At 65.6% G+C, this 112,550-nt stretch carries 108 protein-coding genes, 4 tRNA genes and 1 pseudogene (1 of these 113 only partly in view); 61 read left to right on the top strand and 52 right to left on the bottom strand.

Features of this window, described 5'->3' with window-relative positions; translation table 11 throughout:
- Positions 1–86 precede the first annotated feature (86 nt).
- Positions 87–1,388 carry an MFS transporter gene (locus KF871_RS10425; protein ID WP_291141695.1) on the top strand — a complete coding sequence of 434 codons (1,302 nt, stop codon included), beginning with the start codon at positions 87–89 and terminating at the stop codon, positions 1,386–1,388.
- Here the strand turns inward: KF871_RS10425 and murI are convergent.
- The 3 genes from murI to KF871_RS10410 are packed head-to-tail and all read right to left on the bottom strand — an operon-like array spanning position 1,369 to position 4,372.
- Positions 1,369–2,214, bottom strand: coding sequence for a glutamate racemase (gene murI / locus KF871_RS10420; protein ID WP_291141693.1), 846 nt, complete (start codon positions 2,212–2,214; stop codon positions 1,369–1,371). The genes KF871_RS10425 and murI overlap by 20 nt on opposite strands.
- The gene (locus KF871_RS10415) at positions 2,211–3,764 is read right to left on the bottom strand and encodes a fumarate hydratase (RefSeq protein WP_291141691.1); all 1,554 of its coding nucleotides are present in this window, start codon (positions 3,762–3,764) and stop codon (positions 2,211–2,213) included. Before KF871_RS10415 ends, murI begins: the two co-directional genes overlap by 4 nt.
- A gap of 17 nt (positions 3,765–3,781) precedes the next feature.
- A complete protein-coding gene (locus KF871_RS10410; RefSeq protein WP_291141689.1) occupies positions 3,782–4,372 on the bottom strand; it encodes a YqhA family protein in 591 nt (196 codons plus the stop codon).
- A gap of 140 nt (positions 4,373–4,512) precedes the next feature.
- On the opposite strand from KF871_RS10410, the gene acs reads away from it, so the two are divergent.
- Complete coding sequence (gene acs, locus KF871_RS10405; RefSeq protein WP_291141686.1) at positions 4,513–6,507, top strand: acetate--CoA ligase; 1,995 nt, start codon at positions 4,513–4,515, stop codon at positions 6,505–6,507.
- Positions 6,508–6,528: 21 nt separating this feature from the next.
- On the opposite strand, the gene KF871_RS10400 is transcribed toward acs, so the two are convergent.
- The 3 genes from KF871_RS10400 to KF871_RS10390 form a co-directional block, all read right to left on the bottom strand.
- Positions 6,529–7,533, bottom strand: a complete 1,005-nt coding sequence (locus KF871_RS10400; RefSeq protein WP_291141683.1) for a hypothetical protein — start codon at positions 7,531–7,533, stop codon at positions 6,529–6,531.
- A 14-nt stretch (positions 7,534–7,547) separates the two neighbouring features.
- A complete protein-coding gene (locus KF871_RS10395; RefSeq protein ID WP_291141680.1) occupies positions 7,548–7,901 on the bottom strand; it encodes a hypothetical protein in 354 nt (117 codons plus the stop codon).
- Positions 7,902–8,239: 338 nt separating this feature from the next.
- Positions 8,240–8,545 (bottom strand): c-type cytochrome, encoded by a 306-nt coding sequence (locus tag KF871_RS10390; protein WP_291141677.1) that lies wholly within the window; start codon positions 8,543–8,545, stop codon positions 8,240–8,242.
- Between the two features lie 118 nt (positions 8,546–8,663).
- Here KF871_RS10390 and KF871_RS10385 point away from each other — a divergent pair, with 118 nt between their 5' ends.
- Positions 8,664–8,906 carry a TIGR04438 family Trp-rich protein gene (locus KF871_RS10385; protein WP_291141674.1) on the top strand — a complete coding sequence of 81 codons (243 nt, stop codon included), beginning with the start codon at positions 8,664–8,666 and terminating at the stop codon, positions 8,904–8,906.
- Positions 8,907–8,954: 48 nt separating this feature from the next.
- Here KF871_RS10385 and ilvD read toward each other — a convergent pair whose 3' ends face one another.
- Positions 8,955–10,652: a dihydroxy-acid dehydratase gene (ilvD, locus tag KF871_RS10380; protein ID WP_291141672.1), complete on the bottom strand. Its 1,698-nt coding sequence runs from the start codon at positions 10,650–10,652 to the stop codon at positions 8,955–8,957.
- Positions 10,653–10,755: 103 nt separating this feature from the next.
- Between ilvD and KF871_RS10375 the strand changes: the two genes are divergently transcribed.
- The 6 genes from KF871_RS10375 to KF871_RS10350 all read left to right on the top strand — a co-directional run bounded on the left by KF871_RS10375 (position 10,756) and on the right by KF871_RS10350 (position 17,233).
- Positions 10,756–11,676 (top strand): LysR family transcriptional regulator, encoded by a 921-nt coding sequence (locus KF871_RS10375; protein ID WP_291141669.1) that lies wholly within the window; start codon positions 10,756–10,758, stop codon positions 11,674–11,676.
- A 4-nt stretch (positions 11,677–11,680) separates the two neighbouring features.
- Positions 11,681–12,484 carry a prolipoprotein diacylglyceryl transferase gene (lgt, locus tag KF871_RS10370; protein ID WP_291141666.1) on the top strand — a complete coding sequence of 268 codons (804 nt, stop codon included), beginning with the start codon at positions 11,681–11,683 and terminating at the stop codon, positions 12,482–12,484.
- A gap of 227 nt (positions 12,485–12,711) precedes the next feature.
- Positions 12,712–13,380, top strand: coding sequence for a GntR family transcriptional regulator (locus KF871_RS10365; RefSeq protein WP_291141664.1), 669 nt, complete (start codon positions 12,712–12,714; stop codon positions 13,378–13,380).
- 58 nt (positions 13,381–13,438) lie between these two features.
- Positions 13,439–14,773, top strand: coding sequence for a malonyl-CoA decarboxylase (locus KF871_RS10360; protein WP_291141661.1), 1,335 nt, complete (start codon positions 13,439–13,441; stop codon positions 14,771–14,773).
- A gap of 89 nt (positions 14,774–14,862) precedes the next feature.
- Complete coding sequence (locus KF871_RS10355) at positions 14,863–15,630, top strand: enoyl-CoA hydratase-related protein (RefSeq protein ID WP_291141658.1); 768 nt, start codon at positions 14,863–14,865, stop codon at positions 15,628–15,630.
- 40 nt (positions 15,631–15,670) lie between these two features.
- Positions 15,671–17,233: a malonyl-CoA synthase gene (locus KF871_RS10350; protein ID WP_291141656.1), complete on the top strand. Its 1,563-nt coding sequence runs from the start codon at positions 15,671–15,673 to the stop codon at positions 17,231–17,233.
- Between the two features lie 87 nt (positions 17,234–17,320).
- Here the strand turns inward: KF871_RS10350 and KF871_RS10345 are convergent, their stop codons facing one another.
- Positions 17,321–17,764: a universal stress protein gene (locus KF871_RS10345; RefSeq protein ID WP_291141654.1), complete on the bottom strand. Its 444-nt coding sequence runs from the start codon at positions 17,762–17,764 to the stop codon at positions 17,321–17,323.
- A gap of 109 nt (positions 17,765–17,873) precedes the next feature.
- Here KF871_RS10345 and KF871_RS10340 point away from each other — a divergent pair, with 109 nt between their 5' ends.
- From KF871_RS10340 to KF871_RS10300, 9 genes are all read left to right on the top strand, one after another.
- The gene (locus KF871_RS10340) at positions 17,874–20,141 is read left to right on the top strand and encodes a cation-translocating P-type ATPase (RefSeq protein WP_291141652.1); all 2,268 of its coding nucleotides are present in this window, start codon (positions 17,874–17,876) and stop codon (positions 20,139–20,141) included.
- A gap of 20 nt (positions 20,142–20,161) precedes the next feature.
- Positions 20,162–20,299 carry a cbb3-type cytochrome oxidase assembly protein CcoS gene (gene ccoS / locus KF871_RS10335; RefSeq protein ID WP_291141650.1) on the top strand — a complete coding sequence of 46 codons (138 nt, stop codon included), beginning with the start codon at positions 20,162–20,164 and terminating at the stop codon, positions 20,297–20,299.
- 112 nt (positions 20,300–20,411) lie between these two features.
- Positions 20,412–21,863 (top strand): cytochrome-c oxidase, cbb3-type subunit I, encoded by a 1,452-nt coding sequence (gene ccoN / locus KF871_RS10330; protein ID WP_291141648.1) that lies wholly within the window; start codon positions 20,412–20,414, stop codon positions 21,861–21,863.
- A 9-nt stretch (positions 21,864–21,872) separates the two neighbouring features.
- Entirely contained in the window at positions 21,873–22,499 is a 627-nt protein-coding gene (gene ccoO, locus KF871_RS10325) for a cytochrome-c oxidase, cbb3-type subunit II (protein ID WP_291141645.1), read from the top strand.
- A gap of 11 nt (positions 22,500–22,510) precedes the next feature.
- A complete protein-coding gene (locus tag KF871_RS10320) occupies positions 22,511–22,648 on the top strand; it encodes a cbb3-type cytochrome c oxidase subunit 3 (protein WP_291141642.1) in 138 nt (45 codons plus the stop codon).
- Positions 22,649–22,672: 24 nt separating this feature from the next.
- A complete protein-coding gene (gene ccoP, locus KF871_RS10315; protein WP_291141639.1) occupies positions 22,673–23,581 on the top strand; it encodes a cytochrome-c oxidase, cbb3-type subunit III in 909 nt (302 codons plus the stop codon).
- Positions 23,582–23,588: 7 nt separating this feature from the next.
- The gene (ccoG, locus tag KF871_RS10310; RefSeq protein ID WP_291141636.1) at positions 23,589–25,046 is read left to right on the top strand and encodes a cytochrome c oxidase accessory protein CcoG; all 1,458 of its coding nucleotides are present in this window, start codon (positions 23,589–23,591) and stop codon (positions 25,044–25,046) included.
- A 19-nt stretch (positions 25,047–25,065) separates the two neighbouring features.
- Positions 25,066–25,353 (top strand): nitrogen fixation protein FixH, encoded by a 288-nt coding sequence (locus tag KF871_RS10305; RefSeq protein WP_291141633.1) that lies wholly within the window; start codon positions 25,066–25,068, stop codon positions 25,351–25,353.
- A 1-nt stretch (position 25,354) separates the two neighbouring features.
- On the top strand, positions 25,355–25,591 hold the full coding sequence (locus tag KF871_RS10300; RefSeq protein WP_291141629.1) for a hypothetical protein: 237 nt from the start codon (positions 25,355–25,357) through the stop codon (positions 25,589–25,591).
- Here KF871_RS10300 and fnr read toward each other — a convergent pair.
- Complete coding sequence (gene fnr, locus KF871_RS10295; protein WP_291141627.1) at positions 25,576–26,403, bottom strand: fumarate/nitrate reduction transcriptional regulator Fnr; 828 nt, start codon at positions 26,401–26,403, stop codon at positions 25,576–25,578. The two genes, KF871_RS10300 and fnr, sit on opposite strands and share 16 nt — an antisense overlap.
- 30 nt (positions 26,404–26,433) lie before the next feature.
- On the opposite strand from fnr, the gene hemN reads away from it, so the two are divergent.
- Both hemN and KF871_RS10285 read left to right on the top strand, forming a co-directional pair.
- Positions 26,434–27,813, top strand: a complete 1,380-nt coding sequence (hemN, locus tag KF871_RS10290; protein ID WP_291141624.1) for an oxygen-independent coproporphyrinogen III oxidase — start codon at positions 26,434–26,436, stop codon at positions 27,811–27,813.
- Between the two features lie 2 nt (positions 27,814–27,815).
- On the top strand, positions 27,816–28,496 hold the full coding sequence (locus KF871_RS10285; RefSeq protein WP_291141621.1) for a sulfite exporter TauE/SafE family protein: 681 nt from the start codon (positions 27,816–27,818) through the stop codon (positions 28,494–28,496).
- Between the two features lie 12 nt (positions 28,497–28,508).
- On the opposite strand, the gene KF871_RS10280 is transcribed toward KF871_RS10285, so the two are convergent.
- Positions 28,509–29,432 carry a DMT family transporter gene (locus KF871_RS10280; RefSeq protein ID WP_367172046.1) on the bottom strand — a complete coding sequence of 308 codons (924 nt, stop codon included), beginning with the start codon at positions 29,430–29,432 and terminating at the stop codon, positions 28,509–28,511.
- A 312-nt stretch (positions 29,433–29,744) separates the two neighbouring features.
- Here KF871_RS10280 and aceA point away from each other — a divergent pair, with 312 nt between their 5' ends.
- The 13 genes from aceA to KF871_RS10215 all read left to right on the top strand — a co-directional run bounded on the left by aceA (position 29,745) and on the right by KF871_RS10215 (position 44,689).
- The gene (gene aceA, locus KF871_RS10275) at positions 29,745–31,076 is read left to right on the top strand and encodes an isocitrate lyase (protein WP_291141615.1); all 1,332 of its coding nucleotides are present in this window, start codon (positions 29,745–29,747) and stop codon (positions 31,074–31,076) included.
- A 248-nt stretch (positions 31,077–31,324) separates the two neighbouring features.
- Entirely contained in the window at positions 31,325–33,232 is a 1,908-nt protein-coding gene (gene thrS / locus KF871_RS10270) for a threonine--tRNA ligase (protein WP_291141612.1), read from the top strand.
- A 123-nt stretch (positions 33,233–33,355) separates the two neighbouring features.
- Complete coding sequence (gene infC / locus KF871_RS10265; protein WP_291141722.1) at positions 33,356–33,955, top strand: translation initiation factor IF-3; 600 nt, start codon at positions 33,356–33,358, stop codon at positions 33,953–33,955.
- 177 nt (positions 33,956–34,132) lie between these two features.
- Positions 34,133–34,336 (top strand): 50S ribosomal protein L35, encoded by a 204-nt coding sequence (gene rpmI / locus KF871_RS10260; protein WP_009517525.1) that lies wholly within the window; start codon positions 34,133–34,135, stop codon positions 34,334–34,336.
- A 37-nt stretch (positions 34,337–34,373) separates the two neighbouring features.
- Complete coding sequence (rplT, locus tag KF871_RS10255) at positions 34,374–34,736, top strand: 50S ribosomal protein L20 (RefSeq protein WP_009517526.1); 363 nt, start codon at positions 34,374–34,376, stop codon at positions 34,734–34,736.
- Between the two features lie 107 nt (positions 34,737–34,843).
- The gene (gene pheS, locus KF871_RS10250; RefSeq protein WP_291141609.1) at positions 34,844–35,896 is read left to right on the top strand and encodes a phenylalanine--tRNA ligase subunit alpha; all 1,053 of its coding nucleotides are present in this window, start codon (positions 34,844–34,846) and stop codon (positions 35,894–35,896) included.
- A gap of 9 nt (positions 35,897–35,905) precedes the next feature.
- Entirely contained in the window at positions 35,906–38,326 is a 2,421-nt protein-coding gene (pheT, locus tag KF871_RS10245) for a phenylalanine--tRNA ligase subunit beta (protein ID WP_291141606.1), read from the top strand.
- A 30-nt stretch (positions 38,327–38,356) separates the two neighbouring features.
- On the top strand, positions 38,357–38,683 hold the full coding sequence (locus tag KF871_RS10240) for an integration host factor subunit alpha (protein ID WP_291141603.1): 327 nt from the start codon (positions 38,357–38,359) through the stop codon (positions 38,681–38,683).
- Between the two features lie 122 nt (positions 38,684–38,805).
- Positions 38,806–39,261 (top strand): MerR family transcriptional regulator, encoded by a 456-nt coding sequence (locus KF871_RS10235; protein WP_291141601.1) that lies wholly within the window; start codon positions 38,806–38,808, stop codon positions 39,259–39,261.
- 37 nt (positions 39,262–39,298) lie between these two features.
- Positions 39,299–39,375, top strand: a tRNA-Pro gene (locus KF871_RS10230).
- Between the two features lie 174 nt (positions 39,376–39,549).
- A complete protein-coding gene (imuA, locus tag KF871_RS10225; protein WP_291141599.1) occupies positions 39,550–40,305 on the top strand; it encodes a translesion DNA synthesis-associated protein ImuA in 756 nt (251 codons plus the stop codon).
- The gene (locus tag KF871_RS10220; protein ID WP_291141596.1) at positions 40,259–41,560 is read left to right on the top strand and encodes a DNA polymerase Y family protein; all 1,302 of its coding nucleotides are present in this window, start codon (positions 40,259–40,261) and stop codon (positions 41,558–41,560) included. Before imuA ends, KF871_RS10220 begins: the two co-directional genes overlap by 47 nt.
- 9 nt (positions 41,561–41,569) lie before the next feature.
- Entirely contained in the window at positions 41,570–44,689 is a 3,120-nt protein-coding gene (locus KF871_RS10215; protein ID WP_291141592.1) for an error-prone DNA polymerase, read from the top strand.
- 36 nt (positions 44,690–44,725) lie between these two features.
- Here the strand turns inward: KF871_RS10215 and KF871_RS10210 are convergent, their stop codons facing one another.
- From KF871_RS10210 to KF871_RS10175, 8 genes are all read right to left on the bottom strand, one after another.
- Positions 44,726–45,190 carry an EVE domain-containing protein gene (locus KF871_RS10210; protein WP_291141589.1) on the bottom strand — a complete coding sequence of 155 codons (465 nt, stop codon included), beginning with the start codon at positions 45,188–45,190 and terminating at the stop codon, positions 44,726–44,728.
- Positions 45,190–46,371 carry an MFS transporter gene (locus KF871_RS10205; protein WP_291141586.1) on the bottom strand — a complete coding sequence of 394 codons (1,182 nt, stop codon included), beginning with the start codon at positions 46,369–46,371 and terminating at the stop codon, positions 45,190–45,192. Before KF871_RS10205 ends, KF871_RS10210 begins: the two co-directional genes overlap by 1 nt.
- A gap of 6 nt (positions 46,372–46,377) precedes the next feature.
- Positions 46,378–46,932 (bottom strand): NUDIX hydrolase, encoded by a 555-nt coding sequence (locus KF871_RS10200; protein ID WP_291141583.1) that lies wholly within the window; start codon positions 46,930–46,932, stop codon positions 46,378–46,380.
- Between the two features lie 67 nt (positions 46,933–46,999).
- Complete coding sequence (locus KF871_RS10195) at positions 47,000–48,046, bottom strand: TRAP transporter substrate-binding protein (RefSeq protein ID WP_291141579.1); 1,047 nt, start codon at positions 48,044–48,046, stop codon at positions 47,000–47,002.
- A gap of 86 nt (positions 48,047–48,132) precedes the next feature.
- Entirely contained in the window at positions 48,133–48,831 is a 699-nt protein-coding gene (locus KF871_RS10190; RefSeq protein ID WP_291141576.1) for a fumarylacetoacetate hydrolase family protein, read from the bottom strand.
- A gap of 24 nt (positions 48,832–48,855) precedes the next feature.
- Positions 48,856–49,179 (bottom strand): 2Fe-2S iron-sulfur cluster-binding protein, encoded by a 324-nt coding sequence (locus KF871_RS10185; protein WP_291141720.1) that lies wholly within the window; start codon positions 49,177–49,179, stop codon positions 48,856–48,858.
- Positions 49,180–49,302: 123 nt separating this feature from the next.
- Positions 49,303–50,778 (bottom strand): glutamine synthetase family protein, encoded by a 1,476-nt coding sequence (locus tag KF871_RS10180; protein ID WP_291141573.1) that lies wholly within the window; start codon positions 50,776–50,778, stop codon positions 49,303–49,305.
- Positions 50,775–52,163, bottom strand: coding sequence for a Rieske 2Fe-2S domain-containing protein (locus KF871_RS10175; RefSeq protein ID WP_291141570.1), 1,389 nt, complete (start codon positions 52,161–52,163; stop codon positions 50,775–50,777). Before KF871_RS10175 ends, KF871_RS10180 begins: the two co-directional genes overlap by 4 nt.
- A gap of 73 nt (positions 52,164–52,236) precedes the next feature.
- Between KF871_RS10175 and KF871_RS10170 the strand changes: the two genes are divergently transcribed.
- The gene (locus KF871_RS10170) at positions 52,237–52,956 is read left to right on the top strand and encodes a GntR family transcriptional regulator (protein ID WP_291141567.1); all 720 of its coding nucleotides are present in this window, start codon (positions 52,237–52,239) and stop codon (positions 52,954–52,956) included.
- A 440-nt stretch (positions 52,957–53,396) separates the two neighbouring features.
- On the opposite strand, the gene KF871_RS10165 is transcribed toward KF871_RS10170, so the two are convergent.
- The 9 genes from KF871_RS10165 to KF871_RS10125 all read right to left on the bottom strand — a co-directional run bounded on the left by KF871_RS10165 (position 53,397) and on the right by KF871_RS10125 (position 59,744).
- Complete coding sequence (locus tag KF871_RS10165) at positions 53,397–54,107, bottom strand: ABC transporter ATP-binding protein (protein WP_291141565.1); 711 nt, start codon at positions 54,105–54,107, stop codon at positions 53,397–53,399.
- Complete coding sequence (locus KF871_RS10160) at positions 54,104–54,868, bottom strand: ABC transporter ATP-binding protein (protein ID WP_291141562.1); 765 nt, start codon at positions 54,866–54,868, stop codon at positions 54,104–54,106. The genes KF871_RS10165 and KF871_RS10160 overlap by 4 nt, the downstream gene beginning before the upstream one ends.
- Positions 54,865–55,848 carry a branched-chain amino acid ABC transporter permease gene (locus KF871_RS10155; RefSeq protein ID WP_291141559.1) on the bottom strand — a complete coding sequence of 328 codons (984 nt, stop codon included), beginning with the start codon at positions 55,846–55,848 and terminating at the stop codon, positions 54,865–54,867. The genes KF871_RS10160 and KF871_RS10155 overlap by 4 nt, the downstream gene beginning before the upstream one ends.
- Before the next feature lie 79 nt (positions 55,849–55,927).
- Entirely contained in the window at positions 55,928–56,791 is an 864-nt protein-coding gene (locus tag KF871_RS10150; RefSeq protein WP_291141556.1) for a branched-chain amino acid ABC transporter permease, read from the bottom strand.
- 66 nt (positions 56,792–56,857) lie between these two features.
- Positions 56,858–58,045: an ABC transporter substrate-binding protein gene (locus KF871_RS10145; protein ID WP_291141554.1), complete on the bottom strand. Its 1,188-nt coding sequence runs from the start codon at positions 58,043–58,045 to the stop codon at positions 56,858–56,860.
- A gap of 156 nt (positions 58,046–58,201) precedes the next feature.
- Complete coding sequence (locus KF871_RS10140; protein ID WP_291141550.1) at positions 58,202–58,690, bottom strand: flavodoxin domain-containing protein; 489 nt, start codon at positions 58,688–58,690, stop codon at positions 58,202–58,204.
- 54 nt (positions 58,691–58,744) lie between these two features.
- Positions 58,745–58,821, bottom strand: a tRNA-Arg gene (locus KF871_RS10135).
- 64 nt (positions 58,822–58,885) lie between these two features.
- Positions 58,886–58,962: transfer RNA gene (locus KF871_RS10130), tRNA-Pro, on the bottom strand.
- A gap of 77 nt (positions 58,963–59,039) precedes the next feature.
- Positions 59,040–59,744, bottom strand: a complete 705-nt coding sequence (locus KF871_RS10125; RefSeq protein WP_291141547.1) for a glutathione binding-like protein — start codon at positions 59,742–59,744, stop codon at positions 59,040–59,042.
- A gap of 76 nt (positions 59,745–59,820) precedes the next feature.
- Between KF871_RS10125 and KF871_RS10120 the strand changes: the two genes are divergently transcribed.
- Complete coding sequence (locus tag KF871_RS10120; protein WP_291141545.1) at positions 59,821–60,492, top strand: hypothetical protein; 672 nt, start codon at positions 59,821–59,823, stop codon at positions 60,490–60,492.
- Here KF871_RS10120 and KF871_RS10115 read toward each other — a convergent pair.
- The 5 genes from KF871_RS10115 to KF871_RS10095 form a co-directional block, all read right to left on the bottom strand.
- Positions 60,476–61,735, bottom strand: a complete 1,260-nt coding sequence (locus tag KF871_RS10115; protein ID WP_291141541.1) for an acyl-CoA dehydrogenase family protein — start codon at positions 61,733–61,735, stop codon at positions 60,476–60,478. The two genes, KF871_RS10120 and KF871_RS10115, sit on opposite strands and share 17 nt — an antisense overlap.
- A 50-nt stretch (positions 61,736–61,785) precedes the next feature.
- Positions 61,786–62,871, bottom strand: coding sequence for a phosphotransferase (locus KF871_RS10110; protein WP_291141539.1), 1,086 nt, complete (start codon positions 62,869–62,871; stop codon positions 61,786–61,788).
- Positions 62,872–62,899: 28 nt separating this feature from the next.
- The gene (locus KF871_RS10105) at positions 62,900–63,619 is read right to left on the bottom strand and encodes a Crp/Fnr family transcriptional regulator (protein ID WP_291141536.1); all 720 of its coding nucleotides are present in this window, start codon (positions 63,617–63,619) and stop codon (positions 62,900–62,902) included.
- Between the two features lie 77 nt (positions 63,620–63,696).
- Positions 63,697–64,476, bottom strand: coding sequence for an oxepin-CoA hydrolase, alternative type (locus KF871_RS10100; protein ID WP_291141533.1), 780 nt, complete (start codon positions 64,474–64,476; stop codon positions 63,697–63,699).
- A 4-nt stretch (positions 64,477–64,480) separates the two neighbouring features.
- Positions 64,481–66,001: a 3-hydroxyacyl-CoA dehydrogenase gene (locus KF871_RS10095; protein WP_291141530.1), complete on the bottom strand. Its 1,521-nt coding sequence runs from the start codon at positions 65,999–66,001 to the stop codon at positions 64,481–64,483.
- Between the two features lie 189 nt (positions 66,002–66,190).
- Between KF871_RS10095 and KF871_RS10090 the strand changes: the two genes are divergently transcribed.
- Positions 66,191–68,131: a hypothetical protein gene (locus tag KF871_RS10090; protein WP_291141527.1), complete on the top strand. Its 1,941-nt coding sequence runs from the start codon at positions 66,191–66,193 to the stop codon at positions 68,129–68,131.
- A gap of 25 nt (positions 68,132–68,156) precedes the next feature.
- Here KF871_RS10090 and KF871_RS10085 read toward each other — a convergent pair whose 3' ends face one another.
- Both KF871_RS10085 and lexA read right to left on the bottom strand, forming a co-directional pair.
- The gene (locus tag KF871_RS10085) at positions 68,157–69,164 is read right to left on the bottom strand and encodes a D-2-hydroxyacid dehydrogenase family protein (RefSeq protein ID WP_291141524.1); all 1,008 of its coding nucleotides are present in this window, start codon (positions 69,162–69,164) and stop codon (positions 68,157–68,159) included.
- Between the two features lie 504 nt (positions 69,165–69,668).
- Positions 69,669–70,346: a transcriptional repressor LexA gene (gene lexA / locus KF871_RS10080; protein ID WP_291141521.1), complete on the bottom strand. Its 678-nt coding sequence runs from the start codon at positions 70,344–70,346 to the stop codon at positions 69,669–69,671.
- Between the two features lie 81 nt (positions 70,347–70,427).
- On the opposite strand from lexA, the gene KF871_RS10075 reads away from it, so the two are divergent.
- The 3 genes from KF871_RS10075 to KF871_RS10065 are packed head-to-tail and all read left to right on the top strand — an operon-like array spanning position 70,428 to position 72,292.
- Positions 70,428–71,384: an asparaginase gene (locus KF871_RS10075; RefSeq protein WP_291141518.1), complete on the top strand. Its 957-nt coding sequence runs from the start codon at positions 70,428–70,430 to the stop codon at positions 71,382–71,384.
- Positions 71,377–71,805 carry a hypothetical protein gene (locus tag KF871_RS10070; protein ID WP_291141515.1) on the top strand — a complete coding sequence of 143 codons (429 nt, stop codon included), beginning with the start codon at positions 71,377–71,379 and terminating at the stop codon, positions 71,803–71,805. The genes KF871_RS10075 and KF871_RS10070 overlap by 8 nt, the downstream gene beginning before the upstream one ends.
- A gap of 10 nt (positions 71,806–71,815) precedes the next feature.
- On the top strand, positions 71,816–72,292 hold the full coding sequence (locus tag KF871_RS10065) for a DUF6152 family protein (protein ID WP_291141512.1): 477 nt from the start codon (positions 71,816–71,818) through the stop codon (positions 72,290–72,292).
- Between the two features lie 60 nt (positions 72,293–72,352).
- Here the strand turns inward: KF871_RS10065 and adk are convergent, their stop codons facing one another.
- From adk to KF871_RS10035, 6 genes are all read right to left on the bottom strand, one after another.
- The gene (gene adk, locus KF871_RS10060; RefSeq protein ID WP_291141509.1) at positions 72,353–73,009 is read right to left on the bottom strand and encodes an adenylate kinase; all 657 of its coding nucleotides are present in this window, start codon (positions 73,007–73,009) and stop codon (positions 72,353–72,355) included.
- A 143-nt stretch (positions 73,010–73,152) separates the two neighbouring features.
- The gene (gene kdsB / locus KF871_RS10055) at positions 73,153–73,905 is read right to left on the bottom strand and encodes a 3-deoxy-manno-octulosonate cytidylyltransferase (protein ID WP_291141507.1); all 753 of its coding nucleotides are present in this window, start codon (positions 73,903–73,905) and stop codon (positions 73,153–73,155) included.
- 3 nt (positions 73,906–73,908) lie between these two features.
- The gene (locus KF871_RS10050; RefSeq protein ID WP_291141506.1) at positions 73,909–74,115 is read right to left on the bottom strand and encodes a Trm112 family protein; all 207 of its coding nucleotides are present in this window, start codon (positions 74,113–74,115) and stop codon (positions 73,909–73,911) included.
- 23 nt (positions 74,116–74,138) lie between these two features.
- The gene (lpxK, locus tag KF871_RS10045) at positions 74,139–75,176 is read right to left on the bottom strand and encodes a tetraacyldisaccharide 4'-kinase (RefSeq protein WP_291141504.1); all 1,038 of its coding nucleotides are present in this window, start codon (positions 75,174–75,176) and stop codon (positions 74,139–74,141) included.
- A gap of 4 nt (positions 75,177–75,180) precedes the next feature.
- Entirely contained in the window at positions 75,181–75,624 is a 444-nt protein-coding gene (locus tag KF871_RS10040; protein ID WP_291141501.1) for a biopolymer transporter ExbD, read from the bottom strand.
- On the bottom strand, positions 75,621–76,256 hold the full coding sequence (locus KF871_RS10035) for a MotA/TolQ/ExbB proton channel family protein (protein ID WP_291141499.1): 636 nt from the start codon (positions 76,254–76,256) through the stop codon (positions 75,621–75,623). The genes KF871_RS10040 and KF871_RS10035 overlap by 4 nt, the downstream gene beginning before the upstream one ends.
- Before the next feature lie 405 nt (positions 76,257–76,661).
- Here KF871_RS10035 and xseA point away from each other — a divergent pair, with 405 nt between their 5' ends.
- The 3 genes from xseA (at position 76,662) to KF871_RS10020 (ending at position 81,047) form a co-directional block, all read left to right on the top strand.
- Entirely contained in the window at positions 76,662–77,918 is a 1,257-nt protein-coding gene (gene xseA / locus KF871_RS10030; protein ID WP_367172045.1) for an exodeoxyribonuclease VII large subunit, read from the top strand.
- Positions 77,919–77,992: 74 nt separating this feature from the next.
- Positions 77,993–78,574: a Fe-Mn family superoxide dismutase gene (locus KF871_RS10025; RefSeq protein WP_291141493.1), complete on the top strand. Its 582-nt coding sequence runs from the start codon at positions 77,993–77,995 to the stop codon at positions 78,572–78,574.
- A 235-nt stretch (positions 78,575–78,809) separates the two neighbouring features.
- Positions 78,810–81,047, top strand: a complete 2,238-nt coding sequence (locus KF871_RS10020; RefSeq protein WP_291141490.1) for an NADP-dependent isocitrate dehydrogenase — start codon at positions 78,810–78,812, stop codon at positions 81,045–81,047.
- 49 nt (positions 81,048–81,096) lie between these two features.
- Here KF871_RS10020 and KF871_RS10015 read toward each other — a convergent pair whose 3' ends face one another.
- A complete protein-coding gene (locus KF871_RS10015) occupies positions 81,097–81,546 on the bottom strand; it encodes a DUF192 domain-containing protein (protein WP_291141487.1) in 450 nt (149 codons plus the stop codon).
- Positions 81,547–81,683: 137 nt separating this feature from the next.
- On the opposite strand from KF871_RS10015, the gene icd reads away from it, so the two are divergent.
- The 3 genes from icd to clpA all read left to right on the top strand — a co-directional run bounded on the left by icd (position 81,684) and on the right by clpA (position 85,941).
- On the top strand, positions 81,684–82,937 hold the full coding sequence (gene icd / locus KF871_RS10010) for an NADP-dependent isocitrate dehydrogenase (RefSeq protein ID WP_291141484.1): 1,254 nt from the start codon (positions 81,684–81,686) through the stop codon (positions 82,935–82,937).
- 226 nt (positions 82,938–83,163) lie between these two features.
- Positions 83,164–83,529, top strand: coding sequence for an ATP-dependent Clp protease adapter ClpS (gene clpS, locus KF871_RS10005; protein ID WP_291141482.1), 366 nt, complete (start codon positions 83,164–83,166; stop codon positions 83,527–83,529).
- Between the two features lie 75 nt (positions 83,530–83,604).
- Positions 83,605–85,941 carry an ATP-dependent Clp protease ATP-binding subunit ClpA gene (gene clpA, locus KF871_RS10000; RefSeq protein ID WP_291141479.1) on the top strand — a complete coding sequence of 779 codons (2,337 nt, stop codon included), beginning with the start codon at positions 83,605–83,607 and terminating at the stop codon, positions 85,939–85,941.
- Positions 85,942–86,002: 61 nt separating this feature from the next.
- Here the strand turns inward: clpA and KF871_RS09995 are convergent, their stop codons facing one another.
- The gene (locus KF871_RS09995) at positions 86,003–86,479 is read right to left on the bottom strand and encodes a DUF1499 domain-containing protein (RefSeq protein ID WP_291141476.1); all 477 of its coding nucleotides are present in this window, start codon (positions 86,477–86,479) and stop codon (positions 86,003–86,005) included.
- Positions 86,480–86,502: 23 nt separating this feature from the next.
- The gene (locus tag KF871_RS09990) at positions 86,503–88,038 is read right to left on the bottom strand and encodes a helicase HerA-like domain-containing protein (RefSeq protein ID WP_291141472.1); all 1,536 of its coding nucleotides are present in this window, start codon (positions 88,036–88,038) and stop codon (positions 86,503–86,505) included.
- 97 nt (positions 88,039–88,135) lie between these two features.
- Between KF871_RS09990 and KF871_RS09985 the strand changes: the two genes are divergently transcribed.
- The 9 genes and pseudogenes from KF871_RS09985 (at position 88,136) to rng (ending at position 95,642) form a co-directional block, all read left to right on the top strand.
- Entirely contained in the window at positions 88,136–88,861 is a 726-nt protein-coding gene (locus KF871_RS09985; RefSeq protein WP_291141469.1) for a YebC/PmpR family DNA-binding transcriptional regulator, read from the top strand.
- Positions 88,858–90,132: a phosphoribosylamine--glycine ligase gene (gene purD, locus KF871_RS09980; protein ID WP_291141466.1), complete on the top strand. Its 1,275-nt coding sequence runs from the start codon at positions 88,858–88,860 to the stop codon at positions 90,130–90,132. Before KF871_RS09985 ends, purD begins: the two co-directional genes overlap by 4 nt.
- Positions 90,129–90,752, top strand: a complete 624-nt coding sequence (locus tag KF871_RS09975) for a 1-acyl-sn-glycerol-3-phosphate acyltransferase (RefSeq protein WP_291141463.1) — start codon at positions 90,129–90,131, stop codon at positions 90,750–90,752. The genes purD and KF871_RS09975 overlap by 4 nt, the downstream gene beginning before the upstream one ends.
- 30 nt (positions 90,753–90,782) lie before the next feature.
- Positions 90,783–91,682: pseudogene (hemF, locus tag KF871_RS09970) on the top strand (oxygen-dependent coproporphyrinogen oxidase); the annotation flags it as partial.
- A complete protein-coding gene (gene nadD / locus KF871_RS09965; RefSeq protein ID WP_291141460.1) occupies positions 91,682–92,329 on the top strand; it encodes a nicotinate (nicotinamide) nucleotide adenylyltransferase in 648 nt (215 codons plus the stop codon). The pseudogene hemF and the gene nadD, both read left to right, overlap by 1 nt.
- A complete protein-coding gene (gene rsfS / locus KF871_RS09960) occupies positions 92,326–93,042 on the top strand; it encodes a ribosome silencing factor (protein WP_291141457.1) in 717 nt (238 codons plus the stop codon). Before nadD ends, rsfS begins: the two co-directional genes overlap by 4 nt.
- Positions 93,039–93,506 carry a 23S rRNA (pseudouridine(1915)-N(3))-methyltransferase RlmH gene (gene rlmH, locus KF871_RS09955; protein ID WP_291141454.1) on the top strand — a complete coding sequence of 156 codons (468 nt, stop codon included), beginning with the start codon at positions 93,039–93,041 and terminating at the stop codon, positions 93,504–93,506. Before rsfS ends, rlmH begins: the two co-directional genes overlap by 4 nt.
- On the top strand, positions 93,499–94,113 hold the full coding sequence (locus tag KF871_RS09950) for a nucleoside triphosphate pyrophosphatase (protein WP_291141451.1): 615 nt from the start codon (positions 93,499–93,501) through the stop codon (positions 94,111–94,113). The genes rlmH and KF871_RS09950 overlap by 8 nt, the downstream gene beginning before the upstream one ends.
- Before the next feature lie 14 nt (positions 94,114–94,127).
- A complete protein-coding gene (gene rng, locus KF871_RS09945; RefSeq protein ID WP_291141449.1) occupies positions 94,128–95,642 on the top strand; it encodes a ribonuclease G in 1,515 nt (504 codons plus the stop codon).
- 44 nt (positions 95,643–95,686) lie between these two features.
- Here rng and KF871_RS09940 read toward each other — a convergent pair whose 3' ends face one another.
- Together KF871_RS09940 and msbA are read right to left on the bottom strand one after the other, a co-directional pair.
- Entirely contained in the window at positions 95,687–96,214 is a 528-nt protein-coding gene (locus KF871_RS09940) for a DUF962 domain-containing protein (RefSeq protein ID WP_291141447.1), read from the bottom strand.
- A 60-nt stretch (positions 96,215–96,274) separates the two neighbouring features.
- On the bottom strand, positions 96,275–98,125 hold the full coding sequence (msbA, locus tag KF871_RS09935) for a lipid A export permease/ATP-binding protein MsbA (RefSeq protein WP_291141444.1): 1,851 nt from the start codon (positions 98,123–98,125) through the stop codon (positions 96,275–96,277).
- Positions 98,126–98,368: 243 nt separating this feature from the next.
- On the opposite strand from msbA, the gene tolB reads away from it, so the two are divergent.
- The 6 genes from tolB to KF871_RS09905 all read left to right on the top strand — a co-directional run bounded on the left by tolB (position 98,369) and on the right by KF871_RS09905 (position 103,124).
- On the top strand, positions 98,369–99,622 hold the full coding sequence (tolB, locus tag KF871_RS09930) for a Tol-Pal system beta propeller repeat protein TolB (RefSeq protein ID WP_291141718.1): 1,254 nt from the start codon (positions 98,369–98,371) through the stop codon (positions 99,620–99,622).
- A gap of 38 nt (positions 99,623–99,660) precedes the next feature.
- Complete coding sequence (gene pal, locus KF871_RS09925) at positions 99,661–100,218, top strand: peptidoglycan-associated lipoprotein Pal (RefSeq protein ID WP_291141441.1); 558 nt, start codon at positions 99,661–99,663, stop codon at positions 100,216–100,218.
- Positions 100,218–101,003: a tol-pal system protein YbgF gene (gene ybgF / locus KF871_RS09920; RefSeq protein ID WP_291141438.1), complete on the top strand. Its 786-nt coding sequence runs from the start codon at positions 100,218–100,220 to the stop codon at positions 101,001–101,003. Before pal ends, ybgF begins: the two co-directional genes overlap by 1 nt.
- 64 nt (positions 101,004–101,067) lie before the next feature.
- Positions 101,068–102,186 (top strand): YeeE/YedE family protein, encoded by a 1,119-nt coding sequence (locus tag KF871_RS09915; RefSeq protein ID WP_291141435.1) that lies wholly within the window; start codon positions 101,068–101,070, stop codon positions 102,184–102,186.
- Complete coding sequence (locus tag KF871_RS09910) at positions 102,183–103,010, top strand: tRNA threonylcarbamoyladenosine dehydratase (RefSeq protein ID WP_291141432.1); 828 nt, start codon at positions 102,183–102,185, stop codon at positions 103,008–103,010. Before KF871_RS09915 ends, KF871_RS09910 begins: the two co-directional genes overlap by 4 nt.
- Before the next feature lie 38 nt (positions 103,011–103,048).
- Positions 103,049–103,124: transfer RNA gene (locus KF871_RS09905), tRNA-Lys, on the top strand.
- Between the two features lie 86 nt (positions 103,125–103,210).
- On the opposite strand, the gene KF871_RS09900 is transcribed toward KF871_RS09905, so the two are convergent.
- From KF871_RS09900 to KF871_RS09870, 7 genes are all read right to left on the bottom strand, one after another.
- A complete protein-coding gene (locus tag KF871_RS09900) occupies positions 103,211–105,196 on the bottom strand; it encodes an ABC-F family ATP-binding cassette domain-containing protein (protein ID WP_291141429.1) in 1,986 nt (661 codons plus the stop codon).
- On the bottom strand, positions 105,193–106,065 hold the full coding sequence (prmB, locus tag KF871_RS09895) for a 50S ribosomal protein L3 N(5)-glutamine methyltransferase (RefSeq protein WP_291141428.1): 873 nt from the start codon (positions 106,063–106,065) through the stop codon (positions 105,193–105,195). The genes KF871_RS09900 and prmB overlap by 4 nt, the downstream gene beginning before the upstream one ends.
- Positions 106,066–106,079: 14 nt before the next feature.
- Positions 106,080–107,252 (bottom strand): succinyl-diaminopimelate desuccinylase, encoded by a 1,173-nt coding sequence (gene dapE, locus KF871_RS09890; protein WP_291141425.1) that lies wholly within the window; start codon positions 107,250–107,252, stop codon positions 106,080–106,082.
- Positions 107,253–107,325: 73 nt separating this feature from the next.
- Complete coding sequence (locus KF871_RS09885) at positions 107,326–108,483, bottom strand: PilT/PilU family type 4a pilus ATPase (RefSeq protein WP_291141422.1); 1,158 nt, start codon at positions 108,481–108,483, stop codon at positions 107,326–107,328.
- Positions 108,484–108,523: 40 nt separating this feature from the next.
- Positions 108,524–109,348 carry a 2,3,4,5-tetrahydropyridine-2,6-dicarboxylate N-succinyltransferase gene (gene dapD / locus KF871_RS09880; protein WP_291141419.1) on the bottom strand — a complete coding sequence of 275 codons (825 nt, stop codon included), beginning with the start codon at positions 109,346–109,348 and terminating at the stop codon, positions 108,524–108,526.
- A 38-nt stretch (positions 109,349–109,386) separates the two neighbouring features.
- On the bottom strand, positions 109,387–110,610 hold the full coding sequence (gene dapC / locus KF871_RS09875) for a succinyldiaminopimelate transaminase (protein WP_291141415.1): 1,224 nt from the start codon (positions 110,608–110,610) through the stop codon (positions 109,387–109,389).
- Positions 110,611–110,681: 71 nt separating this feature from the next.
- Positions 110,682–111,443 carry an MHYT domain-containing protein gene (locus tag KF871_RS09870; protein WP_291141412.1) on the bottom strand — a complete coding sequence of 254 codons (762 nt, stop codon included), beginning with the start codon at positions 111,441–111,443 and terminating at the stop codon, positions 110,682–110,684.
- A gap of 268 nt (positions 111,444–111,711) precedes the next feature.
- Between KF871_RS09870 and smc the strand changes: the two genes are divergently transcribed.
- A protein-coding gene (gene smc / locus KF871_RS09865) for a chromosome segregation protein SMC (protein WP_291141409.1) crosses the window boundary here: on the top strand, positions 111,712–112,550 show its start. The gene runs 2,680 nt beyond the window's last position; only the first 839 of its 3,519 coding nucleotides appear in the window; its start codon is at positions 111,712–111,714; its stop codon lies beyond the right edge, outside the window.

Raw genomic sequence — 112,550 nt, 5'->3', positions numbered from 1 at the left:
CTGGCCTGGGCAAGGCCACAGCCCGAACCCCCGTGGGTAGCCACTAGACTCCTGCTCGCGCCCTTTGGCGTTCAGTGGGAGTCCACATGGCCTTGTTTTCGACAGATGCCCTCAACCCCGGCGTGCGCCGCAGCGAGGTGTTCGGCTGGGCAATGTACGACTTTGCCAATTCGGGCTACACCACGGTGGTGCTCACGGCGGTGTTTGCGGCCTACTTTGTGGGTGCCGTAGCCGAAGGCGCCAACTGGGCCACCTTTGCCTGGACGGCAACGCTGAGTGCCTCCCACTTCATCGTGATGCTGACGATGCCGGCCATGGGGGCATGGGCGGACCGCCACGCAGCCAAGAAGCGCCTGCTCATGCTGACCACGGTGGGTTGTGTGGTGCTGACTGCCGCACTCGCGCTGGTCCAGCCAGGTGCGGTCGCGTTGGCGGTGGTGTTGGTGGTGGCGTCGAACGTGTGTTTTGCCTGGGGAGAGTCGCTGGTGGCGGCTTTCCTGCCCGAGCTGGCGAGGCCCCACGCGATGGGGCGCGTCAGCGGCTGGGGGTGGAGCCTTGGCTACGTGGGCGGAATGCTCACCCTGGGTCTGTGTCTCGGCTATGTGCTGTGGGCCCAGGCCCATGGGCAAAAGGGGGCTCAGTTTGTGCCGGTGACCATGATCATCACGGCCGCCATGTTTGGCTTGGCCTCTTTGTTCACCTTGGGGTTTCTGCACGAACGCGCCGAGCCGCAGAACGATCGAACAGGTGGTTGGCGAGCCTCCATGCTGCAGTTGCGGCACACGTTCGGCCAGGCACGTCACTACCGAGATTTCATGTGGTTGCTGGCCTGCACGGTGGCTTACCAGGGCGGGGTGGCGGTGGCCATTGCCCTGGCCGCCATCTACGCGGAGCAAGTAATCGGATTCGTCCAGCAGGAGACGATGGCCTTGATCTTTGTGCTCAACATCGCCGCCATGCTTGGCGCGTTCGCGTTCGGGTATGGGCAGGATCGTCTGGGTCACAAGCTCGCACTGGGGCTGACCTTGGTCGGCTGGGTGGTTACGTGCGTGTTGGCCGCCTTGAGCACCTCCAAGGGCATGTTCTGGTGGGCCGCGACGATCGCCGGGTTGTGCATGGGGTCGAGTCAGTCTGCCGGGCGCGCCATGGCAGGCATGCTGGCGCCGCCCGCACAGTTGGCAGAATTTTTTGGTCTGTGGACCTTTTCAACCCGCGTGGCCAGCATCGTGGGGCCGCTGTCCTACGGTTTGATCACCTGGGCGACCGGTGGCAATCAGCGCCTGGCGATTGTGTCCACCGCCGTGCTCTTCATCGCTGGCTTGCTGCTGCTGTTGCCGGTCGACATGGCGCGTGGACGGCGCGCTGCGCTTACGGCACCACAGGTCTGACCAGCGACGCTGTGGGCGGATCGAACGACCCGGGCGACACCGCCACGTCCCTTCGCAACCATCGCCGGGCGGCGGCAGTCAACATGGCCGGTGACCCCGTGCATTGCCATTGGGGCGCGCCTGACGGAGTTCCGGCCTTGACGGCATTACCCAGAAGATGGACTGCTCGTCTTGCGACAGCTTCGGCGGGATCCATCAACGCAACGTGCATTCCCGCGACGTCCTGCACCATGTTGCGGACCAGGGGGTAGTGCGTGCATCCCAGCACCAGCGTGTCCATGTCCGGCAACGCGCGCAGCAAAGCCCCGATGTAGGCCTCCAGCAGTGAGCGGGTGGCAGCGTGGTCGTCGCTCTCGATGGCCCCGGCCAGCCCATCTGCGCAGCATTCCTGCAGGCTGATCGTTGATGCGCTGCTCAAGCAATCGTCGCGCAGGCGGAGATAGCGGGCGCTCTGCAGCGTGGCCCTGGTGGCCAGGACGCCAATCGAGCGGCTGCGGCTGGTGGCGAAGGCCGGTTTGAGCGCCGGCTCGATGCCGACCACAGGCAAATGGGGCAGGTCGCTGCGAAGGCCCTCGACGGCGATGGCTGTTGCGGTGTTGCAGGCGACGACCAGCAGGTCGAGTTTTGCAGCCGAGTGCCAGTGCGTGATCAATGAGCGAACGCGCGCGTGCAAGGCGTCGGCGTCGCGCTCGCCGTAGGGCGCCCAGGCGTTGTCGGCCAGGTAGGTATATCGGGCATGGGGTAGCGCCTCTTGCAAGGCGCGCAGGACGCTCAGTCCCCCGATGCCGCTGTCAAAGACGCCGATCAACGGCGCTTTGGTGTTCAAGCGGAGGCGACAGCAATGCCTTTGAACTCGCCCGATGCGATGCGCTTGCTCCACTCGGCGGGACCGGTGATGTGGGCACTGGTGCCGCCGGCGTCCACCGCCACCGTCACCGGCATGTCGACCACGTCGAACTCGTAAATGGCTTCCATGCCCAGATCCTCAAAGCCCACCACGCGGGCGTGCTTGATGGCCTTGGACACCAGGTAGGCGGCGCCGCCCACGGCCATCAAATAAGCGCTCTTGTGCTGCTTGATGGACTCGATCGCGACAGGACCGCGCTCAGCCTTGCCGATCATGGCGATGAGACCGGTCTTCTCAAGCATCATGTCGGTGAACTTGTCCATGCGCGTGGCGGTGGTCGGGCCGGCGGGGCCCACCGCTTCGTCGCGCACTGGGTCGACCGGTCCGACGTAGTAGATGACGCGGTTGGTGAAGTCCACCGGCAGGGGCTCGCCCTTGCCCAGCATGTCCTGGATGCGCTTGTGCGCGGCGTCGCGGCCCGTGAGCATTTTGCCGTTGAGCAGCAGCGTCTGGCCGGGCTTCCAGTTCGCCACTTCTTCCTTGGTCAGCGTGTCCAGATTGACGCGCGTGCTCTTGTTGTAGTCGGGCGCCCAGTGCACGTCGGGCCAGAGGTCTAGGCTGGGTACATCCAGGTAAACCGGGCCACTGCCGTCAAGCACCAGGTGGGCGTGACGCGTGGCCGCGCAGTTGGGGATCATCGCGACGGGTTTGCTGGCCGCATGGGTCGGGTACATCGCAATCTTGATGTCCAGCACGGTGGTCAGGCCGCCCAGGCCTTGTGCGCCGATACCCAGTGCGTTGACCTTCTCATACAGCTCCAGTCGCAGCTCCTCGACCTGGCTGAGCTTCTCGCCTTTGGCCGATTTGGTCTGCAGCTCGTACATGTCAATGTCGTCCATCAGGGACTGCTTGGCCATCAGCATGGCCTTTTCTGCGGTGCCACCGATGCCGATGCCGAGCATGCCCGGCGGGCACCAGCCTGCGCCCATGGTGGGCACGGTCTTGAGCACCCAGTCCACCAGCGAGTCACTGGGGTTGAGCATGACGAACTTGCTCTTGTTCTCGCTGCCGCCGCCCTTGGCTGCCACCGTCACGTCGATGGTGTTGCCCGGCACGATCTCGGTGAAGATGACCGCGGGCGTGTTGTCCTTGGTGTTCTTGCGGGCGAAATGCGGGTCGGCAACCACGCTGGCGCGCAGCTTGTTGTCGGGGTGGTTGTAGCCGCGGCGCACGCCTTCGTTGACCGCGTCTTCGAGGCTGCCGGAAAAGCCTTCGAGCCGCACGTCCATGCCGATCTTGAGGAAGACGTTGACGATGCCGGTGTCCTGGCAGATCGGTCGGTGGCCGGTGGCGCTCATGCGGCTGTTGGTCAGGATCTGCGCAATCGCGTCCTTGGCAGCGGCGCTTTGCTCGCGCTCGTAGGCGCGGGCCAAGTGGCTGATGTAGTCGGCCGGGTGGTAGTAGCTGATGTACTGCAGCGCGCCGGCAATGGAGTCGATGAGGTCGTCCTGGCGGATGGTCGTGGGCATGGTCGTTCTCGCTCGGGTCAGTGTTTGTCGTGGCTCATCAGGCGATCGGCCAATGCGATGGCCAGGGCGCTGAACAGGAAGGTGATGTGGATGATGGTCTGCCACATCAGCACCTTCACGTCGTAGTTGCCGGCGTTGATGAAGGTCTTGAGCAGGTGGATGGAGCTGATGCCGATGATGGCGGTGGCCAGCTTGACCTTGAGCACGCTGGCGTTCACGTGGCTGAGCCACTCGGGCTGGTCAGGATGGCTCTCCAGATTCATGCGGCTGACGAAGGTCTCGTAGCCACCCACGATGACCATGATCAGCAGGTTCGAGATCATGACCACGTCGATCAGCGCCAGCACCACCAGCATGATGATGGTCTCGTTGAGGCCGTTGACCGTGGTGTCGCCCTTGTAGCCAATGCTCGTGATGAGCTTCTGCAGCGCCGCCTCGTTACCAAACGCGGCTTCGATGAGGTGCACCAGTTCCACCCAGAAGTGGAAGACATAGATGGCCTGGGCGGCGATCAGGCCGATGTACAGCGGCAGCTGCAACCAGCGACTGGCAAAGATCAGATTGGGTAGCGGCCGTATGGGCGCGCCGGCTTTGACGGGGTCGGTCATGGCGTCGGAGAATGGCTGGCCAGCGCGAGTGCCGGCGAAGCCCGGCATTGTAGAAGGGCGGCCTGTGTCAGGAGGACGTAAGTGCCTTTTCGCACAGTGCCGCCGCGCCCGCATTTCACAAATCCCGAGGAGACAACCGCATGTCCGCACCTTCGTCGTCGATCGAATCCGTCCTGGTCGAGAACCGCGTGTTCGAGCCGAGCCCGGCCACGGTGGCGGCTGCCCGCATCGGCGGCATGGCGGCCTACGACGCCTTGTGTGCCGAGGCGCGAGCCAACCCCGATGACTTCTGGGCCCGCCTGGCCCGCGAGAACCTGGGTTGGCACAAGCCGTTCACCAAGACGCTGGACGAGAGCAACAAGCCGTTCTTCAAGTGGTTTGCCGACGGCGAGATCAATGCGTCGTGGAACTGCCTGGATCGGCACATGGGTACCCCGGTCGAGAACAAGACCGCGATCGTGTTCGAAGCCGACGACGGCGCAGTGACCACCGTCACCTACAAGGAGCTGCTCGCCAAGGTCGCCCAGTTCGCCAACGCGCTCAAGGCCAAGGGCGTCAAACAGGGCGACCGCGTGATCATCTACATGCCGATGACGATCGAAGGCGTGGTGGCCATGCAGGCCTGCGCACGCATCGGCGCCACGCACAGCGTGGTGTTTGGCGGCTTCTCGGCCAAGGCCCTGCAGGAGCGCATACAGGATGCCGGCGCGGTGGCCGTGGTCACGGCCAACTACCAGATGCGTGGCGGCAAGGAGTTGCCGCTCAAGTCCATCGTCGATGAAGGTATTGCGATGGGCGGGTGCGAGTCCATCAAGTCTGTCATCGTGTTCCAGCGCACTGCGACCGCGTGCAACATGGTGGCCGGTCGCGACGTCACCTGGGGTGACGCCGTTGCGGGTCAGCCCACCGATTGCGCGCCAGCGTTTGTGGGCGCCGAGCACCCCCTGTTCGTGCTCTACACCTCAGGCTCCACCGGCAAACCCAAGGGCGTTCAGCACAGCACCGGTGGCTACCTGCTCTGGGCCAAGCTCACGATGCTCTGGACCTTTGACCTCAAGCCGGAAGATGTGTTCTGGTGCACGGCCGACATCGGCTGGATCACAGGCCACTCCTATGTCGCCTATGGGCCGTTGGCAGCGGGCGCAACGCAGGTTGTCTTTGAAGGCGTGCCGACCTACCCGAATGCCGGCCGCTTCTGGCAAATGATCGAGAAGCACAAGGTCTCGATCTTCTACACCGCACCCACCGCCATTCGCTCGCTCATCAAGGCGGCCGAAGGCGATGAGAAAGTGCATCCGAAGAACTGGAACCTCAAGAGCCTTCGCTTGCTGGGCTCGGTGGGCGAACCCATCAACCCTGAGGCCTGGATGTGGTACCACCGCCATGTGGGCGGCGAGCAGTGCCCCATCGTCGACACCTTCTGGCAGACCGAGACCGGCGGCCACATGATCACGCCCCTGCCGGGCGCCACGCCCCTGGTGCCGGGCTCCTGCACCTTACCCCTGCCGGGTATCGAGGCCGCGATCGTGGACGAAGCGGGCAACGACGTGCCGAATGGCTCGGGCGGCATTCTGGTCGTCAAGCGCCCCTGGCCGTCAATGATCCGCACCATCTGGGGCGACCCGGAGCGCTTCAAGAAGAGTTACTTCCCGGAAGAGCTCAAGGGCTACTACCTGGCCGGCGACGGGGCCGTGCGCAGCGCCGACCGCGGCTACTTCCGCATCACCGGTCGCATCGACGACGTGCTCAACGTCTCGGGCCACCGCATGGGCACGATGGAGATCGAATCGGCCCTGGTCGCCAAGACCGACCTGGTGGCCGAGGCGGCCGTGGTGGGCCGCCCCGACGACCTGACCGGTGAAGCCATCGTGGCCTTCGTGGTTCTCAAGCGCTCGCGCCCCACGGGCGACGAAGCCAAGGCCATCGCCAAGGAACTGCGCGACTGGGTGGGCAAGGAGATCGGCCCGATCGCCAAGCCCAAGGACATCCGCTTCGGCGACAACCTGCCCAAGACGCGCAGCGGCAAGATCATGCGCCGCCTGCTGCGCGCCATCGCCAAGGGCGAGGCCATCACGCAGGACGTCTCGACGTTGGAGAACCCGGCGATCCTGGATCAGTTGGCGCAGAACAACTGATGGGCCATCCCCGCTGCCGGGTCAAATTTCGTCCTTGGGGATCTGCTCTGAAGGAAGGTCAAAGGCCGTTCTGGCGGCGATACGCTCCGAAAAGGTGATCTCCCAATCGAACACGGTGGGCAGCATGTTGGTTGAACCGTGCACGTGCTGCTGCAGGGCCAGCACCGCTGCTTGAGCCTCTGGCAAAAACTTGCCGTCGGTCTTGAACCGGGCCATGTTTTCGGCGCAGCTGCACAAATCGGCCGCTTTCTTGTAGAGGGCTTTGGTTTCAGCCGGGTCGAGTGCGTCACCTGCGGCATTGAAGTAGGTCACGTTCATCTCGCTGAAGGGCCCTTCCATGAACGCACCCAACTCCATGCTGGTGACGAGCGCGTGTGGTTTATGGTCTGCCCTCTTGTCGGACGGTGTGCGATTGCCCATGGTGCATTCATCGAGGTATTGGCTGAACGCGTAGGGCGCCCCGTCCGGGCCCGATCGCGCGCCTTCCACGGCGGCTCGATCGGTGAAGTGACGCATGAAGTCGACTTGATCGAGCGTGAACATCACCTTGCCGCTGCGTTCGGCCACGGTGTTGACGATTGACTTCATGAAATCGATGTAGCGACAGGAGGGGTGCAGCAGGTTGTTGCGCAACTTCAGGAATCCGAACTCTTCGCTCGCGCGACCGATGCCGGCCCCACGAAACCACTGACCCTCGTGTTGCTTCAGTTCCTTGGTGTAGGCCTTGCGACCGGCTTTGGCGGTGGGGTCAAGGCCATCGACGATCTTGCCGCCGCCCTCGTCAGAGCTGTATCGCATCAGATTGAAGTCCGAGCTGGCCCGCTCACGCAGCGACAACTCGCGCACATTGCTTTGGGTGGCCCCGAACAAGAAGTCCTTCTTGAAATCGAACAAGGGTGAGGACGTGTGAAACGTGTGCTGGTTCGAGACGTGTACCCGCGGCGTGGTCTGCACAGCGGCAGCCGGGCCGACGTGGGACGTCGGTATGGACTGGCGGGGGCTCAGGGGAATGGACAGGCGATTCATGTGGATCTCTCTCTTCAGGCAAGGACGCGAAAGCGGGCCTCGTCGAAGCGGCTCGCAATGAATTGGGGCAGATCAGCGCCGTCCACCTGGGTGGAGAGCGGGATGTGCAGTCGATAGACGACCAGGGGCTGTTCGGGGTGCACGGCGTAGGTGCCACCATCCCGGTTGTCGAGGTCGGCGTTGAGCATGAGCAGGCGCTCATTGAGTTCGGGCGAAGGCTGCAGGCCCAGGTCGCCAATCACCTGTAGCAGTTCCTGTCGACCTTCGCCCGTGAAGCGCAAGCCAAACTCTTGCGCATCAATGGTCAGGTTCACCAGTTCGGAGGGTTGCCAGGGTTCGCACTGCGTGGCTTCACACCACTCGCGCATGATTCGTTCACTATGGTCAAGCGAGACCGCATTTATGGGGGTTCCTTGGGTGCTCGTGCCAGGGATTGGCCCGATGCGCATCTGTGCCGATGCACAGGTGAGCGTTCCGTCACGTGCTCGGTGCGTGCGGATGCTTGAAGTTGGTGCAGCCGGGTCGACTTGTTCGCTCCTGGTGCGGGTTCCATCTGAGGTGGTGCATGCAGGCCCTCACGTCGCGCAATTCATGCCGTCCGACGGAAAGTAAAAAGGCCAGACAGCGGACTGTCTGGCCTTGTTTCGGGAGGACTCGGCCACTTGACCGAGGGCTCATCCGCCGATTGGATGAGCGGAGCGGTGCCTTATTTCAAGCTGAGCACCCACCCAGCCAGTTTCTTCGCTTCGGCTTCGCTGACCTGGGGGTTGGCCGGCATTGGAATCGCACCCCACACACCCGAGCCACCCTTCATGATCTTGGCGGCCAGCATGTCGGCCGCTTTGGCGTCGCCGGCATATTTCTTGGCCACGTCCTTGTAGGCGGGGCCGACAAGCTTTTTGTCCACCGCGTGGCAGGCCATGCAGTTCTTGGCCTTGGCCAGGGCCTCGTCGGCCATCGCGGGTGCCGCCAGCGTGGTCATGGCGGCCATAATCAGAAGCGCACGTTTCATGTGAATGGTCCTTTGCTATGTCGGGGACGACGGGCGGATTCTAGCCAGCCCTGATCGGCCGGCCCCTGCATGCAGACTATCTTTGCCGGAATTTACCGGCGCTTAACCGGAGGCCGTGATGTATTTGCTGGGACTGGGCATCGCGCTGTTGCTGATGAAGCACCTGGAAATCGACCCCGTGGCCACCTGGCCCTGGTGGGTGGTGCTGGCCCCGTTTGCTCTCGCGGCGGTGTGGTGGGTGTGGGCCGACACCACGGGCTACACCAAGCGCAAGGCCATGGAGCGCATGGACCAGAAAAAGCGCGACCGGCTTGAAAAGCAGCGCGAGAACCTTGGCATCAAGACGGGCAAGCGCCGCTGAAGCGGCACTGCCCACCCACCAAAGCGCTTCAGCGGCTATTGGTTCACGTCAGAAGTTGTCCAGCACGGCGCCCTTGCTGGCACTGGCCGCGTTGAACGCGAACTTGGCCTGAACGCCCCGGGTGTAGCGCGGCGCCGGCGCCTTCCACGCCGCGCGGCGTTTGCTCAACTCTGTTTCGTCGACGTTGAGTTCGAGCTTGAGCTGATGCGCGTCGATGGTGATCGAGTCGCCCTCCTGCACCAATGCGATGTTGCCACCAGCGGCCGCCTCGGGTGCCACGTGACCCACCACCATGCCCCAGGTGCCGCCCGAGAATCGGCCATCGGTGATCAGGCCCACACTCTCGCCCAGGCCCGCGCCGATCAGCGCACCCGTGGGCGCCAGCATCTCGGGCATGCCCGGGCCACCCTTCGGTCCCAGGTAGCGCAGCACCATCACATCGCCAGCCTTGATCTTGCCGTCCAGAATGGCCTGCAGCGCCGATTGCTCGTCGTCGAATACGCGTGCAGGACCGGTGATCACCGGGTTCTTCAGGCCGGTGATCTTGGCCACCGCGCCTTCGGGCGACAGGTTGCCCTTGAGAATGGCCAGGTGACCCTGCGCATACATCGGGTCGCTGATCGGTCGAATCACATCCTGGTCTTTGCGGGGCTCGTTGGGCACGTCCTTGAGCACTTCGGCAATGGTCTGGCCGGAGATGGTCAGGCAGTCACCGTGCAGCAGGCCGGCGTTCAGCAGGATCTTCATCACTTGCGGAATGCCGCCCGCCTGGTGCAGGTCCACCGCCAGGTACTTGCCGCTGGGCTTGAGGTCGCACAGCACCGGCGTGCGCTGGCGGATGCGCTCGAAGTCGTCGATGCTCCACTCCACGCCGGCCGCATGCGCAATGGCCAGGAAGTGCAGCACCGCGTTGGTGGAGCCGCCGGTGGCCATGATCACGGCCACGGCGTTCTCGATCGCCTTCTTGGTGACGATGTCGCGCGGCTTGATGTCCTTCTTGATGGCTTCCAGCAGCACCTTGGCCGATTCCTTGGCCGAGTTCTGCTTCTCGTCGTGCGGGTTGGCCATGGTGGAGGAGTAGGGCAGCGAGATGCCCAGTGCCTCGAAGGCAGACGACATCGTGTTGGCGGTGTACATGCCGCCGCACGAGCCGGTGCTCGGAATGGCGTGCTGCTCGATGTCTTTGAGTTCCTGGTCGCTGATCTTGCCGGCCGCGTTCTGGCCCACGGCTTCGAACACGCTGACGATGTTCAGGTCCTGCCCCTTCCACTTGCCGGGCAGGATGGTGCCGCCATAGACGTAGATGGCCGGCACATTGGCGCGCAGCATGCCCATCAGGCCGCCAGGCATGTTCTTGTCGCAGCCACCGACGACGACCACGCCGTCCATCCACTGGCCTTGCACACAGGTCTCGATGCAGTCGGCGATCACCTCGCGACTGACCAGCGAGTACTTCATGCCTTCGGTGCCCATGGCCATGCCATCGCTGATGGTGGGCGTGCCGAAGATCTGCGGGTTGCCGCCGGATTCGAGGATGCCCTGCACAGCCGCATCAGCCAGCTTTTGCAAACCGCTGTTGCACGGCGTGATGGTGCTGTGGCCGTTGGCCACGCCCACCATGGGTTTGCCGAAATCGGTCTCCTGGTAACCCATGCCGTAGTACATGGAGCGGTTGGGCGCGCGCGACTTGCCCTGGGTGATGTTGTCGCTGCGCAGGGGAATGACGCGCTTGGAGTTCTCGGCCATGATGTCTCTCTCGGGTTCGTGGGTGTCGGAAAGCCCCGCAGTATGCGTCAGCGCAGGCGTCGCATCCAATCGGATTGGCTCCGTGCATTGATATGCTGCGCTTATGACGGAAACCAGAAACCCGCAGCGCGGCGAATGGCGGCAGTGGCGGCAGTTTGCCGCCCTGGCTGAGGAGCTTCACTTTGGCCGTGCCGCCGCGCGCCTGCATATGACCCAGCCCGCCCTCACGCAGGCCATTGCCGCCCTGGAAGTGGCCGTGGGCACTCGGCTGTTCGAGCGCAACCGGCGCCACGTTGCGTTGAGTACGGCGGGTGCGGCCTTGCTGCCCGAGGTGCGCGAACTGCTGCGGCGCACCCAGGCGCTGCCGGCCCTGGCCCGCTCGGCCGCGCAGGGCGAAAGCGGCAGCCTGCGGGTGGCCTTCGTGTCCACCGTGGGCTACGGCCTGCTGCCGCCCTGGGTGCGGCGCTTTCGCGAGCGTTGGCCGCGTGTGGCGCTGGAGCTGGTGGAGGCCACCAGCGATGTGCAGCGCGAGGCCTTGGCGCGCGGTCACATCGACGCAGGCTTTCTGCTGCACGCGCCCGGGGCCGACCTGCCCGGCTTGCAGCGGCAGGCACTGGCCAGTGAACCCATGTGGCTGGCCTTGCCCGAGAGCCACCCGTTGGCGGCGCGCGCGCGCCCGTCGCTGACGGCCGTGGCGGCAGAACCGATGGTGATGTTTCCCCGGCGCATATTGCCCGAGGTTTTCGATGCCCTGGTGCAGTTGCACCGCAGCACCGGGGTGGAGCCCGTGGTCGCTCAGGAGGCCATCCAGATGCAGACCATCGTCAACCTCGTCTCGGCCGGCCTGGGTCTGGCCTGGGTGCTGCAAAGCGTTCGGCAGTTCCAGCGCCCCGGGGTGGTCTATCGGCCGGTGGCTTTGCCTAGGGGCCTGAGCGCCCCGGTGTGCGAAACCAGCCTGGTCTGGCGCGCCGAGGCCGATCACCCCGTGCTGCAACGGTTCGTCGAGGCCGGCCGGGCACAATGAGCCCATGCTGCAACACCCCCAGATCGACCCCGTCGCCCTGCAGATCGGGCCACTCGCCATCCACTGGTACGGCCTGACCTACCTCGCCGCGTTTGCCCTGTTCTGGTGGCTTGCGCGCCTGCGCCTGCGTCACGAGCCCTTTGCCAGCATTCAGCAACCCCGGCCCTGGGCCGCACGCGATGTGGAAGACATCCTGTTCCTGGGCGTGGTGGGCGTGGTGGCCGGTGGGCGCATCGGTTACTGCTTGTTCTACCAGCCCGCCTACTACCTGCAGCACCCGCTGGAGGTGTTCTTTGTATGGCAGGGCGGCATGAGCTTTCACGGTGGGCTCATTGGCGTGATGCTGGCGCAGCTGTGGTACGCCCACTCCCGAGGCCGCCCGTTCATGCAGGTCATGGACTTCATCGCCCCCTGCGTGCCCACCGGCCTGGCGGCCGGGCGCGTGGGCAACTTCATCAACGGCGAACTCTGGGGCCGCGTGTCGGACCCCTCACTGCCCTGGGGCATGGTGTTTCGCGGCGCGGGCGACCTGCCGCGCCACCCCTCGCAGGTCTACCAGTTCCTGCTCGAGGGACTGCTGCTGTTCGTGCTGCTTTGGCTCTATGCGCGAAAGCCGCGCCGACAGGGCCAAGTCGGCGCGGCCTTCGTCTTCGGCTACGGCGTGATGCGCTTCACCGCCGAGTACTTCCGCGAACCCGATGCCTACCTCGGCCTGCTGGCGCTGGGCCTGAGCATGGGGCAGTGGTTGTGCGTGCCCATGATCGTGGGGGGGGCGGGGTTGTGGTGGTGGAGTGGGCGAGGGCGCTGATCGACGATCTCGATCGCGGACACGATTGCCGGTCTTCGTGCGTTCATCAGGTGTAGCGTCAAGGAAACGGTCTCTCGGGCGAGACTTTGTCAGAATCACGCGTAATTACAGGTGATTCTGTAGACGCACGGCAGGGTGGACGAGGTTGGCACTGGAGCCAACCACATCAGGGTGCGATTTGCCGATGACCTGTGGCTGCCGACAAAGCCTTTGCGGACCTGCACCCTATGCGCCTCGTTTCCAGCTCCCTGCACGAAGAAGTCGCCGCCCAGCTGCGCGAGCGGGTGTTTGCCGGCACCCTGGCGCCGGGCAGCTTTGTGGACGAGACCGCCCTGTGTGCCGAGCTGGGCATTTCGCGCACGCCGCTGCGCGAGGCGCTCAAGGTGCTGACGGCCGAGGGACTGGTGCGGCACGAGCCGCGCCGCGGCTGCTTTGTGGCCGAGGTGACCGAGCGCGATCTGGACGAGATCTTTCCCGTGCTGGCGCTGCTGGAAGGCCGCTGCGCCTATGAGGCGGCCACCAAGGCCAGTGACGCCGACCGAGAGGCGCTGGAGCGGCTGCACGACAAACTCAAACGCGCGGCGCGCAACCAGCGCATCAACGAGTACTACGAGGTCAACTTCAGCATCCACGAGGCCATCATCTTGCTCGCCGACAACCGCTGGCTGGCGCAGGTGATTGGCGACTTGCGCAAGATCGTCAAGCTCGCGCGCCTGCAGCAGTTGCATGCCCCGGGCCGGCTGGTGCAGAGCCTGGCGGAACACATGGCGGTGTTCGCGGCCATTCGGGCACGCGACGCCGACGGCGCCGAAGCGGCCATGCGCACGCACCTGACGCGCCAGCGCGAGGCCTTGCGCGAGCTGGCGCGCCAGCGCAAATCGCGATTGATCGCATGAGCGCGGACGCCAGGGGCTCGGCACCCGATTCATTGGTGGACTTGAAGGAGGCGCGCGCATGACGGCAGGGCAGTGGATCAGCGAGCGGGTGGCGCGTCTGCGGCCGCCCAGGCTCAAGCCAGACGCAGCGCGCTCCACCGAGGAGCGCTTGCGGGCACGGCTGAAGCAGGGCGACGAGGCCATGTCCCCGCGTCAGCTGCGCCAGGCCATGGCCCAGCTGAAGGCGGTGGTGGACCCGCTGGTGAGCGAGATCGAGGGCGGGCGCCGCGCGCAGGCGGTGATGGACTGGTACGCCGGTGCTGCGCCCGATCACCGCCGTGACCTGTGGCTGCTCATGAGCGAACGCTTCATGGCCGACCCGCAAAAGGTCAAACGGGCGCAGAACGAGTACCTGGCGGCGGTGGGCACGCCCGACGAGGCGGCGGCCGAGGTGCGCTACCGCCGCGCGACGGTGTCGCCGCGGCGGCGGCTGTTGCAGCGTTTCAGCGCGCACCCGCGTGGCATCCGCTTCCTGGTGGATTTGCGGGCCGAGTTGCAGGCGGTGCTGCGCAGCGACCCCCGTCTTCAGGCGCTGGACGTCGAGATGGAGTACATGTTCTCCACCTGGTTCGATGTGGGCTTTCTGGAGTTGCGTCGCATCAGTTGGGATTCGCCCGCGTCGCTGATCGAGAAGCTGATCCGCTACGAGGCGGTGCACGACGTGCGTGGCTGGGCGGACATGAAGAACCGCCTGGACAGCGACCGACGCTGCTACGGCTTCTTTCACCCCAGCCTGGCGGGCGAGCCGCTCATCTTTGTCGAGGTGGCGCTGGTCAATGACATCGCCGGCAGCATCACCCCCTTGCTGGACGAAGCGGCGGCGCCGGCCGACCTGAGCAAGGCCACCACGGCGATCTTCTATTCCATCAGCAACACCCAGGTTGGCCTGCGTGGCGTGAGCTTTGGCGACTCGCTGATCAAGCGGGTAGTGGAGGCGCTCAAGGAGGAGTTCCCCCGGCTGCGCAGCTTCGCCACGCTCTCGCCCATCCCGGGTCTGAGGGCCTGGCTCAGCAAACGGGCGGCCCCCGAGCTGCTGCAGGCCTGGGAGAAGCCGGGTGAGTTGAGCGAGAAGTCGCCCGATCGGGCGGCCCTGCTTCAGTGGGCCGCGCGCTACCTTGGGCAGGAGCTCAACGACGGTGTGCCGCTGGACCCGGTGGCGCGTTTTCACCTGGGCAATGGCGCGCGCGTCGAGCGTTTGAACTGGTGGGGCGACCCATCGCCCAAGGGCCTCAAGCAGTCTTACGGGCTGATGGTCAATTACCTGTACGACCTGGCCCGGCTCGACAAGAACCGGGCGTCGCTGGCGGCAGGAAAAGTCCCGATATCCGGCGCCATCAAGGCGCTGTACCGTTGACCTCGTGCCGAGCAAAGAACAACCATGACATTGCGAACCCCCAACCATCCGGCGCGCCGCCGACACGCACCAGCGTCCAAGGACCTGCGATGAACGATCAGGTGGTGTTGCAGATCGACGGCGCCGTGGCCCGGCTGCGTTTCGTCAACCCCGGCAAGTTCAACGCGATGTCGCGCCGCATGTGGCGCGAGCTTGCGCAACACATGCAGACCATTGCCCATTCGCCCGCCTTGCGGGTGGTCGTGTTGTCGGGCGAGGGCGGCCACTTCTGCGCGGGTGGCGACATTGGCGAGTACCCCGACTTTCGTTTTGACGAAGCGGCATTGCGCGACTTCCACGAAAACGACGTCTGGGGCGGGTTGGGCGCACTGCTGGCGTGCGAGTTGCCCGTGATCGCCTGCATCGAAGGCCACTGCATGGGTGCGGGCGTGGAGATGGCGAGCTGCTGTGACCTGCGCGTGGCGGGCGCGTCGGCGCGCTTTGGGGCACCCATTGCGCGCCTCGGGTTTCCCATGGCGCCGCGCGAGGCTGAACTGGTGGTGCGCGAAGCCGGCCTGGCCACCGCGCGCGAAATGCTGTTGCAGGCCGCAGTGCTCGATGCCCCCACCTTGCTGGCGCGCGGCTTTCTCAACGCGGTGCTGCCCGACGCTGCCGTCGCGGCCGACGCCGAGGACCGCGCTCGGCGGGTCGCGGCCTTGTCGCCCCTGGCCGCGCGTTTGAACAAGCGCACCGTGCGGGCCTTGTCACATGGCCAGCGCGCGGCGGACCTGCTGGCCGATGCCTACAGCTATGCCGAACACCCTGAACACCAGGAGGGCATCAACGCCTTTCTGGGCAAAAGAACCCCGGTTTTCTGAACGACAGCCTCCCGATCGAACCCACTGCCCGCAAGACCCCATGGCCATCAAAGAACAACACAACCTCTATGCCGCGCTGCGCGCGGCCTTCCCCGAAGACCTGGACGCCACCGCGGTGCAAACGGTGGGTGGCGCCACCACCGGCCTGCACTACAGCTGGCGCGACCTGGAACGCGCCAGCGCGATGATGGCCAACCTGCTCGACAGCCTGAAGCTGCCGCCCGGCTCGCGCATCGCCGTGCAAGTGGAGAAGTCGGTCGAGGCGCTGATCCTGTACCTGGCGGTGCTGCGCTCGGGCCACGTGTTCCTGCCGCTCAATACGGCCTATCAGTCCGGCGAGATCGAGTACTTCGTCGGCAACGCCGAGCCGGCCGTGGTGGTGTGCAGCCCGCACAACTTCGGCTGGGTGAGCAAGATCGCCTTCAAGGCCGGCACGCAGCATGTGTTCACGCTGGGCGACGACCGCACCGGCACCTTGCTCGATCGCGCGGCGCACCACCGCGACCGGCACGCGGTGGCGCAAAGCGACGCCGACCAACTGGCGGTGATCATCTACACCAGCGGCACCACCGGGCGCAGCAAAGGTGCCATGCTCACCCACGGCAACATGTTGAGCAACGCGCGCGTGTTGCAGCGCTACTGGGGCTGGCGCGCGGATGACGTGCTCATCCACGCCTTGCCCATCTTCCACGTGCACGGCTTGTTCGTGGCCATTCATGGGGCGCTCATCAACGGCAGCCCGATGCGCTGGCTCAACAAGTTCGACCCGCGCCTGGTGATCGAGCAGATGCCGCAGGCCACGGTCTTCATGGGCGTGCCCACGCTCTACACCCGCATGCTGGCCGACCCGCTGCTGACCCAGGCGCAGGCATCGCATATGCGGCTGTTCGTGTCGGGCTCGGCGCCGCTGCTGATCGAGACCTTCAACGAGTGGCGCGAGCGCACCGGTCACACCATCCTCGAGCGCTACGGCATGAGCGAGACGGTGATGCTCACCTCCAACCCCTACAGCGCCGACGAACGCTACGACGGCCAGACCGAGCGCCGCGGCGCCACCGTCGGCTTCCCGCTGCCGGGTGTGAGCCTGCGGGTGGTGGACGAGGCCGGGCGCCCGGTCGAGACGGGCGAGATCGGTGGCATTCAGGTGCGCGGGCTCAACGTGTTCAGTGGCTACTGGCGCATGCCGGAGAAGACGGCGGAAGAGTTCACCACCGACGGCTATTTCAAGACCGGTGACGTCGGCAAGGTCGACGCGCGCGGCTACGTGACCATCGTCGGCCGCAGCAAGGACCTGATCATCTCGGGTGGCTACAACGTCTACCCGGCCGAGATCGAGAGTGCCCTCAACGAGATGCCCGGCGTGGCCGAGAGCGCGGTGGTGGGCGTGCCGCACCCCGACTTTGGCGAGGTGGGGGTGGCGGTGGTGATTGCGCGCCCGGGCACCGAGCCGGACGCCGATGCGCTGATCGGCGCGCTCAAGGCGCGCCTGGCCAACTTCAAGATCCCCAAGCGCTGCGTGGTCGTGAAGGAACTGCCGCGCAACACCATGGGCAAGGTGCAGAAAAACCTGCTGCGCGATCAGTTCAAGGGGCTCTTTGCCTGAAGTGGCTGTTGGCGTGCCACACGGCGGAACCGACTTTGCCGTGCCGCCGGCGTTGGCCCCTTGAGGGGGGCGCAAAGCGCGGGGGGGTTACCGCAGCACCAGCACCGGCGTGTGCGAGTGCGTCAGCACCTGCTGGGTTTCGCTGCCCAGCAACAGGCGCTTGATGCCGCGGCGCCCGTGCGAGGCCATGACGATCAGGTCGCACTTCTGGCGTTTGGCGGTCGAGATGATGGCTTCGGAGATAAGGTCGCTCTTGGCGGTGACCGCCTTGACCTTCACTTCGCGCTTCTGGCCCGACGCCTTGACCGCGTTGACGGTCTCCATGGCCTCGGCCTGCCACTGCTTCTCGATGCGCGAGACCTCGCTGGCCGCCAGTGCCACGCCACCTTCGAAATAGGTTTGCGGGTAGCGCGGCACCACTTTCAGGGCCACCACCTCGGCACCGGTCAGGTCGGCCAGACCCAGGGCGTGTTCGACCGCCTTCTGCGAAAGCTTCGAGCCGTCGGTGGCGACCAGGATGCGCTTGTACATGGAGATCTCCTCTCGGGGTTGTGTTGACGCGAACCTTACGAGGTGGGCGCCCCGGCGCGCTTGATCCACGTCAAGCATCCGACGAAGGGTTTCCCCTAGGATCGCCGCCATGAGTTCAGCCGCCTGGGCGGGCGACCACCAAGGTCCGCTGACCGTCACCGACAACTTCACCGCGCTCGACGACCCGATCGAGCAGGATGCGTTCACCACTGTGCTGGACGACATTGGTGACGGCGAGCGCCGCGAGTCGGTGCTGGTGATCCAGGGCATGTACTGCGCGGCCTGCGCCGACGCGGTCGAAGCCGCCCTCGACGGCGCCGCTGGCGTCGACACCGCCGAGGTCAATGCCGGCTCGCGCCGACTGCGCGTGCGCTGGGACCCGACCGCCATTCACCTGTCCGACATCGCCCGACGCGTAGGGGCGCGCGGCTACCGCCTGCTGCCACTGCAGCAAGCCATGTCGATCGACGAGCGCTGGAAGGCGTCGCGCCAGGCCTTGTGGCGTCTGTTCGTGGCGGGCTTTTGCATGATGCAGGTGATGATGTTCGCTTGGCCGGCCTATGTGGCTGCACCGGGCGAGATGCCGGCCGACATCGCGCAATTGCTTCGCTGGGCCAGCTGGGTGCTGAGCGTGCCGGTGGTGTTTTTTGCCAGTGGCCCGTTCTTTGCCAGTGCCTGGGGCGACCTGCGCCGAGGCCGCATCGGCATGGACGCCCCAGTGGCCCTGGGCATCGCCGTCACCTTTGCGGTGAGCTCGGCCGCCACCTTCGACCCCAACGGCCCCTGGGGGCACGAGGTCTGGTTCGATTCGCTCACCATGTTCGTGGCCTTCCTGCTGGCGGGGCGTTACCTGGAGGCGCGACTGCGGGAGCGCACCGCCGGGGCGTTGGACACGCTGATCTGCCGGCTGCCCGCCGCGGTGCTGCGCGAACGCGCGGACGGCCAGGTGGAGACCATCTCGGCCAGGCGTCTGCGCGCGGGTGACGTGGTGCGCGTGGCCGCAGGCGACGCCATGCCGGGCGACGGCGTGTTGCTTGACGAGGCCGCCACGGTGGACGAGGCCTTGCTGACCGGCGAGTCGCGGGCCTGCACCCGCCAGCGGGGCGATGCGGTGATTGCCGGCAGCTTGAACCTGGGTGGGGTGGTGCGCGTGCGCATCGACCGGCTGGGCAACGACACACGCTTTGGCCAGATCGTGCGGCTCATGGAGCGTGCCGCCACCGACAAACCGCGGCTGGCACAGCTGGCCGATCGGGTGGCGGCGCCGTTTCTCGTGCTGGTGATGTTGGCGGCGTTGGCGGCCGGCTGGGCCTGGTGGCAGGTGGACCCATCGCGCGCGCTGGCGATTGCGGTGGCGGTGTTGATCGTGACCTGCCCCTGCGCGTTGTCGCTGGCCACGCCCGCAGCCATGCTGGCCTCGGCCGGCGCACTGGCGCGGCGCGGCGTGCTGGTGCAGCGCCTGCAGGCCTTCGAATCCATGGCCGGTGTGGATGCGGTGGTGTTCGACAAGACCGGCACGCTCACCGAAGACAGGCTGGAGCTGGTGGACGTCAACGTGCGCAGCGGCGCCGATCGCGACGCCGTGCTGGCGCAGGCGGCCGCGGTGGCTGCCGAATCACTGCACCCGGTGGCCCGCGCGATCGCCGCGTCGGCCAAGCCGACCTCCCTGGGTCGCGTCGAACGCCAGGAACACGCCGGGCAGGGCATCGAGGTCCGCGGCGCGGATGGGCGCAGCTGGCGCCTGGGCTCGGCCTTGTTTGCCGGGGCGATGCCCGAACACGATGCCGACGGCCCGCGCGCCTATTTGGCCGACGAGCAGGGCTGGCTGGCCAGTTTCGCGCTGCGCGAAGCGGTGCGCGAGGACGCCCGCGACGCCGTGCAACGCCTGCGAAGCATGGGCATTCGCACCTGGGTGCTCTCGGGCGACCGCACGGCCGCGGCGCGGCGCGTGGCCCAGGCCGTGGGCGCTGATGACGTGATTGCCGAGGCCACACCCGAGCGCAAGCTGGCCGAGCTGATGGCCTTGCAGCGCAAGGGCTGGCGCGTGGCCATGGTGGGCGACGGGCTCAACGACGGGCCGGTGCTGGCATGGGCCGAAGCCTCGTTTGCTGTCGGCCGGGCAGCGCCACTGGCCCAGGCGCGCAGCGATGCGGTGGTGCAAAGCGGGCGGCTGATGGACGTGGTGGACACGCTGGCCCTGTCCCGCCAGACTTTGCGGGTCGTGCGCCAGAACTTGGCCTGGGCCGCGCTCTACAACGCGGTGTGCGTGCCGCTGGCGCTGATTGGCTGGATGCCCCCCTGGCTGGCCGGCCTGGGTATGGCGGCCAGCTCATTGCTGGTGGTGGCCAACGCCTGGCGCCTCAATGCTCAACGCTGAACGATCCACGCCCAACCCCCATGGACATTCTTTATCTGCTCGTGCCGCTGTCGGTGCTCATCGTGTTCGCGATCCTGGGCGTGTTCTGGTGGGCGCTGCAGTCCGGCCAGTTCGACCAGGTCGATCGCGAGGGCGAACGCATCCTCGACAGCGAATGACGTGGCGCCCAGCCGTCAAACCCACGGACATTGGGAGCCGATTGACGTAAGTCAACCCCACCTGTGCGCACGCTGCGCACACTCCGCCTGACACATTGAAGAGGAGTGGCCCATGGCCATCAACAACAAGGCAGCGACCGCTGACGCCGCGGTCTACAACGACAAGGTTGTGCGGCAATTCGCCATCATGACCGTTGTCTGGGGTGTGGTGGGGATGCTGGTCGGCGTGATCATCGCCGCCCAGCTGACCTGGCCTGCGCTGAATCTGGGCATTGAATGGCTGAGCTACGGCCGCCTGCGTCCGTTGCACACCAACGCGGTGATCTTCGCGTTTGGCGGCAGCGGTCTGTTTGCGGCCAGCTACTACGTGGTGCAGCGCACCTGCCACACGCGCCTGTTTTCCGACGCGCTGGCCGCCTTCACCTTCTGGGGCTGGCAGGTGGTCATCGTGGCCGCGGCGATCACCTTGCCGCTGGGCATGACGCAGGGCAAGGAGTACGCCGAACTGGAGTGGCCGATCGACTTGCTGATCGCACTTGTGTGGGTGGCCTACGCGATCGTGTTCTTCGGCACCATCGGCATCCGCAAGGTGCGCCACATCTACGTGGCCAACTGGTTCTTCGGTGCCTTCATCCTGGCGGTGGCTGTGCTGCACATCGTCAACAGCGCTGCGGTGCCGGTGGACCTCTTCAAGAGCTACTCGGCCTACGCAGGCGTGCAGGACGCCATGGTGCAGTGGTGGTACGGCCACAACGCCGTGGGCTTCTTCCTGACCGCGGGCTTCCTGGGGATGATGTACTACTTCATTCCCAAGCAGGCCGAGCGACCGGTGTACTCGTATCGCCTGTCGATCGTGCACTTCTGGGCGCTGATCTTCACCTACATGTGGGCCGGCCCACACCACCTGCACTACACCGCGCTGCCCGACTGGGCGCAATCGGTGGGAATGGTGTTCTCGCTCATCCTGCTGGCGCCCAGCTGGGGCGGCATGATCAACGGCATCATGACCCTCTCGGGTGCGTGGCACAAACTGCGTGACGACCCGATCCTGCGCTTCCTGATCGTCTCGCTTTCGTTCTACGGCATGTCGACCTTCGAAGGTCCGATGATGTCGATCAAGACGGTCAACGCACTGTCGCACTACACCGACTGGACCATCGGCCACGTTCACTCCGGCGCCCTGGGCTGGGTGGGCCTGGTGACCATGGGTTCCATGTACTACCTGATCCCGCGCCTGTTCGGCCAGAAGAAGATGTACTCGGTGCCCGCCATCGAGCTGCACTTCTGGATATCCACGATCGGCATCGTGCTCTACATCGCCGCCATGTGGATTGCTGGTGTGATGCAGGGCCTGATGTGGCGCTCCATCAACCCGGACGGCAGCCTGACCTACACCTTCGTCGAATCGGTCAAGGCCACGTTCCCCTTCTACGTGATCCGTCTGGTCGGTGGCCTGCTGTACCTGGGCGGCATGCTGGTGATGCTCTGGAACGTGGTGATGACGGCCCGCAGCGGTCGCGTCGAGCCGGTTCGCATCCCCGCCGTTCAATCCGCACACGCCTGAGGTTTCACCATGGCCAACGCAGAAAAATCCACCGGTTTCACCCACGAGCGGATCGAGACCAGCAACTTCCTGATGATCGTGCTGATCGTGCTGGTGATCGCGGTCGGCGGTCTCGTAGAGATCGTCCCGCTGTTCTTCCAGAAGTCGACCACGCAACCGGTTGAAGGCCTCAAGCCCTACACCCCGCTGCAGCTGGCGGGCCGCGATGTCTACCTGCGCGAGGGTTGCTACAACTGCCACTCGCAGATGGTGCGCCCCTTCCAGGCCGAGACGCTGCGCTATGGTCACTACTCGGTGGCCGGTGAGTTTGTCTACGACCACCCGTTCCAGTGGGGCAGCAAGCGCACCGGGCCCGATCTGGCCCGTGTGGGCGGCCGCTACAGCGACGAGTGGCACCGCATCCACCTGAACAACCCGCGCGACCTGGTGCCCGAGTCCAACATGCCCGCGTACTCGTGGCTGGACAAGAAGCAGGTCAAGGCCGAAGGCATGCCGCGTCGCATGGAGGTCATGCGTACCCTGGGCGTGCCTTACACCGACGAAGACATCGCCGGCTCGGTTGAAGCCGTCAAGGGCAAGACCGACATGGACGCCCTGGTTGCCTACCTGCAAGTGCTTGGCACGGCCATGAAGTGAGGAGCTGGACCATGGACATCAACACCCTGCGATCCGTCGTCACCGTGATCAGCCTGCTGGCCTTCCTGGGCATCGTTGTCTGGGCGTGGTCGCGCCGCAACCAGGCGCGCTTCGAAGAGGCTGCTCAGCTGCCCTTTCAGGACGAGTGAGTCCGCACCGAACCGAGAACCATCATGAGCGACTTCACCAGCGATTTCTGGCACCTCTATGTGGCCGTGCTCACCCTGGTCAGCATCATTGCCTGCGCCATCCTGCTGTGGGTGAGTGGCACCACCAAGGTCAAGGCCCACGCCGACAACACCACCGGTCACGTGTGGGACGAAGACCTGCGCGAGCTCAACAACCCGCTGCCCAAGTGGTGGGTGTACCTGTTCATCATCACTGTGGTCTTCGGGCTGGCTTACGGCCTGCTGTACCCCATGTTCGGGCGCTATGCCGGCGTGCTCGGTTGGAGTTCGCTGGGTCAGCACTCGGCCGAGGTTGAGCGTCAGCAGGCCGCCATTGCGCCGCTGTACGCCGGCTTCAAGGACAAGCCGGCCGAGCAACTGGCTGGTGACGCCCAGGCCATGGCCATCGGCGAGCGCCTGTTCATGAACAACTGCGCCCAGTGCCACGGCTCGGACGCACGCGGCTCCAAGGGCTTTCCCAACCTGACCGATGGCGACTGGCTGCACGGTGGCAGCCCTGAAGTCATCACCACCACGATCACCCAGGGGCGCCACGGCGTGATGCCGCCCATGGCGGCTGCGGTGGGCAACGCCGAGGACGTGCGCAACCTGGCCAACTATGTGCTGAGCCTCTCAGGCAGCCCGCACGACGCGGTGCGCGCCTCGCAAGGCCAGTCCAAGTTTGCGGCCTGCGCCGCCTGTCACGGTGCCGACGGCAAGGGCAACCAGGCCATTGGCGCCCCCAACCTGACCGACAACGTGTGGCTGCATGGCTGGGGTGAGGAGGCCGTGATGCGTGCCGTGAACAACGGCATCAGCAACCAGATGCCCGCCCAGGCCAAGTTGCTGACGGCCGATCAGATCCACGTGCTGAGCGCCTACGTGTGGGGCTTGTCGAACCGCCCCGCGAAGTGAGTCGCTCATGACATCGTCCACCGACGCTGACAAACGCATCATCCCAATCCAGCCGGTGGCCGAATCTGCCGCCGGCGCGGATGAGGACACGATGGTGTCGCTCTATGCGTCGCGCCAGAAAATCCAGCCCCGCTCCGTCTGGGGCTATTTCGTCAAGTGGCGGTGGGTGCTCGTGTGGGCCACCCAACTGGTGTTCTACGGCTTGCCCTGGCTGTCATGGAACGAGCGCCAGGCCGTGCTGTTCGACCTTGAGGCACGCCGCTTCTTCATCTTCAACCTCGTTCTGTACCCGCAGGACTTCATCTACCTGACGGGCTTGCTCGTCATCTCGGCGCTGTCGCTGTTTCTGTTCACGGCGGTGGCGGGGCGGCTGTGGTGCGGCTATGCGTGCCCGCAGACCGTCTACACCGAGATCTTCATGTGGATCGAGCGGCGGGTGGAGGGCGACCGCTCCGCGCGCATTCGCCTGGACGCCGCGCCCATGAGTGCTGCCAAGTTTGGCAAGCGCGGGCTCAAGCACGGCTTGTGGCTCGCGTTGTCGCTGTGGACCGGGTTCACCTTCGTCGGGTACTTCACGCCGATCCGTGAACTGGCGAGTCTGGTGACGACCTTGTCGCTTGGACCCTGGCAGACCTTCTGGGTCCTGTTCTACGGCTTCGCGACTTACGGCAACGCCGGCTTCATGCGCGAGCAGGTCTGCAAGTACATGTGCCCCTACGCGCGTTTTCAGAGTGCGATGTTCGACAAGGACACGATGATCGTGACCTACGACGAGCGTCGCGGCGAGCCGCGCGGCGCGCGCAGCAAGAAGGCCGACCCCAAGGCGCTGGGACTGGGCGATTGCGTGGATTGCACTTTGTGCGTGCAGGTCTGCCCGACAGGCATCGATATCCGCAAGGGCCTGCAATACGAATGCATCGGCTGCGCCGCCTGCATCGACGTCTGTGACGAGGTGATGGACAAGGTCGGCTATCCGCGCGGGCTGGTGCGCTACGCCACGCAGAACGGCATGGCGCAGGGCTGGACCAAGGCGCAGATGTTCAAGCGTGCGCTTCGACCGCGCGTGCTGGTCTACAGCGGCGTGCTGCTGGCGATTACGCTGGCGGTGTTGGGCAGCCTGTTCCTGCGGATTCCGCTCAAGGTCGATGTGATTCGCGACCGCGGCGCGCTGGCGCGTGAGGTGGGGCAGGGCCGGGTCGAGAACGTCTATCGCCTGCAGATCATGAACGCCACGGAGACCGTGCAGACCTACACGCTGCAGGTGGACGGCCTGCCCGGCATCGAGCTGGCCTCCGACGGGATGGTCCAGGTGGCGCCAGCGGAAGTGCGATCGGTGGCCGTGCGGGTCCAGGTGCCCCCTGGCGCGGCGCCCAGCGGGTCGCACCCGATTGCGTTTGATGTGCAAGCGCAAGGCGATGGCACCATGCGCGTCCATGAAAAAAGCACTTTCGTCGTCCCCCGATGACACCCCGACAGGAGACAACATGAGCGAGCCCAACCTGAATGCCCTTGTCCCCGAGCCCTGGTGGCGCGTGGGGCCCATGTGGCTGGTGGTGGGTGGACCGTTGACGGTGGTGGTGGCGGGCATCGCGACCGCCGTCATTGCGGTCAAGGGGGCCGACCCGGTGCTGGACAAGCGCGCCTACGAGGCCACCACCGAGCGGGCCCGCCAGTTGCAGGGCCATGAGCGCGACGCCGCGTTGATCACGCTGCAACCGGCCGGCCAGGCCCGCAATCACGCGGCATCGCCCGTGTTGCCCAAGGAGCCCTGAGATGGGTGCGCGCCGATGGATGTGGGTGGTGTGGCCGGCATTTCTGCTGGCCGCCGTGCTCGAGATGGTGGTGTTCGCCTTCGTTGACCCTGGCAATCTACATTGGCATGGTCAGCCCGTGGCGTGGTCGCGCGAGGCGGTCTACACCGTCAGCTTTTTTGTCTTCTGGGCCATCACGGCGGTGTCGAGCGCACTGAGCCTGGTGCTTGCCGCACCCTCGGTTCAGGAACAGGTCTGAGGATTCACGATGCGCTTGAGCGCTTCGGTGTCCTTGATGTGCACGTAGCGCTGCTTGACGTCGATGATGTCCTCGTCGACGAACTTGGAGAACGTGCGGCTGACGGTCTCCAGCTTCATACCCAGGTAGCTGCCGATCTCTTCGCGCGTCATGCGCAGGTTGAATTCCGACGGCGAGAAGCCCCGCGCCTGCAGGCGCTGCACCAGATTCAGCAGAAAGGCCGCCAGGCGTTCCTCGGCCCGCATGCTGCCCAGCAGCAACATGACGCTGTGGTCGCGCACGATCTCGCGACTCATGATGCGGTGCACATGGTGCTGCAGCGTGGTGAATTCACGCGACAGCTCTTCCACCTGGTCGAACGGCATCACGCAGACCTCGGCGTCTTCCAGGGCCACGGCGTCACAGGTGTGGCGGTCGTTGACGATGCCGTCCAGGCCGATGATCTCGCCCGCCATTTGAAAGCCCGTCACCTGGTCGCGCCCGTCCACGCTGGTGACGCAGGTCTTGAAGAAGCCCGAGCGCACGGCAAACAGCGAGGTGAACTTGTCACCCACGGCAAACAGGGACTCACCGCGCTTGACCCGCTTTCGTGTGGAAATCAGCCGGTCGAGCTTGTCCATCTCGTCGGTGTTGAGGCCCATGGGCAGGCAAAGCTCGCGCAGGTTGCAGCTGGAGCAGGCGATCTTGATGCGTTGTGCGTCCATATAAGTCGTGTCTGATTTCTCCCGGTCGCGCGAGCATACCCCCGGTAGGTGACCTTGTGACCCCCGCTTGACGCGGATCAAGCCGCGTCGCTGGGGGCTGCGGCACATTACACCGACACTTTCTGCCGACACTCTGCCGTGAGCCACGCCATTTCCGACGACCTGCTGAGGCGCTACGACGTGCCCGGCCCGCGCTACACCTCCTACCCGACCGCGGACCGCTTCGTGGAGGCCTTCACCGAGCAGGACTACTGCCGGGCCCTGCAACAACGCCGGGCGGGCTCGATGGCCTTGCCCTTGTCGCTGTATGTGCACATCCCGTTCTGCGAGTCGGTCTGCTACTACTGCGCCTGCAACAAGGTGATCACCAAGCACCACTCGCGGGGCGCCGAATACCTTCGGCACCTCACCCGTGAGGTGGAGCTGCAGATTGAGCACCTTGGCGCCGGGCAGTCGGTGTCGCAGCTGCATTTCGGTGGCGGCACGCCGACCTTCTTGTCGGACGCCGAGCTCGAAGACCTGATGAGCATGCTGCGGCGCCACTTCAACCTGGTGCCGGGCGGCGAGTTCTCGATCGAGGTCGACCCGCGCACGGTGACCGAGCAGCGCCTGCGCCACCTGCAGCGCCTGGGCTTCAACCGGTTGAGCTTTGGTGTGCAGGATTTCGACCCGGCGGTGCAGAAGGCAGTGCACCGTGTGCAGCCAGCCGAGCAGGTGTTTGCCTTGGTGGATGCCGCGCGGACCCTTGGCTTCGAGTCGGTCAACGTCGATCTGATCTATGGGCTGCCACTGCAGACGCCCGAATCCTTCTGGCGCACGCTGGCGCAGTTGACGACGCTGCGCCCGGACCGGGTGGCGCTCTACGGGTATGCGCACCTGCCGGCACGCTTCAAGCCGCAGCGCCGCATCGTGGCCGCCGAGTTGCCAGGCGCCGCCGACAAGCTGGCCATGCTGTCGGCCTCGCTTGACGCATTGGGCGACGCCGGCTATGTGTACGTCGGTATGGATCACTTTGCCTTGCCCGACGACGCGCTGGCCGTGGCCAAACGCCAGGGGCGCCTGCACCGCAATTTCCAGGGCTACAGCACCCAGCCCGATTGCGATCTGATCGCGCTCGGCGTGTCCGCCATCGGGCGCGTGGGCGCCACCTACAGCCAGAACGCCAAGACGCTGGACGAATATGTGGACCTGCTCGATCAAGGGCGCTTGCCCATCGTGCGTGGTCTGGCGTTGACGCGCGACGACGTGTTGCGCCGCGCAGTGATCATGGCCCTGATGTGCCAGGGGGAGCTGCTGTTCGAATCGATTGATCAGGGGCACCTGATCGACAGCCGCCGCTACTTCGCACGCGAACTGGAGGCGCTGGAGGATTTTGCCGAGCAAGGCTTGGTCAACGTGACCGACAGCGGCGTGCAAGTGACCGATCGCGGTTGGTACCTGGTGCGCGCCATCGCCATGGTGTTCGACCGGCATCTGCAGGCCGACCAGGACCGCGCGCGCTTCTCGCGCATCCTTTGAATATGCTGGGTTCGCTGGCCGTTACCGCACTGCTGATGGGCTTGGTGGGCGGGCCCCATTGCGTGGCCATGTGCGGCGGTGCGTGCGCGGCAATCGGCAAGGCGGCGGCGCCGCGAACCTCCCATGCGCTGCTGGCCTTCCAGGGCAGCCGGGTCGTGGGCTATGCGCTGATGGGGGCCATTGCGGGTGGCTCGGTTCAAGGCCTGGCATGGTTCGGCGAGCACACGGCCGTCTTGCGACCGGTGTGGACCATGTTCCATGTGGCGGTCATGCTCATGGGCGCAGTGCTGCTGTGGCAGGCCCGTCAACCCGCCTGGGTGGACCGGCTGGGGCAAAGTGTTTGGCGCAAGGCGCGTCCTGCCATGGCGGCGCTGGGGCCGAGGGCGCCCTATGTGCTCGGCGTCGGTTGGGCGCTCATGCCTTGCGGGTTGTTGTATTCGGCCCTGCTGGTCGCTGCCCTGAGCGCCACCGCAGCCGAAGGTGCGGTGGTCATGGCGGCGTTCGCTCTGGGCACGTCGGTGTCTTTGCTCGCGGGCCCGTGGCTGCTGCTGCGCCTGAGCGACTGGCGTTCGGGAGGGTGGGGTATCCGGCTGGCGGGCCTGGCGCTGATGGCCGCTTCCGGGTGGGCGCTCTGGATGGGTATCACCCAACCGACCGGCTTGTGGTGCGCGCCGCCGGCCTGATGCGGCAAAAGCTCAGGCGCCGGCCTGAATGGTGCGGCTGCGCTCAGGCAGGGTGGCCAGTACCAGCCCAAGCAAGGCGATGCCGAACGCCAGCAGCTGCAGTGGGCTCAGTCGCTCACCCATGAACAGCACACCAATGAGCGCGGCGCTGATGGGGAGCATCACGGTGAACACGCCTGCGCGGGATGCCGGCACGCCTTTGAGACCAGTCATCCACAGCCACACGGTCCAGACACTGGCTGCCAGACCATAGAAGACGAGCAAGACCCAGATGGGCGCGCTGACCGAGGCAAAGTCATATTGCCAGGCCGCCCACAGCCCCATGGGTGTGACCAGTGCCAGGCCCCACAGGTTGATGAGGGCCGAAATGCGCTTGGGGCCAAGACCGTCGGTCAGCCGCTTGCCGATGACCACGTAGGAAGCCTCGCACACCACCGCCGCAAAGACCAGCACATTGCCCAGCAGCGAAGGCGTGCCGCCCGACGCGGCTCCCGCGTCGCCCTTTTGCAGAGAGAAAAGCCCGATACCGATGGCAGCGCAAGCAATGCCCGCCAGGCTACGTCGTCCAATCCGTTCGCGCAGAAACAGCCAACTGAGGATGGCGACCACCGCCGGGATGGACGACATCACGACACCGGCAGCAACCGCGGTGGTCAGGCTCACGCCGTAGAGCATGCAGATCGAGAACAGGAAGTTGCCCAGGAAGGATTCGAGGAACAGCAGGCCTCGCGTTCTGGGTGCCAGGGGGGCTTCGTTGGCCGGCTTGCGAAGCCAGGTTGCCATGGCGAGTGCACCAATGCCGAAGCGCAGCCACGCCAACAAAAAGACGGGGAAAACCGCAACAAGTGGTTTGGACAGGGCCACGTAGCTGCCGACGAGGGACATGCTGAGGGCGAGGCAGCCATAAGCAATGGCTCGAGAAGGGTGCGTCACGATGGGGAGAGTTGCACTGGTTCGGCGCGCATCATGCCTTGGTCGGATGCCCGCATTTTGCGATGGCGTAGGCAGTTTTAAATGGTGAAATTGATACCTGCTGCATTGCGGCAAATTTTCTCAATATGGGAGATAGATTTCCGTATTGAGAAAAGATGCAGATATGCTAATGATTTAAAACAAAAAACTTTTTCTCTTATATAAGACATAAGAGCTTGGTTGGGTCTTCTATAAGACTTAAAGTCACGTCAACGGCACCGCCCTTGCATGCAGTCGCAGTGCCGCCCCGTCGTCACCAACCCAAGGAGAGATTCCATGCCCCAATCCCTTACCGAGCAGCTCAGCCGCGCTCAGCAGATCGAAGCCCTGGAGAAAGACTGGGCCACCAACCCCCGCTGGAAAGGCGTCAAGCGTGGCTACAGCGCCGCCGACGTGGTCCGCCTGCGTGGCAGCATGCACATCGAGCACACGCTGGCCAAGCGTGGCGCCGAGAAGCTTTGGGAAAAGGTCAACGGCGGCGCCAAGAAGGGTTACGTCAACGCCTTCGGCGCCATCACCGCAGGCCAAGCCATGCAGCAAGCCAAGGCCGGCCTTGAAGCGGTGTATCTCTCTGGCTGGCAAGTGGCCGCCGACGGCAACACCAGCGAAACCATGTACCCCGACCAGTCGCTCTACGCGTACGACTCGGTGCCCACCATGGTTCGTCGCATCAACAACACGTTCAAGCGCGCCGATGAAATCCAATGGAGCCGCGGCATCGAGCCCGGCAACAAGGAATTCATCGACTACTTCCTGCCCATCGTGGCCGATGCGGAAGCCGGCTTCGGCGGCGTGCTGAACGCCTTCGAGCTGATGAAGAACATGATCGCCGCCGGCGCCGCCGGCGTGCACTTCGAAGACCAGCTGGCCGCCGTGAAGAAGTGCGGCCACATGGGCGGCAAAGTGCTGGTGCCTACGCAAGAGGCGGTTGAGAAGCTGATCTCCGCCCGCTTCGCTGCCGACGTCATGGGCGTGCCCACGATCGTGCTGGCCCGCACCGATGCTGAAGCGGCCAACCTGATCACCAGCGACCACGACGCCAACGACAAGCCTTTCCTCACCGGTGAGCGTACCCAGGAAGGTTTCTACCGCGTCAAGAACGGCCTGGAGCAAGCCATCAGCCGCGGTGTCGCCTACGCCCCGTACGCCGATCTGGTGTGGTGCGAGACCGGCACGCCCGACCTCGGCTTCGCCCGTGAGTTCGCGCAGGCCGTGCACGCCAAGTGCCCGGGCAAGCTGCTGAGCTACAACTGCTCGCCCTCGTTCAACTGGAAGAAGAACCTGGACGACAAGACCATTGCTGCCTTCCAGGACGAACTCTCGGCGCTGGGCTACAAGTACCAGTTCATCACGCTGGCCGGCATCCACATCAACTGGTTCAACACCTTCCAGTTCGCCCACGCCTACGCCCGCGGCGAAGGCATGAAGCACTACACCGAGATGGTGCAGGAGCCCGAATTCAAGGCGCGCGAGCAGGGCTACACCTTCGTGTCGCACCAGCAAGAGGTGGGCGCTGGCTACTTCGACGACGTGACCACGGTGATCCAGGGCGGCTCGTCGAGCGTGAAAGCGCTGACCGGTTCGACGGAGGAAGAGCAGTTCCACTGATCGACCGCTGAAGGGCCGAGGAGACGACCGATGGCCCGGGGCTTGCCCCGGGCCATGCTGTTTGTGGGAGAATCCGCGCTCACGTTTCAACGAGCAAGAGCGAGAAAGGCATGCTGGTTATGACACCGCGAACTCAGGAGACCTGCTCCGTGGCCCATTGAGGCCCGCAGTTCGCGCCTGCCCGAATCCCTTCTTTCTCCATCCAAAGCGCGGCCACTGCCGCGCTTTTTGTTTTTCGGACTCACACCATGCCCCAGATCACGCTTCCCGATGGTTCGCAACGCAGCTTTCCCGCGCCGGTGACCGTGGCCGATGTCGCCGCGTCCATCGGTACCGGCCTGGCCAAGGCCGCGTTGGGCGGCAAGGTCGATGGCAAGCTGGTGGACACCAGTTTTCTCATCAATGGCGATGTAACGCTGTCCATCGTGACGGCCAAAGACGCCGATGGCCTGGAAATGATCCGCCATTCGACGGCGCACTTGCTGGCGTATGCGGTCAAGGAGCTGTACCCCGACGCCCAGGTCACCATCGGCCCCGTGATCGACAACGGCTTCTTCTACGACTTCTCGTACAAGCGGCCGTTCACGCCCGACGACCTGGTGGCGATCGAAAAGCGCATGACCGAACTCGCCAACAAGGACGAGAAGGTCGAGCGCCGTGTGCTGCCGCGCGACGAGGCCGTGGCGCACTTCAAGGCCATGGGCGAGCACTACAAGGCCGAGATCATTGCCAGCATCCCGGCCAACGAAGACGTGAGCCTGTACCGTGAGGGCGGCTTTGAAGACCTCTGCCGTGGCCCTCACGTACCCAGCACGGGCAAGCTCAAACACTTCAAGCTCATGAAGGTGGCAGGCGCCTACTGGCGCGGCGACCACCGCAACGAGATGCTCCAGCGCATCTATGGCACGGCCTGGGCCACGAAGGACGAGTTGCAGCAATACCTCACGATGCTGGAGGAGGCCGAGAAACGCGACCACCGCAAACTCGGTCGCGAGTTGGACCTGTTCCATCTGGACGAACACAGCCCTGGCACGGTGTTCTGGCACCCCAAGGGCTGGACGCTGTGGCAGGAGGTGGAGCAGTACATGCGCCGTGTCTACCGCGACAACGGCTACCTGGAAGTCAAGGGTCCGCAGATCCTCGACAAAGCCCTGTGGGAAAAGACGGGGCACTGGGACAAGTACCGCGACAACATGTTCACGACCGAATCGGAGAAGCGCGACTACGCGCTCAAGCCGATGAACTGCCCTGGCCACATCCTGATCTTCAAGCAGGGCATCAAGAGCTATCGCGACCTACCGCTGCGGTATGGCGAGTTTGGCCAGTGCCACCGCAATGAACCCACGGGAGGACTGCACGGCATCATGCGTGTGCGCGCGTTCACGCAAGACGACGGGCATATCTTCTGCACCGAGGACATGATCCTTGATGAATGCGTGGCCTACACCGCCCTGCTGCAGAAGGTCTACAAGGACTTCGGCTTCGAGCACATCATCTACAAGGTTGCCACGCGCCCCGAGGCGCGCATCGGCTCGGACGAAAGCTGGGACAAGGCCGAGCACGCGCTGATGGAAAGCCTGCGTCGTTCTGGTTGCGAGTTCGAGATCGCGCCTGGAGACGGCGCTTTCTACGGCCCCAAGATCGAATACACGCTCAAGGACGCCATTGGCCGCCAGTGGCAATGCGGCACCATGCAGGTGGATTTCTCCATGCCGGAGCGCCTGGACGCGGAGTATGTGGCCGAAGACGGGGCGCGCCATCGCCCCGTCATGCTGCATCGCGCCATCGTGGGCAGTCTGGAGCGGTTCATCGGCATTCTGATCGAGCAGCACGCGGGCGCGTTGCCGGTCTGGCTGGCGCCGGAGCAGGTCGCGGTGCTCAATATTACCGACGCGCAGGCCGATTACTGTCGCGAAATCGCGAAATCTCTGCAGAATCAAGGGCTTAGGGCCAAATCGGACCTGCGCAACGAAAAAATTACGTATAAAATCCGCGAGCACGCGTTGCAAAAGGTGCCTTTCATTGCCGTCGTGGGCGAAAAGGAGAAGGCAGCTGGTGCGGTGGCGGTGCGGGCCCGGGGCAACAAAGACCTCGGTGTCATGTCGCTGGAGGCCTTCTCCGAACTCGTTGCGACAGCGGTTGCATCCAAGACCTGAGCGGAAAAATCTCGCCGGTTTCTGGGTGCCACCCTCCCGCCAGTCGATGCACACCACGCATGCCAACAAGCGGCCGAAAGGCCGCTTTTGATTCGATCAACACCCACTTGAAGGAACAGAACCATCGCTACCAACTTTCGCGACCGCCGCCAGCGTGAAGAACGCGCGCACCGCCTGAACCGGGAAATCATGGCCCCTGAGGTCCGCCTCAATGGCCCGAACAACGAACCGCTGGGTATCGTGAGCTTGCAGGAAGCCCTTCGTATGGCTGGCGAGCTTGATGTCGATCTCGTGGAGATCGCTGCCACGGCCAGCCCGCCGGTGTGCCGTCTGATGGATTACGGCAAGTTCAAGTACCAGGAACAGAAAAAGGCGGCCGAAGCGAAAGCCAAGCAGACGGTCATCGAGATCAAGGAAGTCAAGTTCCGCCCCGGCACGGACGACGGCGACTACAACATCAAGCTGCGCAACATCCGTCGCTTTCTGGACGAAGGTGACAAGTGCAAGATCACGCTGCGGTTTCGCGGTCGAGAGATCACGCACCAGGAGTTGGGTCTGGCCTTGCTGGAGCGCTTGCGCAACGACCTCGGCGATCTCATCGTGGTGGAGCAGTTTCCCAAGCTGGAAGGGCGTCAGATGATCATGATGATCGCGCCCGCCAAGAAGAAGAGCGCCAGCGCTCAAGGCAAACCGGCCGAGGTGGCCGCCCCTTCGGCTGCGTGAGCCGAAGGAACGTGATTGAAGTGCCAAGGTTGGTCCCTTGGCACTTCGAGGCAGACGTCGCGAGACGTGCGCCGAAAGCGAGGCCCTGAAGAGGGCGTCGCAACAAGTGGCTCGGGGCCATCAAGACCGTGACCAGGTGTCACGGCGCCTCACGAGCACAAATAGAAGGAGCATTCAATGCCCAAGATGAAGACCAAGAGCAGCGCGAAGAAGCGTTTTCGCGTTCGTCCCGGTGGCACCGTCAAGCGCGGTCAAGCCTTCAAACGTCACATCCTGACCAAGAAGACCACCAAGAACAAGCGCCACCTGCGGGGTGCGGTGAATGTGCATGAGACCAACATGGGTCACATGGCGCAGATGCTGCCTTTCGCCGGGCTGTAAAGCCGGCCTGTAACCAAGACGAACAAGGAGAAGCAACATGCCTCGCGTCAAACGTGGTGTCACGGCTCGCGCCCGACACAAGAAAGTCCTGGCCCTCGCCAAAGGTTTCCGCGGTCGTCGCGGCAACGTCTTCCGCATCGCCAAACAGGCGGTGATGAAGGCGGGCCAATACGCCTACCGCGATCGCCGCACCAAGAAGCGCGTGTTCCGCCAGCTGTGGATCGCGCGTATCAACGCCGGTGCACGTGCCTGTGGCCTGACCTACAGCCAATTCGCCAATGGGTTGAAGAAAGCGCAGATCGAGATCGACCGCAAGGTGCTTGCCGATCTGGCTGTCAACGATCCGGCCGCCTTTGGCAGCATCGTGGAGCAAGTCAAAGCCAAGCTGGCCACCGCTTGATACCCGGCCGGGCGGCGGTGCCGCTCGTGTCCGTTCTAAGGGGTTGAGGCTTGAGGGGATTCCCCGTCGGCTTCAGCCCTTTTTTCATTGCATCGCAAGAACAACGCATGAACGAGTTGGACACCCTGGTCGATCGCGCGCGCAACGACTTTGCGCAGGCGGCCACGCCAGCCGATCTGGAAAACGCCAAAGCCCGCTATCTGGGCAAGGCCGGACGCATCACCGAGCTGATGAAGGGCATGGGTGCGCTGTCGGTCGACGAGAAGAAATCGCTCGGGGCCAGCATCAATCTGGCCAAGCAGGCCATTGAGGCCGCGCTTGCAGAGCGTCGACAGGCGCTGGCCGATGCGGAAATGCAGACGCAGCTCAAGGCCGAGGCCCTGGACGTCACATTGCCTGGGCGTCAGCGAGGCGCGGGTGGCTTGCACCCTGTGAGCCTGACGCTGGAGCGTATCGAGGCCATCTTCGGCTCCATGGGCTTTGATGTGGCCGAAGGCCCGGAGATCGAGTCCGACTGGTTCAATTTCACTGCGCTCAACACGCCGGAAGACCACCCCGCGCGTTCCATGCACGACACCTTCTATGTGGAGGGCGGATCGGCGAAGGCGCCCAATCTGCTGCGCACGCACACCAGCCCGATGCAGATCCGCCATGCGGTTCAACACGTGAAGCGCCATCGGGCGGCCATCGATGCGGATGCCGGCATGCCGGAGATCCGTGTGATCGCGCCGGGCCGCACCTACCGGGTTGACAGCGATGCCACCCACTCGCCGATGTTCCACCAGTGCGAAGGCCTGTGGATCGGCGAGAACGTGAGCTTCAAGGATCTGAAGGTCGTGTTCACCGATTTCTGCCGCACCTTCTTTGAAAACGACGATCTGGTGCTGCGCTTCCGGCCAAGCTTCTTTCCGTTCACCGAGCCCAGCGCCGAAATCGATATCCAGTTTCCCACCGGCCCATTGGCGGGGCGATGGTTGGAGGTGGCGGGTTCCGGCCAGGTCCACCCGAACGTGGTGCGCAACATGGGCCTGGACCCTGAGCGGTACATCGGTTTCGCGTTTGGCATGGGTCCGGACCGCCTGACCATGCTTCGATATGGCGTCAACGACTTGCGCCTGTTCTTTGACGGCGACGTTCGTTTCCTCAGCCAGTTCCGATAAGCGATACCCATGCAATTCCCAGAATCCTGGCTGCGTGCCTTCTGCAATCCACCGCTGGACAGCCAGCAGTTGGCCGATGCCTTGACCATGGCCGGTCTCGAAGTCGAAGAGCTGCGTCCGGTAGCGCCGCCGTTTACCAAGGTGGTGGTGGGCGAGATCAAGTCCGCCGAGCAACACCCCAACGCAGATCGCCTGCGCGTGTGCCAGGTCGACGTGGGGCAGGGCGCCTTGCTCAACATCGTGTGCGGTGCGCCCAACGCTCGCGTCGGCATCAAGGTTCCATGCGCGATGGTGGGCGCTGAATTGCCCCCCGGGGACGACGGCGAACCGTTCGTGATCAAGCTGGGCAAGCTGCGCGGCGTGGAAAGCCAGGGCATGCTGTGCTCGGCGCGCGAACTCAAGCTGTCGGAAGACCACGGTGGTCTGCTGGAGCTGCCCGCAGACGCGGTGGTGGGCCGGGATATCAGGGCGCAGCTGTCGCTTGACGACATGCTGTTCACACTCAAACTCACGCCCAACCTCGCGCATTGCCTGAGTGTCTACGGCATCGCGCGCGAGGTGTCTGCCATTACCGGTGCACCGCTTCAGGCACCTGCATTCCCGCCGGCGGCGGTGTCGTTGGCCGACAAGCTGGGCGTTCAGGTGCAGGCGCCGGACCTGTGCGGCCGCTTCAGCGGCCGCGTGGTGCGCGGCGTCAATACCAAAGCGCAAACACCGGCCTGGATGGTCGATCGCCTCGCGCGTTGCGGGCAGCGAAGCGTTTCCCCGCTGGTGGACATCTCCAACTACGTGATGTTCGAGTTTGGTCGTCCTTCGCACATCTTTGACCTCGACAAGATTCACGGCGATCTGCAAGTGCGGTGGGGCCGCAGCGGTGAGACGCTCAAACTGCTCAATGGCAACACCATCACGGTGGACGCCGAGGTCGGCGTGATTGCCGACGACCAAGCGGTCGAGTCGCTGGCCGGCATCATGGGTGGTGACGCCACCGCCGTGTCGGACGACACCACCAACATCTATATTGAGGCGGCCTTCTGGTGGCCCAAGTCGGTCGCGGGCCGCTCGCGTCGCTACAACTTCAGCACCGACGCCGGTCACCGATTCGAGCGTGGCGTCGACCCCTCAACCACCGTCGAGCACATTGAGCGCATCACCGAACTGGTGCAGACGATTTGTGGCGGCGAAGTGGGTCCCATCGACGATCAGATCGTGAACCTGCCGCGGGCCCGGCCTGTGACGCTGCGCGTCGCGCGCGCGGCCAAGGTGATCGGTATGCCGCTGACGCAAGCACAGTGCGTGGACGCCTTGAAGCGACTTGGCCTCGAAACGCAAGAGGACGAGGGGACGATCACCGTCACTCCCCCGCCGCATCGTTTCGATCTGCAGATCGAGGAGGACCTGATCGAGGAGGTGGTGCGCCTGATCGGCTACGAGAAACTGCCCACGACAGCACCTTTGGCGCCCATCACCGCACGGGTGCGCCCCGAAGCCCGTCGCGGCCCCTTTGCGGTGCGCCGGCAACTGGCACAGCTGGGTTACCAGGAAACCATCAACTTCAGCTTCGTCGAGGAACGCTGGGAGCACGAGCTCGCCGGCAACCCCGATCCGGTCAAGCTGCTCAACCCCATTGCCAGTCAGATGAGTGTGATGCGCTCGTCATTGATCGGTAGCCTGATCTCGGTGCTCAAGTTCAACCTGGACCGACGCGCGGGCCGCGTGCGCCTGTTCGAACTCGGTCGGGTGTTTCGCAAGGATGCTTCGGTGCCCGACAGCGACACCACCGTGGCCGGGTTCGATCAGCCCATGCGCGTGGCCGCCTTGGCCGCAGGCCCGGTCGACAGCCTGCAATGGGGACAGCCTGAGCGCGTCGCCGATTTCTTCGACGCCAAAGGCGACGTCGAAGCCCTGGTGGCGCCGCGTCGCCCTGAATTCCGTGCGGCAGAGCATCCAGCGCTGCACCCCGGCCGCTGTGCCGCGGTCTGGCTGGATGGTCGCTGCATCGGCCACGTGGGCGAGTTGCACCCGCGCTGGCGCCAGGCCTACGACTTGCCGAGCGCGCCAGTGCTGTTCGAGCTCGAACTGGACGCCGTGTTGGCGCGTCCCGTGCCAGCGTTCCAGGGAGTCAGCCGCCACCAGCCGGTTGAGCGCGACCTCGCCATCGTGGTGCGGGAGTCCGTGGCACACGATGCGGTGGTCGCCGCTGCCCGATCGGCCGGTGGTTCGTGGTTGCGTGACGTCGTCCTGTTCGACGTCTATCGCCCGAAAAAGGGTGCGCCTTTCGCCAGTCTGTCGCCAGACGAGAAGAGTCTGGCGGTTCGCCTCGTGCTCAACCGCGACGACGCTACACTGACCGAAGACCAGATCGAGGCCACCGTTGCCGACGTGCTCAAGGCGCTTGAGCAACAAACGGGTGCGCGTCTGCGCAGCTGACCCGGCCCACCTCATCCAAGGAGAACCTGCATGGAATTGGCCGTCGAGAGCCTCGAAACCCCGGCCCTGACCAAGGCGCAACTGGCCGATCTGCTGTTTGACCAGATCGGGCTGAACAAGCGCGAGTCCAAAGACATGATCGATGCCTTCTTCGATCTGATCACCGAAAGCCTGGTCAATGGCACCGACGTGAAGATCTCGGGCTTCGGCAATTTCCAGATCCGGACCAAGGCCGCCCGGCCTGGGCGCAACCCCCGAACGGGGGAGCCGGTGGCCATCGAGGCCCGCCGGGTGGTGACCTTCCACGCCAGTCCCAAGCTCAAAGAGCAGGTGCAGGCTGCGGTCATCGGCGATTGAGCGCCGTTGGCCGGCCTGCTGGCGGGCGGTTACAACATATCTCACGAAATCCGGGAGGGTGGGCCCCGGCAGAGGGGTACTTAGAGTAAATTCAAGGTTCGGTTTCTACCGCCTTGATTTACATGGAGAATTCTCTCCCTCCGATTCCAGCCAAGCGCTACTTCACCATTGGTGAGGTGGGTGAGCTGTGCGGCGTGAAGCCGCACGTGCTTCGCTATTGGGAACAGGAATTCACCCAGCTGCGGCCCATGAAGCGGCGCGGCAACCGGCGTTACTACCAGCACCATGAGGTGCTGATGATCCGTCGCATCCGCGAGTTGCTCTACGAGCAGGGCTTCACCATCAGCGGTGCGCGCAACAAGTTGCAGGAGCTCGCACAGGTCGAGCGTGAGGAAAAGCGCCGCCGCGATGACGACGAAGACGTGATCGATGTGATCGACCTCGATGCCGTCATCCACGAGGACGACACGGTGGTGGTGTCGGCCACAGTGCCTGAGGCCAGTGCCCAGACCTCGGTGTGGGCCGAGGTGCGCCGGGAGCTGCTCGAAATCCGCGAATTGCTTCGCCTGTCGTCCTGAGAACGGGCTGCTTTGCTGGCTATAATGCAAGGCTTGTCGGCGTGTAGCGCAGCCTGGTAGCGCACTTGCATGGGGTGCAAGGGGTCGCGAGTTCGAATCCCGCCACGCCGACCATTGATCGCAAAAGCCCGGTGTCGAAAGACACCGGGCTTTTTGTTTGGCGCGCTTGGGCCTCGACGGCGCTCGGGTTTCGCCGGGCGGACTGGACAGCTGATCACGCCTCATTTACTGTACATAAATACAGTATTTTGAGGTTTCCATGATCTTGCTGATGTGCCGGAGGGGCAGGTGTCTCCGGCGGTTCTGAATGTTGAGCGCGCGACCCTGGACTGGCCGGTCGCTGTCTGGCGCGCCGATCAGCTGGGTCGCTCGGCACCGAGGGTGTGGCCGAGCGGTTTTGCGGCGCTGGATGCCGAGTTGCCTGGGGGCGGCTGGCCCGGCCATGGGCTCACCGAATGGCTGCTGCCGCACCCCGGTGCGCTGGAGTGGCGTTTGCTGGCGCCCTTGCTCGCGCGTTGTGATGCCGAGGGGCGCTCGGTGCTGGTGGTGGGGCCGCCCCAGCCGCCGCACCCGCCCGGGCTACATCAGTACGGGGTGTCGGCGCGTCATCTGGTGTGGCTGCATGCGCGCACGCCGGCCGAACGGCTGTGGAGCACTGAGCAGCTCATCAAGGCCAACCCGGGCGGCATCGTGCTGAGCTGGTTGCCGCAGGTCAAGGCGGCGCAGTTGCGTCGGCTGCAGGTGCTGGCGGCGGCTTGCGAGACGCCGGTGTTCATCTGCCGCCCCGAGGGCGTTGCGCGCGAGGCGTCGGCGGCCCCTTTGCGCGTGCGTGCCCAGGCGGCGCCCGGCTGGGGGTTGGTGCTGGACATCCTCAAGCGCAAAGGCCCGCCGCTGACGCGGGCGTTGACGCTGCAGGCTGTGCCACCTGCCTGGCAGGCCGTGTTGCCACCGCGTCTGCACCCAGGCGTGCGGCCGGTGGTCGTACCGGAGATCGCCCATGTGGTGGTGCGCCCTGTGCCCGAGCCCGAACACGCCCTGCATTGACGCGGCGCGTCAGGCCCTGGTGCTCTGGGCGCTCGGGTACACGCCCCGCGTGACGGTGCTCGATGAAGCGGTGCTGATGGAGCTGGCGGCCAGTGCGCGCCTGTTCGGTGGACGCGAAGCCTTGCGTGCGCGTGTGCAGCACGAGGCGCGCGATCGGGGTGTCGAAAGACTGGCCTGGGCGCCCAACGCCCTGGCGGCCCTGGCCTTGCTGCGCACCGGGCAAGCCGATGCGGGCGCGCAAGTGCTGGAGGCGGTGCTGGACGCCATGCCGGTGTCGGTGCTCGGTGCGGCGCGACCCCATGCGCAGGTACTGGGGCAGAGCGGGTGCCGCACGCTGGGTGCCCTGCGCCAACTGCCGCGCGGCGCCCTGGGGCGGCGGTTCGACCAGGCCTTGTTGCACGCGCTCGACCAGCTCTACGGTCATGCGCCGCAGGCCCACGAGTGGCAGAGCGTGCCCGAAGCGTTCGAGGTCCGGTTGGAGCTGCCGTCGCGGGTGGACGATGCCGAGGCCTTGATGGTCGGTGCCCGTCGTCTGATGCAGCAGTTGCTGGACTGGTTGTTCGCGCGGCGCAGCGGCGTGCTCGCGTTCACCTTGCGCTGGGCGCACGACGCCATGCGCTCGCGCGAGGTGGGGCCGCTCGACGAACTCAGTGTGCGCACCGCCGAGCCCACGCGCGATGGCGATCACCTGTGCCGTTTGCTGGCCGAGCACCTGGCGCACGTGCAACTGCAAGCCCCCGTGGGCGAGCTCTGGCTGCTGGCCGACGAGGTCCGCCCGCTGGTGGAGCGCAGCGACAGCCTGTTGCCCGACACCGTGCGTCCTGGCGAAGCCTTGCCGCGCGTGCTCGAACGCATTGCGGCAAGGCTGGGCGCCGATCGCGTATTGCGCCCGGTGCTGGTGGCCGATCACCGCCCCGAGGCCATGTGCCGCTGGCAGCCGGCCGATCAACCCCTGCCGCGCCAACCCGATGCGGTGAGCGAGACACCGCAGCCCACCTTCTTGCTGGCCGAGCCGCTGCGGCTCGCGGTGCGCGCGCACCGGCCGATCTACCTGGGCGAGCTGCGCCTGCTGCTCGGGCCGCAGCGCGTGGAAGGCGGCTGGTGGGACCGCGACGACGCGCAGGGGCTGACGCGCCGCGTGGCGCGCGACTACTGGCTGGCGTCGTCCGAACACGCCGGCCTGTTGTGGGTGTTCCAGACCCGCGCGGCCGACGGCGGCGAGCCGGCCTGGTACCTGCATGGCGTGTTTGCCTGAGGCCGGGTCATGTCCAGCGTGTTGCCGGCCTATGCCGAGCTGTGTTGCCTCTCCAACTTCTCCTTCCTGCAGGGGGCGAGCCACCCCGAGGAACTGGTGGCGCGCGCGCACGCCCTGGGCTACAGCGCCCTGGCCATCACCGACGAATGCACCATGGCCGGGGTGGTGCGTGCCCATGTGGCGGCCAGGGAGCATGGCTTGCCCTTGCTGATCGGCAGCCGGTTCGACGTCGATGACGGCAGCGCCGACACCGGTGGTTTCACGCTGGTGCTGCTGGCCACCTCGCTCGAGGGCTATGGCCACCTCTGCGGCTTCATCACCCGGCTGCGGCGACGCGCACCCAAGGGCCGCTACCAGCTGGCCCGTCACGAGATCGATGGTGCAGCCTTGCCCGAGTGCCTGGCCATTGCCATGCCGGCGCGCCGTGCACCGCAGTCGGCCTGCGACGCGCTGGCCCGCTGGCTGTTGCAGCACTTTGTGGGGCGCTGCTGGCTGGGCGTGGTGCAGCGCCGTGCGATCGACGACGAGTTGAATCTGCACCGCCTGCGCGAGAGCAGCCGCTTGTGCGCGCTGCCGCTGGTGGCCATGGGCGATGTGCGCCTGCACCGGCGCTCGCGCCAGCCGCTGCACGACGTGCTCACCGCCACCCGCATCGGGCGCCCGATCACCGACTGCGGTTTTGCCCTGGCCGCCAGCGCCGAGCACCACCTGCGATCGCGCCTGGCGCTGGCCCAGCGCTTTGCCCCCGAGCTGCTGGCCGAGACCCTGAACGTCGCCGCGCGCTGCCACTTCTCGCTCGACGAGCTGCGCTACCAGTACCCCGACGAGGTGGTGCCGCCCGAGCACACGCCCGCGAGCTGGTTGCGTCAGCTCGCCTGGCAAGGCGCGTCGCGCCGCTGGCCACAAGGCGTGCCGGCGTCGGTCACGCAGCAGATCGAGCACGAACTCGCGCTGATCGCCGAGCTGCGCTACGAGCACTACTTCCTCACCGTGCACGACGTCGTGGCCTTCGCGCGCAGCGAGGGCATCCTGTGCCAGGGGCGGGGGTCGGCTGCCAACAGCGTGGTCTGTTTCTGCCTGGGCATCACCGAGGTCGATCCGGCGCGCATGTCGGTGCTGTTCGAGCGCTTCATCTCCAAGGAGCGCAACGAGCCGCCCGACATCGACGTCGACTTCGAACACGAGCGGCGCGAGGAGGTCATCCAGTACCTCTACCGCAAGTACGGGCGCGAGCGCGCCGCGCTCACCGCCACCGTCATCTGCTACCGCCCGCGCAGCGCCTTGCGCGACGTGGGCAAGGCGCTGGGCTTTGCACCGGCCGAGATCGACGTGCTGGCCAAGGGCGTTTACTGGTGGGACGGTCGCCAGGTTGACCGCGCGCGCTTCGTCGAAGCCGGGCTCGACCCCGACAGCCTGCGGGTGCGCCAGCTCCTGGCGCTCACCACCGAGCTGATGGGTTTTCCGCGTCACCTCTCGCAGCACACCGGCGGTTTCGTGCTCACGCGCGAGCCGCTCTCGCGTCTGGTGCCGATCCAGAACGCGGCCATGGCCGATCGCACCGTGATCGAGTGGGACAAGGACGACCTGGACGCGCTGGGCCTGCTCAAAGTCGACGTGCTGGCGCTGGGCATGCTCACCGCGCTGCGCAAGGCGCTCGACTACATCGGCCACAAGCAGGGTTTCGATTTTTCGCTGCAGGACATCCCGGCCGAGGACGCAGCCACCTACGACATGGTCTGCGCGGCCGACACCGTGGGTGTGTTCCAGATCGAGAGCCGGGCGCAGATGAGCATGCTGCCGCGCCTGAGGCCGCGCTGCTTCTACGACCTCGTGATCGAGGTCGCACTGGTGCGCCCCGGCCCCATCCAGGGCGGGGCGGTGCACCCCTACCTCGACCGGCGCCAGGGCAAGGTGCCGGTGAGCTACCCCAGCGACGACCTCAAGCGCGCGCTCGGTCGCACGCTGGGCGTGCCGGTGTTTCAGGAGCAGTGCATGCAGATCGCCATCCTGGCCGCCGGCTTCACGCCCGACGAGGCCGACGGTCTGCGCCGCGCCATGGCGGCCTGGAAGCGCAAGGGCGGGCTGGGCAAGTACGAGCGCCGCCTCATCGACGGCATGACCGCGCGCGGCTACAGCCTCGACTTCGCGCAAAGCGTGTTCGAGCAGGTCAAGGGCTTTTCCAGCTATGGCTTCCCCGAAAGCCACGCCGCCAGCTTTGCGCTGCTGGTCTACGCCAGTTGCTGGATCAAGCGCCACCACCCGGCCGAGTTTCTGGCCGCCATGCTCAACAGCCAGCCGCTGGGCTTTTACAGCCCGAGCCAGCTGGTGCAGGACGCGCGCCGCCACGAGGTGGTGGTGCACCCGGTGGACGTGCTCCACAGCGACGCCGACAGCACGCTTGAGCCCCAGGGCGCACACCGCATGGACGCGGTGCGCCTGGGGCTGCGCCTGGTCAGTGGTCTGTCGCAAGCGGCCATGCAACGCATCGTGCAGGCACGCCGACAGCGCTGGTTCGACAGCACCGACGACCTCGCGCGCCGGGCCCGCCTGGCGCGGCGCGACCTGGAGCTGCTGGCCGCGGCCGATGCGCTGGCCTCGCTCAGCGGCCACCGCCGCCAGCAGGTGTGGGACGCGGTGGCGCTGCAGCCCGTGCCCGCGCTGCTCAGCGAGGCCCCGGTGGACGAAGTGCCGCTGGCGTTGCCCGCCGCGCCCGAAGGCGAAGCCATCGTGTGGGACTACGCCAGCCTGGGCCTGACGCTGCGCCGCCACCCGCTGGCCTTGCTGCGGCCGATGCTGGCGCGACGGCGTCTGTCGAGCGCGACCGAACTCCAGGCCATGCCCGATCGGCGCCTGGTGCGCCACGCCGGCATCGTCACCTTGCGCCAGCAACCCGAGACCGCCAGCGGGGTGGTGTTCGTGAGCCTGGAGGACGAAACCGGCGTGGTGCAGGTCATCGTGTGGCGCCAGGTGCGCGAGCGCTTTCGCCAGGTGTTGCTGCGCTCACGGCTGCTGGCGGTGTACGGCACCTGGCAACGCGAGGGCGAGGTCTGCAACCTGATTGCCGGTTACCTTGAAGACCTCACGCCGCTGCTGGGGCGGCTGGCCACCGAGAGCCGGGATTTCCATTGAGCACGCACCGTCGCTGCGATGTTGAACCGACGGCGTTCAACCCATCAGCCGCTCGGTGATGTGCCGCCAGTGCGCCGGCGACACCGGCGTGATCGAGAGCCGGTTGCCGCGCTTGAGCAGCAGCATGTCCGCCAGCGCAGGGTCAGCGCGCAGTTCGGGCAGGCCGATCAGCCGCGTCTTGCGCAGCGCCTGCACGTCCACCAGCAGCCAGCGTGGTGCCTCGGCTTTGGAGGCGCCATCAAAGTAGGGCGATGCCGCGTCGAACTGGGTCGGGTCCGGGTAGGCGGTGGAGGCCACGCGGGCCAGGCCGGCGATGCCCGGCTCGGGGCAACTCGAGTGATAGAACAGCACGCCGTCGCCGACGCGCATGGTGTCGCGCATGAAGTTGCGTGCCTGGTAGTTGCGCACGCCGGTCCAGGGCACGGTGTGCCCGGGCGCGGCCAGCGCATCGTCGATCGAACACTCGTCGGGCTCGGACTTCATCAACCAGTACTGCGCCATCAGGTATTGCCTTGTTCGCCCGTGCGGGGCATCACCGGGCGCAGCCACCACAAACACAGCAGCGCACTGGCCACCAGACCCGCGGACACCCACAAAGCGCCCATGCCCCAGCGTTGCACAAAGAAGCCGAACAGCAGCGGCGCCAAGGCCTGTGCCACCCGCGAGGGCGCGACGATCCAGCCCTGGCGTCGGCCATAGCCGACCGGCCCGTAGAACACCAAGGGCAGCGTGCCCTTGGCGATGGTGAGGATGCCGTTGCCCAGGCCGTGCAGCACCGCAAAGACCGAGGCGCCCGTCGCCCCCAGCCCCATCCACGCCAGCACACCCAGTGGGTGCATCGACGCGGCCAGCCGGGCCGACCACAGCGGATGAAAACGCCGCAGGCCGCCGAACTCGAGCAGTCGGCCGGCCACCTGTGCGGGGCCGATGAGCGCGCCGATTGCCAATGCACCCGCGAGCGACAGGCCGCCCGCCATGAGCATGGCTGGCAGGTGCGCGGCCATGGCCGTGCTGACAAACCAGGTGGCCGCAAACACGTAGGCCAGCACCCAGGCCACATACGGTGGTGGCGCGGGCTGGTGGTCACTGTGCGCGGGCTGCAGTGCTTCGGGCGGTGGCAGGTGCTCGGTGCGCGGCATCGACGCGTTCAGTGGCAGACCCACGACGAGGTGCAACAAGGCCCAGCCGAAGCAGGCGCCACGCCAGCCGAAGTCGGCCTCCATCCAGCCCGACAGGGGCCAGCCCACGGTGCTGGCCAGGCCGCCGAGCAGTGTGACCCCGGTGATGGCGTTGCGCGCACCCTGACCCTGCAGCCGGACCAGCGTGGCAAATGCCGCTTCGTACAAGCCCGAGCCCATGGCCACCCCGATCACCAGCCAGCCTGCGTACAACGTGACCGGCCCCTGCGCCAGGCCCAGCAGCGCCAGGCCCGCCGCAAACAGCAGGCTCGTCACCATGAGCACGGGGCGCCCGCCGCGGCGGTCGATCGTGCGCCCGGCCGAAGGCCCCAGCGCGGCCGACAACAGCATGGCCACCGTCACCGCCAGCCAGATGGTGCTCTCGGGCAAGCCCAGGCCGGCCGCCATCGGTTTGGCCAGGATGGCCGGCAGGTAGTAGCTGGACGCCCAGCCCAGTGTCTGGGCCGTACCCAGTCGCAGCACCAGCGAGGCCTTGTTGTCCATGAAGGATCAGACGATGTCGAACACGTGCAGGCCAAAGCGCCCTGCGCGTCGATCGGCGAAGTAGTGCTGCAGCGTCTCGCGCACGGTGCGAAACGCGATCTCGTCCCAGGGGATTTCGTCTTCGCGAAACAGCCGGGCTTCGATCGTCTCGTGACCGGGGTCGAAGCGGTCGCTGAGCAGGCGGGCCCGGTAGAACAGGTGCACCTGCCCCACGCGCGGCACGTTCATGAGGGTGAAGAGCTCGCCCATGTCGATCTGGGCACCGGCCTCTTCGTCGGTTTCGCGGCGTGCGCCCTCGGCCGTGGTCTCGCCGAGCTCCATGAAGCCCGCGGGCAGGGTCCATTTGCCCCAGCGCGGTTCGATGTTGCGCTTGCACAGCAGCACCTGCTCGCCGTCGACGCCCCATACCGGCACGGTGCCCACCACGTTGAGCGGGTTGTCGTAGTGCACCGTGCCGCAGGCGGGGCAGACCGCGCGCTCGCGCGTGTCGCCATCGTCGGGCAGGCGCATCTGCACAGCGGTGCCGCAGTTGCGGCAGAACTTGGCGGGCGGACGCAGCATGCAGGCAGTGTAGTGGGGCAGGCAAAAAAAAGCCGGGGGCAACCCCGGCTGGCACAGGCAAAAAGGCTCAGGCCTTCTTGCCGTGCTTGGCGATCAGCGCCTTGGCCGTCTCGAGCAGTTTCTTGCCGTCGTAGCCGCGCTTGTCCATCTCCTGCGCCCACTCCACTTCCACCAGGGCTGCCTTGCGCTTGAACTCCTGCGCTTCGGTGGCCGAGATGGTGTGGATGGTGTTGCCCTGGTCCACCGCGGCCTTGCGACCGGCGACGTCACCGCTTTGCTGCACCTTGCCCAGCCAGCCGGAGGTTTCCAGACCGGAGTGCTTGTCGATGACGGCCTTGAGATCGGGCGGCAGGTTGTTGTACTTGGCCTTGTTCATGGCCATGACGAAGGTGGTGGTGTAGAGCGCGCCACCAGCGGGATCGAACTCGCTGTGGAACTTGGTCAGCTCGTGCACCTTGACGGCGGGGACGACTTCCCAGGGGATCACGCAGCCGTCGATCACGCCTTTGGAGAGCGAGTCCGGGATCTGCGGCAGCGGCATGCCCACCGGGGTGGCGCCCAGGTAGCCCAGCATCTTGGTGATCTGGCGGGTCGGGCCGCGCACCTTGGAGCCGCGCAGGTCTTCGGCCGAGTTGATCTGCTTGCTGCGCATGTGGATCACGCCGGGGCCATGCACTTGCAGGGCGATGGGCTGGGTTTCCTTGAACTCGTCCTGGGCGACGGTCTGCACGTATTCCCAGTAGGCCTTGGAGGTTGCCTCTGCGTTGTTCATCATGAACGGCAGCTCGAACACCTCGATGCGCGGGAAGCGGCCCGGCGTGTTGCCCGGCAGCGTCCACACGATGTCGACCACGCCGTCGCGGGCCTGGTCGTACAACTGCACCGGCGAGCCACCCAGCTGCATGGCGGGGTAGGCCTCGAATTTGATGCGTCCGCCCGAGTCCTTCTCGACCTTGTCCATCCAGGCCTTGTGCATGTTGAGCCACACGTTGGACTGCGGCGCCATGAAGGTGTGGAACTTGAGCGTGACGCTCGACTGGGCAAAGCCGGTGAGCGCGGGTGCGCCCAGGGCGATGGCCGCACCGGACTGGATCAGGGTTCTGCGCTGGATCATGGGATGGGTCTCCTTCGGGTTGATGATCGATTGAAGCTTGAACTATCGCTGTGGGTGTGGGAAGAGGTGATACCCGCAGGCGGGGATCAGACCACTTTCACCGTGATCGGTGTCAGGCCGTCGACGCCACCATGCAGGACGTCGCCCGCGACGACCGCGTTCACGCCTTCGGGGGTGCCGGTATAGATGAGGTCGCCAGGCTGCAGTTCCCAGGCGGCCGACAGGTGCTCGATGGTCTCGGCGATGTTCCAGATCAGCTTGTTCACGGCGCTGCGCTGACGGTCGGCGCCATTGACCTGCAACCAGATGGCGGCATTGACCACGTCTCCGGCTTGATCTGCCGGGGTGATGGGGCCGATGGGCGCCGAGTGGTCGAAGCCTTTGCCGATGGACCAGGGGCGCCCCTGTTTCTTCATGTCGTTTTGCAGGTCGCGGCGCGTCATGTCCAGACCCACTGCGTAGCCGTAGACGTGCTTGAACGCGTCGGCCGCGGCGATGTTCTTGCCACCCGTGCCGATGGCCACCACCAGTTCGATCTCATGGTGCAGGTTCTTGGTCAGCGACGGGTAGGGCATGCTGGCCGTCTGGCCCGCATCGGCCACCACGATGGCGTCGGCCGGCTTGAGGAAGAAGAACGGCGGCTCGCGGCCGGTGAAGCCCATTTCCTTCGCATGCTCTTCGTAGTTGCGGCCGACGCAGTAAATGCGGTGAACCGGGAAGCGCTCGCCACGCCCCACGATGGGCACGGACACGGTGGGGGGTGGGGTGAACAGGTAGGAGGTCATGGGGTGCGAGTGTGCCACCGCCGCTCAGTACTGGGTGTCCGGCAGGTGCACCACCAGACCATCGAGCTCGGGCGTGAGCATGATCTGGCAGGACAGGCGGCTGTTCGGCTTCACCGCGGCGGCGGCGAAATCGAGCATGTCGGATTCGTCGGCGACCGGTGCGGGCAGCCGGCCCACCCATGCCTCGTCGACATAGACGTGGCAGGTGGCGCAGGTGAGCGTGCCGCCGCAGTCGGCGGCGATCTGATCGATGCCGGCATCGACTGCGGCTTTCATGAGGCTCTGGCCGGGCGCACATTGCACGTCGCGGGTGCGCTGGTCGGGGGCGATGAAGTGGATCTGGATCATCATTCGTTGGGCGTTGGGCGTTGGGCGTTGGGCGTTGGGCGTTGGGCGTTGGGCGTTGGGTAGATCGAGCGGTCTCGCCGAACGCGCAACCCTCAGCGCCCAAAGGATCGTGGGGGTGTTGCTTCAGTAGCGGGCGAAGTACTCGCGGCGTTCGAAATCTGCCTTGTCTTCGGCGGCGGCGTGGCGGTCGAGCTCTTGCTGCTTGATGCGGCAGAAGTGGTTCACCACCGATTCGCCCAGGCCCTGCACCATGGCCGGGTCCGCGCGCAAGGCGGCCAATGCGTCGCCAAGGTTGGTGGGAATGCGCTCGGCGCCTTCGGCGTAAGGCGCTTCGGTGCCGGTGGGAGGGAGCAGTGCGCGCTTGAGGCCGTCGAGCCCGGCGTGGATCTGCCCGGCCATGCACAGGTACGGATTGGCCGCCGGTTCACCCAGGCGGTTTTCAATGCGTGTGGCGGCGTCGCCCGCGTTGCCGACCACGCGCAGCATGGCGCCGCGGTTGTCGCGCCCCCACAGAATGGCTTGCGGCGCGAGGGCGTTGGGCCGGAACCGACCAAAGCCGTTGACCGTGGGCGTGCACAGCGGCGTGATGGCGCGGGCATGGGCGAGCAGGCCGGCCAGCCAGTGCGCGCCGGTCTTGCTCAGTGTGTGCTGCGCGTCCTGCGGCGTGCTGCCCACCAGCGGCTCGTCGCGCGCGAACACATTGCGGCCGGTGGCCAGCTCCACCACCGATTGGTGCAGGTGCCAGCCGCTGGACATGATGTTGGGAAACGGCGGACGGCACATGAACGTGGCGTGGTAGCCGGCGCGGCGAAGCGCCTGCTTCACCCCGTTGCGCAACTGCACCATCTGGTCGGCGGCGGTGAGCGCGTCGGTGGCATCGAACACCGCCTCGACCTGGCTGGGGCCAAGCTCGATTTCGAGCGACTGCAGTGGCAGGCCCAGGCCCAGTGCGGTGCGCTCGACGATGCGCAGCGGCTCGTCGGCCAGGTCGATCATGGCCTCGCCTTGCAACTGGTAGCCGGGGTGCACCATCTGCATGGCGGGTGGCTCACCGGGCCAGGCCGCGCGTTGCGGATCGAGCTGCGGCGTGGTGTCGGTGATGCGGTAGATGTGGAACTCGACCTCGAGCCCGGTCTTGAAGCCCAGCCCTTCGCGCGCCAGCGTCGCCAGCGCATGCTGCAGCACGCGCCGGCTGTCGAAGTCCACGGGCTGGCCGTCGGCGTGCCAGGGCTGACAGCGCAGCCAGCCGGTGCCGGGCGCCCAGGGCAACTCGACGAAGCTCTCGGGGTCGGGCAGCAGCAGCAGGTTGGCCGCACCGGCAAAGCCCGGCAGGTCGTCGGTGCCACCGGGCTCGAATACCTTCCACGCCGTTTTGTCGGCGGTGTCCTTGAGCATCAGCGTGCCCACCATGCCGACGCCGTCGCGCAATGCGCGCAACGCGGCGTGGGGCATCAGCGTCTTGCCGCGCAGCAGGCCATGGGCGTCGCACCAGGCCAGACGCACCCGCTGGATGCCGCGCTCCTCGATGAGCCGCTTCAGGCGCAGGCAGGCGGCTTCGCGCGCGGCGTCGTGCACGCCGCAGAGGGCAGAAAAGGTCATTTGGCGCCTAACGCTGCGGCTGCGTCTGCGAGGGCTTTGCCCTCAACGGTCCAGGGTGCGCGCTCGCGGCGCTCGCGCACGGCGGTCTGCCACCAGTCCTGCCAGGCGCCGGTGGGCGCAAAGCCGTCGATGGTGTCGGGCCCGCTGATCTCGGCCAGGCTGGCGGTGCTGGCAATGCCGGGTGCATCGCCCCCGTTCTCGACGGCGTCGATGGCCTGCTGCAGCAACCGTCGGTGGGCCATGATGACTTTGTCGCTGGTGCCCAGGTGCTCGCGGGTGCGGTCCTGAATGGCGCCCATGCTCTCGCAAGCCCATTGGTCGTGCACGTTGATGTCGTCTTCACCCATGCCGAGGTAGGTGCGCTCGACCTGCTCCTGCGGGTTGAAGCCCCAGTGGTTGTGGCGGCCCATCTTCGGCTCGAAGAAGGGCAGGGTCACCGCTTGCAGCCGCGGCGTGCGCATGGCGGCCTTGTCCACTGGCGCATCGAAGCTGGTGAAGAAGGCGTACCAGTAGTTGTGGGTGTCGTCCACCGGCACATGCATCTGGGTGATGGTCATGGTCTCCGACAGCGGAATGACGAAGGTCTGCGGGAACACCGCGTTGGTCACGCGCACGTGGGTGAGCTGCTCGTTGAGCTGGCGCAGGGCGGTCAGCTGCAGGCCCCAGGGCTTGGCTTCGTGGCTGATGTCCGGGCGGCCGAACTCGCGCATCACGCGCGTCATGGGCCAGCGTTCGCCCTCGACCTCGCCGGCACTGGCGCCGCGGAACTGTTTGCCATAGGCGTCGTCCAGCGATGCGTCGTTGAAGAAGCGGTGCAGGTAGGAGGCGTGCGCCGGGTCGATGCCGACTTCCAGCGACTGCAGCCAGTTGCAGTTCCACAGGCCCTTGAAGGCAAAGGTGTGGCTGGCTGGCGCTTCAAAGCAGTCCAGCGCCGGCAGTGGCGGCGCTTTGCCTTCGGCGCCGAGCCAGGCAAACAGCACGCCGCTGCGTTCCACTAGCGGGTAGCTCTGCTGGCGTACGCGCTGGCACAGGGTGCTGCCCACGGGTTCGGCCGGTGTTTCCAGGCAGCGGCCTTCGACGTCGAACTTCCAGCCATGGAAGGGGCAGCGCAGGCCGTCGCCTTCGTTGCGGCCGAAAGCCAGGTCGGCGCCGCGGTGGGGGCAGTCGCGGTCGAGCATGCCGAAGCGGCCCTGAGCATCCTTGAACAGCACGAAGTTCTGGCCCAGCAGGCGTACCGGCTTGACCGGCCGCACGGCCATGGCCGGATCGATGGCGGGGTCGAATTCGTCGAGCAGGGCGACGGGCTGCCAGTAGCGGCGCAGCAGCTCACCGGCGGGGGTGCCGGGGCCGACCTGGGTCAGGCGTTGATTGAGTTCGGCTTTCATGGGGCGGTAGGTGATGAATCGATCAGGGTAAAACGGGATACCGTTTTGGCGATTCAGTGTACATTCTCGCGCCATGAGCTTGCAAGAAACTGTTTTGATGCAATTGCGCGACTGGATCCTGTCGGGCGAATTCGAGCCCGGGCAGCGCCTGGCCGAACAGCAACTGGCCGAGCGGCTGGGGGCGTCTCGCACACCGGTGCGGGCGGCCCTGGTGACGCTGGAGCAGGAGGGGCTGGTTGAAGCCAATGACACGGGCAAGTTCCTGGTGCGTCAGTTCACCGCGCAGGAGGTGATCGACGCCATCGCGGTGCGCGGTCACCTGGAAGGCATGGCCGCGCGCCTGGTGGCCGAGCACGGTCTGTCGCGCGCGCTGCAGCACGACCTGCAGGCCGCGCTGGAAGAGGGCGACCGGCTGCTGGCCGATGACCCGCTCACGCTGGAGAGCTATGCCGCCTACGCCCGCATGAACGACCGCTTTCATGCGCTGATCCTGGCGGCTTGCGGCAACCGCGCCTTGCAGCGCGCCGTGACGCTCAACGACAAGCTGCCCTTTGCGCCGGCATCGGCCATGCTGCCCATGCAAGGCACGGTGGCGCTGGACCGTGACTGGATGCTCTATGCCCACCGGCAACACCACATGTTGTTCGATGCGCTCAAACGCGGCGAAGGTGCGCGGGCCCAGGCGCTGGGCACCGAGCACACCGAGGTGGCGCAGATGAACATGCGCCTGGCGCTGGAGCGGCGATCGGAGAGTGAGCGGGTGATGCCGTTGATGAAGCTGGTGGTGGGCTGAGCCTTCTCGCCAACGTTTGCTCTGGGCTGGCGCTTCTCTCCAACGTTTGTTCAGGGTCGACGGGGTGGGTATCCGTTCTCCGGCTTGCTCGCGGGCGTCTGCTTAGGCAGGCCTGCACCCGGGCGTCACACCGCTTTGGGCACGCGACCTCAGTGGCAACCGCGAATTGGCGCCTGCGAGCGGACACCCACCCCATCGACCCCGGTGGCGCTCCGACACACCGCCGAAAACCGCCGCAGGCATGCCTGCTCGTCACTCTCGGTGGCTGGTGGGGTTCGCGGGCGCAGGCCCCATTCGCGGTTGCCGCTGAGGCAGAGCGCCGACACGGTGTTGATGAACCGATGTTTGAGTGAGGGTGCAGACGCCCGCGAGCGTGGGCCGGAGAACGCGGACCACGCCAGCCGCCAGCGCGTGGTCGTCGAGCGAAGCCAGCGTGCGAACTAAACGCCCAGATGCAGGGCCAGCAATTCAGGCTTGGCGAGCAGTTCCGAAGTGGCCCCTTCAAACACCACCTCGCCCTTCACCAGGATCAGGTTGCGATCGGTGATCTGCGTGACGTGTTTCCAGTTCTTGTCGACGATCACGCTGCTGATACCGCTCTCGCGGATCAGGCCGCAGATGCGCCAGATCTCGCGCGCGATCAGCGGGGCCAGGCCTTCGGTGGCCTCGTCGAGGATGAGCAGGTCGGGATTCGTCATCAGTGCGCGGCCGATGGTGAGCATCTGCTGCTCGCCGCCGCTGAGTTGCTGGCCACCATGGCCCAGGCGCTCGGCCAGGCGCGGAAAGGTCTCGAGCACGCGCTCGTAGGTCCACTCGCGCTGGCCACGTGTGCCCGGGCGGGCGGCCATCACCAGGTTCTCTTTCACGCTCAGGTTGCCGAAGATGCCACGGCCTTCGGGCACGTAGGCAATGCCCTCGCGCGCCACCGCGTAGGGGGTGGCGCCGGTCATGTCGCGGCCCCTGACCTGCACCTGGCCGCCGCTGGGTTTGACCAGCCCGACGATGGACTTGAGCAGCGTGGTCTTGCCCATGCCGTTGCGGCCCATCAGGCCGATGGTCTGGCCGGCCTCGATGCGCAGATTGACCCCGCGCAGGATGTGGCTCTGGCCGTAGTGGGTGTGCACGCCGCGGGCGTCGATGAGCGCGTTCATGCGTGTTCTTCCCCGAGGTAGGCGGCCTGCACGCCTTCGTCGTTGCGGATCTGCTCGGGCGTGCCGCTGGCGATCACCTGGCCATTGACCATCACGGTCAGCACATCGGCCAGCGCGAAGACAGCGTCCATGTCGTGCTCGACCAGCATGATGGCGTGCTCGGGTTTGAGGCGCTGCAGCAGCGCCACCATGCTCTCGGCTTCGGCCGCGCCCATGCCGGCCAGGGGTTCGTCCAGCAGCAGCACGGTGGGCTCGGTCGCCAGCGTCATGGCCACCTCGAGCTGGCGCTGCTCGCCGTGGCTGATGGCTGCGGCGATCTGGTGCGTGCGTTCGGTCAGACCGGCGAGTTCGATGGCGCGCTCGCAACGTGCATTGACTTCGCTCATGCGGGCCGCACTCGTGAACCAGTGCAGCGGATTGAACGGAAGCTGGCGCTCGCGCGACTGCGCGGCCAGACGTACGTTGTCCCACACGCTGAAGGGCAGAAAGATGTTGGTCTTCTGGTAGCTGCGGCCCAGGCCCTGGCGTGAGATGCGCTCGGGTGACCAGCCGGTGATGTCCTGCCCATTGAGTTCGATGCGCCCGCTGGTGGGCGGCAGGTCGCCCGAGAGCAGGTTGGTCAGCGTGGACTTGCCGGCGCCGTTGGGCCCGATCACCGCGTGAATGCGCCCGCGGTGCAGATTGACCGACACGTCGTTGACCGCGGCCAGGCCACCGAAGCGCTTGGTGAGTTGTTTTGCAGAAAGCAGCAATTCGCTCATGCCTGGCCTCCGCGGCGGGTGAAGCGCTCCACCAGACCCAGCAGGCCGCGTGGCGCCACGATGACCACCAGCACGATGAACCCGCCCATGAGCAACTGCCAGTGCTTGGTCAGGTCCTTGAACAGGTGCATGACGTACTCGAAGGCGAAGGCGCCGACGATGGCGCCGGCGAAGTTGCCCATGCCGCCCAGGATGACCATCATGATCGCGTGCGCGCTCAGGTGAAAACCCATGAGCTCCGGGTTGACGAAGCCGGTTTGCGCTGCCCACAGGTAGCCCGCCACGCCGGCCAGCGCACCCGCCAGCGTGAATGCGGTGAGCTTGTAGCCGAAGGTGCCGTAGCCCACGGCCCGCATGCGGTGCTCGTTGACCCGGATGCCGGCCAGTGCGCGACCGAACGGCGAGAACAACAGCCTGCGCAGCGCGAAGTACAGCGCCAGCAGCACCACCAGCGTGAAGTAATAGAACGCGACCCGATTCTCCAGGTCGATGCCCAGCGCGCTCGCGTCGGGACGGAAGTTCACGTAGATGCCGTCGGAGCCGCCCAGCGCCTTGTTGTCGAAGAACAGGAAGTACACCATCTGCGCGAAGGCCATGGTGACCATGATGAAGTAGATGCCGTGGGTGCGCACCACGAAGAAACCGATGACCAGTGCGGCCAGGCCGGCCGCCGCCGCCGCGGCCGTCAGCGACCACCACACAGCGATGGGCGTGTCGGCGGGGGTGAGGAAGGCAAGGGCGTAGCCCGCCAGGCCGAAGAAGGCAGCGTGGCCGAGCGAGACGAGTCCGGTGACGCCCTGCAGCAGGTCCAGGCTCATGGCGAAGATCGCCAGGATCATCATCTGCGTGAGCATGCCGACGTAGAAGTCGCGGCCATCAAAGGGCACGAAGGGAAACGCGGCCAGCGCCAGAAGGCCGACGATCAGAACGGCGACGATGCTGCGCGGCAGCCGTTCGAGTTGGGCTTTGGCAATGCTCATGTGGCCCCCACGCTCGGCATTGCATGTCCTTCGCTGCCCCCCAAGGGGGCGTTCGCATCTTGGAGCGGTCCGGCGATGCTCATTGCTTGAACAGCCCTTCAGGTTTGTAAAGCAGCACCGCTGCCATGAGCATGTACACCGCCATGCCGGCGATCTGTGGCAACAGCACCTTGCCGAAGGTGTCGACCAGGCCCACCAGCAGCGCCGCGACCAGCGCGCCACGCACCGATCCGATGCCGCCAATCACCACCACCACGAAACACATGATCAGCACCGAGCTGCCCATGCCGGGGTACACGCTGGCGATGGGCGAGGCCAGCATGCCGGCCACCGCCGCCAGGCCGACACCCAGGGCGAATACCACGCCGTGGATGAGGCGGATGTTCACGCCCAGCGACTCGGTCATGTCGCGGTTGAATGCCCCGGCTCGGATCTTCATGCCCAGGCGCGTCTTGCTGATCAGCAGGTACAGCGCAATGGCCAGCACGATGCACACGCCCGACATGACCAGCCGATAGACCGGATAGGACAGGGTGTCGGTGAGGGGAATCGACCAGTCCAGCGCGGCCGGCACCTGCACCGCATGCACGTCGTCGCCCCAGAAGATGGAGCGCAGCTCTTCAAAGATGTAGATCAGGCCGAAGGTCAGCAGCACCTGGTCGAGGTGATCGCGGTGGTAGAAGTGGCGAAACAGCAGCCACTCCAGCAGCCAGCCGAAGGCCACCGCCAGCACCGCGCCCACGATGATGGCCGCCGTGAGGCTGCCGAACTGCGAGCTGAAGAACCAGGCCAGGTAGGCGCCCAGCATGTAGAAGCTGCCATGCGCGAGGTTGACCACGCCCATGATGCCGAAGATCAGCGTGAGGCCGGCGGCCAGCATGAACAGCAGCAATCCGTACTGGACGCTGTTGAGCAGCTGGATAAGGAAGTTGGCGAAGTCCATGTAGGCGGGGTCCAGACGTCAAACCGGCGCCGCGAGGGCGCCGGCTCGTCAGATGGGAAGCAAGCCTCAGGCCATGCGGCAGCCTGCGCCCGAATCGGAGACGGCCTTGCCGGCGATGCCGATCACCTTGTTCTCCTTGTTTTCGACCTTGCGCAGGTAGAAGTCCTGGATGGGGTTGTGTGCCGGGCTCATCTTCCACTTGCCGCGCGGGCTGTCGATCTCGGCGCCGTCCATGGCGGCGTACAGCGCCTTCTTGTTGCCGAAGTCACCCTTGACCGCGTTGGCGCCCTTGATCAGCAACTGGCCGGCATCGTAGCCCTGGACGGCATAGACGTCGGGTTGCAGCTTGAAGGTCTTGGCGTAGTCGAGGCGGAATTTCTTGTTGCGCGGCGTGTCCAGCGAATCGCTGTAGTGCATGGTGGTGAGCACGCCGTTGGCGGCATCACCGGCGGCATCCAGCACACCCTCGGTGAGGAAGCCCGAGCCGTAGAGCTGGATGGTTTTGCTCAGACCGGCCGCGTGGTAGTCGCGCAGGAACTTGGCCGCACCACCGCCCGCAAAGAAGCAGGCCACTGCGTCGGGTTTGAGCGCTGCGATCTCGGTCAGCAGGGCCTGGAATTCCACGTTGGGGAACGGCACACCCAGCTTCTTGATGATCTGGCCGCCCGCTTCGGTGTAGCTCTTCTCGAAGCCCTCGTAGGCCTCGTCGCCGGCGGCGTAGTTCCAGGTGATCCAGACCGCCTTCTTGTGACCGCGCTCGACCATGGGCTTGCCCAGTGCCAGCGTCGGCTGGCTGTTGGTGAACGAGGTGCGGTAGACGTTGGGGGCGCACTGGGCGCGCGTGGCGATGTGCACGCCAGCGTTGGGAATCAGGTTGAGCACACCCGATTCGCGGGCCACGCGGTGGATACCCATCTGCACGCCCGAGTGGACCGTGCCCACCAGCACATCCACCTTGTCGCGCTGCACCAGTTTGGTGGCGTTCTCCACACCCTTGGCCGGGTTGGATTCGTCGTCGACGTTGAAGAATTCGATCTCACGCCCACCGAGCTTGCCACCTTGCTCGTTGAGGGCCATGCGAAAGCCGTTCTCGATGGCCACGCCCAGGGCCGCAAAGGTGCCGGTGTAGGGGAGCATGAAGCCCACGCGCAGCTTGTCGGACTGCGCACGGACGATTTGCGGCAGCAGCAGGCCGGAGGAGGCGGCGCCGATCACGGCAGCGCTGCGGGTCAGAACGAGACGGCGGGTGGTCATGGGCGTGAGCTCCTGTGGTGTTGTTGCCGGTAAGGGGATCGAGAGACGCGGGTCACTGTAGGGTGGGGGGTAGGCGTTGGCGATCCAGAATTACCCTATGCGCTTCAAGTTTGAATCGTTCAGACTTGAACTAAATGGGCCTTGCCTCGTGGTGATTCACTGTGCTGGTGCGCCGCTGAGCGCCAGCGCGAGCCAATCCCGGCACCAGGCCACGCCCTGCGCTTCGGGCTCGGTGTCGGTGGAGGCATCAAGAAACAGCGGATCGCCCACACGCACTGCGCCCAGGTCGCGCAAGCGCTCGTCGAAACGGCGACCGCCGTTGGCATAGGTGGCGGCGTACTGAACACTGTCGCCGAGCGCAATCAGACCGTAGCGCACGTGGCCGAGAAACCGCGGCTGGCTGTCCAGCGAGGCGTAGAAGGCCTGCGCGTTGTCCGGCACGTCGCCTGAGCCATAGGTGGACGTGCATATGACGTAAAGTGCATCTTCTTCGAAGACGCTGGGGTCCAGCCCATCCATCATCCGGACCTCGATGGCGCCAATCAGATCGCCGCAATCCATCTCGATGGCCTGTGCCACGTACTCGGCGGTGTTGGTCATGGTGCCCACGAGGATGAGCAGCTTGCTGGGTGGTGCGTCAGACATGACACGCACTTTAGTGCATGTTTTGCGCCCGGATCATGGGGTAAACCCGAGGGGTGGCCTGCCCGGAGGGACTCGAACCCCCGACCTGCTGCTTAGAAGGCAGCTGCTCTATCCAGTTGAGCTACGGGCAGAGCGCGGATGCGCTGCGGATGGAAAAAAGGCCCACAGCGTGGGCCTTTTTCTTTCTGGTGTGAATGGTCGGAGCGGCGGGATTCGAACTCGCGACCCTCTGCTCCCAAAGCAGATGCGCTACCAGGCTGCGCTACGCTCCGACACGAAGCGCGGATTCTAACCTTCGAAACGGCGTCTTCTCTGCTGGTCGCTGTCCGGCTTAGGCCAAGACGCCGTTTCAGCGTTTCTGGTACTGCGTGTTCCCGAACAGGGCCTCGCGCGCCTTCTGGTCGGTGAGTGGCTTTCGGGCGTCGGCCAGCACGGCGACGCCCCGCTGAACCGCTGGGCGGTCCGCGATGCGGTCGAACCAGGCTTTCAGCCTCGGGTAGTCGGCCCAGTCGATGCCCTGGTTTTGCCAGCTGCGCAACCAGGGAAAGATGGCGATGTCGGCGATGGAGTACTCTGCCCCAGCGATATGGGCGTGGTTCGCCAGCTGCCGATCCATCACGCCATAGAGGCGCTTGGCCTCGTTGGTGTAGCGGTTGACGGCGTACTCGATCTTTTCGGGCGCGTAGATGCGGAAGTGATGCGCCTGGCCCAGCATGGGGCCCACGCCCCCCATCTGGAACATCAGCCACTCCAGCACCTTGAATCGCTCGCGGTCGCTCTTGGGCAGAAAGCGTCCGAACTTGCTGGCCAGGTAGACGAGGATGGCGCCCGACTCGAACGCGCTGATGGGTTTGCCGTCCGGGCCCTGGCTGTCGACGATGGCCGGGATCTTGTTGTTCGGGCTGATGGCCAGAAACTCGGGCTTGAACTGGTCGCCCGCACCGATGTTGACCGGGTGCACCTGCCATTCGTGGCCCAGGCGCAACCCACATTCCTCCAACATGATGTGAACTTTGTGGCCATTTGGCGTTGGCCATGAGTACGCGTCGATCATGAACGTGCCTTTCGTGCGTTGTTGAACAGCATTGGGGCGGCAGCTTACGGAAGAATGCCCAACCATGCTGGACACCATGTTGAACGCCCTGAGCCCCACCCGTCGCCAACGCGCGCAGCACATGACGCTGGTGCAGTGGGCGGAATCTCGTGGCCTTGAATTCCTCGCCCGCCGCAACGGCAGCTGCGGTTTTGTTGGTGAGTGGTCGGGGCAGCCGGTCAGCATCGACCTGCAGCCGTCCGGGCGCCCTTACTTCGAGGGCTGGGAGATTTCGGCCCGGGTCGAGGTCGGCGTGCAGGCATCGGCCGGCATGGTGCTGATGAATCGGCCGCTCAAGCTGACGATGGAGCGCTGGGCGGACTATGTGTACGCCCAGATCACCAACGTCGTACAAACCATGGCCGATACCTTGCCGGAGGAAGTGCGCTGGCTGGCGGCCTACCGCGACGCAGGTTGGTCGGGCCCGGCCGCCGAGTTCTTCGACCGTTACGCCGTGCTCACGGATGGGCTGGACGAGACCCGCCAACTGATCGACCAGGACACCGTCGACGCCCTCATGCACTGGCCTGAGGACGTGAGGTCTGCGCAGTCGCCGCTGCTGTTGATGCGCTTGCGCAGCAAGCTGCACCTGTGCCTGCAACTGGACGCCGATCGCCACAAGCCCAGCGAATTGCACGCGCTCGACCTGTTCGAGCGCATGGCCCGGCGCCTGCTGGCCCAGGCGCGCGCGGTCAACTCCCTCGCGTAACCGGCATCTCGACTTCGCCTGGCAGGTTCAGGTGCCGGGCGAGTTCGAGCTTGGCGATGGACTGGCGGTGCACCTCGTCAGGGCCGTCGGCGAGCCGCAGGGTGCGCTGATTGGCATAGCTGTAGGCCAGCGGGAAGTCGCCGCTGACGCCGCCACCACCGTGGGCCTGGATGGCCATGTCGATCACCTCGCAGGCCACATTGGGTGCCACCACCTTGATCATCGCGATCTCGGCCTTGGCCACCTTGTTGCCCACCGTGTCCATCATGTAGGCCGCCTTGAGCGTGAGCAGGCGCGCCATCTCGATCTTGCAGCGTGCGTCGGCAATGCGCTCATGCCAGACCGATTGCGCGGAGACCGGCTTGCCGAATGCGACGCGACTGTTGAGGCGTTTGCACATCAGCTCCAGCGCGCGCTCGGCAGCGCCAATGGAGCGCATGCAGTGGTGGATGCGCCCGGGGCCGAGGCGGCCCTGCGCGATCTCGAAGCCGCGGCCTTCGCCAAGCAGGATGTTGCCCACCGGCACGCGCACGTTCTTGAGCACAACCTCCATGTGGCCGTGCGGCGCATCGTCGTAGCCAAACACCGACAGCGGGCGCACCACGGTGATGCCAGGCGTGTTGGAGGGCACGACGATCATGCTCTGCTGGGAGTGGCGCGGTGCGTCGGGGTTGGTTTTGCCCATGACGATGTAGACCGCGCAGCGCGGGTCGCCGGCGCCCGACGACCACCACTTGCGGCCGTTGATGACGTACTCGTCGCCATCGCGCTCGATGCGGCACTGGATGTTGGTGGCGTCGCTGGAGGCCACCTCCGGCTCGGTCATCAGAAAGGCCGAGCGGAACTCGCCCTTGAGCAAGGGTTCCAGCCACTGGTCCTTGAGCGATTCGCTCGCGTAGCGCTCCAGCGTTTCCATGTTGCCGGTGTCGGGTGCGGAGCAGTTGAACACTTCGGGTGCCCAGGGCACGCGACCCATGATTTCGCACATGGGGGCGTACTCGAGGTTGGACAGGCCTTCCGGTGCACGCGGGCTGCGCGGCAGAAACAGGTTCCACAGGCCCGCGGCGCGTGCCTTGGGTTTGAGTTCTTCGATCAGCTTGGTGGGCACCCAGGCATTGCCCTTGGCGCGGTTGGCCTCGATCTCTTCAAAGAAGCGGTTCTCGTTGGGGTAGACGTGCTGGTCCATGAACGCCAGCAGCCGCTCGCGCATGTCCTTGACCTTGTCGGTGTAATCGAAGTGCATGGGGTCTCCTTGTGTGGGGATGCGTTGCGCGAATCTCGCGGGAAAAGGCCTCAACCGCCGTTGGCAAAGCGCCAGGCCATCTCGGCCATGGGGCGGGCGCCCGCGGCCGAACGCACGGCTTGCTCGCTCGACGCCGTGCCGGCTTCGACGCGTTTGGCAATGCCTTGCAGGATGGCGGCCAGGCGGAACATGTTGTAGGCCAGATAGAACGACCAGTCGGCCTTGAGTTGAGCGGGCGTGGCAAAGCCCGTTCGCTCGCAGTAGCGCGCGATGTAGTCGTCTTCGGACGGGATGCCGAGTTGCGCCAGGTCGAGCCCGGCGATGCCGCGGAACATGCCCGGCGGGATGTGCCAGGACATGCAGTGGTAGCTGAAGTCGGCCAGCGGGTGGCCCAGTGTGGACAGCTCCCAGTCGAGTACCGCCAGCACCCGCGCTTCGTGCGGGTGGAACATCAGGTTGTCCAGGCGGTAGTCGCCGTGTACCACCGAGATCAGGGATTCGTCGCGCGCCATGGCGGGCACGCTGCGGGGCAGCCATTCGATCAGACGATCCATCTCCGGGATGGGCTGCGTGATCGACGCCTGGTACTGCTTGCTCCAGCGGCCGATCTGGCGCTCGAAGTAGTTGCCGGGCTTGCCGTAGTCGGCCAGACCGATCGCATCCGGCCTGACCGAATGCAGGGCCGCCATGACGCGGTTCATTTCGTCGTAGATGGCGCCGCGCTCGGTGGTGCTCATGCCGGGCAGCGATTGCTCCCAGAGCACGCGTCCTTCGACGCACTGCATCACATAGAACGCACGGCCAATCACCGATTCGTCCTCGCACAGCACGTGCATGGTGGCCACCGGCACGTCGGTGGTGGCCAGGGCGCTCATGACGCGGAACTCGCGCTCGATAGCGTGCGCGGAGGGCAACAGCTTGGCCACAGGTCCTGGCTTGGCCCGCATCACATAGCTGCGCTGCGGGGTGATGAGCTTGTAGGTGGGGTTGGATTGCCCACCCTTGAACATCTCGACCGTGAGTGGACCGGCGAAACCCTCAAGGTGGGCGCCAAGCCACTTGGCCAAGGCCTGCTCGTCGAACGCGTGGCGTTCGGATACCGGTCGCGTGCCGGTGAAGTTCTGTGCGTCGTTCATTCGGCAGCGATCGGTGTGGTCAGCGGTGTCAGGTCTCGGCTTCGGCGATGCGCATCAGGGCGGCACGGTTGCGCACCACCAGCCCACCTTGCTCGATGCGGATCGCGTCCTCGCGCTCCATCGACTTGAGCTCCTGGTTGACGCGCTGACGCGAGGCGCCCAGCAGCTGCGCCAGCTCTTCCTGCGCCAGTTGCAGGCCGATGCGCATTTCGTTGCCGTCGCTCAGGCAGGGCACGCCATAGCTGCGCACCAGGTGCAGCAACTGCTTGGCCAGACGTGCCCGCAAGGGCAGGGTGTTGAGGTCTTCGACCAGGCCAAAGAGCGTGCGAATGCGGCGCGCCTGCAGGCGCATCAGGGCTTCGTAGAGCTCGACGTGCTGCGTCAGGATCTTCTGGAAATCGTTGCGGGCCACGCAGAGCAAGGTGGTGGTGCCGTGGGCATAGGCATCGTGCGTGCGCTGATCCCCATCGAACATGGCCACGTCGCCGAACCACACCCCGGGCTCCACGTAGGTGAGTGTGATCTGTTTGCCCGACAGCGAGGTCGAGCTCACACGCACCGCGCCGCGCGCAACCGCTGTCCATTCGGACGGTGGATCGCCGCGAGCGACGATCAGATCGCCGTCCTTGAATCGCTTGACGTATGCGCATCGAAGGATGTCGTGCCGCAGTGAGGGAGAAAGACTGTTGAACCAGCGACCGCTGTTGATCGCCTCGCGTTCGTCGATTGTCAGAATGGGCTCATCCATGGTCTGTCTTTTGAGTGACTTCAGAGCGGGAGTTTGTCGCGATGGGGACCCCTGGACGCAGGGACAACCCCGATGCGTCAGCGATAGGTGGGCTTGCGCTTGTCCAGAAACGCACCGATGCCTTCGCCCGCGTTGGCATGGTGGAGGTTGCGCACAAAGTGGTCTCGCTCGGCTTTGAGTTGTGTGTGCAGTGCGGCACCCGAGGCCTCGTTGACCAGGTCCTTGATGCTCGCCATGGCGTTGGGTGCGCGGGCGTTCAGGCGATCGGCCAGCGTCAGTGCGCTGGCCAAGGCCCGTCCAGGTTCGACGACCGCGTTCACGAGTCCCAGTTGGTGCAAACGCTCGGCGCTGATGCGCTCGCCCAGCATGAGCAGTTGCATCACGGTCTGGCGGGGCAAGGCCTGGGCAAGGCTCCAGGTGCCGCCTCCGTCGGGCGACAGCGCCACGTTGCTGTAGGCCATGACAAAGACCGCGTCGGCTGCCGCAATGGCAAAGTCGCACGCGAGTGCCAACGAAAAGCCGGCCCCCGCGCACGAGCCTTCGACCGCAGCAATCACCGGCTTCGGAAAGGCCCGGATGGTTTCGATCCAGCTGTGCAGGCCGTCGATGCTCTGCGCCTGCACTTCGGGTGGCTTCTGGCGATTGCCCTGCAGTCGCTGCAGGTTGCCACCCGCGCAGAAATGCGCACCTTCGCCGACGATGACCACCGAGCGCAGCTCGGCATTGGTCTCGGCCACGTTGAGCGCTTCCACCCCCGCGGCGTAAAGCTCGGGCCCCAGGGCATTGCGGTGTTCCAGGTTGCTGATGGTCAGCACCAGGGTGCTGCCCTGACTGTGGCTTTTGAGGCTGGCGGCCATGGGCTCACACCTCCTCGTGGGTCAGGCTCAGACCCAGGGCGCCGCGTCGGCGCAGCCAGGGCGAGGGGCGGTAACGTGGGTCGCCGTACACGGTCTGCAGGTTGAACAGGATCTCGAGCACGTTGGTCGGGCCGATGCGATCGCCCATGGCCAAAGGCCCCATGGGGTAGCCCAGGCCCAGGGTCACGGCGACATCCAGGTCGGCCGGGCTGCAGATGCCCTGCTGACACATGTCGGCTGCGATGTTGACGATGGTGGCCACCACGCGTTGCGACACGAAGCCGCCGCTGTCGCGGACCACGCTCACGGCCTTGCCATCGCGTGCGAACAGGGCGTGCGCGGCGTCGCGCATGTCGGGCCGCGTGGCTGGGTTGGTGGCCAGCACGCGGCGCTTGGTCGCGCTGTCTTCGAGCATCATGTCGATGCCCAGGGTCCGTGTGGCGTCCAGTCGCTCCACGGCTGCGAGCGTGGTGACGTCCATGCCCAGGGGGGCCACCAGGATGAGCGCTTTCTCCGATGGCGCGGCGCCCGTCTCGATGCGGGCGTCCAGGTTCTTGAGCAACTGATACAGCTCCTGGCGCCGGGCAGCCTTGGGCGATACCCACACAGGCGGCAGCTCGTCGACCTGTGGAGGTGCGGGCTCGGCAGGCACCTGTGCCGCACCGTCAACGTAGCGATAGAACCCATCGCCCACCTTCTTGCCGACCACGCCGCCGGCCAGACGCTGCGCGGTGATCACGCTCGGCCGGTAACGCGGTTCCTCGTAGTACTGGTGATAGATCGATTCCATGACCGGGTGCGACACGTCCAGCGCAGTGAGGTCCATCAGCTCGAATGGACCAAGGCGAAAGCCGATCTGGTCGCGCAGGATGCGGTCGATGGTGGCGAAGTCCGCCACGCGCTCGCCCACCACGCGCAGCGCCTCGGTGCCGTAGCCACGACCCGCATGGTTCACGATGAAGCCGGGGGTGTCCTGCGCCATCACAGGCGTGTGGCCATAGGCCTTGGTGAAGCCGATCAGCCGTTCGCAAACCGAGGGCTCGGTCTTGAGGCCGGCGATGACCTCGACCACCTTCATCAGCGGCACCGGGTTGAAGAAGTGGTAGCCGGCAAAGCGCTGTGGACGACGTAGCGCGGCCCCGATGGCGGTGATCGACAGTGACGATGTGTTGCTCACGAGCACCGTCTCGGGTGGCACGATGTCTTCGAGTTGCTTGAACAGCCCCTGTTTCACCTCAAGACGTTCCACAATCGCCTCAATGACCAGATCGCACCCGCCCAGATCGGCCATGGCCTCTGCCACGTGCAGACGTGCCAGGCACGCGTCGCGTGCTTCCTGTGTCATCTTTCCTTTGCCGACCAGGCTGTCCCAGGTCTTTGCGAGTGCGTCCCGGGCCCCTGAGGCGGCACCCGGTTGCGCGTCCATCAGGTGCACTTTTGCACCAGCCTGGGCCGCCATCTGTGCGATGCCGCGTCCCATGGCACCGGTGCCGACCAGGCCGACACAGTGGAAGAAGGATTGCATATTCGTGTTGTATTTGGGTTGAACGCCAGATTGCCTATGACAAAATGTTTCAACCTGTTGCGAAGGAAACCCGACGTGCGTCAGATCTGGACAGCCTGCATTTTGCTATCAACCGCTGCGAGCGCTTCTGCGGTCTCGCTGGGTCGCCATAGCGGGGTGGCATTGATCGGGCAGCCATTGGACGTGCGCGTGCAGGTCCTGCTGGCTCCTGGTGAGGACATCGCAACCCAGTGCCTGGCCGCCGACGTGATGTATGGCGACATACCCCTTGGGCCGGGGCAGGTGGTGGTGACCACGGCTGTCCAGCCGGGTGAATCGACAGGCACCGCGCGCATTGTCAGCGCCTCTCCGGTCAACGAGCCCATCGTCACCTTGTCGGTGCGCGCGGGCTGCGGCCTGCCGTTCACCCGCCGATATGTGTTGCTGGCCGACCTGGTGAGCGAGCCGGCGACCGCGCCCGTGGCGGTGGTGCAGGCGCCCGCGCCCGCACCCGCCCCCGTGAGAGCACCGGCACCTGCGCCTGCAGTGGCGCCGCCTTCGCCGCCACCGGTGGTGCGCGCCCGTCCGCCCGCGCCGCCCAAGCCATCCAAGATTGCCGTTGCGCCACGGAGCAAACCACTGCCGCCCCCTGCGCCAGAGCGTGACAGCAATGCGCCCGCACCCGCTGTGGCGGCCGCACCAGCGCCCGCAGCGGCCCCCACTGGCGCCCCGCGCCTGCGCCTGGATCCCCCGGACCTGTCGAGCGCCGGCTCGCCTGTGGGTATGGCAGACACCCCTGCCGCCGCACCGGTGGAGCCCAATCCGCTGGAGACGGCACTGGCCACCGCCAATGCCGAAGTGCAGCGCAACACGGAACGACTGGCAGCGCTGGAAGCGGAGATGGCCAAGTTCCGCGAGGCCCAGCAGCGTGACCAGATGCGCATCGCCGAGTTGAACGCCAAGTTGGCGCTCGCCCAGGAGCAGCGCTATGCCAACTGGCTGGTGTACGTGCTGGGCGGCTTGCTGCTGCTGGCGCTCGGCGCGGTGGTGATGCTCGCGCGGCGCCAGCGTCGTGATGCGGTCATTGCCTCGGACGCCTCGCGTGCCTGGTGGGCTGAGGCGCGCGATGACGATGACGACGTGGAGCAGATGCCCCCGCGCAATTCGCGTCGCGCCCCGTTGCAGCCCAGTGCTCCGGTGCCGCTTGAGCCACTGGATGTGGATCTCGACATTGACTCCACGCCTGCAGCCCTCGAACCAGAACCGGCTCCCCGCAGTGCAGCGCCCATTGCGTCCCAGGATCGGCGCGATTTCGCGCCCAGTGCCTTGGGCGTGTCCCGCTCGGTGGCCACCGAAGAGTTGTTCGATGTGCAGCAGCAAGCGGACTTCTTCGTGTCGCTGGGCGAAGACGAACAAGCCATCACCGTTCTGCGCAATCACCTGACGGAAAGCCACGAACCCAGCCCGCTGGCCTACCTCGATCTGTTCCGGCTCTACCACCGCCTCGGGCGTCGCGAGGATTACGCAGGCCTGCGTGAGGAATTCAACCGTGTGTTCAACGCCGGTGCGCCCGAGTTTGACCGCTATACCGACAAGGGCAGGGGCCTCGAGGCCTACGAGACGGCCTTTGCGCGCATTCAGGCGCTGTGGCCGCAGCCCCGTGTGCTCGATCTGATCGAGCGCAGCATCTTCCGCGACAGCGAAGAGGGTGAGACCGAAGTCTTTGACCTGGAGGCGTACCGCGAGCTGCTCATGCTGCACTCCGTCGCCAAGGACATCGTTGAACGCGAATCGGCCACCCAGCCGCCGGTGGACTTCCAGAACACCAACATGCAGCCCTTGAAGGCGGCAGCCAAGCCGGTCGCTGCCGCGCCGGTGGGTGAGGACGCCATGCGCCGTACGGTGCCGATGGACCTGCACGTGATTCCGCCGGCATCGCCGCGGGTGGCACTCGACGTCAACATCGAGGACCTGGAGGCGGAGTCGCAGTTCGAAGCTTCCTTGCCCGAGGTGGACGTGCCGGTTGAGCCTACAGCTGGCCGTTCACACGCTTATCGCGAAGGCGAAAGCATGATCGACTTTGAAATCGTCGAGAACGATCCGCCCAAGCGCCGTGAAGGTAGCGACCCGACGGACGACTTGCCGCGTTGATGGGTGGGGGCGTTGACCTGTCGGGTCAGCGCCTTACCTGCAGGGCGCCCGGGTTCACGATGTTGGTGGGCGTGCCCTTGATGAAGTTCACCACGTTGTCGAACGCCGAACTGAACAGCAGTTCGTAGTTGTCGAGCTCCACGTACCCGATGTGGGGCGTGCAGATGCAGTTCTCCAGGCGCAGCAGGGCATGACCTTGCAGGATGGGCTCAGACTCGAACACATCAACCGCTGCCATACCAGGGCGCCCGCGGTTGAGTGCGGTCAGCAGGGCCTCGGGTTCAATGAGTTCGGCGCGCGATGTGTTGACCAGCAGCGAAGTGGGCTTCATGCGCAGCAGGTCATCGAGTTGCACGCAGCCCACGCTGCGCTCACTCAGGCGCAGATGCAGGCTCAAGACGTCGCAGCACTCGAAAAAGCCTTCCTTGGACGTGGCGACATCGAACCCATCGGCAGCAGCGCGGGCCCTGGATTCATCCGATCCCCACACCACGACCCGCATGCCAAAGGCGCGGCCGTAGCCCGCCACCATGGAGCCAATGCGGCCATAGCTCCACACCCCCAGGGTCTTGCCACTCAGCACCATCCCCAGGCCAAAGTTGGCGGGCATGGCAGACGACTTGAGCCCGGACTGTTGCCAGGCACCGTGTTTGAGGTTGGAGACGTATTGGGGCACACGGCGCATGGCGGCCAGCACCAACGCCCAGGTCAGTTCAGCGGTGGCCGCCGGTGAACTCATGCCCTCGGCCACTGCGACGCCACGCTCCGTGCACGCGGCCACATCGACGTGTCCGCCCACGCGCCCGGTTTGGGCAATGAGTTTGAGGCGCGGCAGTTTGTCGATGAGCTGGCGGGTGACCTGGGTGCGTTCCCGAATCAGGACCAGCACATCCGCATCGCGCAGGCGGATGGAGAGCTGGCCCACACCCTTGACGGTGTTGGTAAAGACCTTGGCGGGGTAGGGTTCGAGCTTCTCGGCGCAGTGCAGCTTGCGGACGGCGTCCTGATAGTCATCGAGGATCACGATATTCATGGGCAGCTATTGTGCCCGCGCGTGCCAGGCGACTGGCCCGGCACGCTCGACCTGATCTGTTCAGCGCACGCGACGCATCCAGCGCGCACTTGACTCGCTCGCGGCCAAACGATCGAGTTCCCGGCACACGTCGTCGATGCGTCCGGCAAGGGCCACGCGGCCATCGTGTCGCCCATGGGTCGCGCCGGGCGCGTTCGCAGCGGCGCGGCCCAACCACCCGGCGCGCGCGAACCGACTCACCGATGGCGACGATGCCCGCTGCACACAGGCGTGCGAGGTGGCTACGCCAGATGTCGAGAGGCTGTGCTCCGGCAACCAGCATTCGATGAGCTGGAGAGGTTTGCGCCAGCTGCTGGATTGGAAGAAAAGACCCATGTGAAACTCCTGAAAAGGTTTGACACAGGCAGGATTGCGACGAAGCGCGCCCCGGCGGGGTTTCGTGATCGCACAACGGTGCGTCACGCAACGCCCGCCACCCGCCAGGGCGGCAGGGACCCGATCGGGTCAGTTCTGAAAGCTGTTGCGAATGAGGCCCACCGCCAGACCTTCGATTTCGAAGGGTTCACCGGGCTCGACGACGATGGTGGGGTAGTCCGGGTTCTCGGCCCGCAGTTCGATGTGATCGCGCAGCCGCATGTAGCGCTTGACGGTGACGTCGTCGCCCAGCCGCGCGACCACGATCTGGCCATTGCGGGCCTCGCGCGTGGTGGCCACCGCCAGCAGATCGCCATCGAGGATGCCCACATCGCGCATGGACATGCCGCGAACGCGCAACAGATAGTCGGGGGTTCGTTGAAACAGGCTGGGCTCCACGGCGTAGGACTGGTCCACGTGCTCCTGAGCCAGGATGGGCGAGCCCGCCGCAACACGACCGATCAGCGGCAGCACCAGTTGCGCCAGACCGGGTAAGGCCAGCTGGCGCTCGCGCGCCTCATTGATACTCTGCAGGTCGGCACGGCGCAGCCGGATACCCCGTGACGTGCCGCTGACGAGCTCGATGACCCCTTTGCGGGCCAGTGCCTGGAGGTGTTCTTCGGCGGCATTGGCCGATTTGAAGCCCAGTTCGCTGGCGATTTCGGCCCGGGTCGGCGGTGCACCGGTGCGGGCGATCGTGCTCTGGATCAGCGAAAGAATCTGTTGCTGGCGAGCAGTGAGCTTTGGGGGCAGCAGCGAATCGTTCATGGGGCCTCTCGTGGTGGGGCTGGATGACATGTGGTTTTATCCAGTGCCTGTATTTTTAATCAGTTGTTCAGGAATTGGCAAGTGGCACGTGATCAACAGGGCAGTTGCATCGTGGTGCTCGGCATGGGCGGGACCATAGCCGGGCGCGCGGAGCGGGCCGACGACAACGTCGGATATCGGGCCGGGCAGGTCCCTGTCGAGGACCTGGCAGCCGGGCTGCCTGCGCTGGCTGGCTTGCACCTGCGCTTCGAGCAGGTGGCACAAATCAACAGCAAGGACATGCGCCTGGCCGACCTTCAACGGTTGCTCAAGCGTGTTCAGGACTGCTTGGTCGATCCCGAGGTGCAAGGGGTGCTGATCACGCACGGAACCGACACGATCGAAGAGACGGCCTATCTGCTTCAGACCTTGCTGGCACCCACCAAGCCTGTGGTTCTGACCTGCGCCATGCGACCGGCCACGGCGGTCTCGCCCGATGGCCCCCAAAACCTGTGCGATGCGGTGGCCGTGGCCCGTTGCCCCGGCGCCAAGGGCGTCGTCGTGGTGTGCGCAGGGCGGGTCCACTCGGCGACGGATGTGGCCAAGGTGCACCCCTACCGCACCGATCCCTTTGCATCGGGTGATGCGGGCGCGGTGGCTCAGGTGGAAGAAGGGCAGGTGCGGGTGTTTCGTCCGTGGCCAGGCGAGTCGGCTCACACAGCGCGCTTGGTGACTTTTCTGGCCGCGAAGGACTTGCCGCGTGTCGCGTGGGTCGACAGCCATTCCGGTGCACAGGCCTGGGAGGTCGACGTGCTGCTGGCCAATGGCAACGCCGCAGGTGTGCGAGGCATTGTGGTGGCCGGTACCGGCAACGCGTCGCTGCACAACGACCTGGAGGAGTCCCTCAAGCGTGCCGAAACGGCCGGCGTGCGTGTGGTGTTGGGCACCCGCAGCGGGCTGCCGATGGTGCCGTACGCCACGCAGCCGTTTCCTCAACTGGATGGCCTGTCGCCGGCCAAGGCGCGCTGGGCGTTGACGCTGGACCTGCTGGATGGCTGAGTGGCTGGCCGCGCTCGGTGCGCACCCGTGGGCCTATCCCATGCTGGAAGTGGTGCACATCGTCGGCATTGCCTTGTTGCTCGGCAATCTGATCCTGTTGGAGATGCGGGTGTGGGGAGTGGGGGCATCGATCGCTGTGGCGCCTTTGGCCCGCATGGCCTTGGGGCTGGTGGGGGCCGGCTTTGTGCTTTGCGCGGTGTCGGGGTTGCTGATGTTCGGCACCATGGCCGAGGAACTGATCGCCAACCGGTTGTTCTTATTCAAGCTGCTCTTGATTGCCCTGGCCGCAGGCAACGCCGTCTGGTTTCATGCGCGGGGTTCTCTTGAGCGGCTGGACGCCATGGCACGGGTGTTGGCGTTGGCATCGACCGTTTTGTGGCTTCTCGTGCTTACTTGTGGCCGTTGGCTGGGCTATCTTTGAAGGAGAACCGATGGACCGCAGAGAGTTTCTGATCCTGGGGAGCATGCCGCTCGCAGGTGTGGCCGGTCCGGCGATGGCTCACCATGGCTGGAGTGGCTTCGACCAATCCCGTCCGATTTATCTCGCAGGCAAGGTGGTCGAAGTCGCGTGGCGAAACCCGCACGCCGAGTTGATCGTGGAAGTGCCTGCCTCACTGGCGGTGCCGGCCGATTTGGCCCAGCGCCCGTTGCCCAACCAGACCGCCTCGGTGAACGGGGTCGATCTGTTGCGACGCGCAGTTGTCCCCACGCGCAAGGACGCTCGCTGGGAGATCGAGTTGGCGCCGATCTTTCGCATGAACCAATGGCAGGTGCCCGAGCCCAAGGTGGGCGATCCGGTGGCGATGGTGGGCTTCACCTTCAAGGACGAGCAGGGCGAAGCGGTTATGCGGGTCGAGTACCTGTTCATCGGGGACAAGGCCTACGGGCTGCGATCGAGTCCGGCCTGATCCTGATCGGGCAGCAAAAAGCCCCGCACTTGGCGGGGCTCGTCATCAGGGCAGGTTGAATCAGGCGCTGAGTGCCTGCAAGGCTCTGGCAGTGATGTCTTCGACGCTGCCGACACCACTGATGGCGCGGTACTTGGGCGCTGCCGCCGCGTCGTTCTTGGCCCACTGGCTGTAGTAGTCCACCAGAGGGCGGGTCTGCGCGCTGTACACCTCAAGCCGCTTCTTGACGGTTTCTTCCTTGTCGTCGTCGCGCTGGATCAGCGGCTCGCCGGTCACGTCGTCCTTGCCCTCCACCTTGGGCGGATTGAACTTGACGTGGTAGGTGCGGCCCGACGCGGGGTGAGAGCGACGCCCGCTCATGCGCTCGATGATCGCGTCGAAGGGCACGTCGATCTCAAGCACGTAGTCGAGCTTCACGCCGGCGGCCTTCATGGCGTCTGCCTGCGGAATGGTGCGGGGAAAGCCGTCGAACAGAAAGCCACTGGCGCAATCGGGCTGGGCGATGCGTTCCTTGACCAGGTTGATGATGAGGTCGTCGCTCACCAATGCGCCCGAGTCCATCACGGCTTTGGCCTGCAGACCCAGCGGCGTGCCCGCTTTGACCGCCGCGCGCAGCATGTCGCCCGTGGAGATCTGGGGAATACCGAACTTCTGGCAGATGAACGCAGCCTGCGTTCCCTTTCCAGCCCCCGGTGGGCCCAAAAGAATCAATCTCATCGCTTTCCTTTTCAGAGTTTCAATGGCGTCGCCGCTTGTCTCTAGCAGCGGCCCCAGGGCATGCCCGCCGGGGTGAACCGGGCGAGGATAGCATGGGCCTCCCCGACACAGCCTTACAGCGGCAGGCCCGGATCAGACCCGATTCAAGGGCGCGAGAGCAGGGCGCGAACGCGTTCGAGGTCCTGCGGCGTGTCCACGCCGGGGCCGGGTGCCTGCGGTGCAATGTGCACCCCGATCCGGGCGCCGTGCCATAGTGCCCTGAGCTGCTCCAGCGACTCCAGGCGTTCGGTGGGTGCGACGTCCATGGTCGGAAAGCGACGCAGGAAATCGGCTCTGTAGCCGTAGATGCCCACGTGCCTCAATGGCCGGGGCTCTGGCAGGCCGGGTGCGTCGGCCCCGTCACGCCACCAGGGAATAGGTGCCCGGCTGAAATAGCGCGCACAACCATCACGGTCGAGCACCACTTTGACCACGTTCGGGTTGAGCCAGTCGGCCCGGTCGTCGATGGCATGGGCTGCGGTGCTCATGGCGCAGTCGGGCTTGTCGTGGAGCAGGGAGGCGACTGCTCGGATGAGCTCCGGGTCGATGAGAGGTTCATCGCCTTGCACATTGACCACAACCTCTTCGCCGCTCAAGCCCAGGTGTTCGCAGGCTTCAGCCAGGCGATCACTGCCACTGGGGTGATCGGCGCGCGTGGGGATGGCCTGCACGCCGTGGGCCGCACAGGCGCTGAGGATGCGGGAATCGTCAGCGGCAACCACGCAGCGCTGGGCGCCACTGAGCGCGGCGCGCTGGGCAACCCGCACCACCATGGGCAGACCGGCAATGTCTGCGAGGGGTTTGTCGGGCAGGCGCGATGACGCCATGCGCGCTGGAATGAGGACGCTGAACCGCATGGCTCAGTCGACCGAAGGCGGCGGTGCAGGCCGGGCTGCCTCTTCATCCGAGATGGGGCGGGCCTCATGCTCGAGCAGGATCGGGATCCCGTCACGGATGGGGTAGGCCAGGCGGGCGCTGCGCGAGATCAGCTCCTGCTTGTCGGGGCCCAGAATCAACGGCCCTTTGGTCACAGGGCATACCAGCAGTTCGACCAGTTTGGTGTCCATGGCCGCGATGATAGGTCGAGAGATCAGCTGCGCAGCCCGTTCAGGGCGCGGTCAATGGCGTCAAAGAAGCCGGCGTCGATGTCCACCTTCAGCGGCACAGCCCACACCGACGCACCCTGGCTCGCCCCGCCAAGTTTCACGAGGTCCTTCTCGGTGCACAGTACATGGCCATGCCAGGCATCAATGGCCGCTTCGATGACGCTGGCGCTGGCATGGTCGGGCAAGGCCACGCTGCGCGCAATCGGCACACCCAGGACCGTGAGCATTTCGAAGAACCGCTCGGGGCGTGCAATGGCCGCCACGGCCAGCACGGGTTGATCCTGCAGCTCGGCCAGCGGGCGCGATGCGCCAAGGGCGTCGACCGCCACGGTGGCCAGCTCGCGTTGCGCGAAGAAAACGTCCGTCCCGTTCGGCATCGGCAAGGCGCTGGCATCAAATGGCTGGCCGTGGATCAGCACCAGCTGGGGCGCGCGGGTCGGGGGCCTGATGGGCCAGGGCTCGCGCAGCAAGCCGGCGGGCAGCAGCCAGCCATTGCCCAGGCCGCGGTCGTCGAACACCGCGATGCGCAGATCGCCATGCAAGGGCAGATGTTGCAGACCATCGTCACAGACGAGCACATCGGTCAGCGGATGCGCTGCCAGCAGTGCTCGCGCCGCGTCCACCCGCTGGCGTCCCACCCACACCGGGACCCCGGTACTGCGGCGAATCAGGAGCGGTTCGTCACCCACTGCCAGTGGGTCGGACGCAAGTTCCACAGATGCGGGCGACTGGTCGCGTCTGCCGTGGCCGCGGGAGACGACGCCAGGCGTCCAGCCTTGCCGGCTCAGGTGACGCACCACGGCCATGGTGGTCGGTGTCTTGCCGGCGCCGCCCACCACCACGTTGCCGATCACGATGACGGGCAACGGCAGCCTGGGTGCGCCCCTCTGGCTTGGGGCGCTGTGCAAGCGCCACCGCACCAGCGCGCCATAGAGCAGTGAAAGCGGCCACAGCAATCGGGCCCAGGGCCCACGGTGCTGGGCCATGCCCTGCCAGCCGGACTCGGCGGCCTTGGGCGCCATGGGGTCAGGGGCGCGCGCGCGCCGCCGCCCGACCACCACCTTGCTGGGTGGCAAAGGTGATTTGTACCAAGCCGGCCCGACGTGCCGCGTCCATGACGTTGATCACCGACTGGTGCATGGCGGCCGCGTCGGCACTGATGACCACGACGGTGTCGCGGCCGCTGTCCACGCTCTCCTGCAGGGCGGCGGTGAGCAGCTCGACGCTGGTGCCTTCGAGGACCACCCGGTTGATCGCGTAGCGGCCATCCGCGCCGACCGTCACCACGACCTCTTTGGGGTTCTCTTTCTGCGTGTCGGCATCGGCCACCGGCAAGTTGACCTTCAACTCGGTGTACTTGCTGTACGTGGTGGTGAGGACCAGGAAAATGACCACCACCAGCAGGATGTCGATGAACGCAATGAGGTTGACCTCAGGTTCGTCGCGATGGGAGCCGCCGTGAAAGTTCATGGCTTGCGGATGAGCATCAGGTGACGGGCAAAGCGGTCGGCGGCCACTTCCATGCTCAGGACGTACTCGTCGACGCGGGCGCGAAAGTAACGCCAGAAAATGAGCGCCGGAATCGCCACGATCAGCCCGAAGGCTGTGTTGTACAGGGCGATGGAGATGCCATGGGCCAGCTGGCTGGGGTCGCCGCCACCGGGCGTCAGACCGCTGCCGGCCTGTGAGCCGAAGATTTCGATCATGCCGATGACCGTGCCCAACAGCCCCAGCAACGGTGCGGCCGAGGCGATGGTGGCCAGGGCCCCGAGGTAGCGCTGCATGCGGGCCGCCGCCTGCCGGCCGGCGGTTTCGATGTTGGCCCTGAGGTCTTCGGCGCTGGCTTTGGGGTTGTTAGCCAGGGTTCTGAAGCCGGTGGCCAGCACGCCGCCAAGCAGCGAGTTCTGCTCGAGCTGGGTCACCACGTCGGGGCCCGGCACGCCGTTGCGCGACACCATGATGGCCTCTTCGAGCAGCTTGGGCGGCACGATGCGACTGGTTTTGAGGCTGATGAAGCGTTCGATGACGAGGGTCAGGCCGGTCACGGAACAGATGATCAGGGGCCAGATCGGCCAACCGGCGGCTTGTATGATGGACAACAACTCTGGGCTCCGGACAGTGGTGCCGACGGCACCGGTCAACAGCGGCGGATTATGGACCAGTGCCAGAGCCTGGTGCGCCGTGATTGCCCGAGCCGATGTTGCGCAATCCAACAATGCGCTTGTTTCGCCATCGAGCAGTCCAACCATTCACAGCTTCTGTGGATAACTTTGTGAAAAACCCCCTGCATAGGGCTCGCGATGGCTTGCGCCACTTGGGCTTGAGCACAATGCCCGAAATTTGCGCACCACATTCCGCTTTGAAATCAACGCACTTGACGATGCCATGCGGCTTGTCGGGGATTGGCGACAGCAAATCGAGCATCGGTGCGGCCTGTGGACACGTTTGACCCGCCAGACCGCAGCGCCGGGGCATTTCCCGAGCGACAGGCAGAGTCGGCCGAACGTGTGTGGGCGGTTGGCTCGCTGGTGCGAGCTGTGGCGGACACCTTGTCTGCACGGTTCAACCCGGTCGCGGTTCAAGGCGAGATTTCCGGCTTCTCGCGCGCCAGCAGCGGGCATTGCTATTTCAGCCTGAAGGACGACAGCGGGCAGATCCGCTGCGCCATGTTTCGGCGCGCGGCCGACGCGCTGAGCTTTCCCCCCCGGGATGGCCTTCGCGTTCAGGTGCGCGGTCGGCTCGACGTGTATGGCCCGCGGGGCGACTTGCAACTCATCGTCGAGAACATGCGCGCCGCAGGGCAAGGGTCGCTGTTCGAGCAATTTCTGAGGCTCAAGGCGCTGCTGGAGGCGCAGGGCCTCTTTGATGCCGGGCGCAAGCGCGAGCTGCCCGCGCAGGTGCGGCATGTGGCTGTGGTGACTTCGCTGGGCGCGGCCGCCTTGCGCGATGTGGTGACCGCCTTGCACCGGCGGGTGCCGCATGTGGCGGTGACGGTCTTTCCAGCGTCGGTGCAGGGGGCGCAGGCGCCCGCCGAGCTGGTGGGCGCAATGGACTTGGCCAACCGCTACCGGGGCGAGCGTGGCCCATGTGAACTCATCCTCCTCGTGCGCGGCGGCGGATCGCTTGAAGACCTGTGGGCGTTCAATGACGAGGCGGTGGTGCGGGCGGTGGCGGGTTCGAGCCTGCCAGTGGTGGTGGGCGTCGGTCACGAAACCGACTTCACGCTGGCCGATTTCGCGGCCGACCTGCGCGCGCCAACACCCACCGCTGCGGCCGAGCTGTGTTCGGCGCCGCGCGAGCAGCGCCTGGGCGAGCTGGCGTACCTGCAGGAACGCTTGCGCGATGGACTGAACGACCTGATGAACGAACATGCGCAGCGCCTGGACCGCGTCGCCGCACACCTGGGGCGCCCGGCCGCGCGCGTGGGCGCAGCGCGCGAAATGCTGCAAATGCTTCAGGGACGCCTTCAGGCCGCCCCGAGTCTGTGGCTGCAGCGTCAGCACTGGACACACGCCCAACTGGGCAAAGCGCTTCCCGCAGCCATGGACAGCCAGTTGCAGCAGCAACGGCAGCGACTGCAACGCAGCGAAGCGGCACTGTCCCTACTGGATCCGCGCCTGGTTCTGCGCAGGGGCTACGCCTATCTCACGGACGAGCAGGGACGTGCCATCACGCACGTGGGTCAGGTGTCCTCGGGCGATCGACTCACGGCTACCTTGGCCGACGGCACGTTGCCGCTGCAAGTGCACGAACCTGGGGCATAACCCCGACACCGTCAGCGTCACACCCGCTGCCTACAATCGCCGTTTTCCCCACAACCACATCCAAGAGGAAGCGCATGGAACACACCCTGCCCGCATTGCCCTACGGTCTGGACGACCTAGCCCCGCACTACAGCCGCGAGACCCTGGAGTACCACCACGGCAAGCACCACAACGCCTACGTGGTCAACCTCAACAATCTGCAAAAGGGGACCGAGTTCGAGTCGATGGGCCTGGAAGACATCGTCAAGAAGTCCAGCGGCGGCGTTTACAACAATGCGGCGCAGATCTGGAACCACACCTTCTTCTGGAGCTGCATGAAGCCCAATGGCGGTGGTGAACCCGGTGGCTCGCTGGCCGCAGCCATCAATGCCAAATGGGGCAGCTATGCCGCGTTCAAGGAAGCCTTTGTCAAGAGCGCTGTGGGCAACTTCGGCTCCGGCTGGACTTGGCTCGTCAAGAAGGCCGACGGCTCGGTGGACATCGTCAACACGGGCGCGGCCGGTACGCCGCTGACCACGGCCGACAAGGCGCTGCTGACGGTGGACGTGTGGGAGCACGCCTACTACATCGACTACCGCAACGCGCGTCCCAAGTTTGTCGAGACCTTCCTCGACAAGCTGGTCAACTGGTCGTTTGCCGAAAAGAACTTCGGCTGAGCAGGGCATGCCTGAACAAGGGCTCGGTGGGCAACCTCCGGGCCCTTTTTTGTGGCCAGCCATGTGTTGGCATGCAAATTTTTTTGGCAACCATTTTGTATCGTGAGAGTTTGATCCCGAAATCGCGGTCTTCGCGTTTTCACTGAAAGCACAATCGCGGGATATCGGTCGGCGGCTTTGCACAATCCGCCAGGTGCCGGCCGATGGCGCACCCAACAACCTTTGGAGATAAGCGATGAGTAGCCAGCAACCCACCATCATCTACACCCTGACGGACGAGGCGCCGTTGCTGGCCACCAGCTCGTTTTTGCCCATCATCCGCACCTTTGCAGCACCCGCCGGCATCAATGTGGCCACGGCCGATATTTCAGTGGCGGGCCGCGTGCTGGCCGCCTTCCCCGAGTGCCTGAGCGAAGAACAGCGCGTACCCGACGACCTGGCGGCGCTGGGCAAACTGACGCTCAAGCCCGAAGCGAACATCATCAAGTTGCCCAACATCAGTGCCTCGGTGGCGCAGCTCAAGGCTGCCATCGGTGAGCTTCAGAAGAAGGGCTACAAGATTCCCGACTTCCCCGAGAACCCGCAGACCGACGAAGAAAAGGACATCCGCGCGCGCTACAACAAGTGCATCGGCAGTGCCGTCAATCCGGTGCTGCGCGAAGGCAACTCGGACCGCCGCGCACCCAAGGCCGTCAAGGAGTACGCCCGCAAGCACCCCCACAGCATGAGCGAGTGGAGCCAGGCTTCGCGCACGCACGTCTCGCACATGCACCACGGCGACTTCTATCACGGTGAGAAGTCAATGACGCTCGACCGCGCGCGCGACGTGCGCATGGAGCTGATCACCAAGAGCGGCAAGACCATCGTGCTCAAGCCCAAGGTCTCCTTGCTGGACCGCGAGGTCATCGACTCCATGTTCATGAGCAAGAAGGCCTTGCTGGCGTTCTACGAGAAAGAGATCGAAGACGCCCGCAAGACTGGTGTGATGTTCTCGTTGCACGTCAAGGCCACCATGATGAAGGTGTCGCACCCGATCGTGTTCGGTCACTGCGTGAAGATCTTCTACAAGGAGGCTTTCGAGAAGCATGGCAAGTTGTTCGACGAACTGGGTGTGAACGTCAACAACGGCATGGTCGATCTCTACAACAAGATCGCGTCGCTGCCGCAAAGCAAGCAGGACGAAATCAAGCACGATCTGCATGCCTGCCAGGAGCACCGCCCCGAACTCGCCATGGTGGATTCGGCCAAGGGCATCACCAACTTCCACTCGCCCAACGACGTGATCGTCGATGCCTCCATGCCCGCGATGATCCGCGCCGGCGGCAAGATGTACGGTGCCGATGGCCGCCTGAAGGAAGTCAAGGCCGTGATGCCCGAGAGCACCTTCGCGCGCATCTACCAGGAGATGATCAACTTCTGCAAATGGCACGGCGCGTTTGATCCGAAAACCATGGGCACGGTGCCCAACGTCGGCCTGATGGCGCAACAGGCCGAGGAATACGGCTCGCACGACAAGACCTTCGAGATTGCCGAAGACGGCGTGGCCAACATCACCGACATCGCCACGGGCGAGGTGCTGATGAGCCAGGAGGTCGAGCAGGGCGACATCTGGCGCATGTGCCAGGTAAAGGACGCCGCGATTCGCGACTGGGTCAAGCTGGCCGTTAACCGCGCTCGCAACTCCGGCATGCCGGTGGTGTTCTGGCTGGATCAGTACCGCCCGCACGAGGCGCAGCTGATCACCAAGGTGAAGATGTACCTGCACGAGCACAACACCGCCGGTCTGGACATCCAGATCATGAGCCAGGTGCGTGCCATGCGTTACACGCTGGAACGAGTGATCCGTGGCCTGGACACCATCAGCGCCACGGGCAACATCCTGCGCGACTACCTGACCGACCTGTTCCCCATCATGGAACTGGGTACCAGCGCCAAGATGTTGTCGATCGTGCCGCTGATGGCCGGTGGTGGCATGTACGAAACGGGTGCCGGTGGCTCGGCGCCCAAGCACGTTCAGCAGTTGGTCGAAGAAAACCACCTGCGATGGGATTCGCTGGGTGAGTTCCTGGCCCTGGCAGTCAGCTTCGAAGACCTCGGCCTCAAAAACAACAACGCCCGCGCCAAATTGCTGGCCAAGACGCTGGACTCCGCAACGGGGCAACTGCTCAACAACAACAAGAACCCCAGCCCGAAGACGGGCATGCTCGACAACCGCGGCAGCCAGTTCTACCTGACGCTGTATTGGGCGCAGGAGTTGGCTGCACAGACCGAAGACAAGATCCTGGCCGAGACGTTCGCGCCGTTGGCCAAGGCCTTGGCCGACAACGAGAAGGCCATCGTCGACGAGATGGCGGCGGTGCAGGGCAAGTCGGTCGACATTGGCGGCTACTACAAGCCCGACTTCGCCAAGCTGGAGACCATCATGCGACCCAGCGCCACCTTCAACAAGGCGCTGGCCTTGATCAAGGCCTGAGTGACGTCCAAACGCGGCCGCCTGCGCTGGCGGTCGCTCGCACCAAACCTTACTTGGTGAAGGGCGGCCCGCTCAGGCGATAGCCTGCTTTGATGCCGCGTTTGGCAAACCAGCCCTGGTGCATCTCCAGCACGAAGCGCACGGGCTTGTCCGAGCAGTGCGAATCCAGGGTCTGGGGCTTCATGTCGGCCAGATTGACCACGGTACCGTCGTCGGCGACGAAAGCGGCCGTCAGCGGGAGCAAGGTGTTCTTCATCCAGAAGCACTGCCCCGCTGGTTGTTCGAACACGAACAACATACCTTCATTGGCCGGCATCTCCTGCCGAAACATGAGCCCGACGGCCCGCGTTTGCGGTGTGGCCGCCACCTGCGCATGGATCAGGTGCATGCCTGCGGTCAGGTTGACGCGGGGCAGGTCCAGTTGCGGGCCTTCCTGTGCCCAGGCGGTGCCGCAGGCAAACAGGCTCCATCCGATCAGGCGAACCAACAGTGATTTCATAGGGCAGGCAAGAACTTGAATGCAAGTGCGCATTGTGGTCCATGCGCCGGGGACAGGTCGGGCAAGTTGGTTGGAGTGCCCCCGTCTAGAATGCCCCGCGCCGTTTCAACCACCCGAGACTTGGACCCATCGCCGACATGTACCAGCACATCCAGGTGCCCGCGCAAGGCCAGAAAATCGTCGTCAACAGCGACCTGTCGCTCAGTGTGCCCGACGAGCCCATCATTCCATTCATCGAAGGCGACGGCGTTGGCGTTGACGTCACCCCGGTCATGCGTGCCGTGGTCGATGCGGCTGTGGCCAAGGCCTATGGCGGGCAGAAGAAGATCCACTGGATGGAGGTGTATGCCGGCGACAAGGCGACCGCGCTCTACGGCGTTGATTCCGGGTTGCCCGACGAGACGCTTGCCGCGCTCAAGGACCATGTGGTGTCCATCAAGGGCCCGCTGACCACACCAGTCGGTGGCGGCATCCGATCGCTCAACGTGACACTGCGCCAGGCGCTGGACCTGTACGTCTGCCTGCGTCCTGTGCGGCACTTCAAAGGCGTTCCGTCGCCGCTGAAGGAGCCCGAGAAGACCAACATGGTCATTTTTCGCGAGAACTCGGAGGACATCTACGCCGGCATCGAATACGAGGCGGGTTCCGCTCAGGCGCAGAAGCTCATCCGGTTCCTGCGCGATGAGATGGGGGCCACCAAGATCCGCTTTCCCGACACGTCGGCCATCGGCGTGAAGCCGGTGTCCATCGAAGGAACCGAGCGGCTGACCCGCAAGGCCATCCAGTACGCCATCGATCACAACAAGCCCAGCGTCACCCTGGTGCACAAGGGCAACATCATGAAGTTCACCGAGGGCGGCTTTCGCGACTGGGGATATGCCCTGGCCAGGCGCGAGTTCGGTGCCGACGAGATCGATGGCGGCCCGTGGTGCCGGCTCAAGAACCCGAAGACCGGCAAGGACATCGTGGTCAAGGATGCGATCACCGACGCCTTCCTGCAGCAGGTGCTGTTGCGTCCGGCCGACTATTCGGTGATCGCGACCCTCAACCTCAATGGCGACTACATCTCCGATGCTGTGGCAGCGCAGGTCGGGGGCATTGGCATCGCGCCGGGCGCCAACATGAGCGATTCGGTGGCTTGCTTCGAGGCCACCCATGGCACGGCACCCAGATACGCCGGGATGGACTACGTCAATCCGGGTTCCGCGATCCTGTCGGCCGAGATGATGCTGCGCCACATGGGTTGGACCGCAGCCGCCGACCTCATCATCGGCGCCATGGAGCAGTCGGTTCTGTCCAAGAAGGTCACCTACGACTTCGCGCGCCTCATGGACGGCGCGACCCAGGTGAGTTGTTCGGGTTTTGGTCAGGTCATGATCGACAACTTGTGAACCTGGCCCCGTGTGATCGGACGCCCGCCTGGATCGCCCGGCCGGGCTTCTTTCCAGACTGGCGGCAACAAGCCGGCATTACCCGTGGAATTGGGCAGGTTTCTTGCATCTGCTCGATGGCTTGCCCTCCGTGCCGAGGCGCACAATGGGCAGCACGTGGGCGTCTGTCGCCCTGGAGTTCCGTCAGTGTCCCGGATGACATTGGGGGCGCGGCCCCCTCGCTAGAATGATTTTCATGGCTTCTCAGACACCGAAGAAACCTGAAACCCCGGCCAACCCGCCTGCGCCCAGCGGAGACGATGCGGTTGTGCTCGAGCGCCGAACCCAGCGCATACAGCCGCCCCAGATGTACCAGGTGGTTCTGCTCAATGACGACTTCACGCCGATGGAGTTCGTGGTGCAGGTCATCCAGGAGTACTTCAGCAAGGACCGCGAAACCGCTACCCAGATCATGTTGAAGATCCACCTCGAAGGCAAAGGCGTCTGCGGCGTGTACTCGCGCGACGTGGCCAGCACCAAGGTGGATCAGGTCCTCCAGGCCGCCCGCAATGCGGGCCACCCGCTCCAATGCTTGAGCGAACCCGTTGAATAAGGTCGGATACCCCCCATCTGGCCCTACAGTGTTCTCAAGCCACCCTTTTCCCGACCCAGCCCAAGGACGTGCCCCATGATTGCCCAGGAACTTGAAGTCAGCTTGCACATGGCCTTTGTGGAGGCCAGGCAGCAACGGCACGAATTCATCACCGTCGAGCACCTGCTGCTGGCCCTGCTGGACAACCCCAGCGCGGCCGAGGTCTTGCGAGCCTGCTCGGCCAACATCGACGACCTGCGCAAGTCCCTGACGAACTTCATCAAGGACAACACGCCGCAGGTGGCCGGTACCGACGAGGTCGACACCCAACCCACGTTGGGCTTTCAGCGCGTGATCCAGCGCGCCATCATGCATGTGCAAAGCACCGGCAATGGCAAGAAGGAGGTCACCGGCGCCAACGTGCTGGTTGCGATCTTCGGCGAGAAGGACTCGCACGCTGTGTACTACCTGCACCAGCAGGGCGTGACGCGCCTGGACGTGGTGAACTTCATCGCGCACGGCATCCGCAAGAGCGACCCGCCCGAGCCGACCAAATCCAACGAAAGCGCCGCCGAGAACGAAGAGGCCGCTGAAGCCAAGGGCAATGAGAAGGCCTCGCCACTGGAGCAGTTCACCCAGAACCTCAACCAGATGGCCAAGGACGGCAAGATCGATCCGCTGATCGGCCGCGAGTACGAAGTCGAGCGCGTGATCCAGATCCTGTGCCGCCGCCGCAAGAACAACCCGCTGCTGGTGGGCGAGGCGGGCGTGGGCAAGACCGCCATCGCCGAGGGCCTGGCCTGGCGCATCACCCAGGGCGACGTGCCCGAGATCCTGGCCGAGTCCAACGTCTACTCGCTCGACATGGGCGCGCTGCTGGCCGGTACCAAGTACCGCGGCGACTTTGAGCAGCGTCTCAAAGGCGTGCTTAAGTCGCTCAAGGACAAGCCCAATGCCGTGCTGTTCATCGACGAAATTCACACCCTGATCGGTGCGGGTGCGGCGTCGGGTGGAACGCTGGACGCATCCAACCTGCTCAAGCCGGCACTCTCCAGTGGCCAGCTCAAGTGCATCGGCGCCACCACCTTCACCGAGTACCGCGGCATCTTCGAGAAAGATGCAGCGCTTTCGCGGCGCTTCCAGAAGGTCGATGTGGTGGAACCCACGGTCGAGCAGACGGTGGACATCCTCAAGGGCCTCAAGTCGCGCTTCGAGGAACACCACAACGTCAAGTACGCCGTGGCCGCCCTGCAGGCCGCGGCCGAGCTGTCGGCCAAGTACATCAACGACCGCCACCTGCCCGACAAGGCCATCGACGTGATCGACGAAGCCGGTGCGGCGCAGCGCATCCTGCCCGCGTCCAAGCGCAAGAAGACCATCTCCAAGGCCGAGGTCGAGGAGATCGTGGCCAAGATCGCCCGCATCCCGCCGGCCAACGTCTCCAACGACGACCGCGGCAAGCTCGCCACGCTTGAGCGCGATCTCAAGAGTGTGGTGTTCGGTCAGGACAAGGCGCTAGAAGTGCTGTCCGCCAGCGTCAAGATGGCGCGTTCCGGTCTGGGTCGTGCCGACAAGCCGATCGGCGCCTTCCTGTTCAGCGGCCCGACCGGCGTCGGCAAGACCGAAGCGGCCAAACAGCTCGCCTACATCATGGGCATCGAGTTGATTCGCTTCGACATGTCGGAGTACATGGAGCGCCACGCTGTCAGTCGCCTCATCGGCGCGCCTCCCGGCTATGTGGGCTTTGACCAAGGCGGCCTGCTGACCGAGGCCATTACCAAGAAGCCGCACTGCGTGCTGCTGCTCGACGAAATCGAGAAGGCGCATCCGGACATCTTCAACGTGCTGCTGCAGGTCATGGACCATGGCACGCTGACCGACAACAACGGACGCAAGGCCGACTTCCGCAACGTGATCATCATCATGACCACGAACGCGGGTGCCGAGACCATGAACAAGTCCAGCATCGGCTTCACCAACGCCCGAGAGTCGGGCGACGAGATGGCCGACATCAAGCGCTTGTTCACGCCCGAGTTCCGCAACCGCCTGGACGCGATCGTGAGCTTCAAGGCGCTGGACGAGCAGATCATCCTGCGCGTGGTCGACAAGTTCCTGCTGCAGCTCGAAACCCAGCTGGCCGAGAAGAAGGTGGAGGTCACCTTCACCGACACGCTGCGCAAGCACCTGGCCAAGAAGGGTTTCGATCCGCTGATGGGCGCGCGCCCGATGCAGCGCCTGATCCAGGACACGATCCGCCGTGCCTTGGCCGACGAGCTGCTGTTCGGTCGCCTGACCGAAGGCGGACGTCTGACGGTCGACCTGGTCACCAAGACCGGCGAGGATGGCAAAGAAATCCACGACGTGGATCTCGACATCCAGCCGCTGCCCAAGAAAGAGGGCAAGGCCAAGCCGGAAGAGGCCACCGAGGTCTGACCCAGGCGCTTCAAACAAAGGCCCGGCATTGCCGGGCCTTTTCATTTGGGGCCTTGTTTCGTCAGGGCAGAGCCAGGTAGATCGCACGCAGGGCGTCGACACGCGCACGATTGGCGCCGAAGTCCTTGCGTCCAAGGCGGCTGGCGCTGCGCAACTCGATCACCTGCCTGGCGGGGTCGAACCACGCTTCGATGTCGTCGTTGAACTTCAGCCAGCGCGTCGTCGCCACTGCGTAGAGGTAGTTCTCTTTGCGCTCGACGACGCGCACGCCCGGCATCTGCTCCAACGCCAAACCCAGCGCGGCCATTGATGCGGCCTGGCCCGCGGGCTTGGCCGGGAGAGGGTCGATGGCCGCATAGCTGCGCTGCGGGTGGTCCGGGTACAGACTGGCCTGACTGCTGACGCTGTTGGGCGTGGGTGAGGGCGGCTTCAAGCGGCCGTCGGTCACGCCCAGATCGTTGGGCGAGCGGCCGCCCAGGACGCCGAGCTGCGCCGCTATCAGCAGCAGGACCAGCAGGCCTATCAGGGTGGATAGCACTTTGATGCCCCTTTTCATATCACTCAGCGCTTGCCGCCCAGCAAGCCGCCCAGCACCCCACGCAGAATCTGCCGGCCCAGCCCACTGGCGACGGTGCGCGCCGCGGTCTTGGCCATGGTCTGCACCAGGCCGTCGTACTGGCCGCCACGCGGACCGGTACGTCCAAACAGCACTTCGTTGATCACGCTCTTCTCGGCCGGGGCCTCTTTGGCGGCGCCGGGCACGCGCGGTGTCTTGGGTTCGGACTTGACCTTGGCCTCATCCACTTCTGCCTGACCGCGCTCGCCCGCGTGGGCGCGAAACACCTCATAGGCGCTCTCACGGTCAATGACCTTCTCATATGTGCCGGCGACCAGCGAATCCTTGAGCAAGGCCTTGCGCTGCTCGGGCGTGATCGGGCCGATCTGGCTGCCCGGCGGCACCACATAGGCGCGCTCGGTTTCGCAGGGCCGGCCTTTGGCGTCGAGGAAGCTCACGAGGGCCTCGCCAACGGCCAGTTCGGTGATGGCGGCCTCGATGTCCAGACCGGCCTTGGGGCGCATGGTCTGGGCGGTGGCCTTCACGGCTTTCTGGTCGCGCGGGGTGAAGGCGCGCAGCGCGTGCTGCACCCGGTTGCCCAGCTGGCCCAGCACGCTGTCGGGGATGTCGAGCGGGTTTTGCGTCACGAAGTACACGCCAACACCCTTGGACCGAACCAGGCGCACCACCAGCTCGATGCGCTCGACCAGCACCTTGGGCGCTTCGTTGAACAACAGGTGGGCTTCGTCGAAGAAGAACACCAGCTTGGGTTTGTCCGGGTCGCCGATTTCGGGCAGGGTTTCGAACAGCTCGGACAGCATCCATAGCAGAAAGGTGGCGTAGAGCCGAGGCGCGTTGAGCAATTTGTCGGCCGCCAGGATGTTGACGACCCCTTTGCCATCGACTGTCTGCATGAAGTCGGCGATGTCGAGCATGGGCTCGCCAAAGAACTTGTCGCCGCCTTGTTCTTCCACCTGCATCAGGCCGCGCTGGATGGCGCCGATAGAGGCGGCGCTGATGTTGCCGTACTCGGTGGTGAACTGTTTGGCGTTGTCGCCCACGTGCTGCAGCATGGCCCGCAGGTCCTTCATGTCCAGCAGCAGCAGACCGTTGTCGTCGGCGATCTTGAAGATCAGGTTGAGCACGCCGGTCTGCGTGTCGTTGAGGTTGAGCATGCGTGCCAGCAACAGCGGGCCCATGTCGCTGACCGTGGCGCGCACCGGGTGCCCCTGGTCACCAAACACGTCCCACAGGGTGGTGGGGCATTCGGTGGGCGAGGGCAGCTCGATGCCCCGGTCGGCCAGGATGCCCGCCATCTTCTCGCCGATGCGCCCGGTCTGGCTGATGCCCGTGAGGTCGCCCTTGACGTCGGCCATGAACACCGGCACGCCGATGCGCGAAAAACCCTCGGCCAAGGCCTGCAGCGTCACCGTCTTGCCGGTGCCGGTGGCGCCGGTGATCAGGCCGTGTCGGTTGGCCAGGCCAGGCAGCAGCTGGCAGGTGGTCTGGGCGTTCTTGGCGATCAGCAGCGGTTCGGCCATGGGGCGTTCCTGGAGGGGGTGGGGCGGTCGGATGGTGCGAAATCGTAAAATCGCGGGCTCATTACACCAAAGCCGACAGGCAAATCGAGGACTACCCATGGCCGGACACAGCAAATGGGCCAACATCCAGCATCGCAAAGGCCGTCAGGACGAGAAGCGTGGCCGCATCTGGACCCGACTGACGCGTGAAATCATCGTTGCGGCCCGTAACGGCGGCGGCGACCCGGACATGAACCCCCGCCTGCGCCTGGCCATCGACAAGGCCAAGGCGGCCAACATGCCGGCCGACAACATCAAGCGCAACGTCGACAAGGCCACGGGCAACCTCGACGGCGTCACCTACGAAGAAATCCGCTACGAAGGCTATGGCATCGCGGGCGCCGCGATCATCGTCGACACCATGACCGACAACCGCGTGCGCACGGTGGCCGAGGTGCGGCATGCCTTCAGCAAGCACGGCGGCAACCTGGGCACCGACGGCTCGGTGGCCTTCCAGTTCAAGCACTGTGGCCAGTTGGTGTTCGCACCGGGCACCTCGGAAGATGCCGTCATGGAAGTGGCGCTGGAAGCCGGTGCCGAGGACGTCATCACCGACGACGACGGCGCCATCGAGGTGCTGACAGCCCCGGGTGATTTCGAGGCGGTGAAGAACGCACTGGAGGCCAAAGGCCTCAAGCCCGAGATCGCCGAGGTGACCATGCGTGCAGAGAACACCGTGGCCCTGGCCGGCGAAGACGGCGCGCGCATGCAGAAGCTGCTCGACATCCTCGAAGACCTCGACGACGTGCAGAACGTCTATCACAACGCAGAAATCGCCGAATGAAGGTTCTTGTCATTGGCGGCGGTGGCCGCGAGCACGCGCTGGCCTGGCGTCTCAAGCAGTCCGAGGGGGTCCAGCAGGTCTTCGTGGCGCCCGGCAATGCCGGCACCGCACGCGATTCCCAGCTCACCAACCTGCCCATCACCGACAAGGTGGCCCTGCGCGAATGGGTGCAGGCCAACGGTGTGGCGCTGACGGTGGTGGGCCCCGAGGCGCCGCTGGCGGCGGGCGTCGTCGACGAATTCCGTGCCCACGGCCTGGCCATTTTCGGGCCCACACAACAAGCCGCGCAGCTGGAGAGCTCCAAGGCCTTCAGCAAGGCGTTCATGCAGCGCCACGGCATTCCCACCGCCGAGTACGAGACCTTCACCGACCCGCAGAAGGCACATGCCTACGTGGACGCGAAGGGCGCACCCATCGTGGTCAAGGCCGACGGCCTGGCCGCTGGCAAGGGTGTGGTGGTGGCCATGACGGCGGCCGAAGCGCACGAGGCGATCGACTTCATGCTGCTCGACAACAAGCTCGGCGTCGCTCACAACGCCGGCGGTGCGCGGGTCGTGATCGAGGAGTTTCTGCAAGGCGAGGAGGCCAGCTTCATCGTCCTGTGCGATGGCGAGCACGCGCTGGCACTGGCCACCAGCCAGGACCACAAGCGCCTCAAGGACGGCGACCAGGGACCCAACACGGGTGGCATGGGTGCGTACTCCCCCGCGCCAGTGGTTACGCCGGCGGTCCACCAGCGTGCCATGGACGAGGTGATCCTGCCCACCCTGCGCGGCATGAAGGCCGACGGCATCCCGTACACGGGATTTCTGTATGCCGGCCTGATGATCACGCCCGACGGCGCGGTCAAGACGCTGGAATTCAATTGCCGCATGGGCGACCCCGAAACGCAGCCCATCATGATGCGTTTGCGCAGCAACCTGGCGCAGGTGCTGTTGGCGGCCACGCGCGCGGAGCTGGACCGGGTGCAACTCGACTGGGACCCGCGTGTCGCCCTGGGGGTGGTGATGGCTGCGGCCGGCTACCCGATGGATCCGCGCAAGGGCGACGCCATCACCGGCCTGCCGGCCGACGCGCCCGACTGCATGGTCTTCCATGCCGGCACCGCCAGCGATGGTGAGGCCGTGCGCGTGTCTGGCGGCCGCGTGCTGTGCGTGACCGCGCTGGCCGACTCGGTGGCGCAAGCCCGCGAGCGCGCCTATGCCGCGCTGGACGCGGTGCATTTCGACGGCATGCAGTGCCGTCGCGACATTGGTTACCGCGCACTTTGAACCCACCGCAAGTCCTGCCCGGGCCGCATTCGGTGCGCTTTCAAGGCTCGCGCCTGGCGCGCGCCGCGTTGTTGCTGTTCGGCTGGCGCGTGCTGGACGATGGCTTTCCGACCCGCCAGGGCGTCGCCATCGTGTACCCGCACACCAGCAACTGGGACTTCGTGGTCGGCCTGCTGGCCAAGTGGGCCATCGGCATCCCGGTGCGCTTCTGGGCCAAGGACACCTTGTTCGAGGTGCCTTTGTTCGGGCGCTGGCTGCGATGGCTGGGCGGCATGCCCATCGAACGCCGTTCACCGCGCGGCGCTGTCGGGGCCATGGTCCAGGCCATGCGCGACGCCATGGCCCGCGACGACCTCCTCTGGCTGGCGCTGTCGCCGGAAGGTACGCGCCGCTATGTCGATGGCTGGCGCAGCGGCTTCTACCAGGTGGCCCTCGGTGCGGGCGTGCCGGTGGCAATGGTGGCGCTCGACTACGGCCGCAAAGAAGTGCGCGTGCAGCCATTTCTTCGCCTGAGCGGTGACAGCCAGTCCGACTACCGTGCCATGGCGCAGGCCCTGGCCAGCGCCCAGGGGCTTCGCCCCCCCCAGGCCAGCCCGATTCAACCTTTGCCCCGAGCCTGATAGGGTGTGAGCATGAGCGACAAGCCCGCTGCCAAAGTCCGCGAATTCCTGATCGATCTGCAGGACCGCATCACCTCCACCGTGGCGCTCGTCGATGGCGGACAGTTCGTTGTGGACCGCTGGACCAAGCCCAGTGGCGAGCGCCTGCAGGGCGACGGTGTGTCGCAAGTGCTGGAAGACGGCGCGGTGTTCGAGCGCGCCGGTTGTGGCTTCTCCCATGTCAAGGGCCCGCAGTTGCCGCCATCGGCCACCCAGCACCGGCCCGACCTGGCCGGCGCACCCTTCGAGGCCATGGGGGTGTCCCTGGTGTTCCACCCGCGCAACCCCTATGTGCCCACCGTGCACATGAACGTGCGCATGATCGCCGCCACGCCATCGAAGGGCCCGGCGGTGTACTGGTTCGGCGGTGGCATGGACCTCACGCCGTACTACGGCTTTGAAGAGGACGCAGTGCATTTCCACCGCACCTGCAAGGCCGCGCTCGATCCGTTTGGCGTCGACAAATACCCTCGCTTCAAGCGCTGGTGTGACGAGTACTTCTACCTCAAGCACCGCGACGAGCAGCGCGGTATCGGCGGCATCTTCTTTGACGACTTTGCCGAGCTTGGCTTCGACGGCAGCTTCGCCATGCTCAGCTCGGTGGGCGACGCCTTCCTGGACGCCTACCTGCCGATCGTCGACCGCCGCAAGAACACCAGCTACGGCGAGCGCGAACGCAGCTTCCAGCTCTACCGGCGCGGGCGCTACGTCGAGTTCAACCTGGTGTGGGACCGCGGCACGCACTTCGGCCTGCAGTCAGGCGGGCGCAGCGAATCGATCCTCATGTCCATGCCGCCGCTGGTGAGCTGGGCCTACAACCGCAAGACCAAGAAGGGCACGCCGGAGGATCGGCTCTACCGCGACTTCCTGGTGCGCAAAGACTGGCTCTGATGGCGGCGATCGATCCCTCTCTGCAACGCGTCGGCATGTTCGGCGGCGCGTTCGATCCACCCCATGGTGCGCACCGGGCACTGGCCGAGGCTGCGATTGCGCAGCTCCAACTCGACCGGTTGCACGTCTTGCCCACCGGCCACGCCTGGCACAAGGCCCGCACCTTGTCGCCGGCTCATCACCGCATCGCCATGTGCGAACGCGCCTTCGGCGACCTGCCCAAAGTCCGTATCGACGTGCGCGAGACCGAGCGGGCAGGTCCGACCTTCACGGCCGACACGCTGGTCGAACTGCGCCGCGAGTACCCGCAGGCCCGGTTGTTCCTGATCCTGGGCGCCGACCAGTTGCTGGCCTTCAAGTCCTGGCAGCGCTGGCAGGAGGTGCTGGATGTCGCCACCCTGGCGGTGGCCAACCGACCTACCAGCATCGGCGCACAGGCGCTGCTGGGGCAGGCCGACGAGACCGATTTGTCCGGCGTCGACGTGCCATTTGTGCGCATCGACATGCCGTTGCAGCACCTGAGCGCGACCGCCGTGCGCGCCCGCCTGGCCGCCGCGGCGGCCGATGGACCGCCCCTGGACGTGCTGGTCCCGCCAGCGGTCGCAGGCTATATTTCGCAACACCACCTCTATCAGCCCCTTACATGACCAGCGAAACCGCCGCAAAAAAAGACGTCCAGAAACTGCAACGGGCCATCGTCGATGGCCTGGAGGATGTCAAAGGCCAGGACATCGTGGTCTTCAATACCGAGGAGCTGTCACCGCTGTTTGAGCGCGTGATCGTCGCCAGTGGCACCTCGAATCGCCAGACCAAGGCGCTGGCCGCCAGCGTGCGCGATGCCGTGCGTGAGGCCGGCTTCGACAAGCCGCGCATCGAAGGCGAGGAGAACGGCGAATGGATCATCGTGGACTGTGGCCAGGCCGTGGTCCATGTGATGCAACCCGTGATCCGGCAGTACTACCGCCTCGAAGAGATCTGGGGTGCCAAACCGGTGCGCCTGGGCGCGGCAGCCCGCAAGAGCGCGAGCAGCAAACCCGCGCCCGCCGCGGCGCCCAAGGTGGCCAAGGCCCCCACCGCAAAATCGCCCACCGCCAAAGCGCCGGGCGCGGCCAAGAAGACCGGCGCGAAAGCGGGTGCCAAGGTGGCCGCCAAACCGGCCGGTAAGACCAGCGGCAAACCAGCCACCAAATCGACCGCCAGACCTGCTGCCAAGAAGGCGGCGCCGGCCAAGTCGCGTGCGGGCATGAGCAAGGTGGTCGTGGGCGCGCCTGCCGCCAAGAAGAAGACCACGCCCAAGGCTGCTGCCCCAGCCGCCAAGTCGGCCAAACCGACGCGGCCGGCCGCCAAGAAGAAGCCATGAAGCTCGTGATCGTCGCGGTCGGGCAAAAGGTGCCCGACTGGGCCCAGACCGCCTACGACGATTACGCCAAACGCTTTCCGCCCGAACTGCGTGTCGAGCTCAAGGCCGTCAAGACCGAGCCTCGCGGCAGCAAATCCATCGAGACCCTCTGGGCGGCCGAACGCCAGCGCATCGAAGGCGCCATCCCGCGTGGCGCTCGCGTCGTGGCGCTCGACGAGCGTGGCGCGACGCTGGGCACGCAGGCCCTGGCCCAACAGCTGCGGCAGTGGCAGATGGGTGGCGACGATGTGGCACTGGTCATTGGGGGCCCTGACGGACTGGAACCCGGCTTTCGCGAGGCCGCACACCAGCGCATCCGCCTGTCCGACCTCACCTTGCCGCACGCCATGGTGCGCGTGTTGCTGATCGAGCAGCTCTACCGCGCGTGGTCGATCAACGCCAACCATCCGTACCACCGTGAGTGATCGCCCCGACTTCGTGTACCTGGCGTCGCAAAGTCCTCGGCGGCGTGAGTTGCTGGCGCAGTGGGGTGTGCGTTGCGAGCTGTTGCTGCCCGACGCCGACGAAGACGCCGAATCGCTGGAGACCCCGCTGCCCAACGAGGCACCGAGCCGCTATGTGCGGCGCGTGACCGCTCTCAAGCTCGAAGCGGCGATGGCCCGCTTGAAACGGCGCGGTCTGGCGCCCGCGCCGGTGCTGTGTGCCGATACCACCGTGGCGCTGGGCAAGCGCATTCTCGGCAAGCCCGCCGATGCCGCCGACGCGCGGCGCATGCTGGCGGCGTTGTCAGGGCAGACCCACCGTGTCATGACGGCCGTGGCGGTGGGCAAGGGCGCTCGACGCTGGGCCGCGGTGTCGGACTCCCGGGTCGAGTTCGACGACCTGAGCCCGACGCGCATCCGCCATTACGTGGCCACCGGTGAACCCATGGGCAAGGCCGGGGCCTATGCCATTCAGGGCCACGCCGGCCTGTGGGTGCGCCGCATCCACGGCAGCCACACGGGCATCATCGGATTGCCGGCGTACGAGACCGCGCAGCTGCTGCGTGCCGCCGGCCTGAACATTCTTTGAGGCACGGACCGACCATGAACCAGGACATCCTCATCAACTGGTCTCCGCAAGAGACACGCGTGGCGGTGGTCGAGCAGGGCGCCGTGCAGGAAGTGCACATCGAGCGCACACTTGAGCGCGGCCTGGTGGGCAACATCTACCTGGGCAAGGTCTCGCGGGTGCTGCCGGGCATGCAGTCGGCATTTCTCGACATTGGCCTCGACCGCGCCGCCTTCCTGCACGTGGCCGATCTGATGCCCAACATCCAGGCCAAACACGCCGCGCCGAAGCCGGCCGCTGTCGAAGGCGCGCCGCAGGTGCTCGCGCCCAACCCGGTGCTGCCGATCGAGAAGCAGATCTTCGAAGGTCAGGCCCTGATGGTGCAGGTGCTCAAGGACCCGATCGGCACCAAGGGCGCGCGCCTGACGGCCCAGATCAGCATTGCCGGGCGCTTGCTCGTGTTCCTGCCGCAGGACGGCCACATCGGCGTGTCGCAGAAGATTCCGCCTGACCAACGCGAAGCCCTGCGCCAACGCCTGCAGCGGCTGACCGCCACGAGCGACGGCAGCCCGCCAGGCGGCTTCATCCTTCGCACCAATGCCGAGGACGCCAGCGACGAAGAGCTGGCCGACGACGTGGCCTACCTGCGCAAGACCTGGTTGCGCATCAAGCAGGCCGCGCTCAGCCAGGCCGCGGCCACCTTGCTGCACGAAGACCTGAACCTGATGCAGCGGGTGCTGCGCGACCTCACCAGCGCCGAGACCCAGTCGATCCGCATCGATTCGCACGAGCAGCACGGGTTGCTGCAGGCTTTTGCCGACGAGTTCATGCCCGACACGGTGGGCAAGCTGCAGCACTACGGCGGAGAACGCCCGATCTTCGACCTCTTCAATGTGGACGACGAGATCGCCCGTGCGCTGAGCCGGCGCGTCGACCTCAAGTCGGGTGGCTACCTGGTGATCGACCAGACCGAGGCGCTGACCACGGTCGATGTCAACACCGGCGGCTACGTGGGCGCGCGCAACTTTGACGACACGGTGTTTCGCACCAATCTCGAGGCTGCGCAGGCCATCGCGCGGCAGCTGCGCCTGCGCAACCTGGGCGGCATCGTCATCGTCGACTTCATCGACATGACGCGCGAGGACCACCGCGAGTCGGTGCTTCACGAGTTTCGCAAGCAACTCTCGCGTGACCGGGTCAAGACCATGATTGGCGGCTTTTCGCAGCTTGGGTTGGTGGAGATGACGCGCAAGCGCACGCGCGAATCGCTGGCGCACATGCTCAGCGAGCCTTGCGAAGCTTGCGCTGGCAAGGGCGCGGTGAAGACCGCGCGCAGCGTGTGCTACGACATCCTGCGCGAAATCCTGCGCGAAGCGCGCGCCTTCAACCCGCGCGAGTTCCGGGTCGTGGCCGCGCCCAAGGTGGTGGAGCTGTTTCTCGATGAGGAGCGCGCGCACCTTGCCGGTTTGTCGGAGTTCATCGGCAAACCGATCTCGCTGCAGAGTGAGAACTCCATGACCCAGGAGCAGTACGACATCGTGCTGCTGTGACTTGACCGCCGCGCGCCAGTCGTGGCGAACGGCCTGACGCGGGATCAGGCGGCCCGGGCAGGCGTGGCAGCGCGCACCGGTCCGACGCGGGCTTCGATGTCGCGCTGCAGTTCGGGGCGCAGACCCAGCAGAAAGCCGGCCTCCGCCACCACGAACAGCGGGCCGATGATGAGGCCCACAATGTCGTCCACGAAGGCCGGCTTGCGGCCCTCCCAGTAGTGGCCAATGAACTGAATCACCCAGCCGACCACGAACAGGCCGATGCCGACCGCGAGCCAGAGGCTGGTTGCCTGGCCTGCCACGGTCTGCGCGAACCAGAGGTTGAGGCCCATCAGTCCTGCCATGGCCACACCGAGCGGGCGATCCAGACGCAGGTAGTAGAGCACCGTGGCAAGCGTGACCAGAGTGGCGGGTGAGAGGGTCATGCCACCCCATTGGGCCAGCTGGGGTCGAGCCAGCAACACGGCCACGGCCATCACGATCAGTGGAATGCCGACAAAGTGGGTGGCGATGTTGCGGCGGTCGCGGTGGTAGGCCGCGTACTGGCTGAGCTGATCGGTCAGGGTCTTCATCCGGGGGCTCCTGGGCCTGGCGAGGGTGCGACGGTTTTGTACACCGGCGCCGGCCGGTGCTCAATCCCGATCGACCCGGGGCTCGGTGGCGGTTTCGTCGGCCTGCGGTGTCGAGCCCAGACCTTGCGCGTGCAAGCGTGCATAGACACCGTCGCTGGCCAGCAGGCTGGCGTGGTTGCCCTGTTCGACGATGCGGCCATCGACGAGCACGATCACCCGGTCGGCATGCTCGATGGTGGACAGCCGGTGCGCAATCACGAGGGTCGTGCGGCCCTTCATGAGGCGCGCCAGGGCGTCCTGCACCAGCCGCTCGGACTCGTTGTCCAGTGCCGAGGTGGCCTCGTCGAGGATGAGGATGGGCGCGTCCTTGTAGATGGCGCGCGCAATGGCCAGCCGCTGGCGCTGCCCGCCCGAGAGCTCGGCCGCGTTGTGGCCCACATTGGTGTGCATGCCCTGCGGCAGGCGCTGGATGAGTTCGCCCAGGTTGGCCGATTCGAGTGCTGCGCGCACGCGTGGCTCGTCGATCGCGTCGTCGGCGTCGCCCAGCGCCACGCTGGCGGCCAGCGTGTCGTTGAGCATCACCACATCCTGACTGACCATCGCGAACTGGCGTCGCAGGCTGGCCAGGTCCCAGTCGGTCAGCGCCACACCGTCGAGCGTGACGGCGCCACGTTCGATCTCCACGAAACGCGGCAGCAGGTTGACCAACGTGGTCTTGCCCGAGCCCGAGGGCCCCACAAAAGCCACCACCTCGCCCGGATGAATGGCCAGTTCGATGCCGCGCAGCGCAATGCCGGCTTCATGGGCGCCGAGGTCGTCCGACTTGGGCGGGTATCGCACCCAGACGCCCTGCCAGGCCAGCTCGCCCCGGGCGCGCTCGCTGCGGTGGGTGCCGCCGCTTTGCTCCTGCGTTTGTTCGATCAGCTCCAACCCACGCTCCAGCGCCGCCAGGCCGCGGGTGATCGGCGAAGCGATTTCGGCCAGGTGCCGGATGGGCGCAATCAGCATGAGCATGGCGGTGACGAAGGCCACGAAGTTGCCCACAGTCACGCCCGTGGTGGTGCTTTGCCACAGCGCGACGGCGACCACCGCCGACAACGCCGCCGATGCCAGCAGCTGGGTGAACGGCGTCATGGCGGCCATGGCGATCGTGCTCTTGAGCGCCAGCTTGCGCAGCGCCACGCTCAAGCCATCGAAGCGCTCGCTCTGGCGCTGCTGTGCGCCGTGCAGTCGCACCATGCGGTGGGCGAGTGCGTTTTCTTCCACCACGTACGCCAGCTCGTCGGTGGCCTGCTGGCTGGCGCGGGTGAGCTTGTACAGGCGCTTGGACAGCACCCGCATGATCCACGCCAGACCCGGGAACACGGCGACCACGATCAGCGTGAGCTTCCAGTTGAGATACATCAGGTAGCCCATCAAGGCCACCAGCGTCATGCTGTCGCGCGCCAACGTCAGAAACGACGACACCAGCATCTGCGAGCCGGTCTGCACCTCATACACCAGTGTGTTCGACAGCTTGCTGGCACTTTGGCGGCTGAACAGGCTGAGCTGCGCGGCGGTGAGCTTGGCAAACATCGCGCGGCGCAGGTTGAGCATGCCGGCGTTGGCCGTGTAGGCCAGGGCGTACTGGGCCGCAAAAGAGGCCATGCCGCGTATGCCGAACAGACCCATGAACGCCACTGGCACCATCCACAGCGCCACTTTCCCCTTGTTGAAGCCGTCGTCGAGCAGCGCCTTGAGCAGGGCGGGGATCAGGGGCTCGGTGATGGCGCCCACAATGGTAGCGACCACCGCCACGGCGATGCCGCTGCGCGCACTGCGGAAGTAGGGCCATAGACGCCACAGCCGCTGCGACAGGGTGCCGGAGAGCGGTGCGGACGTTGCGTCGGTGGGCGAAGTGGGCGATGTCAACGGTGGGCGGGCCTGGGCGAATCGGGTGGAGGGCCTGGGAACCAATGCGGCAAGGTGCGGTCAGCCAAGGCCCGCGGCTCACATCTTGTCACGGCTCTCTGACGAGTGTCCGGTATTATCGACCGGTCTTCGCCAGGGCACCGGGCTGTACGCCCCGCACTGCCCACCCTTCCCAACACCATGATCGAACCGACCCGTCTTCATCCCCAGCCAGGGATGCCGCGCCGGCATGCACTTGGGCTCATGTCCGGCGCAGCGCTGCTCGGCCTGCCCGCCAGCCAGGCGCTTGCCCAGTTCCGTGTCGAAGTGGCCGGCGTGGGTCTCACGCGCTTCCCTTTTTCGGCCGTCAGCTTCAAAGGCAACGACGCCGTCAGCGAGAACATCGCTGCCATCGTGCGCGCCGACCTTGAGCGCTCCGGCCAGTTCGTGTTCGTGCCACCCCTCAACGGTGCGCTCGACGAAACCTCCCGCCCCGACCTCGCGCCGTGGCGCGAACGTGGTGCGGACTCCCTGGTCACGGGCAGCGTCACGCGCCTGGCCGACGGGCGTTTTGATGTCCGCTTCCGCTTGTGGGACGTGGTTCGCACTCAGGACCTGGGCGGCCTGAGCTACCCGGTGGCAGCCACCGACCTGCGTCTGGCGGCACACCGCATCGCCGACTTCGTCTACGAGAAGCTCACCGGCGAGAAAGGCGTGTTCTCCACCCGCATCGCCTATGTGACCAAGGCCGGCAATCGCCACACCCTGTGGGTAGCCGATGCCGATGGCGAAAACGCCCGGGCCGCCCTTGCCAGCAACGAGCCCATCATCTCGCCGAGCTGGGCGCCCAACGGCGGTGTGCTGGCCTATGTGTCCTTCGAGGCGCGAAAGCCGGTGATCTACACCCACGAAGTGGCGACCGGCAAGCGCCGCCTGCTGGCCGACTTCCGTGGCTCCAACAGCGCCCCGGCCTGGTCACCCGACGGCAAGACCATCGTCGCCACGCTGTCGATTTCGGGCAACGCGCAGCTGTACGCGGTTGACGCGGGCGGTGGCGCACCTCGGCGTTTGTCGCAAAGCGCGAGCATCGACACCGAGCCGGTGTTCAGCCCGGATGGGCAGCAGATCTACTTTGTGAGCGACCGGGGTGGTTCGCCCCAGATCTACCGCATGCCGGCCCAGGGCGGTGGCGCGCAGCGTGTCACCTTCAGCGGCAACTACAACATCTCGCCATCGGTCAGCCCCGACGGTCGCTTGCTGGCCTATGTCTCGCGTGTCAATGGCGCCTTCCGCTTGCACGTGATGGAACTGGCCACCGGCACCGTGACCGCTCTCACCGACACCACCAGCGACGAAAGCCCGAGCTTTGCACCCAACGGCAGGATGATCATCTACGCCACCCGCGACAAGGGTGCCGAAGCCCTGATGACGACCACGGTCGACGGTCGCATCAAGACCCGCCTGGCGGGTGCCCAGGGCGACATCCGCGAGCCCGAATGGGGCCCGTTCCTGCGCTGATCCGTTTTCCATCACTCCAACCCACCACAGGCACCACCATGTTCCAAGTCCTCAACACCCGTCGCTCTCGCGGTCTGCTGGCCGCTCTCGTCGCATCGCTGGCCCTGGTGGCCTGCGGCTCCAACGTGCGCCTGGATCAACCGCCGGTTGAAGACCGCTCTGGAACGGCCGCCGGCGGTGCCGGCGCGGGCGGGCAGGGCAGCGGCGTCGATCAGCGCGGCGTGACCGGCGTGCAGGTGCCCTCCAACGGTGGCGACCAGCCCGCTTCGATGCAGCGCGTGGTCTATTTCGACTACGACAGCTTCGAGATCAAACCGGAGTTCGCTGCGCTGCTCGAGGCCAATGCGCGCTACCTCAATGCCAACCGTGCGGTGCGCGTGCAGCTCGAAGGCCACACCGACGAGCGTGGCGGGCGCGAATACAACCTGGCCCTGGGCCAAAAGCGTGCCGAGGCCGTGCGCCGCGCCATGTCGCTGCTGGGCGTTCAAGACGGCCAGATGGAGGCTGTGAGCTTCGGTGAAGAAAAGCCTGCCGTGGTGGGTTTTGACGAATCGGCCTGGTCCAAGAACCGCCGCGTCGAGATCACCTACCGTTGATGGCAGGCATGGCTCGCATCCAATGGCGCGTCGCCGCCGTGGTTCCGCTGGCGGCGGCTGCGCTGATGGCCAGCTCGCCGGCGATGGCGCTGTTCGGCGACGACGAAGCCCGTCAGGCCATCGTTGATCTGCGCAAGCAGGTGGAGGCCAATCGCACGGCGGCAGACGCGGCCGCGCTGCAATCGCGTGAGAACGAAGCCGGCATCAAGCGCAGCCTGCTCGACCTGGCCAACCAGATTGAGCAGCTGCGTGGCGAGATCGCGCGACTGCGCGGGCAGAACGAACAGCTGGCCCGCGAGCTGTCCGAGCTGCAACGCGCGCAGAAAGATGTTCAGGCTGGCGTTGATGAGCGCCTGCGTCAGTTCGAACCGGTGAAAGTCGAGCTCGACGGACGCAGTTTCGAGGTCCAGCCGGCCGAGAAGGCGGAGTACGAAGCCGCCATGGCCACGCTGCGCCGCTCGGAATTTCCGGCTGCCACGACAGCGTTCACGGCGTTCCTGCGACGCTACCCATCGAGCGGCTACACCCCGGTGGCGCTGTACTGGCTGGGCAACTCGCAATACGCGTCGCGCGCCTACAAGGAGGCGGTGGAAACCCATCAGCGCATGGTGCGGGAGTTCCCCGACCACCCACGGGCGTCCGAGGCCATGCTGGCCATTGCCAACAGCCAGGTCGAACTCAAGGACACCAAGGGCGCCAAGCGCACGCTCGACGACCTGGTCAAGCAGTACCCGAAGAGCGAGGCCGCCGCCGCCGCCAAGGAACGCCTGACGCGCCTTCGCTGACGCGCTCCCGGGCCAACCCCTCCGGTGGCGGGGCTTGGCGGGCCGCACCTACAATCGCGGCCCTATGGAAGACCTCGCCGCCCTGCAATCCCTGAACCAGACCGTCCTGTGGGCGGCCTTTGCCGTGTCCATCGTGTTTGGCTTCATCGCCCAACGCACGCATTTCTGCACCATGGGCGCGATCAGCGACATCGTCAACATGGGCGACTGGACGCGCATGCGCATGTGGGGCATGGCCGTGGGGGTGGCGACCATCGGCTTCTACCTGCTGGGCTGGTTTGGCGCGATCGACACCGGCAAATCGCTCTACACCTCGTCTCGCGTGATCTGGCTCTCCGCCTTGGTGGGGGGCGCCTTGTTCGGCTTCGGCATGGTGCTCGCCTCTGGCTGCGGCAGCAAGACGCTGGTGCGCATCGGCGCGGGCAGTCTCAAGTCTCTGGTGGTGTTCGTCGTCATGGGCTTGGCCGCCTTCATGACCCTGCGTGGCGTGTTTGCCGTGGCCCGAAATGCCACGGTCGACAAGGTCACGTTTGACATGCCGTCGGGCGCCGCTGTGCCGCAGTGGATCGCCGCCAGCACGGGCATGAACGGCGCCGTGGTGGGCCTGGTCTGTGCGGCGGTGGTGGGTCTGGGCTTGATCGCCTGGGCACTCAAGAGTGCAGACTTCCGCACCGGCAACAACTTGCTTGCAGGCATTGGTATCGGTCTGGTCATCACCGCCATGTGGTGGGTGAGCGGGCACCTGGGTTTCCTGCCCGAGCACCCGGAGACCCTGGAGCCCGTCTACCTGGGCAGCAACAGCGGGCGCATGGAGTCGCTCACCTTCACCGCGCCCATGGCCTATGTGCTCGACTGGTTGATCTTTTTCAGCGACGTGTCCAAGGTGGTGACCTTCGGCGTGATCACGGTGGTGGGCGTGGTGCTGGGTTCGCTTGCCTGCGCACTCTTCGAGCGCAGTTTCCGTTGGGAAGGGTTTCGCGACACACAGGACACCGCGCTGCACCTTGTGGGCGCCGTGTGCATGGGGGTAGGTGGTGTCACCGCCCTGGGTTGCACGGTGGGGCAAGGCCTGTCGGGCTTGTCCACGCTGAGCATCACCAGTGCCATTGCCGTCGCCGGCATTGTTGGTGGTGCCGTGCTCGGATTCCGTTTTCAGCTCTGGCTGCTGGATCGCGGCGGATGACCGCTCTCGACGCCGATCGTTTCGAGCGCCGCTTTGGCGGCTTGCGACGGCTCTACGGTGTCGACGGTGCGCAGCGCATCTTTGACGCGCACGTGGTGGTGGTCGGTATCGGTGGCGTGGGCTCGTGGGCGGCAGAGGCGCTGGCCCGCAGTGGCGTGAAAAGGCTCACCCTGATCGACTTGGATCACATCGCCGAATCCAACGTCAATCGCCAGGTGCACGCGATCGACATGACCCTTGGGCAGGCGAAGGTCGACGCCATGCGCGATCGTATTCTGGGCATCCACCCCGACATCGAGCTAGAAGCCATCGACGATTTCGTCGATCACGACAACTGGCCCGGCCTTCTGGGCGGGCAGACACCGGATGCGGTCATTGATGCCTGCGATGCCGTGCGCGCAAAGGCAGCCATGGCGGCGTGGGCCATCCACAGCAACACCCACTTCGTGACGGTTGGTGCTGCTGGCGGCAAGCGCCGTGCCCAGGAGGTGCAGATCGCGGACCTGGGTGATGTCACGCACGACCCCTTGCTGGCCCAACTCCGGTACCGACTGCGCAAGCACCACGCTGCGCCCCGACAGGGTCGCATGGGTGTGTCGTGCGTGTTCAGCAAAGAGGCGGTGGCGCCACCCGATCCATCGTGCGCCATCCACGCCGGTGGTGATGGTTCATTGAACTGCCATGGCTATGGTTCGGTGGTGAGCGTCACCGCCACCTTCGGCTTGTGCGCAGCCGGTTGGGTGCTGGATGCAGTGGCCTCGCAAGGCCTTCGCAAAAAACTGCATCGCCCTTCTGAAGTCGATAAAAACCACGCTATAATTTGAGGCTTCGCAGCAAGCGAACAGCGTGTTGCGAAGAGTGTGGGACGTTAGCTCAGTTGGTAGAGCAGCGGACTTTTAATCCGTTGGTCGGCAGTTCGAGCCTGCCACGTCCTACCACCAACAAGAAGGCCCTGGTCGAAAGACCAGGGCCTTTTTCTTTGGCCTGCCATCGACTGCAGCGATGGCAGCGGATGCGGCCGGAGTCAGGATGCCGAGGTTTCGCGCTCGATCGCTTCGCTGAGCGACAGCCAACGGGCCTCGACCGCTTCGTTTTCATCGGTCAGTTCTTTCAGGCGCTTTCCCAGCCTGGCAAGCTCCTCGGGTGCCGGCGAGGCGAGCAGCTGCGACTCGATCTTGCTCTGTTCCTGTGCGATGGCGCCCATGCGCGCGTCCACTTGCGCCAGCTCTTTCCTGAGCGGGCGCAGGCGTTCATTGAGGGCCTTCTGTCGTTGGGCCTGCTCGCGCCGATCCACCGGCGCGGCGCTTGCCGGGGCAGGCGCTTTCGCGGGCGCAGGTGATGCGGACGCGCCGCTGGCGCGGGTTTGCTCGCGCTGCGCTTCGCGGGCCTGTTTGGCCATGTCGATCAGGTGGCGCTGGTAGTCGTCGAGATCGCCGTCGAACGGTGCGAGTTTGCCGTGCGATACGAGCCAGAACTCGTCGCACACCGCGCGCAAGAGTGCGCGGTCATGGCTGACCAGCATCACCGTGCCCTCGAACTCGTTGAGCGCCACAGAGAGGGCTTCGCGGGTTGCCAGGTCAAGGTGGTTGGTGGGTTCGTCCAGCAGCAGCAGGTTGGGGCGCTGCCAGACCAGCATGCACAGCACGAGGCGGGCCTTCTCTCCGCCGCTCATGCTGCCCACGGCCTGGAACACCTGATCGCCGGTGAAGTTGAAGGTGCCGAGGAAGCCGCGCAGGTCTTGCTCTCGCGTGGCCTGACCGCTCAAGCGCCCCTGGGCGGTGAATGCCTTGGCCAGGCGGATCATGTGCTCCAGCGGGTTGTCGCCGGGGCTCAGCACGTCGAGTTCCTGTTGCGCGAAGTAGCCGATGTTGAGGCCCTTGCCCTCGGTGACAGTGCCAGCCAGGGCCGACAGCTCGCGTGCAATCGTCTTGACCACAGTGGACTTGCCCTGGCCGTTGGCGCCCAGAATGCCGATGCGCTGGCCGGCCATCACCGAGCGCTGAATGCCACGCACGATGGTGGTGGCGGAACCGCCGTCCTGGCGGTAGCCAACGTCGACGTCCTGCAGCACCAACATCGGGTTGGGCAGGTTCGCAGGCTCACTGAACTCGAAGGTGAATTCGGCGTCGGCCAGCACGGGCGCAATGCGCTCCATGCGCTCGAGCGCCTTGACGCGGCTCTGCGCCTGCTTGGCCTTGCTGGCCTTGGCTTTGAAGCGGTCGATGAACTTTTGCAGGTGAGCGATCTTCTCCTGCTGGCGAGAGAAGGCCGCCTGCTGCAAGGCCATCTGCTCGGCGCGCATGTCCTCGAAGCGGCTGTAATTGCCGCCGTAGCGTTTGAGCTGTGCGTGCTCGATGTGCACGGTGACGTTGGTGACGGCGTCCAGAAACTCGCGGTCGTGGCTGATCACCAGCAGTGTGCCGGGGTAGCGCTGCAGCCAGTTCTCCAGCCACACCAGTGCGTCCAGATCCAGGTGGTTGGTGGGCTCGTCGAGCAGCAGCAGCTCGCTCGGGCACATCAGGGCGCGCGCCAGCTGCAGCCGCATGCGCCAGCCGCCCGAGAAACTGTTGACGGGGCGCTCGAGTTCGTCGGTTCGAAAGCCCAGGCCAAGAATGAGTGCCTGTGCGCGTGCAGTCGCATCGTGGGCGCCGGCATCGTTGAGTGCCATGTAGGCGTGCGCCATGCGCTCACCATCTTCACTGGCCTCGGCCGCTTGAACCTCTTGCTCGGCCGCCAGCAAGGTCGTATCGCCCTCGATGACGAAGCGCGTGGCGGGCAGATCGGTCTCGGGCATGTCCTGGGCGACCTGGGCCATGCGCCATTGCGCGGGCACGCTGAAATCGCCCTTGTCTTCGTGCAGATCACCGTCCAGCAGGCGGAACAGACTGGATTTGCCGGCGCCGTTTCGCCCGACGAGGCCGACCTTTTCGCCTGGATTGATGGTCAGCGTGGCGCCGTCAAGCAGCACCTTGGTGCCGCGGCGCAGCACCACATCGCGCAGCGTGATCATGGGGCTTGCTCCAGCAGTTCGCGCGTCAGCAGCAGCACCTGGTCAGCGCCCGCGCTGGTGGGCAGCCAGATCGGTAGAAGGTGGGGAAACGCGGCCTCGAAGTGGGCCCGCTCGTTGCCGATTTCCAGCACCAGTACACCGTTCTCGCTCAGTTGTGGTGGCACGTCACGCAGCAGCGCGCGCACGAAGTCCATGCCGTCTTCGCCGCCCGCCAACGCCAGCTCGGGCTCAGCGAGGTACTCGGCGGGCAGCGTGCGCATGCTCGCTGCGTTGACGTAGGGCGGGTTGCACAGGATCAGGTCCCAGGGGCCCGGGCACGCGCTCAAGCCGTCGCTTTGAAGCAGGGTGATGCGCGACTGCAGGCCGTGCTGATCCACATTGATGCGCGCGACAGCCAATGCGTCAATCGACAGGTCGGCGCCCCACACCTGAACCTCGGGCCAGGCCATGGCCGCCAGCACTGCCAGGCTGCCGTTGCCGGTGCACAGGTCAAGCACCCGGTGTGTGGCGTCGCTCAGCCAGGGGTCGATCGTGCCATCGGCAATGAGTTCGGCAATGAAGCTGCGCGGCACGATGCTGCGCCGGTCCACGTGGAACTGCACCCCTTGCAGCCAGGCTTGCTGCGTCAGATAGGCGGCGGGCTGGCGGGTGCTGATGCGTTGATCGATCAGCGCGAGAACGGCATCGACAGCCTGCGCGGCGATGTCCTGTTGGGCGACGGCGTCCAGGTTGCTGTCAAGCGGCATGCCCAGACGCCACAGCACCAGCCAGGCGGCTTCGTCGTGCGCGTTGGTGGTGCCGTGGCCATAGGCCAGTGGGGCGGCGTTCAGGCGCTGTTCGGCCTGTGCCAGCAGAGCTTGCAGTTTCACGGTGAAAAAGGTGGTCAGGCGCGCTGCAGCGCTTGGGCGTGCAGGTGCCGCAGGGTGCGGCAATAGATGGCGGTCAGGGGTTCGATGTCGGCGACGACGATGTGCTCGTCGACCTTGTGGATGGTGGCGTTCGGCGGCCCCAGTTCGATCACCTGCGGGCAGATCTGGGCAATGAACCGACCATCGCTGGTGCCGCCGGTGGTGGAGAGTTCGGTGTCGATGCCGACTTCTTCGCGAATGGCGGCGCGCACGGCGTCAACCAAGGTGCCCGGCGTGGTGAGGAAGGGGCGGCCGCCGAGCGTCCAGGTAATGTCGTGATCGGCGCCGGCGCTGAGCCCATGGCGCGCCAGGATGTCCAGCACCTGCGCCTGCAGCGACTCGGGTGTGCGCTCGGTGCTGAAGCGGAAGTTGAAGTCCACGACCACGGTGCCCGGGATGACGTTGCTCGCACCGGTGCCGCCATGAATGTTGCTGATCTGCCAGCTGGTGGGCGGGAAAAAGGCATTGCCCTGATCCCATTCGGTGGCGGCCAGCTCGGCCAGCGCGGGCGCGGCCAGATGGATCGGATTGCGCGCCAGGTGCGGGTAGGCGATGTGCCCTTGCACACCCTTGACGGTGAGCTTGCCGCTGAGGGTGCCGCGGCGGCCATTCTTGATCATGTCGCCGGTGCGCTCGACCGACGTGGGCTCGCCCACGATGCACCAGTCGAGGCGTTCGCCGCGCGTCTTCAACCGGTCGCAGACGACGGTGGTGCCATCCAGGGCGGGGCCTTCCTCGTCGCTGGTGAGCAAGAAGGCGATGTCGATGCCCGGTTCGGCCTGCGCAGCAACGAACTGCTCGCAGGCCACCACCATGGCGGCGATCGAGGTCTTCATGTCACTGGCCCCGCGCCCGAACAGCTTGCCGTCGCGGTGGCTGGGCACGAAGGGGTCGCTGGACCACGCTTGCAGTGGCCCGGTGGGCACAACGTCGGTGTGACCGGCGAACACCAGGGTGGGGCGTTTGCCAGTCCCCAGGCGTGCCCACAGGTTGCTGACCCGGAACTCGTCCGGCCCACTGTCCAGGCGCTCGCACACAAAGCCCATGGCCTGAAGCCGACCGGCGATGAGGTCAAGGCAGCCGGCGTCGTCTGGGGTGACCGAGGGCCTGGCAATCAGTGCTTCGGTGAGGCGAAGGGTGGCAGACATCGGCAGTGCGGCCCGCCGGTGGCGGGCAATGGCGCGCCCGGATGATTCGGAGCGCGGGTGGTGCGGTGAATCTCTAGAACTTCACGTCCAGCGTGAAGTCGGTGAACGACGGCATGTCGGTGGCTTCTTCCTCGACGGCTTCGAGTTCGCTGGCGCGGCTCTGTTCGAAGTCGTTTTGCAGGCGCCACAGCAGGTTGTTGGGCGAGTCGGCGTGGGACAAGCCTTCTTCGCGGCTGACCACGCCATCGTGGATGAGGCGCGCCAGGTTCTGCTCGAAGGTCTGCGATCCTTCGGCCAGCGATTTCTCCATGGCTTCGCGCACACCGGAGAAATCGGCCTTCTGGATCAGGTCGGCGATCAGCGCGGTGTTGAGCAGCACTTCCATGGCTGGCACGCGCGTGCCGCCCGGGGTGCGCAGCAGCCGCTGCGACACGATGGCCCGCAAAGCGGCCGCCAGGTCGCCCAGCATGGTGGGGCGCACCTCGACCGGATAGAAGCTCAGGATGCGGTTGAGCGCCTGGTAGCTGTTGTTGGCGTGCAGGGTGGCCAGCACCAGGTGGCCCGACTGCGCGTAGGCCAGTGCAGCCGACATGGTCTCGCGGTCGCGGATTTCGCCAATCAGGATCACGTCGGGTGCCTGACGCAATGCGTTCTTCAGCGCCGTCTGCAGCGAAGCGGTGTCGGGGCCGATCTCGCGCTGGTTGATCACCGCGCGCTTGTTGCGGTAGGTGTATTCGATCGGGTCTTCGACGGTCAGGATGTGGCCACTGGCGCGCTCATTGCGGTGGTCGATCATGGCCGCCAGCGTGGTGCTCTTGCCCGCGCCGGTCGCCCCCACCATCAGGATCAGCCCGCGCTTTTCCATGATGAGGTCGGCCAGGATGGGGGCCACATTGAGTGTGTCCAGCGGCGGAATATCGCTGGGCACGTAGCGCACCACCACCGCGATGCTGCCGCGCTGGCGCATGGCGCTCACACGAAAGTTGCCCAGCCCTTCGAGTGGCACGCCCATGTTGAGCTCACCGGTCTCCTGCAGCTCCTCGATGCGCGTGGGCGGCACGATTTCCGCGAGCAGGTTGCGCGGGGCATCGGCAGGCAGCACCTGGCTGTTGATCGGGATCACCTGACCGTTGATCTTGATCATTGCCGGCGCATACGCCGTCAGATAGACGTCCGATGCCCGCTTCTCGGCCATCAGTCGCAGGATGCGCTCCATCGTTCCGCTGCTCATGCCGTCTCCCTGGGTGCTGGGTTGCGTAAGGATTGAAAAATCAGTCGCGCAGCAAGTCGTTCAGACTGGTCTTGGCACGCGTTTGCGCGTCGACCCGTTTGACGATGATGGCTGCGTACAGGCTGTACTTGCCGCCGTCCTTGGGCAGGCTGCCGCTGATCACCACCGAACCGGCGGGCACGCGGCCATAGCTCACTTCGCCCGTCGCACGGTCGTAGATGGGGGTGCTTTGACCGATGTACACGCCCATGCTGATCACCGAGTTTTCCTCGACGATGACACCCTCGACGATCTCGGAGCGGGCGCCGATGAAGCAGTTGTCTTCGATGATGGTCGGGTTGGCCTGCAGCGGCTCGAGCACACCGCCCAGACCCACGCCGCCCGAGAGGTGCACGTTCTTGCCGACCTGGGCGCAACTGCCCACGGTGGCCCAGGTGTCGACCATGGTGCCTTCGTCCACATAGGCGCCGATGTTGACGTAGCTGGGCATCAGGATGGCGCCCTTGGCGATGAAACTGCCCCGGCGGGCCACGGCCGGCGGTACCACGCGCACGCCGGTGGCCTTCATGGCCTCGGGGTCGAGGTGGGCAAACTTGGTCTGGACCTTGTCGAAGAAACCCAGATCGCCGGCGCGCATGATCTCGTTGTCCTTGAGCCGGAAGGACAGCAGCACAGCCTTCTTGACCCACTGGTGCACCGTCCACTGACCCACGCCTTCGCGGGTGGCCACCCGCAGGCGGCCCTTGTTGAGTTCGGCGATCACGTGTTCGACGGCTTCACCGACTTCTTTCGGGGCGGCGGCAGGCGAGAGCGCGGCGCGGTTGTCCCAGGCGGTGTCGATGAGGGCTTGCAATTGTTGGGTCATTCGGGTTGGGCGTTGAGGGTTTGGGGTTGAGCGTGGGTTCAGTGCGCGGCGCGGCAGAAGTCCGCAATGCGGTGCGCGGCCTCCAGGCATTCGTCGGCGCCGGCCACCAGGGCCAGCCGTACGCGGCCGGCGCCGGGGTTGGCGCCTTGCACGGTACGCGCCAGGTAGCTGCCGGGCAGAACCGTCACATTGTATTGAGCGAGCAGATCGCGGGCGAAGGCCTCGTCGGCACTCAGCCCTTCGGCCCGCCGAGCGAAGCTGGGTGGCACGCCGGCCCACAGGTAAAAGGACGCGTCCGGCAGCGCCACGTCCATCACCTCGGCCAGCAGCGGGGTCACCTGCGCGAATTTCTCGCGATAGAGGCGGCGGTTGTCCACCACGTGCGCTTCGTCGTTCCAGGCGGCAACGCTGGCTGCCTGCACCGCGGGGCTCATGGCGGCGCCGTGGTAGGTCCGGTAGAGCAGGAAAGGCTTCACCAGACTGGCGTCGCCGGCCACGAAGCCGCTGCGCAAGCCCGGCACATTGCTGCGCTTGGACAGGCTGGTGAAGGCCATCAGGCGGCCAAAGTCGTGGCGGCCCAGTCGCGTGGCCGCTTCCAGCCCACCCAGCGGCGGTTCGTCGCGGAAGTAGATCTCGCTGTAGCACTCGTCGGAGGCGATCACGAAGCCGTGGCGATCGCTGAGCTCGAACAAGCGGGCCCACTCTTGCAGGGGCATCACGGCGCCGGCCGGGTTGCCGGGCGAGCACACATAGACGAGTTGGGTGCGCGCCCAGACGTCGTCGCCCACGCTGTCCCAATCGACCGCGAAGTTGCGCTCGGCCCGGCTGGGGACGTAGTGCGCCTGCGCGCCGGCGAGCAGGGCTGCGCCTTCGTAGATTTGATAGAAGGGGTTGGGGCTGATGACCGTGGCCCCGGGGCGCGTGGGGTCGACCACCACCTGGGCAAAGGCAAACAGCGCCTCGCGCGTGCCGTTGACCGGAATCACCTGCGTTGCCGGGTCCAGCGCGACGCCATAGCGGCGTTGCACCCAACCGGCACAGGCTTCCCGCAGCGCCGGGGTGCCGGCCGTGGCCGGGTAGGACGACAGGCCGTCCTCGAGGGCATCCGCCAGGGCCTTCTTGAGGAAATCGGGCGCCGGGTGGCGGGGCTCGCCAATGCCGAGACTGATGGCGCGATGGGCCGGCGAGGGCGTGACGCTGGCGAAGAGTTGGCGCAGCCGCTCGAAGGGGTAGGGCTGCAGCCGCTGGAGCAGGGGATTCATGGCCGGCGATTATCGGCGCAGGCCAGGCCACTCAGGCCCGCCCCGCTCGGGCGGGGCGGGCAGTCAGCGTCTCAGGCCTTGCGCAGACGCATCGAGCGCTGGCGCAGGTGCTGGTAGAACTGGTCCAGCGACAACAGCACCGTGAGCATGACCGTGGTGGCAATCACCAGGGTCGGCAGGTTGAAGGCGGCGATGAAGCCGGTGCCCTGCGGAATGGCGGTGCGCTCGGCGGTGGTGCAGACGAATTCGGCTGCGGCCATGCCGGTGTAGTGCATGGCGCACACTGCAATGCCCATGACCACCGAGGCCATCAGGCGATGTGCCAGCGTCCGGCTGTTGAATGCGAGCCACAGGGCGGCGGTGGCGGCCACCACGGCGATCAGCATCGAGGCGCCGACCAGGGCCACGTCCCAGGAGATGAAGCCGTAGATCTTGAGGCCGAACATGCCCAGGTAGTGCATGACCACCACGCTCATGCCCAGCAGGAAGCCGGCCAGCACCAGCCGGCCCAGGCGCTGGGGCTGGCGTGCAGCCAGGGCCACCGAGCCGGCGGTGGCTCCGACGGCCACCAGCAGCGACACAAACGTCTCCAGCATGGAGTAGCTGCTGCCCACGTCCATGCGCAGGGCCAGCATGCCGATGAAGTGCATGGACCACACGCCCACGCCGCCCAGGGCCACGCCCACGGCCAGCACGTTGCTCCAGTCCAGGGCGCCGCGCGCGGTGCGGATGCGTGTGGCTGCGGAAAGGGCGACGAAGGAGCCGAAGACAGCGAAGGCGAACGACAGGGCGATCAGGCTGGGGTCCCAGGCGGTGTTGACGAGAGGATTCATGCTGCGCAGTGATACGGGTTGGGGGTATGCATGGATTCTGTTTGCATGCTTCCCATGTGCCCAGTCCCCGCGTAAGTCGATCTGCCTGATCCGTTGAATCCTTCCGTGAACTTTGGCACTCAGCCTGCGCCCGACGGCGCGATACAGGTGGATACCTGCACGGCGGCGGCCTTGCCGGGGTGGCCCCGGGGCCCGCAGGTATCATCCCGCGTCGGTCTGTTCGGGCCGATGTCCCCTCCCTGCCATCGCCGCCACCCCGGATCGCGCCGTGCGTCTTACCTCGATCAAGCTCTCCGGCTTCAAGTCCTTCGCCGAACCCACCAATTTCATGCTGCCGGGCCAATTGGTGGGCGTGGTGGGCCCCAATGGCTGCGGCAAGTCCAACATCATGGATGCGGTGCGCTGGGTGCTGGGCGAGTCCAAGGCCTCCGAGCTGCGTGGCGAGTCCATGCAGGACGTCATCTTCAATGGCACCACCAGCCGCAAGCCGGCCAGTCGCGCCAGTGTGGAGCTGGTGTTCGACAACAGCGATCACCGCGCCGGCGGCCAGTGGGGCCAGTTCACCGAGATTGCGGTCAAGCGCGTGCTCACGCGCGACGGCACCAGCAGCTACTACATCAACAACCAGCCGGTGCGCCGCCGCGACGTGCAGGACGTCTTTCTGGGCACCGGCCTGGGCCCGCGCGCCTACGCCATCATCGGCCAGGGCACGATCAGCCGCATCATCGAGAGCAAGCCCGAAGAGCTGCGCCTGTTCCTCGAGGAGGCCGCGGGCGTCTCCAAATACAAGGAGCGTCGCCGCGAAACGGCCCACCGCCTGGCCGACACGCGCGAGAACCTGACCCGCGTCGAGGACATCCTGCGCGAGCTCAACGCCAATCTCGACAAGCTGGAAAAGCAGGCCGAGGTCGCCGCCCAGTACCACGCACTCAACGCCAGCGCCACGCTCAAGCAGCACCAGCTGTGGTTCCTCAGGCGTGCCGAGGCCGAGAGCGACCAGGCGCGGGTGCAAAAGGACGCCGCCCAGGCCGTCAACGACCTGGAGTCGCGCACCGCCGACCTGCGCCGCATCGAAAGCGAACTCGAAACCATTCGCCAGGCGCACTA

This window comes from Hydrogenophaga sp. (genome assembly GCF_019635465.1).
Taxonomy (GTDB): Bacteria; Pseudomonadota; Gammaproteobacteria; order Burkholderiales; family Burkholderiaceae_C; genus Hydrogenophaga.
The sequence above is the reverse complement of the archived record's forward strand: the minus strand, read 5'-3'. Positions and strand labels throughout refer to the sequence as shown.

Bases quoted from the DNA above. Each gene is read 5' to 3' on its own strand.
- pal (WP_291141441.1), top strand. From the start codon at position 99,661: ATGTTCCAAGTCCTCAACACCCGTCGCTCTCGCGGTCTGCTGGCCGCT.
- KF871_RS10235 (WP_291141601.1), top strand. From the start codon at position 38,806: ATGGAGAATTCTCTCCCTCCGATTCCAGCCAAGCGCTACTTCACCATT.
- KF871_RS10395 (WP_291141680.1), bottom strand. From the start codon at position 7,901: ATGCGCGAGTGGTGTGAAGCCACGCAGTGCGAACCCTGGCAACCCTCC.
- KF871_RS09885 (WP_291141422.1), bottom strand. From the start codon at position 108,483: ATGAGCAGCGGAACGATGGAGCGCATCCTGCGACTGATGGCCGAGAAG.
- KF871_RS10360 (WP_291141661.1), top strand. From the start codon at position 13,439: ATGACGGCAGGGCAGTGGATCAGCGAGCGGGTGGCGCGTCTGCGGCCG.
- lexA (WP_291141521.1), bottom strand. From the start codon at position 70,346: ATGAACGATTCGCTGCTGCCCCCAAAGCTCACTGCTCGCCAGCAACAG.
- KF871_RS10410 (WP_291141689.1), bottom strand. From the start codon at position 4,372: ATGACCGACCCCGTCAAAGCCGGCGCGCCCATACGGCCGCTACCCAAT.
- KF871_RS10175 (WP_291141570.1), bottom strand. From the start codon at position 52,163: ATGAAAGCCGAACTCAATCAACGCCTGACCCAGGTCGGCCCCGGCACC.
- ccoO (WP_291141645.1), top strand. From the start codon at position 21,873: ATGGCCAACGCAGAAAAATCCACCGGTTTCACCCACGAGCGGATCGAG.
- KF871_RS10070 (WP_291141515.1), top strand. From the start codon at position 71,377: ATGGCTGAGTGGCTGGCCGCGCTCGGTGCGCACCCGTGGGCCTATCCC.
- KF871_RS10115 (WP_291141541.1), bottom strand. From the start codon at position 61,735: ATGCACTTCGATTACACCGACAAGGTCAAGGACATGCGCGAGCGGCTG.
- KF871_RS10120 (WP_291141545.1), top strand. From the start codon at position 59,821: ATGTTGAACGCCCTGAGCCCCACCCGTCGCCAACGCGCGCAGCACATG.
- lpxK (WP_291141504.1), bottom strand. From the start codon at position 75,176: ATGGCGCCCAAGGCCGCCGAGTCCGGCTGGCAGGGCATGGCCCAGCAC.
- dapE (WP_291141425.1), bottom strand. From the start codon at position 107,252: ATGTCTGCCACCCTTCGCCTCACCGAAGCACTGATTGCCAGGCCCTCG.
- rsfS (WP_291141457.1), top strand. From the start codon at position 92,326: ATGACCAGCGAAACCGCCGCAAAAAAAGACGTCCAGAAACTGCAACGG.
- KF871_RS10195 (WP_291141579.1), bottom strand. From the start codon at position 48,046: ATGATCCAGCGCAGAACCCTGATCCAGTCCGGTGCGGCCATCGCCCTG.
- KF871_RS10355 (WP_291141658.1), top strand. From the start codon at position 14,863: ATGAACGATCAGGTGGTGTTGCAGATCGACGGCGCCGTGGCCCGGCTG.
- ccoN (WP_291141648.1), top strand. From the start codon at position 20,412: ATGGCCATCAACAACAAGGCAGCGACCGCTGACGCCGCGGTCTACAAC.
- KF871_RS10200 (WP_291141583.1), bottom strand. From the start codon at position 46,932: ATGCTGCGTCCGCCCGCCAAGTTCTGCCGCAACTGCGGCACCGCTGTG.
- KF871_RS09940 (WP_291141447.1), bottom strand. From the start codon at position 96,214: ATGAAGACCCTGACCGATCAGCTCAGCCAGTACGCGGCCTACCACCGC.
- tolB (WP_291141718.1), top strand. From the start codon at position 98,369: ATGTCCGGCGCAGCGCTGCTCGGCCTGCCCGCCAGCCAGGCGCTTGCC.
- KF871_RS10425 (WP_291141695.1), top strand. From the start codon at position 87: ATGGCCTTGTTTTCGACAGATGCCCTCAACCCCGGCGTGCGCCGCAGC.
- KF871_RS10305 (WP_291141633.1), top strand. From the start codon at position 25,066: ATGAGCGAGCCCAACCTGAATGCCCTTGTCCCCGAGCCCTGGTGGCGC.
- clpA (WP_291141479.1), top strand. From the start codon at position 83,605: ATGATTGCCCAGGAACTTGAAGTCAGCTTGCACATGGCCTTTGTGGAG.
- KF871_RS10185 (WP_291141720.1), bottom strand. From the start codon at position 49,179: ATGATCCAGATCCACTTCATCGCCCCCGACCAGCGCACCCGCGACGTG.
- KF871_RS10085 (WP_291141524.1), bottom strand. From the start codon at position 69,164: ATGAATATCGTGATCCTCGATGACTATCAGGACGCCGTCCGCAAGCTG.
- KF871_RS10105 (WP_291141536.1), bottom strand. From the start codon at position 63,619: ATGGATGAGCCCATTCTGACAATCGACGAACGCGAGGCGATCAACAGC.
- KF871_RS10210 (WP_291141589.1), bottom strand. From the start codon at position 45,190: ATGGCGCAGTACTGGTTGATGAAGTCCGAGCCCGACGAGTGTTCGATC.
- rpmI (WP_009517525.1), top strand. From the start codon at position 34,133: ATGCCCAAGATGAAGACCAAGAGCAGCGCGAAGAAGCGTTTTCGCGTT.
- KF871_RS10385 (WP_291141674.1), top strand. From the start codon at position 8,664: ATGTATTTGCTGGGACTGGGCATCGCGCTGTTGCTGATGAAGCACCTG.
- ccoG (WP_291141636.1), top strand. From the start codon at position 23,589: ATGACATCGTCCACCGACGCTGACAAACGCATCATCCCAATCCAGCCG.
- lgt (WP_291141666.1), top strand. From the start codon at position 11,681: ATGCTGCAACACCCCCAGATCGACCCCGTCGCCCTGCAGATCGGGCCA.
- KF871_RS09910 (WP_291141432.1), top strand. From the start codon at position 102,183: ATGACCGCTCTCGACGCCGATCGTTTCGAGCGCCGCTTTGGCGGCTTG.
- KF871_RS10345 (WP_291141654.1), bottom strand. From the start codon at position 17,764: ATGTACAAGCGCATCCTGGTCGCCACCGACGGCTCGAAGCTTTCGCAG.
- KF871_RS10375 (WP_291141669.1), top strand. From the start codon at position 10,756: ATGACGGAAACCAGAAACCCGCAGCGCGGCGAATGGCGGCAGTGGCGG.
- KF871_RS10100 (WP_291141533.1), bottom strand. From the start codon at position 64,476: ATGGCCGCCAGCCTCAAAAGCCACAGTCAGGGCAGCACCCTGGTGCTG.
- aceA (WP_291141615.1), top strand. From the start codon at position 29,745: ATGCCCCAATCCCTTACCGAGCAGCTCAGCCGCGCTCAGCAGATCGAA.
- KF871_RS10240 (WP_291141603.1), top strand. From the start codon at position 38,357: ATGGAATTGGCCGTCGAGAGCCTCGAAACCCCGGCCCTGACCAAGGCG.
- KF871_RS10285 (WP_291141621.1), top strand. From the start codon at position 27,816: ATGCTGGGTTCGCTGGCCGTTACCGCACTGCTGATGGGCTTGGTGGGC.
- fnr (WP_291141627.1), bottom strand. From the start codon at position 26,403: ATGTGCCGCAGCCCCCAGCGACGCGGCTTGATCCGCGTCAAGCGGGGG.
- KF871_RS09900 (WP_291141429.1), bottom strand. From the start codon at position 105,196: ATGATCACGCTGCGCGATGTGGTGCTGCGCCGCGGCACCAAGGTGCTG.
- KF871_RS10190 (WP_291141576.1), bottom strand. From the start codon at position 48,831: ATGACCTCCTACCTGTTCACCCCACCCCCCACCGTGTCCGTGCCCATC.
- purD (WP_291141466.1), top strand. From the start codon at position 88,858: ATGAAGGTTCTTGTCATTGGCGGCGGTGGCCGCGAGCACGCGCTGGCC.
- KF871_RS10040 (WP_291141501.1), bottom strand. From the start codon at position 75,624: ATGAACTTTCACGGCGGCTCCCATCGCGACGAACCTGAGGTCAACCTC.
- KF871_RS10095 (WP_291141530.1), bottom strand. From the start codon at position 66,001: ATGCAATCCTTCTTCCACTGTGTCGGCCTGGTCGGCACCGGTGCCATG.
- rlmH (WP_291141454.1), top strand. From the start codon at position 93,039: ATGAAGCTCGTGATCGTCGCGGTCGGGCAAAAGGTGCCCGACTGGGCC.
- nadD (WP_291141460.1), top strand. From the start codon at position 91,682: ATGGCGGCGATCGATCCCTCTCTGCAACGCGTCGGCATGTTCGGCGGC.
- KF871_RS10165 (WP_291141565.1), bottom strand. From the start codon at position 54,107: ATGAACGCGCTCATCGACGCCCGCGGCGTGCACACCCACTACGGCCAG.
- KF871_RS09915 (WP_291141435.1), top strand. From the start codon at position 101,068: ATGGAAGACCTCGCCGCCCTGCAATCCCTGAACCAGACCGTCCTGTGG.
- KF871_RS09985 (WP_291141469.1), top strand. From the start codon at position 88,136: ATGGCCGGACACAGCAAATGGGCCAACATCCAGCATCGCAAAGGCCGT.
- KF871_RS10170 (WP_291141567.1), top strand. From the start codon at position 52,237: ATGAGCTTGCAAGAAACTGTTTTGATGCAATTGCGCGACTGGATCCTG.
- KF871_RS10125 (WP_291141547.1), bottom strand. From the start codon at position 59,744: ATGATCGACGCGTACTCATGGCCAACGCCAAATGGCCACAAAGTTCAC.
- KF871_RS10205 (WP_291141586.1), bottom strand. From the start codon at position 46,371: ATGGACAACAAGGCCTCGCTGGTGCTGCGACTGGGTACGGCCCAGACA.
- KF871_RS10140 (WP_291141550.1), bottom strand. From the start codon at position 58,690: ATGTCTGACGCACCACCCAGCAAGCTGCTCATCCTCGTGGGCACCATG.
- KF871_RS10050 (WP_291141506.1), bottom strand. From the start codon at position 74,115: ATGGACACCAAACTGGTCGAACTGCTGGTATGCCCTGTGACCAAAGGG.
- KF871_RS10025 (WP_291141493.1), top strand. From the start codon at position 77,993: ATGGAACACACCCTGCCCGCATTGCCCTACGGTCTGGACGACCTAGCC.
- KF871_RS10300 (WP_291141629.1), top strand. From the start codon at position 25,355: ATGGGTGCGCGCCGATGGATGTGGGTGGTGTGGCCGGCATTTCTGCTG.
- KF871_RS10155 (WP_291141559.1), bottom strand. From the start codon at position 55,848: ATGAGCATTGCCAAAGCCCAACTCGAACGGCTGCCGCGCAGCATCGTC.
- ccoS (WP_291141650.1), top strand. From the start codon at position 20,162: ATGGACATTCTTTATCTGCTCGTGCCGCTGTCGGTGCTCATCGTGTTC.
- KF871_RS10110 (WP_291141539.1), bottom strand. From the start codon at position 62,871: ATGAACGACGCACAGAACTTCACCGGCACGCGACCGGTATCCGAACGC.
- KF871_RS10065 (WP_291141512.1), top strand. From the start codon at position 71,816: ATGGACCGCAGAGAGTTTCTGATCCTGGGGAGCATGCCGCTCGCAGGT.
- KF871_RS09870 (WP_291141412.1), bottom strand. From the start codon at position 111,443: ATGAATCCTCTCGTCAACACCGCCTGGGACCCCAGCCTGATCGCCCTG.
- ybgF (WP_291141438.1), top strand. From the start codon at position 100,218: ATGGCAGGCATGGCTCGCATCCAATGGCGCGTCGCCGCCGTGGTTCCG.
- adk (WP_291141509.1), bottom strand. From the start codon at position 73,009: ATGAGATTGATTCTTTTGGGCCCACCGGGGGCTGGAAAGGGAACGCAG.
- dapC (WP_291141415.1), bottom strand. From the start codon at position 110,610: ATGAATCCCCTGCTCCAGCGGCTGCAGCCCTACCCCTTCGAGCGGCTG.
- clpS (WP_291141482.1), top strand. From the start codon at position 83,164: ATGATTTTCATGGCTTCTCAGACACCGAAGAAACCTGAAACCCCGGCC.
- icd (WP_291141484.1), top strand. From the start codon at position 81,684: ATGTACCAGCACATCCAGGTGCCCGCGCAAGGCCAGAAAATCGTCGTC.
- KF871_RS10340 (WP_291141652.1), top strand. From the start codon at position 17,874: ATGAGTTCAGCCGCCTGGGCGGGCGACCACCAAGGTCCGCTGACCGTC.
- pheS (WP_291141609.1), top strand. From the start codon at position 34,844: ATGAACGAGTTGGACACCCTGGTCGATCGCGCGCGCAACGACTTTGCG.
- rng (WP_291141449.1), top strand. From the start codon at position 94,128: ATGAACCAGGACATCCTCATCAACTGGTCTCCGCAAGAGACACGCGTG.
- KF871_RS10400 (WP_291141683.1), bottom strand. From the start codon at position 7,533: ATGAATCGCCTGTCCATTCCCCTGAGCCCCCGCCAGTCCATACCGACG.
- dapD (WP_291141419.1), bottom strand. From the start codon at position 109,348: ATGACCCAACAATTGCAAGCCCTCATCGACACCGCCTGGGACAACCGC.
- KF871_RS10365 (WP_291141664.1), top strand. From the start codon at position 12,712: ATGCGCCTCGTTTCCAGCTCCCTGCACGAAGAAGTCGCCGCCCAGCTG.
- thrS (WP_291141612.1), top strand. From the start codon at position 31,325: ATGCCCCAGATCACGCTTCCCGATGGTTCGCAACGCAGCTTTCCCGCG.
- KF871_RS10390 (WP_291141677.1), bottom strand. From the start codon at position 8,545: ATGAAACGTGCGCTTCTGATTATGGCCGCCATGACCACGCTGGCGGCA.
- ccoP (WP_291141639.1), top strand. From the start codon at position 22,673: ATGAGCGACTTCACCAGCGATTTCTGGCACCTCTATGTGGCCGTGCTC.
- KF871_RS10415 (WP_291141691.1), bottom strand. From the start codon at position 3,764: ATGCCCACGACCATCCGCCAGGACGACCTCATCGACTCCATTGCCGGC.
- kdsB (WP_291141507.1), bottom strand. From the start codon at position 73,905: ATGCGGTTCAGCGTCCTCATTCCAGCGCGCATGGCGTCATCGCGCCTG.
- KF871_RS10215 (WP_291141592.1), top strand. From the start codon at position 41,570: ATGTCCAGCGTGTTGCCGGCCTATGCCGAGCTGTGTTGCCTCTCCAAC.
- KF871_RS10160 (WP_291141562.1), bottom strand. From the start codon at position 54,868: ATGAGCGAATTGCTGCTTTCTGCAAAACAACTCACCAAGCGCTTCGGT.
- KF871_RS10320 (WP_291141642.1), top strand. From the start codon at position 22,511: ATGGACATCAACACCCTGCGATCCGTCGTCACCGTGATCAGCCTGCTG.
- ilvD (WP_291141672.1), bottom strand. From the start codon at position 10,652: ATGGCCGAGAACTCCAAGCGCGTCATTCCCCTGCGCAGCGACAACATC.
- pheT (WP_291141606.1), top strand. From the start codon at position 35,906: ATGCAATTCCCAGAATCCTGGCTGCGTGCCTTCTGCAATCCACCGCTG.
- KF871_RS09990 (WP_291141472.1), bottom strand. From the start codon at position 88,038: ATGGCCGAACCGCTGCTGATCGCCAAGAACGCCCAGACCACCTGCCAG.
- KF871_RS10020 (WP_291141490.1), top strand. From the start codon at position 78,810: ATGAGTAGCCAGCAACCCACCATCATCTACACCCTGACGGACGAGGCG.
- KF871_RS10180 (WP_291141573.1), bottom strand. From the start codon at position 50,778: ATGACCTTTTCTGCCCTCTGCGGCGTGCACGACGCCGCGCGCGAAGCC.
- KF871_RS10350 (WP_291141656.1), top strand. From the start codon at position 15,671: ATGGCCATCAAAGAACAACACAACCTCTATGCCGCGCTGCGCGCGGCC.
- KF871_RS10150 (WP_291141556.1), bottom strand. From the start codon at position 56,791: ATGGACTTCGCCAACTTCCTTATCCAGCTGCTCAACAGCGTCCAGTAC.
- KF871_RS10145 (WP_291141554.1), bottom strand. From the start codon at position 58,045: ATGACCACCCGCCGTCTCGTTCTGACCCGCAGCGCTGCCGTGATCGGC.
- KF871_RS10220 (WP_291141596.1), top strand. From the start codon at position 40,259: ATGTGGTGGTGCGCCCTGTGCCCGAGCCCGAACACGCCCTGCATTGAC.
- rplT (WP_009517526.1), top strand. From the start codon at position 34,374: ATGCCTCGCGTCAAACGTGGTGTCACGGCTCGCGCCCGACACAAGAAA.
- acs (WP_291141686.1), top strand. From the start codon at position 4,513: ATGTCCGCACCTTCGTCGTCGATCGAATCCGTCCTGGTCGAGAACCGC.
- KF871_RS10015 (WP_291141487.1), bottom strand. From the start codon at position 81,546: ATGAAATCACTGTTGGTTCGCCTGATCGGATGGAGCCTGTTTGCCTGC.